A 97252-nucleotide genomic window follows, 5' to 3' on the forward strand; every position below is an offset into this window, starting at 1 on the left:
GCATCATCGTTCGACTTGCATGTGTTAAGCACGCCGCCAGCGTTCGTCCTGAGCCAGGATCAAACTCTCCGTAAAAAAATACAGACCCAACACCCCAAAGGGCATTAGACCGAGTTGATTCTGACTGTTGACTGTCAACTGACAATCTTCAATCCAAAAGGAATTGCATCATGACCCAGTCAGCAAGCCGACCAGGCACGAGGTCAATCAATAAATTGGCATTGACAATGTGCACGCTGTTGAGTTCTCAAGAACCAGACGCACTCGCTCTTCGGCTCAGGTTCGAGCTCCAGCCACGAGGCTTGTGTACTTGGCTTGCCACCGGCGTGTCGTCGGACCCGGAGGTCCTGTGGCTCATCCCCGAGGGGGGAGAACCGGTGGGCTTGTCATCCTAAGCGTCGAAGCGATCGAGCACAAGGCCAGATCTGATCTTCAGTGGAGGATGGTCCCGCTTGAGGGCCGACGTGCTCTGGGCTTTCGCTCCAGCCGCTCCGCCGCACCTTTGGGGTGACGAGTAGGAACTTTACGCAGGGCTGGGCGAGTGTGCCAAGCCAGGCCCGATCCCGGGCGTGTCGCGTTGTGCAACACGCGTCGCCCAGGTGCCGGCGCGATCAGGCCAGCGTCACACCGGCGAGGGTCTTCTTGCCGCGGCGGAGCACGAGGACTCCCCCGGGCAGGGCGAGGTCCGACAGCGGTGCGGTGGCGTCCTCGGCCCGGACGTTGTTCACGTACACGCCGCCCTGGTCGATCGCCCGCCGGGCTTCACCGAGGGACTTCACGAGCTCGGTCTCCACGAGAGCCCGGGCCACGTCGGCGCCGGCCTCGATCGTGACCGAACCCGGCAGCTCCGCGATCGCCGACCGCAGGGTGACCGGGTCGAGGGCACCGAGGTCGCCGTTGCCGAACAGTGCGGCCGCAGCGTCGATCGCGGCCTCGGTGGCGTCGACCCCGTGCACGAGCGAGGTGACCTCGAACGCGAGGGTCCGCTGCGCTTCGCGTCGGAACGGTTCGTCGGCGACCGCCTGCTCGAGTCGCTCGATCTCGGCACGGGACAGGAACGTGAACTCCCGCAGGCGGGCGATCACGTCGGCATCGGCCGTGTTGAGCCAGAACTGGTACAGCGCGTACGGCGACGTCATCTCGGCGTCGAGCCAGATCGCGTTGCCCTCGCTCTTGCCGAACTTCGTGCCGTCCGAGTTCGTGATCAAGGGTGTCCCGAGCGCGTGCACCGTCGCCCCCTCGGCACGACGGATGAGCTCCGTCCCCGAGGTCAGGTTGCCCCACTGGTCCGAGCCACCCGTCTGCAGCGTGCAGCCGTACTGCCGGAAGAGCTCGCGGTAGTCGAGGCCCTGCAGGATCTGGTAGCTGAACTCGGTGTAGCTGATGCCTGCGTCCGAGTTCAGCCGCGCGGCGACGGCGTCCTTCTTGAGCATCGAGTTCACCCGGAAGTACTTGCCGACGTCTCGCAGGAAGTCGATGGCGGACATCGGTGACGTCCAGTCCAGGTTGTTCACCAGCCGGACGCCGTTGTCACCGTCCGGACTGAGGAACCGCGACACCTGTCCCTGCAGACGCGCCACCCACTCGGCGACGGTCTCGCGGGTGTTCAGCGTGCGCTCCGCCGTCGGACGCGGGTCGCCGATGAGCCCCGTCGATCCCCCGACGAGCGCCAGCGGCTTGTGTCCGGCGAGCTGCAACCGACGCATGGTCAGGAGCTGCAGCAGGTTGCCGCAGTGCAACGACGGCGCCGTGGGGTCGAAGCCGCAGTAGTACGTGATCGGATCACCGTCGAGGGCCTCTTGGAGTGCGGTCTCGTCGGTCGAGACCTGCACCAGACCGCGCCAGCGCAGTTCGTCCCACACCGAGGCGAAGGTGGGGTCGTTCTGCTGGCGCGTCAGGACGTCTTGAGCGGTATCACTGGACACCCCGCCATCGTAGCGGCGGCGCACAACCGACAGCGCGTCGTCGACCGGGAGGCCCGTGGTGCGTCTGGGCCCACGCCGCCGGTTCCGGCGCGACGCGCCAGCGGCGGGCCGGCCGTGCCGGTGGGGATCAGTCGAGGGCACCCTTGTGCCGCCGGTACGTCGAGACCGTCGGGTCGCCCGTCAACCAGAAGCGCCAGGGGTACCGCGCACCGCCGGCGATGCCGCCGACACCGGTGCGCGGTCCGCGCGAGATGCGCGGGACCGGACCCGTCCCACCGGGGCCGGGTGTGGTCTCGGTCAGGAGTTCCTCGACGACGCGGGCCGGCGGGGCGGAGGCGAGCCGCGCCTCCAGGCCGGGTGGCAACGTGAGCACGAACGGACCGGACCCGTCGAGCAGCGAGGTGCCGTCGTCCTGTCCGAGCACCGCGCCGAGGGCACCACCGAGGTTGCCGGGGCCACGCGCCAACGCGACGTCGGCGACCGACGGTCCACGTCGTTCGCGTGCGGTGTCGGCGCCCTCGATCACCTGCGCACCGCGGAGCAGGGAACCGGAGGAGGTGCCGGCCGGCGCGCTCACGACGTTGACGCAGGTGTGGATGCCGTACGAGCGGTACGCGTACAGGGTGCCCGGCGACCCGAACAGGTGGCGGTTGCGCTCGGTCTGGCCGCGGTGGCCGTGCGAGCCGGGGTCGGTGGGGCCGAAGTAGGCCTCGACCTCGGTGATGCGCAGGGTCACTCCACGGCCCGTGATCGTCGCACCGAGCAGCGCCGGGGCGATGCGCGGCGCCGGCTCGGCGAGCATCGCGAGCAGCCCCTCGGTCATCGCGTGAAGGGTGCGCCCTCGGCGAGGTCGTGGACGCGACGCGTGACGGACGCCAGCTGCTCGGCCACTCGGTCTGGAGCGGTCCCGCCGACACCCGAGCGGGACGCGACGCTGCCCTCGATCGTGAGCACGGCACGGACCCCGGGGGTCAGGTGCTCGGAGACCGACCGGTACTCGTCGTCGGTCGGGTCGTCGAGCTCGATGCCGCGCTGCTCGCAGTACCGGACCAACGCGCCGGACACCTCGTGCGCGTCACGGAACGGGACTCCCTGGCGGACCAGCCACTCGGCTACGTCGGTCGCGAGCGAGAAGCCCTGCGGCGCGAGCTCGGCCATCCGGTCCGTGTCGAACGTGAGCGTCGCGATCATGCCGGTGAAGGCGGGCAGCAGGACCTCGAGCGTGGCGACCGAGTCGAAGACGGGCTCCTTGTCCTCCTGCAGGTCGCGGTTGTAGGCGAGCGGCAGACTCTTCAGGGTCGCGAGCAGGCCCGTCAGGTTGCCGATCAGACGACCGGACTTGCCGCGCGCGAGCTCGGCGATGTCCGGGTTCTTCTTCTGCGGCATGATGCTCGAGCCGGTCGAGAACGCGTCGTGGAGCCGGACGAAGCCGAACTCCTTCGTGTTCCAGAGGATGACCTCCTCCGACAGCCGCGAGACGTCGATGCCGATCTGCGCGAGCACGAACGCGAACTCGGCGACGACGTCGCGGGCGGCCGTGGCGTCGATCGAGTTGTCGGCCGGGCGGTCGAACCCGAGCTCCGCGGCGATCGCGGCGGGGTCGAGGCCGAGCGAGCTGCCGGCGAGCGCACCGGCGCCGTACGGGCTCACGCTCGCGCGGCCCGCCCAGTCGCGGAGGCGCTCGAGGTCGCGGACCAACGGCCACGCGTGCGCCAGCAGGTGGTGCGCGAGGAGGACGGGCTGCGCGTGCTGCAGGTGCGTGCGACCCGGCATGATCGCGGCCGGGTGCTCGTTGGCCTGCTGGGTGATCGCGTCGACCAGGTCGATCACGAGTCGGCCGATGCGCCGCCCGTGGTCGAGCATGTGCATCCGCCCGAGCGTCGCGATCTGGTCGTTGCGGCTGCGGCCGGCGCGGAGCTTGCCGCCGAGTTCCGGACCGAGGTCGGCGATGAGGAGGCGCTCGAGGGCGCCGTGGACGTCCTCGTCGGACGCATCGGGCTGCAGCGTGCCGTCGGCGTGCGCGGCCTCGAGCCGGTCGAGTCCGGCGAGCATGCGCTCGAGCTCGTCCGCCGTCAGGTACCCGGCCGTGTGCAGTGCCCGGGCGTGCGCGCGGGAGCCGGCGATGTCGTACGGGGCGAGCTGCCAGTCGAAGTGCGTCGACTTCGACAGCGCTGCCAGGGCCGCACTCGGGCCGTCGGCGAAGCGGGCGCCCCAGAGGGCTCCGGTGTTGGTGGCGTCGGTCTTCTCGTCGGTCATGTCGTCCTGCGTCGTTGTCGTTGGGCCGGGTGGCGGCGGTGTGTCGTCCGCCGGGTGGCGTGCTGTCAGTTCGCCGCGTCGCGGCGGGCGGAGATCTTGCTGGGGAGCGACCAGAGTTCGGTGAAGCCCTTCGAGAGGGACTGGTCGAACGTGTCGCCGGTGTCGTAGGTGGCGAGGTCGAAGTCGTACAGGCTCTGCTCCGAGCGACGGCCGGTGACCGTCGCGCGACCGCCGTGCAGCTGGAGGCGGACGTCGCCGGAGACGTGCTGCTGGGTGTGGTCGACGAAGGCGTCGAGGCTGCGCTTCAGCCCGCCGAACCACAGGCCGTCGTAGACCAGGTCGGCCCACTCCGACTCGACACCGCGCTTGTAGCGGTTCACGTCCCGCTCGAGGGTGAGGCGCTCGAGCTCCTCGTGCGCCGTGATGAGCGCGATCGCCGCCGGGGCCTCGTACACCTCGCGCGACTTGATGCCGACGAGACGGTCCTCGACGACGTCGATCCGACCGACGCCGTGCTTGCCGGACACGGCGTTCAGCTCCTGCACGATCCGCAGCACGCTGAAGCGCTGCCCGTCGAGCGCCACCGGGACGCCGCGCTCGAACGTGATGGTCACCTCGTCCGGGTCGCGCGGGACGGCGGGGTCCTGGGTGTAGGCGTAGAGGTCCTCGGTCGGGGCGTTCCACGGGTCTTCGAGGAAACCCGTCTCGACCGCGCGGCCCCACACGTTCTGGTCGATCGAGAACGGCGACCGCTGTGACTGCTGGATCGGCAGGGCGTGCTGCTCGGCGTACGCGATCGCCTTGTCACGGGTCAGGGCGAGGTCACGCACCGGAGCCACGCTGCGCAGGTCCGGGGCGATCGCCGCGACCGCTGCCTCGAAGCGGACCTGGTCGTTGCCCTTGCCGGTGCAGCCGTGCGCCACGCTGTCGGCGCCGAGCTGCTTCGCCGTCAGCGCGAGGTGCTTCGCGATGAGCGGGCGGCTCAGCGCCGACACCAGCGGGTAGCGCTTCTGGTAGAGCGCGTTGGCCTTGAGGGCCGGCACGATGTACTCGTCGGCGTACTCGTCCTTGGCGTCGACCACGATCGACTCGACGGCCCCGCAGTCGAGCGCGCGCTGTCGGATCGCGTCGAGGTCCTCGCCGCCCTGGCCGACGTCGACCGCGAGTGCCACCACCTCCTTGCCGGTGGCGTCACGCAGCCAGCCGATCCCGACGGAGGTGTCGAGGCCGCCGGAGTAGGCGAGGACGACGCGGTCAGCCATGCGGTGCGCCTACGCGGTCGCCGCGGCGGTCGCAGCGGTCGCGGTGTTCGCGCTGTTCGCGCCGTTCGCGCCGTTCGCGCCGTTCGCGCCGTTCGCGCCGTGCGCGCCGTTCGCGGCGAGGAGCCAGGCCAGCAGCGCTTTCTGGGCGTGCAGACGGTTCTCCGCCTCGTCCCAGATGATGCTGCGCGGCCCGTCGATGACGTCGGCGGTCACCTCGTAGCCACGGTCGGCGGGCAGGCAGTGCATGAACACCGCGTCGTCGGCAGCGTGCGCCATCAGTGCGTCGTCCACGCGGTACCCCGAGAAGGTGTCGAGGCGCGACTGCTTCTCGGACTCCTTGCCCATCGAGACCCACGTGTCGGTGACCACGACGTCGGCGCCGGCGACCGCTGCCACCGGGTCGGTGACGACGAGGACGGAGCCGCCGGTCTCGGCCGAACGGTGCTCGGCGTCGGTGACGACCTGCGGGGACGGCGAGAACTCGGCGGGAGCCGCGACGCGGACGTGCATGCCCGCGGTCGCACCGGCGAGCAGGTACGACTGCGCCATGTTGCTCGCGCCGTCGCCGATGAACGCCACGGTCTGGCCCGCCAGCGTCCCGCGGTGCTCGCGGATGGTGAGCAGGTCGGCGAGCAGCTGGCACGGGTGGAAGTCGTCGGACAGCGCGTTGACCACGGGGACGGTCGTGTCGGCGGCCATCTCTTCGAGACCGGCCTGACCGTAGGTGCGCCAGACGATCGCGGACACCATGCGCTCGAGCACGCGGGCGGTGTCCGACGGGGTCTCCTTGCCGCCGAGCTGGCTGTTCGCCGTCGAGATGATGAGCGGGCTGCCGCCCAGGTCGGAGATGCCGACGTGGAACGACACCCGGGTGCGGGTCGACGACTTGTCGAAGATGACCGCGACACTCTGCGGGCCGGCGAGGGGCTTCGCACCCCAGCGGTCGGCCTTCATCTGGTCGGCGATGTCGAGGATCGCGGACTGCTCGGCCTGGCTGAGGTCGTCGTCCCGGAGGAAGTGGCGGGTCATGCGGAGGTCTCCTGGGTAGCGGTGCCCTGCTCGGCAGCGACGGCCGCGAGGCTCTGGGCGAGGATCGACACGAACTCGTCGATCTCGGCGTCGGACACGATGAGCGGCGGCGCGAGGCGCAGGCTCGACTCGTTCGGTGCGTTGATGATGAGGCCGCGCTCGAGGGCGGCGGCGTTCACCGCGGCCGCGATCGGGCCGGTGAGCCCGACGCCGATGAGCAGGCCGGTGCCGCGGACCTCTTCGACGAGCGGCGAGCCGATGCCGGCGATGCCGGCCCGGATCCGCTCGCCCTTGACCACGGCGGCCGCGACGAGGTCGGCACGCTCGATCTCGGCGAGGACCGCGTTCGCCACGCGGGTGCCGAGCGGGTTGCCGCCGAAGGTCGAACCGTGCTGACCGGCCGAGAACAGGTCGGACGCCCACCCGAAGGTCACGAGCGCACCGATCGGGAAGCCGCCGGCGATGCCCTTGGCCACCGTGACGGCGTCGGGGGTGAAGCCGTGGCCCTGGTAGGTGAACCAGTTGCCCGTCCGGCCGACGCCGGTCTGGATCTCGTCGAGGATCAGCAGCGCACCGTGCTCCTCGGTCAGCCGGCGCGCGGCGAGCAGGAACCCCTCGGGCAGGTCGACGACGCCGGCCTCGCCCTTGATCGGCTCGATGACGATCGCTGCGACCGTGTCGTCGATGGACGCCTCGAGCGCTGCGACGGTGGAGTCGATGTGCTCGACCCCCGGGATCATCGGCAGGAAGTCCTGCTGCAGCGCGGGCTTGCCGGTGAGCGCGAGTGCACCCATCGTCCGGCCGTGGAACCCCTGCTTCAGCGCGAGGATGCGGGTCTTCTGCCCGTCGGCGCCCTTGTTCAGGCGCGCGAGCTTGAACGCGGCCTCGTTCGCCTCGGCACCAGAGTTGCCGAAGTACACCCGCCCGGCGTCGCCCGCACCGGTGATGCGCTTGAGACGCTCCGCCAGCTCGAGCTGGGGCGGCGTCGCGAAGTAGTTCGACACGTGCACGAGCTTCGCGGCCTGGTCGGCGATCGCCTCGACCAGGACGGGGTGCGCGTGGCCGAGCGAGTTCACGGCGATGCCCGCCAGGAAGTCGAGGTACTCGTTGCCCTCGACGTCCCAGACACGGCAGCCCTGTCCGCGCTCGAGCATGATCTTCGGCGGGGTCAGGGATCGCATGAGCGACGCCCCGAACCGGTCGTTCCAGGTCTCGGTCTGCGTCTCGCTGCTCACGGCTGCTGCCCCTTCTCGGTCGTGCTGGCCACGTGTTGGCCGGTACTGGTGCTCGTCGACGGTGCTGCGACGCGTCGGCCGATCTCGGCGTGGGTCATCTGGTTCTCGGTGCGTCGGCTCGGGTCCGGGATCACCTCGGTGCCCGCACCACGCAGGGTGAAGACCTCGAGCAGGATCGAGTGCGGGATCCGGCCGTCGATGATCGTCGCCCCGCCGACCCCGCCGACCACGGCGTCGAGGCACGCGGTCATCTTCGGGATCATGCCCGACTCGAGGGACGGCAGGAGCTCGCGGAGCTCCTCGACCGCGATGAGGTCGACGAGCGAGTCGCGGTCCGGCCAGTTGCGGTACAGGCCGGGGACGTCGGTGAGCATGATGAGCTTCGACGCACGCAGTGCGATCGCCAGGGCACCCGCGGCTGCGTCGGCGTTCACGTTGAGCGCCTGGTCCGGGTGGGCGTCGTCGATCGCGATGCTCGACACCACCGGGATGCGGCCGGCCTCGATCGCGGCGAGTACCCCTGACGGGTCGACGTGGGTGATGTCACCGACGTGCCCGAGGTCGTACTCCTGCCCGTCGACGACCACGCCCTTCTGCTCACCGGTGAACAGGGACCCACCGTCGCCGAACACGCCGACGGCCAGGCCTTCGCCGTGCTCGTTCATCAGGTCGACGATCTCGCGGTTGACCTCGCCCGCCAGGACGTCGCGGACGACGGAGATCGCCTCGGTCGTGGTGACGCGGTAACCGCCGCGGAACTCGGACTCGATGCCCTGTTCCTTGAGCGCGGCCGAGATCTGCGGACCCCCGCCGTGCACGACGACGGGGTGCAGCCCGGCGTAGCGGAGGTAGACCATGTCCTCGGCGAACGCACGCTTGAGGTCCTCGTTCACCATCGCGTTGCCGCCGAACTTGACGACGACGACCTTGCCGGAGAACCGCTTGAGCCACGGCAGGGACTCGATCAGGGTCGCGGCCTTGACGGCCGCGAACTCGTGCTCTTCTTCCTTCGTGAGGGGTGTCCCGGCCCCTTCGGTGTCGTTCGCCATCAGCTGGAGTACGCGCTGTTCTCGTGCACGTAGTCGTGCGTGAGGTCGTTGGTCAGGATCGTCGCCGAGTGCGTCCCGACGCCGAGGTCGATGCGCACGTGGGTGTCCCGCGGTGTCAGGTCGACGGTGTCGCTCGGCTGGTCTGGGGCGCCGGCGTGGCAGACCCGGACACCGTTCATGCTGACGTCGACCGCGTACGGGTCGAAGTCGGCGTCCGTGGTGCCGATGGCAGCGAGGACCCGACCCCAGTTCGGGTCGTTGCCGAAGACTGCCGCCTTGAACAGGTTGTTGCGCGCCACACTCCGGCCGACGGTGACGGCGTCGTCCTCGGTCGCGGCGTGCACGACCTCGATCGCGATGTCGTGGCTGGCGCCCTCGGCGTCCTGCTGCAGCTGGCGGGCCAGGTCGGCGCAGACCGCGGTCAGGGCTTCCTGGAAGTCGCCGACCTCGGGCGTCACCCCGCTCGCACCCGACGACAGCAGCACGACGGTGTCGTTCGTCGACATGCAGCCGTCCGAGTCGACGCGGTCGAAGGTGATGCGGGTGGCCGCGCGGAGGGCCTGGTCGAGCTGGTCCGGGGTCTGCACGGCGTCGGTGGTGATCACGACGAGCATCGTCGCGAGCCCGGGTGCGAGCATGCCGGCACCCTTCGCCATGCCGCCGACGGTCCAGCCGTCCTCGGTCACCACGGACTGCTTCGCCCTGGTGTCGGTCGTCATGATGGCCGTGGCCGCGTCCGGGCCGCCGTCGGCGCTCAGTGCGGTGCTCGCCAGGTCGACCCCGCGCAGCACGTTGTCGCGGAACGTCTGGTCACCGACCCCGATGAGACCGGTGGAGCAGACGACGACGTCGCCCGCGCCGATGCCGAGGGCGTCGCCCACCGCTTCGGCGGTCAGGTGCGTGGTCTGGAAGCCGAAGGGGCCCGTGAAGCAGTTGGCGCCGCCCGAGTTCAACACGACGGCGCGCGCGACGCCGTCACCGACGACCTGGCGGGACCAGATCACCGGGTGCGCCTGCGCGCGGTTGCTGGTGAAGACGGCGGCCACGGCTGCGTCGGGCCCGTCGTTGACGACGAGTGCCACGTCCGGCTTGCCGCTGGTCTTCAGGCCGGCGGTCACGCCGGCAGCGCGGAAACCCGCTGCCGCGGTGACGCCCTGGAGGCCCGGTTCGCCCTGGGTGGGCTTGCTCACGTCGGTGAGGTCGGTCACGGTGCGACTCCGTCCACGCTGAGGCCCAGGGTCTCCGGCAGACCCAGGGCGATGTTGGTCGACTGGACGGCGGCACCCGCCGTGCCCTTCGCGAGGTTGTCGAGTGCCGTCACGGCGACGACGCGGCCTGCGGCCTCGTCGACCGCGATGCCGACGAGCGCGGTGTTCGCGCCGATGGTGTCCGCGACCCGGGGGAACTCGCCCTCGGGCAACAGGTGCACGAACGGCTCGTCGGCGTAGGCCTGCTCCCAGGCGAGCCGCACGTCGCGGGCGCTGACACCCGGGGTGATCTTGGCCGTCGTCGTCGCGAGGATGCCCCGCGACATCGGGACGAGCACGGGCGTGAACGAGATCGTCACGTCGGCAGCACCCGCGACGACCAGGTTCTGCTGGATCTCCGGGACGTGCCGGTGCGTGCCGCCCACCGCGTAGGCGCTGGCGGAGCCCATGATCTCGGACGCCAGGTAGGTGTTGGCGAGCTTCTTGCCGGCACCGCTCGGGCCGACGCTCAGCACCGCGACGATGTCGTCCGACTCGACGAGCCCGGCCTGGATGCCCGGCTGGATGCCGAGCGTCACCGCGGTGACGTTGCACCCGGGGACCGCGATCCGCTTGGTGCCGACCAGGGCCGAACGCTGCTTGCCCTGCGACGCGATGTCCTCGACCTCGCGCCACTCGTCGGCCGAACCCGGGGTCGGGGCGGCGAGCAGGAGCTCGGGCAGGCCGTAGGTCCAGGCGCCGTGGTAGTCGCCACCGTAGAACCGAGCCCAGGCCGCGGGGTCCGTCAGCCGGTGGTCCGCGCCGCAGTCCACCACGAGTGCGTCGTCGCCGAGCTCCTCGGTGATCGCCCCCGACTGACCGTGCGGCAGCGCCAGGAACACGACGTCGTGCCCTCGGAGCGTCTCGGCCGTCGTCTTCTCGAGGGTCAGGTGCGACAGCGAACGGAGGTGCGGCTGCGTCGCGATCAACGGCTGTCCGGCGTTCGAGAACGCCGTCACCGTCCTGACGTCGAACTCGGGATGGGCGGAGAGCACGCGCAGGAGCTCACCACCCGCGTAGCCGGAGGCTCCCGCCACGGCGACGGATACGGACATGGGATTCCACCTTTGGTCGGACTGGTCGTCGAGAGAGTCGGAGGCGGCGACCCCGGGCGGTGCTGATCCCGTCGTGGATCAGTCGCGCAGGGTCGCCCCGAATCGCTCGCCGGCACGTCGGACTGCGCCGTCGCGGGCCTCGGTGGCCTCGGCAGCGGTCAGCGTGCGGTCCGTGGCACGGAAGCGCAGGGCGAACGTCAGGGACTTCTGTCCCTCGTCCACGCCGGAGCCCCGGTAGTCATCCACGAGCCGAGCATACTCCAACAGGTCTCCGGCACCAGAGCGGACCGCATCCAACACGTCACCGGCCGGCACCCCGGCGTCGACGACCAGGGACAGGTCCTGCGTCGCCGCCGGGTACGACACGATCGGCGCGACCGCGACGAGGTCGGGGGCCGCGGCCACCATGGCGTCGAGGTCGAGCTCGACCACGGCCACCACGCGGGGCAGCACCGCGGCGGCGGACAGCTCCGGCAGGAGTTCGCCGGCGACACCCACGACGGTGTCGCCCACGAGCAGCGATGCCGCGCGGCCCGGGTGCAGGGACGGGTGGGTGGTCTGTGCGACGCGCAGTTCCACGCCGACGGCCCACGCGACCTGGCGAGCCGCGTCGATCGCATCGGCGATGCCGTACTGCTCGGCCGCGACGCCCGCCTGCTTGCCGACGCGGTTGCCGGTGAGCAGGGCGGACACGTGGAACGGCTGTGCGGGCAGGGACGCGTCGAGCGCCGCGAGCGTCGCGCGGTCGGGCAGCGCGGCACCGGCCGGGACCTCGTCGGTGCCGAGCGTCACGCCCGTCACCGGCAGGAACACCCGCGAGGTCTCGTAGAGCGCGACATCGAGCAGGCCGCGCGACACGTTGCGACGGGCCGCGTCCACGAGGGCCGGCACACCACTGCGGCGGAGCAGGTTCTGCTCGCTGTCGAGGGCGTTGGCGAGGACGACGCTCGGGCCGCCATCCGGGTCGATCCCCGGGTAGGCGTCCTGCGTCGCGGCGGAGACGAACGGCGCCGTCACCGCTTCGACCAGCCCCGCGGCGGCGAGGGCCGCGGAGACCCGACGGCGCGCCTGCTGGTGCGGAGTGAGTCCGCGTCCGGGCGGGGCGACGGGGAGCACGCTCGGGATGCGGTCGTACCCGACGATCCGCGCGACCTCTTCGACCAAGGTGGTGTCGTCGGTCAGGTCGGGACGCCAGGTCGGCGGGGTGACGGCGAGCTGCGAACCGTCGACCTGCACCGTCGCGCCGATCGCACGGAGGGTGTCCACGACCTCGGCGTCGGTGTAGTCCACGCCGATGAGCTCGGCCGGACGCGAGGTCCGCATGGCGACCGTCGCACGGGGCTCGGTGTCGACGAGCGTGGAACCGAGGGCGTCGGCCGTGCCGCCGGCCAGCTCGACGAGGAGGTCGACGGCGCGGTTCGCAGCAGCCTCGGCCACGAGCGGGTCGACGCCGCGCTCGAACCGACGGGAGGCCTCGCTCGGCAGCTTGTGGCGGCGAGCGGTCCGCGCGATCGAGACCTGGTCGAAGCCGGCTGCCTCGATCAGGACGTCGGTCGTGCTCGCCGAGATCTCGGTCCGGGCACCGCCCATCACGCCGGCGAGTCCGACGGGGCCGTCGTCGTCGGTGATGACGAGGTCCTCGGGGTCGAGCTTCCGCACGGCGCCGTCGAGGGTCTCGAGCGTCTCGCCGACAGCTGCACGACGGACACCCAGGCCACCGCGCACGGTCGACAGGTCGTAGCCGTGCAGCGGCTGGCCGAGCTCGAACATGACGTAGTTCGTGATGTCGACCGGCAGCGAGATCGAGCGGACGCCTGCCAGGGCGAGACGCGACACCATCCAGGCCGGTGTCTTCGCCGTGGGGTCGATACCACGGACGACGCGGGTGACGAAGGTGCTCGCGCCCACGCGACCACGGATCGGGGCCCGGTCGTCGATCGTCACCGAGAAGCCCTCGGCCGCGCGGGGTGCGACGCGGTCGACGGGGTCGTGGAAGCTCGCGCCGGTGGCGTGGGCGTACTCACGCGCGACACCGCGCATGCTCAGCACGTACCCGCGGTCCGGCGTGACGTTGATCTCGACCGCCGCGTCGTCGAGGCCGAGGAGCGCGATGGCGTCCTGGCCGACGTCGGGCTCCATGTCGAGGTCGGCGAAGCGGAGGATGCCCTCGTGCTCGTCGCCGAGACCGAGCTCGCGTGCCGAGGCGATCATGCCGTCGGAGACGTGGCCGTAGGTCTTGCGGGCCGCGATCGGGAACGGTCCGGGCAGCACGGCACCGGGCAGCGTCACGACGACGAGGTCGCCCACGTCGAAGTTGTGCGCACCGCAGACGATGCCGCGGGGCTCGGGCTCGCCGACGTCCACCTGGCACCAGTTGATCGTCTTGCCGTTCTTCTGCGGCTCGGGGACGCGCTCGAGCACCCGGCCGACCACGACGGGGCCGGTCAGGTCGAACGTGTGGACGTCCTCTTCCTCGAAGCCGACCGACACGAGCGCCGCGTGGACGTGCTCGAGGGTGACGTCCTCGGGGAGGTCGACGGACTCGCCGAGCCAGCGGAGTGGGACGCGCATCAGACCACCGTTCCGAACTGCTGCGAGAAGCGGATGTCGCCCTCGAGGAAGTCACGCATGTCGTTCAGGCCGTTGCGGAACTGCAGCGTCCGCTCGATGCCCATGCCGAAGGCGAAGCCTTGGTACTCGTCCGGGTCGATGCCGGCGGCACGCAGGACGTTCGGGTTGACCATGCCGCAGCCGCCCCACTCGACCCACCGGGCGCCGCCCTTGGCGTTCGGCTGCCAGACGTCCATCTCGGCGCTGGGCTCGGTGAACGGGAAGTAGTTCGGGCGCAGACGGATCTGCGCCTCGGCGCCGAAGACCTGGCGGGCGAAGTGCTCGAGCGTGCCGCGCAGGTGTGCCATCGTCAGGCCCTTGTCGATCGCGATGCCCTCGACCTGGGTGAAGACCGGCAGGTGCGTGGCGTCGAGCTCGTCGGCGCGGTACACACGGCCCGGGGCGATGACGTAGAGCGGGAGGTCGCGGGACAGCAGTGACCGCACCTGCACGGGCGACGTGTGGGTGCGCATGACCAGGTGGCGGTCGACGGGCTCGACGAAGATCGTGTCCGCCATGGCCCGGGCCGGGTGGTCCTGGTCGAAGTTCAGGGCGTCGAAGTTGAACCACTCGTGCTCGAGCTCGGGCCCCTCTGCCACTTCCCACCCCATGCCGACGAAGATGTCCGCGACGGCTTCGTTGAGCAGCGAGAGCGGGTGGCGCGAGCCGGTCGGGCGGTGGGTCGGCAACGCGGTGACGTCGACACGCTCGGCCTCGAGCCGCGCGCGCTCTTCCGCCACGGCGAGGACCGACTCCTGCTCCGCGATCGCCGCGTTCAGCCGCCCGCGGGCCTGACCGACGAGCTTGCCGGCCGCGGCCTTCTGCTCCGGCGGCACGCTGCGCATCGACGCGTTCATCCGAGCCAGCGGCGACTGCTCACCGGTGTGCTCGGCCCTGGCCTGCTTCAGTTCGGCGACCGTCGTCGTGGCGCGGACGGCGGCGAGTGCTGCGTCCACGGCGTCGGCGACGGCCGATTCGCTGATCTCGAGAGGTTCTGACACGAGACCCAAGCCTACCGGCCGACGGGATACCACCCGCCTGCACCGGTCGGACTGGGCCCACGCGGGCCGGTCCCGGCGCGCCGCGGAGCCTGCGGAGCGGCGTGACGGCCGAGCCCGTGGGGAGGGAGGAACGTCAGCTCCGGAGTGCGAACGCCGACTCGTACAGGCAGACCGATGCCGCCGTCGCCAGGTTCATCGACTCCGCCTGGCCGTAGATCGGCACCTTCACCGCACGGTCGACGAGCGCGAGGTCCTCGGTGGTGAGCCCACGGGCCTCGTTGCCGAACACCCACGCGGTCGGACCGTCGAGCATGCCCTCGGCCCGGACCACCGGCAGGTCGTCGCCCGAGACGTCGGCCGCGAGCACGGTGTACCCGAGTGCCTTCGCCCGTGCGATCGTGTCGGCCAGGGTCACGCCGACCGACACCGGCACGTGGAACAGCGAGCCCGTGGTCGACCGGACGACCTTCGGGTTGTACGGGTCCACCGACCGACCGGTGAGGACCACCGCGTCGGCGCCGGCGGAGTCGGCGGCGCGGATGATCGTGCCGGCGTTCCCCGGGTCCCGCACCTCTTCGAGGATGGCGACCAGACCCGGCAACGCGGCCGGCTCGTCGGCGTCCCCACGGGCCTCCAGGTCGACGGCAACAGCAGCGTCACCGACGCGACGGTCCGGGAAGACGTCCTTGACCGACGTCGGGAACTGCTGGCAGACGGCGACGACGCCCTGCGGCGTCACGGTGTCGGCCATCGCGTCGAGGACCTGCTCCGTCACGAACCAGGTGTCGACCGGCGCGTCGTCGAGCCCGTAGCGGGCTGCGGCCGTCGGCGTCACGTAGAGCTCGCGCAGGAGCTCCGGGGCGTACTCGAGTGCTTCACGCACCGCCTGCGGCCCCTCCAGCAGGAAGAGGCCCGTTTCGGCACGGACGTCCTTCTTCGACAGGGCCGCGACGGCCTTCACGCGTCCGGCACGGGGGTTCTCGAGGAGTTCGCTCACGACCCAAGTCTAGGAACGACGAAACCCCCGCCGTGCGGCGGGGGTTTCGCGAGCAGAAGAACTGACTACGCAGCCTTCGGGGCCGAGGTGTCGGCCGGGAGGGCCTTCTTCGCGGTCTCGACGAGCGCGGTGAAGGTCTCGGGGTTGTTCACTGCGAGGTCGGCGAGGATGCGACGGTCGACCTCGACACCGGCCAGACCCAGACCCTGGATCAGACGGTTGTAGGTCAGGCCGTTCGCACGGGACGCAGCGTTGATGCGCTGGATCCACAGGCGACGGAACTCGCCCTTCTTCGCGTGACGGTCGCGGTACGCGTAGACCAGGGAGTGGGTGACCTGCTCCTTGGCCTTGCGGTACAGACGCGAACGCTGGCCGCGGTAACCCTCGGCGCGCTCGAGGATGACGCGGCGCTTCTTGGCGGCGTTGACCGCTCTCTTTACTCGTGCCATTGCACTATTCCTTTACGATCTGCGGGGCTCAGTGGCCGAGGAGCTTCTTGACGTTCTTCGCGTCTGCCTTGGAGAGGACCTGGTCCTCGTTCAGGCGGGCCTTGCGCTTGGAGCTCTTGACCTCGAGGTTGTGACGCATACCGGCCTGCTGCTTCATGACCTTGCCGGTACCGGTGATCTTGAAGCGCTTCTTCGACCCGGAGTGGGTCTTCTGCTTGGGCATGGTGGTGCCTTTCCGTGGGGTGGATGGGAGCCGCGTCGTTGCGGGGTCGGTCTGGGTGACCTACTCGGCGGGAGCGTCGCTCTTGGCCGGTGCCGTGTCCTGCGCGGGGGCCTCGGCCGGGGCCTCGGTCTCCGAGTGGTCCTTCGCGGCGTGCTCGGTGGCACGACGCTCGGCCTTCTGTGCAGCGCGCTTCGCGTTCTGCTCGCCCTTGACGTCGGACTTGTTCTTCAGGGGGGCGATGATCATCGTCATGTTGCGGCCGTCCTGGGTGGGACGGGACTCGACGACGCCGAACTCGGCGATCTCCTCCGCGAACTTGTGGAGGAGACGGACACCCTGCTCCGGACGCGACTGCTCGCGGCCACGGAAGAGGATCATCGCCTTCACCTTGTCGCCACCGAGGAGGAACCCCTCGGCGCGCTTGCGCTTCGTCTCGTAGTCGTGCACGTCGATCTTCAGGCGGAAACGGACCTCTTTCAGGTCTGTGTTCACCTGGTTGCGACGGGCTTCCTTGGCCTTCTGAGCGGCTTCGTACTTGAACTTGCCGTAGTCCATGATCTTGGCCACGGGCGGCTTCGAGTTCGGCGCGACCTCGACCAGATCCAGTTCGGCTTCCTGCGCGAGGCGCAGTGCCATGGCGATCGGGACAACGCCGACCTGCTCACCCTGCGGGCCGACGAGTCGGACTTCGGGAACGCGGATTCGGTCGTTGGTACGGGGATCGGTGATGCGGAGCTCCTTCAATCAGGTGGTGGTCGTCTGGGACGTTTGCCCTGGACGACAGCACGAGAGAGGAGATCTGACGCACGGATCGGAACCCGTTCGGCAGCCGCCCTGCGTCGGATCCGTGGACCCGACCGACGCGTGCACCCAGTTGCTGTGCACTCGTGGAGCGGTGGTGACCCGGTAGCCTGGTGGAACGCGGCCGCGGGTGGGAGAGACTCCTCTTTCGTGACACCGTCCGAGTGCTTCAGGAGAACCTGGTGGCACACGGACAGCATCTGCCGTGGGCGAGTCTAGCAGAGGAGCACCGTGACCGACACCCCGATCGACGACGACGGCAGCGGCATCGACGCCGCCAGGGACATCTCGGAGGTGCCGGCCGTCGAACTCATCAACACCGTGGCCGTGCACCTGCTCAGTGCCGCCGCCGTGAAGGTCGGCCTGGCCGACGACCCCCAGGAGCAGACCGACCTGGACGAAGCGCGCAAGCTCATCACCGCACTGGCCGGCCTGGTCACCGCTGCGGCAACGGAGATCGGCGACCACCACGCCCGTCCGCTGCGCGACGGGCTGCGGTCGGTGCAGCTCGCGTTCCGCGAGGCGTCGGCGATCCCGGACGCGCCGGGCGCCGGACCGGGCGAGAAGTACACCGGCCCCGTCAACTAGCGGGCAGCCGTCTCGCGCGGGGCAGGACGTCCCGCGCGTCGGAAGTCGCTCCTTCCGGCCTTCCACGCGCGGCTCGTCTCCCTACGCGCGATTCGGCTTGCTCCCGCACCCGGCATCGGACGGGAGGCCCGTGGCGGGATCGCCACGGGCCTCCCGTCCGCCTCGGGGTTCACGTTCAGGACGCGCTGCGGCCGACCAGGCGTGTGACGGCCGCGAGCGGGATGCCGACCCAGTCGGGTCGGTTCCGGGTCTCGTAGACGACCTCGTAGACGGCCTTGTCGAGCTCGAACGCGTCCAGGAGCTCCCGGTGTGCGCCGAGGTCGGTGCCGGTCCCCCGCTGGTACCCGTCGAGGAACCGCACGCGTGCCCCGTCCGCCCATCCCGCTGCGTCGACCGGTTCCGCGTCGTGTGCCAGGGCTCCGGCGACGTAGTCGAACGACCGGAGCATGCCGGCCACGTCACGGAGCGTGACGTCCGGCAACGAGCGTTCGGCCAGGGGACGGAGCGGTTCCCCCTCGAAGTCGAGGAAGACCCAGCCGCGCGGCTCGGGTGCAGCGAGCACCTGCCCGAGGTGCAGGTCGCCGTGGATGCGCTGCAGGTCCGGCCAGGGCGTCGCCGCCGCCGCCGCGTAGACCGCACGGATCGCGTCCGCGTGCTCGGCCACGGCCGGGGCCTCGCGCGCGGCGGTGTCGAGCCGCTCGTGCATCGTCGCGACGGCGGCCCGTCGCCGCTCCTCGTCGGCGGGCTCGGACGCCAGCGCCTCGGCGAGGGTGCGGTGGACGTCGGCGAGCGCCACCCCGAGCTGCTCGGCCCGGTCACCGAACGGGGTGCCGGCGTGCGCTTCCTCGAGGGCCACGCGCCAGGCGTCCTCGAGGCCCGGCAGGAACTCCTGCGCGAACGCGAGGTGACCGGTCGCCGTGCCGCTGCCCTGCCCGACGTCGGGCCAGCTCCCCCGCAGTGCGCCGTAGACCTGGGGGACGCGTGCACTGCCGGCTGCGGACAACGCGAGCTGCGTCGTGACGTCGGGGTTGTCGCCGTGGTGCAGGACGCGGAACACCTTGATGATGACGCGGGCACCGGACTCGGTGTCGCAGATGACCGAGGTGTTGGACTGCTCGCCCGTCAGGACGCGGGCAGCGGTGACGGTGCCGATGGGGCGGAGGCTCTGCGGGTCCGCGTCGATGCGTGCGGCGAGCGCCGTGATCCAAGTGTGGTCGGTGGTGGCGTCGGCGATCGTACCGTCGGGGCCACTGGTCACGGGTGACTGGTAGAGGACCGGAGCCGCTGGTGCTGCTGGGGCTTTGTCGAGGACGAGCCGGGTGCCGTCGGCGGTGGAGAGGGTGCGGAGACGCGGCACGGACCCCTTCGAGGCGTACCACCGGCGGTCGGCGATCCAGGACTCGAGGTCGTGGTCGCTCGGGGCGGTGTCGCTCGAGGCGGTACCGCTCGGGGGTGCGGTGTCGCGGGTGTCGGGTGCGGTGTCGCTGGGGTGGCGGGCTCCGTCGCTCATGCAGCGGACCGTACGCGCCGAGTGCTGGCGAGGTGCCGAGTCCGCCACTCATCCCTGCACAGCTCGCGGTTCTGGGCCGCCCGTCCACAGAACGCGCCCGCGCTCGGACCGCATGGCCACGGGCGGACGACACTTGCGGACATGCCGAGTCAGCACCCCGCCCCCGACACCGCCCGCACCGATCCCCGCCGGAGCTGGCGGATCCCCGACGACCGCCGACTGCCGGCACTCGAGCCCCTCGCATCCGCCGTCGAACGGCACGAGCCCGTGACGCTCCGCGAGACCGTGTGGGACGCCGACGAGCGCGTGCTCGCGGCCGAAGGGGTGACGCTCACCCGCGCCCAGGACGGTTCCTGGAGCCTCGACCACGGCGACGGCCCGGAACCGGTGGGCGCGGACCTCGATCGACCGGACCGCGAGCAGCCCCCGCGTGACGGGGTCGAGGTGTTCCTGCGCGGGCGTGCGGTGGCGACGGTCCGCGTCCGGGACACCACGACGACGCTCGTGATCCTGCGCGGCAAGGACGGTCGGGTGCGGGCCGAGATCGCCGACGTCCGCGTGGACGAAGGCGACCCGGACACCTCCGTACTGCGGTCCGCACGGTGGTGGGCGCTGTCGGACGGCGGGCGGGACGGCACCACGGCACGAGCGGCCGAGCGGGCCCTGGACGACGCAGCCACCGAGCCACCGGCGACCTCGGCGGTCGCGGTCCCGCCCGCTCCCGTGCTCGCACCGGAGCGGCGCGGCAACCGGGCGAAGCGACCACGCTCGGACACCGCTGCGGCGTTCGTGGTGCGGGCGCTCGAGTCGCTGCGCGCCGACCTCGTCGCGGTCGACCCCCGGGTCCGCGCCGACGACCACGAGTCGGTGCACGACTTCCGGAAGGTGGTCCGTCGGCTGCGGAGCGTGCTCGCGGCGTACCGCGGGGCGCTCGACCGTGAGGCAACCGAGGCACTGCGGGCTGCCCTCGCCGAGGCCGGACGCGTCGCCGGTGTCGCCCGCGATGCCGAGGTCGTGCACGGCGGGCTGTTCCGGTCGGCGGCACGGGCCCCCGACGGCTTCGTCGACGCGCCGACGCTGGACCGGATCGGCGAGCAGGCGGCGGCACTCCGCAGCGCGGCCGCAGCGGAACTCCGCCTGGCGCTGCGCTCGGACGACTGGTTCCGTACCCTCGACGCGCTCGACCAGCTGCTGCTCCGCGCCCCGGCCGGACCGCACGCCGACGACGCCGCCGCTGCCTTCGTCACGAAGCGCATCGACCGCGAGCGCGCTCGGGTCCGACGACTGGTCGACGGTGGGGCGACGGGTCTCGACGTCCTGCACGAGATCCGGAAGGCGGCACGGCGCCTGCGGTACGCGCTGCAGGCGGCCGGTGACGTCGCCGACCTCGGGAAGCGGCGGCTCGGTCTGCTGCGGCGGGTGCAGGAGACGCTCGGTGGCGCCCTCGACGCGGCACACGCAGCAGAGGCCTACCGGCGACTCTCCGGGCCAGCGGCTCGGGACGGCGCCGACACCTTCGGGTACGGGGCGCTGGCGACGGCCGAGCACGCGGTGCTCGAGCGGGGGCTGCGACGATCGCGGAAGGTGCTGGCACGACTGTGAGCGCGGCTCGGTCTGCTGCTCGGTCTGCTGCTCGTCGCGCTGCACCTCGAGGCGCTCGTCGCGCCGCTCTGCGAGAATCGCAGGCGTGCCCCACTACCTCGAGGACCTCGCCGCCGGACAGACCTTCACGACCCCGGGTCGCACGATCACCGAAGCGGACGTCGTGTCCTTCGCCTCGTGGACGAACGACAACAACCAGGTGCACACCGACGTCGAGTTCGCCGGCAAGACCCGCTACGGCCAGCGGATCGTGCACGGGCTGCTCGGCACCTCGCTCTGCCTGGGGCTGATCGCACGGACCGGGGTGTTCGAGGGGTCGGCGGTGGCCCTGCTCGGGATCGACCAGTGGCGGTTCACCGAGCCGGTGTTCATCGGGGACACCGTGACCTGCGAGGTCGAGATCCTGTCGACACGCCTGACGAGCTCCGGCACGACCGGCGTCGTCGAGCGGACGGTCTCACTGCGGAACCAGCGTGGCGACGTGGTGCAGCAGGGACGCATGGACGTGATGGTCCTGACGCGCGACGCCGCGATCGCCTGACGCCACCTCGGGCACTGCCGCACCCGCCTGACGGCAATCGTTGCGACGCTCTTTACAACGATGTACCGGCGCGGGAGCATGGACCCATGAGCACGCTCGACGGCACCGTGGCCGCACCTGACACCGCATCCGCTCCCGCACTCCCCCTCGCCTCGCGGCAGGACGGCACGTACCCCCGGCCGCAGATGCTCCGCACCGCGTGGGCCGACCTCGACGGCACGTGGTCCTTCCGGAACGACGGCGACGACACCGGCTGGCGCACCGGGTTCCCCGACGCCCGCGACATCGTCGTGCCGTTCCCGCCCGAATCCGTCGCCTCGGGCATCGACGAGCCCGGCTTCCACCCGGTGGTCTGGTACTCCCGTGCCATCACCCGCGCCGACCTCGAGGCCGCTGGACACGGCACCGCCGCACCCCGACTCGTCCTGCACTTCGGCGCCGTCGACTACCGCGCCCGCGTCTGGATCGACGGCCAGTTCATCGGCGAGCACGAGGGCGGCCACACGCCCTTCTCCTTCGACGTGACCGACGCGTTGACGAGCCCGGAGGCCGACGCCGACGCCGTCCACACCCTGGTCGTCCGCGCCGAGGACGACCCGCACGACCTGACCCAGCCCCGCGGCAAGCAGGACTGGCACGAGGACCCGCACGCCATCTGGTACCGCCGCACCACGGGCATCTGGCAGACCGTGTGGCTCGAAGCCGTGCCGACCGCCTCGATCGAGTACCTGCGCTGGACGAACGTCGACCACGCCACCGTCCGCCTGACGGTCCGGATCGCGGGCGGCCGCACCGGCGGAGAGCGCCTGCGCGTCGTCGCCTGGTGGGACGAGCGCGACGAGCACCTCGCCACCGTCGAGGCCACGCTCGGCGACACCTCGGACGAGTTCGACGTGGTCGTGCCGATCGCGCGCCAGACGAACGGGCAGGCCGAGGACGAACTGCACTGGACCCCGGACGCCCCACGCCTGGTCGACGCCACGGTCTCGCTGCTCCCCCGCACCGGCGCGACGCCGATCGACTCCGTCGCGTCCTACTTCGGGCTCCGCACGGTCGGGGTCGACGGCGGCACCTTCCTGCTGAACGGCCGCAGCTACGACGTCCGCAGCGTCCTGAACCAGGGCTACTGGCCGGACTCGCACATCGCCGCACCGTCGCGCGAGGCGCTGCGCCGCGAGGTCGAGCTCATCAAGGAGCTCGGCTTCAACGCCGCCCGCAACCACCAGAAGATCGAGGACCCCCGGTTCCTGTACTGGGCGGACCGCCTCGGCATCCTGGTCTGGGGCGAGGCCCCCGGCGCCTACGCCTTCTCGCCGCGAGCCGTCCAGCGCCTGATGCGCGAGTGGATGGACGCCGTCGAGCGCGATGCCTCGCACCCGTCGATCGTCACGTGGGTGCCCGCGAACGAGAGCTGGGGCGTGCAGCACATCGCCACCGACCCGGCGCAGCAGGCCTACGCCCGGTCCCTCGCCGACGTCACGCGGGCGATCGACCCGACGCGTCCGGTGATCTCGAACGACGGGTGGGAGCACACCAACTCCGACATCGTCACGGTCCACGACTACGAGGGCGCCGGCGATGCCCTCGCCAAGACCTACGCGGACGATGCCGCCCGCACGGCCCTCTTCGCCCACTTCGGCCCGGCGGACCGCTGGGTGCTCGTCGGTGGCGCGCAGGACCTCGGCCAGCCGGTGATGCTCACCGAGTTCGGTGGCGTGAACTACCAGCCGGGTGCACAGCGCGAGGACGGCTGGGGCTACACCTCGGCCAGCGACAGCGACGACTGGGTCACCCGCATCACGGCGCTGTACGACGCCATCCGGGCGAGTTCGTTCCTGGCCGGCTCCTGCTACACGCAGCTGACCGACACCATGCAGGAGACGAACGGCCTGCTGAACGCCGACCGCTCCCCGAAGGTCCCGATCGAACAGATCCGCCTGGCGGTCACCGGTCGCTAGCCGGGAGGCCCGCACTTCGTGAGCAGCAATGGTCGGGTCCGGCAGACGGACCCGACCATTGCTGCTCACGATGCACGCAGGCCGGCTCTCGGCCCGACGCAGGGCCGCCCGCTGGAGCGGGCACGGGCCCTGGTCTGCGAGGATCGGGCGGGTGACGAGCGTGGCGGAGACGAGCCGGGCCTCCCGGTCGAGGGCGCACAACCTGCTGACCGGTCCCCGCAGCACGTGGACCGCGCCCCTGCTGATCTGGGCGGCCTCGCGCCTGGTGAGCACCCTGCTGCTCGCCACGATGTACGTGCTGGCGACCGCGAACGGCTGGACGTTCGCGTCGTACCGGCAGGACCCGTCGTTCTTCACGTTCTCCGGATCGTGGGACGCCTCGTTCTACCGGACGATCGCGGAGCACGGGTACCCGGCCACACTCCCTCTCGACGACGCGGGCCACGTCGCGCCGAACGCCTGGGCGTTCCTGCCGGTGTTCCCGGCCATCGTGCGGGCCGTCATGGCCCTGACGGGTGCGTCGTTCTGGGTCGCGGGCGTGCTCGTCGCGACGATCGCGGGCGCTGGTGCCTGCGTGCTGCTGTACCGGCTCGTGCTCGCGGTGGGCTGCTCGCACCGGGCCCGCTGGGCCACCGCACTGTTCGCGTTCGCGCCGACCGGGTTCCTGCTGCAGGTCGCCTACGCCGAGAGCCTGCTGCTCGTGCTGCTGTTCGGCGCGCTGCTGGCGCTGGTCCGGCGTCGGTACTGGCTGATCGCACCGCTCGGGGTGGTCGCGGCGTTCACGAAACCCGGAGTCCTCGCGTTGGCGGTGGCGCTTGCCGTGCACCTGGTCGTCCGGTGGATGGCCGCGCGTCGACAGGGAACACCGTTCCCGTGGCACGACCGCATCGCGATCGTGGCGTCCGGGCTCGTCGTCGCGGCGGCGGGTCTGGCGTGGCCGGTGATCGCCTCGGCGGTGACCGGGCGGCCGAACGCCTACCTGGACACTGAACTGTCGTGGTGGGTGGGGTTCGTCGGGCGGCAGCACTTCGCCCCGCTGACGCCGTGGTTCACGATGGCCTCAACGTGGCTCGGGTCGCTCGGCATCCTGCTCGTGGTGGCGGTGCTCGGCGGTGCGGTGTGGTTCTTCACCCGACGGAGCACCCGCGCGCTCGGCACCGAGGTGCTCGCGTTCACGGCGTCGTACGGGTTGTACCTGGTCGCGGTGTTCCTGCCGCAGCAGTCGTTGCCGCGGCTGCTCATGCCGATGGCGCCGGTGCTCGGGTCGGACGTGTTCGTCCGGACCCGGCGGCGCGCGGTGGCGTGGCTCGTGGTCGGGGTGTGCCTGCAGCCCGTCGCGATCGTGCTGCTCTGGTTCCTCGGGTACCCCTGAGCGGCGGGAGATGCCGGTCGGCCTGTCGGCCTACGCGTCGAAGGTGTGGAACCAGGCCGTCCCACCCGGGTGCTGCACCGTGATCATCTCGTCGAGGTCACGGTACGGGCCGTCCTGGTTGTGGCTCGCCGACTTGATGCGGATGGTGCCGTCGGGCTCGGTGAAGACCTCGGACACGATGGTGGTGTGGTCCGGCGACCCGTTCGCGTTCCAGTCGTAGAAGACGATGTCGCCGACCTTGACCTTGTCGCGCTCGTCCGAGGAACGCCGGGTGAGCCCGAACTCCGCAGCGTTCGTCTCGAGCCACGGGTCCATCGTCGGGCAGTACGTCCACGTGGCACTGTGCTCGGCGCCGGCAGCCCGGTTGTACCAGTCGGAGCGCTGCTCCCAACCGCGGGCGATGAGCGTCTGGGAGACGTAGTTCGCGCAGTCGCCGCCGATCGGGTTCATGGTGCCGTACTCGGACAGGTTGTAGTCCTTCCAGTGCGCCATCGCGTACTGGAGCTGCCGGTCGACGTCGGTCAGCGCGGCGTACGCCATCGACGACGTCGCGACCGCGGTGGACGCATCGGGGACCGGCGCTGCCGTGGGGGTCGGCGTCGCTGTGGCGGAGTCCTGCGTCGCGCCGGTCTGCCCGTCGTTCGCGGCGCTGCCGTTGCCGTCGGACGACTGGTTGGCGGACGGGCTCGGCTCGATCGACTCGGTGAAGAGCGCGACGGCGGCGTCACCAGCGGTGTACATCGCCTGGTGCGGGGCCGTGAAGGTGACCTTCGTGGCCGTCGCCGTGACGTCGCGCGCGGCGACCCCGCCGACGGTGACGCCCTTGACCGCGGCGAGGCCGGTGCCCGCGACCGTGACCGTGACGCCGCCGACGAGCGGGACCTGCGCCGGGCTCAGGGACTTCGCGACGGGCTTCGCGGTCGACGTGCTCGTACTGCCGTTGCCGTCCTCGGCATTGCCGTTCTTGCCGCCGCCGTCCTTGCCACCGCCGGACGAGCACGCGGCGACCGCGAGCCCGATCCCGGCGACACCGGCGAGGGACAGGAGTGCGCGGCGGTTCATCGAGGCAGTCATGACACAGCCAGCGTAAGCGACGCACCTGACGTTCCGACACGGCATGATCGTCTCCGGGGGGCGAGCGTCCTCCGTGTCCGCACACACGCGTTCGAGAGGATCAGCAGACCATGCCCGAGAGCCACGACTTCTTCGTCGCGACCGACCCCGAGACCGCCCGTGCACAGGTGCGCGAGGCCCTCGCCCGCGAGGGCTACACCGTCGACGACGCCGAGCAGGGCTCGCTGCGAGCCACCCGCGGCAGCATGGGCCTGACGCTGCTCATCGGCGGCATGGCGAACGACCGCACGTTCCACACCCGCCTGGACGTGCAGATCATGATCGCCCCGGACGGCCGCACCGTCGCTCGACTGCTGCGCGGCTCCGGCAAGTCCGCGATCAAGGGCGGAGCACTCGGCATCTCACGCGGCAACCGTGCCTTCGAGCAGGCCGCGAACGCCATCCACACCACCTTCGCGCAAGCGGGTGTCCTGACGGACAGCTTCGCGAGCTGACACTCAGGCCGTGGCCGGTCCGGTCGGCGCGCCGACGGACGACAGGCCCGGTGCCAGCTGGCACCGGGCCTGTCGGCCTCGAGGCGATCAGGTGCAGGAGACGTCGCGGTCGATGGTCCTGGAACCGTAGGGGACCTCGACCTGGACCATCGCGATCTTGCCGCCGGACAGGGGTGTGCCGGCGCAGGTCTTCCGTGCCTTGGTGATCGTGCCCTTGCCGATCGCGATCCAGTTCGACCGGCCGCGCAGCGGGCTGCTCGACTTGACCGTGCCCGCGATGGTCTTCCACTGCGAACCGTTCGAGTAGATGCCGATCGTGCGCACGCCACCGGCCTTGAGCCCGACGATCATGCCCTGCATCGCCGCGCGGTTCTGGGCGGTGTCCCGCTGGTACGACAGCCCCGTCTCGACGTCGAGCCACCAGCGGTACGCGGACGGGTTCGCGACGCCACGGCTCTTGACGTCGTCGTACCCGCGGGCGTACCCGTACATGAAGGAGCACGCCAGGGTGACCTGCTTCTTGCCACCCTTGGTCACGCACTTGCCGAACGGGTTGGTGGGCACCGTGCCCTGGTAGCTGTTCGACGTGGGCCAGACCGATGCCGTCAGGCCCGGATTGGCGAACAGCACGTACAGCTGCGTCTTCGGCTGGGCCGAGCCCCCGACCGACCGCCCAGCCCACGCGAGTTGTTCGGCGAGGCACGGGTTCGTGGTGTTGCCGAGGGAACCGTTGACGCCGACGATGCCGAACGCTTGGTCGGTCGGGACCTGGCGGCCGCACTGCGGCCAGGAGATGTCGACTCCCAGCGGCGTGACCGCTGCCGAGGCGGTCGACGAGGGGCCGGCGACGGCGACGCCCGCTGCCACGACGACGGCGGCCGCGAGGGTCGCGACGAGACGAGTGATACGGAACATGCTCTCCCCCTGATCGGGCCGGACAGGCCGGTCACGCCCCACCGGCGCACGGGGAGTCTAGGCGGATGCGCCGGACAACACACCGGCCCCGTCCGTGGACTGTGTCGGACGATGCACTGCAGTCGCTCTCGTGGAGGAGCTACGGGCAGCGCTCATCACCGAGTCCCGGAAGAACACCTTGCTCGGCGTACTACGTCCGGCGTACTATGTGCAGCACAGTTCGTAACCGAGAGGAGGTCCGGTGATCAGCGCCGACGCCATCCGCGGGTACGTCGATCTCATTGTGCTCTCGCTCCTGCGGTCTGAGCCGTCGTACGCGTACGAACTCGCGCAGCGGATCAGCACCGTCACCGGGGCCGACTACACGATCAAGCAGACGACCCTGTACTCCGCCGTCAAACGCCTCGAGCTCGCCGGACTCGTGACGTCGTTCCACGGCACCTCCGAGTCCGGCAAGCTCCGCACCTACTACCAGATCACCGGATCGGGCCACGCACACCTCGACGACAAGACCGAGGAGTGGCGCGACACCAAGTCCGTCATCGACCGCTTCGTGGAAGGGACCAACGCATGAACGAGATCAGCGAGTACCTGGAGACGATGTTCCGCCCCTACCCGCAGACCCCTCGCCTGCGGGAAGCGAAGGCGGAGCTGCACGGCATGATGGAGGACGCGTACGCCGGACTCATCGCGGACGGTGCCACCCCGAACGAAGCGATGGTCCAGATCGTCAGCGACTTCGGCAGCCTCGACGAGCTCGCGCTGACCCTCGGCATCACCGCGGACCTGGAGCCCCGGGCGGGCGGTCCGACGCAACCCTCCGAAGGTCGGGTCCCCGTGCACGCGCCCATCTCGATGGACGAGGCGAAGGGCTTCACCGAGGCGCACCGTCGGACGGCGCCACGCCTCGGTGCCGGGGTCGCGCTCTACGTCCTCGCCGCGATCCCGCTCGTGCTGCTGCTCGGCGCGTCGGACCAGCCGGGTTTCCCCCTGGACGCCGGCGTCGCGATCGCGATCGGCCTCGTCCTCGCCCTCGCCCTCGGAGCGATCGCGACGGTCACGATCGTGCGGGTCTCGGGCGCGTTCGCTCCCTTCACCCGGATCCAGGAGCGCCGCTTCAGCCCGGACGCAGACGTCATCCGCTGGGTCAACGAGGTCGCCAGGGCGAACGAGCGACGTCAGACGAGGTCGCTGACCGTCGGGGTCCTGCTCTGGGTCCTGTCGCCCGCAGCCCTCATCATCGTGGTGCTCGCGCCGCCCACCCCGCTCCAGAGCGTCTGGATCGGAGCGAGCACGGCGTTCCTCCTGCTGGTGGTCGCGATCGGCCTGTTCGTGTTCCTTCGTGAGACGTGGGCGAGCAGTGCCGCCGGCGCGATCAACCGCGGCGTCCCCAGGACGGCCACCGTGCCGGTCTGATCACCCCGTCGGGGCGAGGAGCCCTTCGAGGATGGTCGCGTACCGTGCCGCGATGAGCGTCGCAGGTCGCAGGTCGACCCTCGGTCCCTGCGGCTCCACAGCCAGGGTCACCCTCGAGTCACCGGCGTCGAGCACCACGGTGACGTCGACCGTCTCGTTCGCCGCGGTCGGGGCGCACGCGGAACCGATCCGGACGGAGACGACCTGCCCGTCGCCCTCGATCCGGACGGGCGTGTGCCGCGTGACCGGGGTCGCCGTGACGAGGTGCCGGTCGATCTGGTCAACGTTCGCGTGGTGGTCCGCCGACTCCGGGAACGGGACGCTCCGCACCCCGTCGTCCTCGTGCACGAGGACCGCCTGCGGAACCCGCGTCGCCGTGAGCCGGAGGGCGAGCATGAACGCGTACACCGCCCGCGCCCGGTGACGCTGGTCCCAGGACACGTCGACGACGATCCGACCGAGGAGCTCCTCGACGCCGTCGAGCTCCGGCACGGCGACCCGCTCGACGACGAGTCGTCCCTTCCCGGACGCTCGGACGCGCTCCGCGAGGGCCCGCAGGTCCGGGCAGGAGAACAAGTCGCCGATGGTCAGCGCGCCGGGGAACGTGGCATCGAGCTGCCCCTTGACCTGCATGATCGTGAGCGAATCGCCACCGATCTCGAAGAAGCTGTCCGTCACCGCGACACCACGGATGCCGAGGACGTCCGACCACACCGCCGCGATGCGCTGCTCGACGTCGTCACTCACCGCCGCGGACGTCGGCAGTGCATCCTCGTTCGAGCCCCGGTACTCGTCTGCCGGCCACGGCAGCGCATCCGCGTCGAGCTTGCCGTTGACGTTGAGCGGTAGCGCCGCGAGCGGCACGATGTACCGCGGGACCATGTAGTCGGGGAGCAGCCGACGCAGCCCGTCGCGGACCGTCGACGCGGTGACGTGCGCCGCGCCGACGACGAAGCCGGCGAGGACCGTCGGGGAGCCCACGACGCTCCGCGCCACGACGACGACGTCGCGCACCCCGTCGACCTGCGCGATGGCCGCTTCGATCTCGCCGATCTCCACGCGGAACCCGCGGACCTTCACCTGGGTATGCTCGGTCACCCGGCCGAGGAAGACGAGCGTGCCGTCGGCCTGCCACTGGACGCGGTCGCCGGTGCGGTAGCCGACGGCCCCGTCGAGCACGGGGAAGCGCTCGGCAGTCCGGTCGGGCATCCCGAGGTAGCCGAGCGCGAGGCCGAGACCCGTCGCGACCAGCTCGCCCTGTTCGCCCGGTCCGCACAGCGATCCGTTGCGGTCGAGGACGACGACACCGCCACCCGCGATCGGCGCACCGATCGGCACGGTGCGCCCGACGGGGAGCACCCGGGGGATCCGCTACGCCGTCGTGAAGGTGGTGTTCTCGGTCGGGCCGTACACGTGGAACATCTCCAGCGCACCGCTCGCCCCGTACAGTGGGCGTCGTCACCCCGGAGGACCCGTACCCGGTGTGGCCAGGACCGGACGGGCCGCTCGTCGTGGCCCCGCTGTTCCTGCTGTACGACTCCTCGTTCCGCCCTCAGGGAGCACGTTCTGCCGCCGAGGCGCTGACGATCGCGGAGCAGGCGGGGGTCGTGTGCTCGGACGAGTTCCTCTTGCACCCCGACCCGTACCCGAGCCGTGCCGCGTGGAGTGCTGCACGCGTCGCGGCCACACGTGCGCGGCTCGACGCCCTGCCCCCGGGTAGCCGCACGGTCCTCGTGAACCACTTCCCGCTCGTGCGCGCCCCCTTGGACCGGTTGCGCTACCCGGAGTTCGCCCTGTGGTGCGGCACCGAGGAGACGGCGGACTGGCCGATCCGGTACCGCGCCGAGGCGGTCGTCTACGGGCACCTGCACATCCCCGTGACGGACCGTATCGACGGGATCCCCCACCACGAGGTGTCCCTCGGCTACCCGGAGGAATGGGGCAGCCCCGGCGCGTCGGCGCGTCGGGTCGTGCGGGTGGTCGGCTCCGGGGAGGTCGTGTGACCGGAGTCCTGCGAAGCCTCCTGCCGCGCGATGTCGAGGTCGAGGCGACGACGACGGACGAGGGCGCCGAGTCGCCGTTCGCCGAGGAGCGGGTCGTCGTGTCGCGTGCGGTCGCGGAGCGGCGGGCCGAGTTCGCGACCGTGCGCGCGTGCGCAAGGCGGGCACTCGGCCGGTTGGGAGCCCCGGTGGGCCCGATCCTCCCCGGCGCTGACCGGGCACCCCGCTGGCCCGAGGGCTTCGTCGGCAGCCTGACCCACTGCGACGGGTACCGGGCTGCAGCGGTCGCACGCGCGTCCGACGTCGTGTCGCTCGGCATCGACGCCGAACCGCACGGTCCGCTGCCGGACGGCGTCGAGGAACTGGTCGCCCTGCGGGAAGAACGCGACCGGCTGGCGTCCCTGGCTGCCGGGTCTCCCGACGTCGCGTGGGGTCGGGTGCTCTTCAGCGCCAAGGAGAGCGTCTTCAAGGCGTGGTCCCCGCTGACCGGTCGGTGGCTGGACTTCTCGGAGTGCGAACTCGTGATCCAGCCGACGGGCACGTTCGACGCGTCGTTCCTCGTCCCCGGGCCGATCGTCCGCGGCCGGCGCGTCGACGGGTTCGGAGGCCGCTGGGCCGTGCAGGACGGACTCGTCGTCACCGCGGTCTGCCTGACCGACGGGTGAACGCGGACAACGGGTGAACGCGGACAGCGGATGAGTCCGGACAGCAGATGGCTCCGGGCGGCAGGCGACCCCGGGACAACGTGTGCCGCCAGGCGAGCAGCCCCGGAAACGACAACGGCCCCGGGAGACCCGGGGCCGTTGTCTGGACCACTTGGTGGAGCTAAGGGGATTCGAACCCCTGACCTTCTCATTGCGAACGAGACGCGCTACCAACTGCGCCATAGCCCCAAGTGCTCGACCACACTAGCACCACCGTTCGGCCGAACCGAAATCGTGGCCAGTCGGGCGAGCCGCGACTCAGACCGCGCGGCGCCGCCGCATGATCGCGTCGAGGTCGGCCTGCTGGTACGCGTCGTCGTCGAGGACCCCCATGCCGGCCCACTTGCTCGGCGGGGCGGCGGGCTCGTCGGCAGAAGCGGGGGCAGGAGCAGCGGGCGCACCGGCAGGAGCAGCCGGCGCCCGCAGTCCCAGCCGCTCGGCGAGACGCCCCTGGTCATGCGCCGACAGCGACGCCGCCGCCTCTTCGAGCTCCGGACGCATCCGGGACACGGTGGCGAGCGACGGGTCGGACTCCCCTGCGCGGATCGCTGCCGCTTCCGCCTCCGCCTCCGCCTTGGCCTCGGCGACGCGCTCCTTGAGTCGCGCAGCGAGCTCGGCGGACGACTCCGGCGTGGCAGCGGGCGCTGTCGGACGCTCCACGTACAGCGGCTTCGGCACCCGGTTCGGGGTCCAGCTGCGGTCCTCCGCGGGTTCTGCGGACTGCTCGGTCGACAGCGGCGGCGCCGGGTCCGTCCACGTGCTCGCGGGCCGGGAGGCACGGGTCGCGCCCGCCTCGGCCGCCGCGACACGGGTCTTCCGTGCCGTCGCCACCTGGTGCAGCTGGGCCAGGACGGCTGCGGACCCACCCGCGGCGAGGAGCCCGGCGACACCGACGAGCCACAGGGCGGGTGCCGCGACGAAGACGACCAGCGCGACGACGACGCCGAGCGTGCCGAACAGGGTGGCTCCGAGGCGGGAGCGGCGCATGCGCATCGCGGTCAGTGCGGGCACCGACGACGCACGCTCGAGGACGGGGGCCTGCTCGGCGAGCCGGCGGGTGATCTCCCGCTGGCGTGCGGCCTCGTGAGCCCGGACGATCGCGGTGCGCTTGGCCTCTTCGGACCGGGCGACGCGCTGCGCCTCGGCCAGGGACTTCGCGTTCATCTCGACACGGACCTCGTCGGGCAGTTCGGCGGTCTGCGCCAGGATCCGCAGGGTCTGCTGCAAGCGGATCGCGTTGCGTTCGGTGGCGAGGTACTGGCGTCGGGCGGCCCACGACGGCATCAGGTAGACGAGCCACAGCACGGCCGCGACGAGCAGGACGATGCCGCCACCCCACGAGCCGATTCCTGCCATGGGGACACGGTAGGGGCGGGCGTATCCCGGTCGCGTGATTGCGGAACGCGTGTTGCGCGTGTCGCGGCGGAATCCGTGGGACGTGCCACGGGCCTCCTGTCAGAGACGCGGCGTGGTGGTGATCGGCAGGGCGGCTTCGTCGCGGGCGGCGAGCGGCACCGCGCCGAGGCCGGGTGGCACCTGCCCGCGGACCCAGCGCTCGAGGACGCCCTCGCGGACCTCCTCGGCGACGAGCGCGAAGCAGAAGTGGTCGCGCCAGTCCCCGTTGATGTGGATGTACCGGCGACGCAGCCCTTCGTACCGGAACCCGAGCTTCTCGACGACGCGCAGGGACGGGGCGTTCTCCGGCCGGATGCAGATCTCGATGCGGTGCACGCCGACGGCGCGGAAGCAGTGGTCGACGGCGAGGGCGACCGAGATCGGGGTCACGTTGTGTCCGGCGGCGTCCTCGACGACCCAGTAGCCGATCGAGGCGCTGGCCAGTGACCCGTAGGTGATGCCGGAGACGTTGAGCTGCCCGACGAACCGGCCGTCGAGCTCCATCGCGAACGGCAGTCCGAGTCCCGCGCGGGCGTTGGCCTGGAGCGCGCGGATGCTGCCGCGGACGTCGGTGGAGACGTGTCCTGAGGGGTTCGTGGCCTCCCAGGTGCGGAGCCACGAACGGTTCGACGCGAGCGCGAGGTCGAGGTCGCGCGTGTCACGGAGCCGGAGGGGCCGGATGGTGACCCGCCCGTGGGAGAGGGTCGGGATCGTCGTCATCGCTTGGTTCCTCCGGGGTCCCGCCGCTGTGCGGGACGGGGTGTCCCGCCCGGGTCCGAGTGCACGGGCACGGGCGGGATGGCCGACTCATTCGCCCGCGTTGAACTCCTTCAGCCACGACTTGAGGTCGGGGCCGAGGTCTTCGCGGTCCGAGGCGAGCTGCACGATCGCCTTGATGTAGTCGAGTTTGTCACCGGTGTCGTACCGGCGTCCACGGAACACGACGCCGTACACGCCGCCGGTCCACTCCTCGGCACTCGCCATCTTCATGAGCGCGTCGGTGAGCTGGATCTCGCCGCCCTTGCCGGGCTCCTGCTTCTCGAGGACGTCGAAGACCTCGGGGCGGATGACGTAGCGGCCGATGATCGCCAGGTTCGAGGGCGCCTCGCCCTGCGGGGGCTTCTCGACGAGCCCGGTGATCTTCACGACGTCGTCGGTGTCGGTCGGCTCGACCGTGGCGATGCCGTACAGGTGGGTCTGCGACTCGGGGACCTCGAGCAGCGCCACGATGGTGGCGTTCTTCTCGCCCTGGACCTCGATCATGCGCTTGAGCAGCGGGTCGCGGGCGTCGATGATGTCGTCACCGAGGAGCACGGCGAACGGCTCGCGGCCGACGTGCATCTTCGCGCGGAGCACCGCGTGGCCGAGGCCGAGCGGGTCACCCTGGCGCACGTAGTGCATGTCGGCGAGGTCCGTCGACTGGTTGACCTTCTGCAGCTTCTCGTGGTCACCCTTCTTCTTCAGGGTCTCCTCGAGCTCCGACACGTGGTCGAAGTGGTTCTCGAGTGCGTTCTTGTTGCGGCCCGTGATCATCAGGACGTCGGTGAGTCCTGCGTCGACAGCCTCTTCCACCACGTACTGGATGGCTGGCTTGTCGACGACGGGGAGCATCTCCTTCGGCATCGCCTTGGTCGCGGGGAGGAAGCGAGTGCCCAGCCCTGCCGCTGGGATCACCGCCTTGGAAATCTGGAAGCCCATGCCCCAGACCGTATCCGATCCGGGTTTCCGGGGCATGTCATCGCTACTGGGGACACGGCATCAGCGCGTTTCCCGGCGGGAAGCCGCAACGGATGCGCTCGGTAGACTCCTGCGCATGATCGCTGATCTCGGGAACGAGAAGCGCGCCCTGCGAGCCGAACTCCGGCAGCGGCGGCGCACCCGGACCACGACGGAACGCGACGCGGACAGCGCGGCGCTCACCGCGACCCTGCAGCGCTTCGCCGAGGAGCGCCAGGTGACCTCGCTGGCGCTCTACCTGTCGGCGTCGGACGAGCCGAACGTCCGGCCGTTCCTGAACTGGGCGTTCGCGCACGACATCCGGGTGCTCCTGCCGGTCACGCGCGAGGACGGCCTGCTCGACTGGGCGGTCGGCGACGGCGAGAGCGAGACCGAGGGCATCTTCGGCATGCCCGAGGTCGTCGGCGAGGTCCTGTCCCCGATCGCCATCAACGACGTCGACGCGATCCTCGCCCCCGCGGCCGCGGTCGGGCACGACGGCGTCCGGATGGGATGGGGTCGCGGCTACTACGACAAGACCCTCGGGTCCATGGCGAAGCGCCCGCCCGTCTATGCTGTGATCTTCGACGCGGAGTACCTCGATGAAGTCCCGCGCGAACCCCACGACGAACCCGTCGACGGCATCATCACGCCGTCGCGCATCATCACGTTCCGGAGCTGACGTGCCCACATACTCGTACCGTTGCACCGAGTGCGACAACGCGTTCGACATCAAGCAGTCGTTCTCCGACGCCACCCTGACCGAGTGCCCAGTGTGCGGCGGTGTCCTGCGCAAGGTGTTCTCCCCCGTCGGCGTGACGTTCAACGGCGGCGGCTTCTACCGCACCGACTCCCGCCCGGCGCCGAAGTCCGAGGGCTCGTCGAGCACGCCGGCCAAGTCGGAGCCGAAGTCCACTCCGGCCAAGAGCGAGTCGAAGCCGAGTACGCCGAAGCCCAGCGCCTCCTGACCGAGAGAACTCCTCGCCGATAGGTTGATGGGGTCGCCGTCCGGCGACTGTCCTCGACCGGAAGGAGTCCCGTGAAGGGCTTCAAGGAGTTCCTGCTCCGCGGCAACGTCATCGACCTGGCCGTCGCAGTCGTCATCGGTGCTGCGTTCACCGCGATCGTCACCGCGATCGTCACCAGCCTCATCAACCCCCTGATCGGTGCGGTCTTCAACGCGTCGAGCCTCGACAAGGCGCTCGTCTGGTCCATCCCGACGGTCTCCGGCGGAAGCGCGAAGATCCTGTTCGGCGCGATCATCGGCGCGGTCATCAACTTCGTGATCGTCGCCGCCGTCGTGTACTTCGCCCTCGTCGTGCCCGTCAACCACCTGAAGAAGGTGGCGTTCGAGCGCGTCAAGAACGACGAGGAGCAGACCCCGCAGGACGTGCCCCCGACGGACGTCGAGGTGCTGCTCGAGATCCGCGACCTGCTCCGCTCCCAGAACGGCGAGCCGACGAGCACGGGTTCGGGTGCGCACGTCGCTCCGAGCACCGCGCCCGAGGGCCCCGGCATCGGCGGCTCGACGAAGCTCTAGCAGGGGCATCCCCGCCGACGGCGCCGCGATCGCGCCCCTCCACGGCCTTCGCGCCCCGACTCTTCGGGGCGCGATGCCCGTTCGGGGGCGCGATCGTGCGCTACCGGCCGCAGCCGGCGTCAAGGTGCGGCAAGGGGGCGCGTCAGGCGGCGGTGACGCGGCGGCGCTTGGCGAACATCGCCATGGCGTACTGGATACCCGCCAGGACGTGCCCCACGGTGCCGAGGTAGACGAAGACCAGTGCGACGATCCGCACCCACGGCGCGTTCTCGTCGACGGCGTGCACGGCCGAGAACAGCAGCACCGGCAGGCCCACGAAGAGCAACGCGGAGCGGATCTTGCCGGTCCACGTGACGTCGAGGTCCGGGTTGCCGTGGAACAGCACGCTCGACAGCACCACGAGCACCAGGTCGACGAGCACCACGACCGCGACGACCCACCACGGCAGCAGGCCGGTGAGCACGAGCGACAGCACGATCGCGATGATGGCGAGTCGGTCGGCGACGGGGTCGATCGCCTTGCCGAGCTTCGAGCCCTGGTCGAACTTGCGTGCGATGAAGCCGTCCGCCCAGTCGCTCACGCCGATGACGACGAGTGCGACCAACGCCCAGCCGGGGTGTCCGGCGACGACGAGCCACACGAAGACCGGGATCAGCAGCAGCCGGAACAGCGAGATCAGGTTCGGCCAGGTCTGCCAGTCGGGGCGCTGCCGCACGGTGTCAGTCATCGCAGGCCAGGCTACCTGCTACCAGTGCGGCGGGACGTCCCGCCGGAGCTGCTCGTCGTTCTCGCCGTCGCGGTGTCGCGCCGGTTCCGGCGGCGGCGCCGGGTCGTAGCCCGGCACCGGCTGGGTGGTGACGCGTCTGCGGCGCCGCACCGGGCCTCCCGACAGGTCGTCCGTGTCGCGTCCGGTCGACGCCGCTGGACCGGGAGGCGCGACTGACGACGCGTCGTCGGCCCGCGTCCACGTGCCCACCAGCTGGTCCGCCTCCGGCGTCACCGGACCGGCGGGCCGGGAGGCCCGCCGACTCGGCCGAGGAGTCATCGCCGGGCGGGGATCGGGGGGATCGAGATCTCCTGCGTGGCGCCACGGTCGACGCCGAGCACGGCGGCGACGGTGTTCGCGACGCGGTCCGGGTCGGAGAACAGCTGGAACGCGTGCACGCGGACGTAGTGCCATCCGAGTCGGCGCAGGACCTCCGGGCGGAGGCGCAGTGACTCGCGCAGCGACCCCTTGACCAGCGACGCGTCGGTCTCGATCGTGACGCAGACCCCGCCGTGCGCGGCCACCAGGCCGAGCTTGCCGCGGTGCCCGAGCGCGACCGGGATGCCGCGCATCTCGAGTCGGCGGGCCAGGTCGACGAGCAGCGGGTCGGAGTCGTCCGGCACGTACTCGGCGGTGGTGCGCGCACGCACCTCGGCCAGGATCTCGGCGAGGGCGACCGTGCCGTGCCCCATGCGCTCGGCCTCGATGTCGGACGGCTGGAAGCACGTCACGATCACCATCGAGCGGCGCGCACGGGTCATCGCGACCGCGAGCAACCGCTCGCCGCCGGGCTTGCCGAGCGGACCGAAGTCGCGCAGGACACGGCCGTGCGGGGTGCGGCCGTAGCCGATGGAGAACACGACGCGGTCACGGCTCTGCGCGACCGACTGCTCGAGCGTCGCCACGATGAACGGCTCGGCGCGGTCACCGATGACGAACTCGGTCAGGTCCTTGTGGCCCTGCGCCGCGGTCAGCACGGCCTGCTCGACGCGCACGGCGTGCTTCGCCGAGGCGGTGATGACCATGAGCGACTCGCTCGGACGCGTGCGGGCGTGGTCGATGACGAGTCGGACGACGCGGTCCACCTCGGCGTCGACGCTCTCGACGGCGCCGGACTCGGGGTCCGGCACGGCCTTGCCGTCGCTGACGTAGTCGAGCGCGATCGACCCGTGCCCGAGGAACGAGCCGGCCCACGGCAGCGACTCGATCTTGCCGCCGTAGAAGCGACGGTTCACGAGTTCGGCCAGGTCCTCGCCGCCGGCGCGGTACGACCGCGAGAGCGACAGGGTCGGCAGCAGCGTGGAGAGCTTCGCCAGTGCGGAGTCGGCGTGGAAGGCGTCGAGGGTGCCCTCGTCGACCTGCAGCGCACGGTGCTCGGGGTCGACGGCGATGCGGAACGGCGACGGTGTCTGCGTGACCGGGTCACCGAAGACGACGGTCTGGCGCGCACGACGGACTGCCCCGACGGTCTCGGCGATCGTCACGGCCCCGGCGTCGACCAGGATCACGGTGTCGAACGGCATCGTGTCGGCGATCTGGGAGACCTCGTACGGGCTCGCGAGCCACACGGGAGCGATCGACCGGGACAGGTGGGGTGCGGAGTCCTGGAGCAGGCGCGAGGTGATCGCACCCTCGCGCAGCTGGGTCTTCAGCGCCGTGGCCTCTTCCGGCCAGTCGACGAGCCCGACCTTCCAGTTCTCGGCGAGCTGCCACGCCAGGCCCTGGGAGACCCCGGCCGCGTGGGCGTCGTCGACGAGGCGGAAGTCGGCCTCGACCCGGTCGAGCATGTCGGTGTTCGCGCCGAGCAGGGCCCGGTCGGACTCGAGCATCGTCTCGAGGGCGGACTGCCACCAGGCCAGTTCGAGCTCGGCCGGCACCTGCAGGTCCGGTACGTGGCGGTTCGCCAGGTCGGTGATGAGCGGCTCGAGCTGCAGGTCGCGCAGGGTCTGCATGAGCTCGGTGCGCTCCTGCAGGTTGTGCAGGACGTCGGACTCGGCCGCGAGCTCGGCGATGGTGGGGACGAGCTGGTCGACCGGGGTGTTCGCGAGCTGCCGGTCGCGCTCGGTCCGGCCGAGCGGCTCGTCGAGGCGCGCGAGGTCCTCGGCGACGTTCGAGAACAGCACCTGCACGTCCGCGATGCCCGTGGGCACCTCGGGGTTCACGCCAGCGGCGACGTAGCGCTGCCAGAGCACCCGCTGCTGCTGCACCCGGGTCAGGGCCTCGTGCAGGTCGGAGACGTGCACGCCGGGGCGGACGTACTCACGTGCGAGCTTCTTCAGGCGACGACGGTTCGTCGACGACATCGGAGCGCCCTCGCCGCGCGGGGCGGTGGCGGCGACGAGCTCGGACACCGAGCGGTCGAAGACCACCGGCAGGAAGCGGTCGAGGGTGTCACGGATCTCGGTGAGCAGGCGCAGGTAGATGCCGAGCTCGTTGATCGTCGTGAACTGGCGCATGTGCGTCGAGCTCACGAGGTCGTGTGCTCGGCGGAGCAGCGTCGGCAGCCCGTCGGAGTCGAGGTCCTTCGCGATGCGGTGCGCGCGCTGGGCGCCGTCGCTGGTGGAGAACTTCGCGCCGTACCAGGGCGAGTCGTCGGGACCGTAGCGGAACTCACCGAGGTTGGCCGCGCTGACCATCGTCTCGGCGACGCGCGAGCGCCCCTCCACCATGGACGCCACGGACTGCTTCGACAGCCGCGCGGTCGTCGACGGCGGGACCGGCAGGAGGGACAGGCGCGAGAGCTCGACCAGGCAGTCGAGCACCGAGACGCCGAAGTCGGCGTCCTTACGCGTGAGCGAACCGCGGTAGTCCTTCAGGACCTTGCGGAGCCGGACCAGGGCGTCGTCGACCTCGCGGAGGTTCGGACGTGCGGCCTTCTCGTTCCGGGCGATGGCACGGACGACGTCGCGGCGCAGGGTCGACGGCGTGACCGCGACGCCGGGCAGCTGCACCTCGCCGAAGCGGGCCGCGATGCCCCGCAGGGTCGCACGGCGCGGGCTCACCACGAGGACGCGCTTGTTCGCGGCGACCAGGCCACCCAGGGCGTTCACGATCGTCTGGGTGCCGCCGGTGCCGGGCAGGGTCTTGACGACGATGGAGTTGCCGGCCGCGATCTGCGCGATCACGTTCTCCTGCTCGTCGTCGGCGTCGAGCAGCAGGGTGTCGGTCTCCGGGCTGCGCTCGTCCGACGGGGTCTGCTCGACCGGGTGGTAGGACTGCTCGACCTGCCACTTGGCGCTCGGGTTGCCGGCCAGGGCGTCGAGCACCGGGTGGGACAGGTCGCCGGTGTCCTCGACCATGCCGGTCGCGACCTCGGCGAACGTGGAGACCACGAGCCGGGCGTGCACCGAGAAGCCGGGGATGTGCGCGGTCAGGCCGCGCAGTCGGTCGATGACGGGGTTCGGGGTGAACGAGCCGTCCTGCTGCGCGAGCGCCACGAAGGACTGCGCGTCGAGGATGACGCCGAACTGTTCGTGCAGGGCGTCGGCGAGGCCCGGGTTGAGCACGGGCTCGCCGAGGAGCCGGACCTCGAAGTCACGGCCGTGGCGGCGGATCGCCAGCGGGCGCAGGAGCACCGGGCCGCGGAACTGCTCGTCGCCGTGCTTCCAGTCGGCCATGCCGATGCCGAGCTTGACGGCGTCGATGCCGCGCACCGTGGCGAGCTCGGTGCCCTTCGCCTCGACCTGGCCGGCGGCGACTCGGGCGGCACGGAGGGCCACCTCGTCGCGGATCAGGCTGGACAGCAGGGTGGTCTTGCCGGTGATGAACTGGGCGAGGCCGCCCGGGTGCGTCGTCGACAGCTCGATGCGGGCGCGGGGGTGGTCGCTGAAGTGGGTGAGCGGGCTCGTGCCGCCGACGCCGGTGAGCTGGCCGCGCCAGCCGTCCCACGTCGGTTCCGCCGCGTTGCCCGCCTGCAGCCGGGGGTCGCCGAGGCTGATCGCCTGCGGGCTGGTCAGCTGCAGTTCCGGGCGGAGCGTACGGTCCGGTTCGTCGTCGGTCCGGTCCTCGTCCACGTCCTGCTGCTCGTCTCGGTCGTCTCGCTCGTCGCGGTGGTCTCGCTGACCGCGGTCGTCTCGCTCGTCGTCGGGGCGCTCGTGGGCACCCTCGACGGGGACGTCGTCGTTCACGTCGTCCTCACCGTCGGTCACCCTGTCCGCTCGCCACACATCCGACACTGTAGGCGGGAACGAGCGCCCTCTCTGGCAATGAACCGAGGTTTCGGGGTTTCCGGTACACGGCGTCAGGCGTCCGATCCGACGCGACAGACCTCCGATCGGCCGTCCGACGCGTCCGATGTGGTACCAACGGGGCATGGCCATCGACGACCGCACCGCCCCGTCCGCCCCCACGCCGAACCGGCGTCGATCGGTCCCCGCCGAGATCTCCCGCTCGTGGCTGCTCGTCTCCGGCACCGCGACCGACCGGTTCGAGAAGTCGCAGCGGTCCCGCGCCGACCAGATCATCCTGGACATCGAGGACGCCGTCGACCCCGCCGCCAAGCCCTCGGCACGGCAGGGCGTCGCCGCGTGGCTGGCCGGCGGCGGTGAGGCCTGGGTCCGGATCAACGACGTCACGACCGACTTCTGGGCCGACGACGTCGAAGAACTCCGTGGGCTGCCCGGGCTGCAGGGCGTGATGCTCGCCAAGACCGAGTCCCCCGCCCAGGTCACCGACACGTGGCACCGGCTCGGCGGCCAGACCCCGGTCATCGCGCTGGTCGAGTCGGCGCTCGGCATCGAGGAGTCCGTCTCGATCGCGCGGGCGCAGGGCGCGTTCCGGCTGGCGTTCGGCTCGGGCGACTACCGCCGCGACACCGGCACGAGCGCCGACACCCTGGCGATGGCGTACCCGCGGTCGAAGCTCGTCGTCGCGTCGCGCGTCGGCGACCTGCCCGGCCCGATCGACGGCCCGACGGTGGGGTCGTCGCACCCGATCCTGCGCGAGCAGTCCCAGGTCGCGGTGTCGCTCGGCCTGACCGGCAAGCTCTGCCTGGACACCGAGCAGCTGCCCGTCATCAACGAGGTCATCTCCCCCACGCCGACCGACGTCGCCTGGGCGCAGGACTTCCTCGACGACTTCGAGGCCCGCGGCAAGGTCATCCGCGACGGTTCCGACCTGCCCCGCCTGGGTCGGGCGCAGAAGATCCAGCGGCTCGCACAGGCGTTCGGCGTGGAAGCGCGGTAGGACTGCTCCCATGACCTGGTCCAACGTCCCCGGCGGTCCGCCGCAGTCCTCGCCCGGCCCCCAGGACCCGCAGCGCGCGGCCTGGGAGCGCAGCGGCACCACGTTGTTCCCGCCGGCGAAGCTCGCCGACCGGATCTCGACCGTGCTGCTGCTGGCGTTCGGCGCCGTGATGACGATCGTCACCGCCGTCGTCGGCATCATCGCGGTCATCTCGGCGACCGCGACCTGCGATGCCTCGGCCGGGTGCTCGCCCGGCGGGTACATCGGTGGCACGGCCATCGCCGTCGGCGGCGCGTTCGTGATCGGCGTCGCCACGATCGTGCTGGCGATCGGCGCGTGGATCCGCCGGAAGTCGTCGTGGTGGATCGCGGCTGTCGGCTTCGTGCTCGCGATCGCCGTGATCACGTGGGGCGGGGTCGTCTTCGCGAACGCCGCCGACGACGAGACCGCGTCGTCCTCGGTGTCCGCGAGCGCCTAGCCCCGACGCGCACCACGCTTCCGACAGGACACGAGGTGATCACCTCGTGTCCTGTCGTGTTGCGGGTGCGCGCAGTGCGCGGGTCCGACACGGCGTAGCGTCCACGGCATGGTGACGGTGTCGCGGACGACGGTCGCGGTGGTCGGTGGCGGCCCCGCCGGGGTTGTCCTCGGGCTGCTGCTCGCCCGGGCCGGCATCGACGTGCGCGTCATCGAGCAGCACGACGACTTCAACCGGGACTTCCGGGGCGACACCGTGCACGCCTCGACGATCCGGCTGCTCGACGAGCTCGGCCTCGGCGAGCGCTTCCGGGCCCTGCCGCAGTCACGGCTCGACGACTTCTCCCTGCCGATGCCCGACGGGTCACGACTGCTGCTCGGCGACTTCTCACGGCTCGATCCCCCGTACGACCACGTGGCGATGGTGCCGCAGTGGGACCTGCTCGACCTGCTCGTGACCGCTGCCCGGCAGGAACCGTCGTTCGACATCGCGATGGGCCTCGCGGCGACCGGGCTCATCGCGGAGAACGGCACCGTCACCGGGGTCCACCTCCGCCGGCGCGACGGCAGCAGCGAACCCGAGGAGCTCCGCGCCGACATCGTGATCGCCTGCGACGGACGGAACTCGGTCCTGCGCCGGGCAGCGGGGCTCGTGCCGCGGGCGTTCCCGGTGCCGTTCGACACCTGGTGGTTCCGGCTCCCCCGGCGGTCGGGCGATGCGGCGAGCGCCCTGACCCCCGCGTTCTCGGGGAAGGACGTGCTACTGAGCTTCCCGCGGCCCGACTACCACCAGGTCGCGTACTTCGCCCCGATGGGCTCGGACGCGACGCTGCGGGCCGAGGGCGTCGTTGCCTTCCGGGAGCGGGTAGCGCGGCTCCGTCCGGACTTCGCGGACCGGGTCGACGCGATCGGGTCGATGGACGACGTGCACGTGCTCGACGTCCGGATGGACCGGTTGCGGCGGTGGTGGCGGCCGGGGCTGCTGTGCATCGGCGACGCGGCGCACGCGATGTCGCCCGCGGGTGGGGTGGGGATCAACCTGGCGGTGCAGGACGCCGTGGCGACGGCGGCGATCCTGGTTCCGTCGTTGCGGCGCGGGCTCGGTGGTGCGGGGCTGGACGATGCGCTGGCCGCGGTGCAGCGTCGTCGGAGGCCACCGGCAGTGATCGTCCAGTCGGCGCAGGCAGTACTGCACCGCGTCGTGTTCGAGCGGGCCTTCGCCGGACGGCTCCAGGACGGGCCACCGCTGCTGCCCGTGCTGCTCGCCCGGTACGTGCCGCCGTCGCGGGGCCTCTACGCCCGGGGCATCGCGTTCGGGCCGCTGCCGGAGCACGCGCCCAGCTGGGCGCGGCGCTGAGCGACCGACGCAGAACGGAGTGGGTGCGGTGGACGGGACCGGACGGCAGACGGGAGGCGCGGGGCGGGGCCGCCACGGGCCTCCCGGTCGGCGGGCGGTCACCACCACTGCGCGACGCACCCTGTACGCGACCGCGCGCCCCCGGCGCATGCTGGGGCCATGAAGCAACGAGTCATCGGAGACGTGTCGGTCAGCGCCATCGGTCTGGGCGGGATGCCCATGTCGATCGAGGGGCGCCCCGACGAACGACAGTCCATCGCGACCATCCACGCCGCGCTCGAGAACGGTGTCACGCTCATCGACACCGCGGACGCGTACCACCTGGCCGCCCACGACGAGGTGGGGCACAACGAGGAGCTCATCGCCCGGGCGGTCCGCGAGTTCCACGGCGACACCGAGTCGATCCTCATCGCCACGAAGGGCGGCCACCTGCGACCGGAGGCCGGCGCCTGGGCGCAGAACGGCCACCCGGAGTACCTGAAGCAGGCGGCGAGGGCGTCGGCGAAGCGCCTCGGCGTCGAGGCGATCGGCCTGTACCAGTTCCACCGTCCGGACCCCGCCGTCCCGTACGCCGAGTCGGTCGGCGCGCTCGGCGAGCTGCTCGACGAGGGCGTCATCCGGATGGCCGGCATCTCGAACGCGGATCCCGACCAGATCCGGACAGCGAACGAGGTCCTCGACGGACGACTCGCCTCGGTGCAGAACCAGTTCTCGCCGAAGTTCCGGTCGAGCGAGCCGGAACTCGAGCTCTGCGACGAGCTCGGGATCGCGTTCCTGCCGTGGAGCCCGCTCGGCGGCATCGCGAACGCCGCCGACCTCGGCACCGCCTACGAGGACTTCGCGTACATCGCACGCGACCGCGGCGTGACCCCGCAGGTCATCGCGCTCGCGTGGGAGCTGCAGAAGAGCGACGTGGTCGTCCCGATCCCCGGGGCCTCGCGGCCGCAGTCGATCCTCGACTCGCTGACCGCACCGACCGTGAAGCTGCGGCCGGAGGACGTCGCCCGCCTGGACGCGTCGCAGCCGGCGGCCGTCTGACGCGTCCCCGGCACGACGACGCCCCGCAGTTCCGGTCGGAGCTGCGGGGCGTCGTCGTGTGGTGCGGGTGCGCTGCGACGTCGGGCTAGTTGCTCGGGCAGACCGCCGAGACCTCGTTCAGTGATGACTGCACGTCGGTCTGGGCGTCCTTCGCCTCGGCGGAGTCGCTCGAGCCGCTGGAGGTGAGCGCCGAGGCGTACTCCTTCGCGTCCTCGGTGAAGTCCTCGAAGGCGTCGTGGACGTCGTCGTTGGTGACCTTCGGCAGCGCTGCGTCGAGACGGTCGGTGAACTCGCCGACCAGCTTCGCGCGGGCCGCGGGGTCCGCCGGCGCCGAGGACGACGTCTGCTCGGCGATGAACGACCGGAGCTCGTTCTCGACCAGGGCGCACGCCTCGGTCTTGGTCTGCGCGGGAGCGGCGGCCGACGTCTTCGACGGGGCGGAGGTCTTCGACGGAGCAGACGTGTCCACCGAGTCGCCGTCGTCCGACGACCCGCCGGAGCAGCCCGCCAGCAGCGCCACGGCGACGAGCGCCGTGGTCACCGCGGTGAGGGTGCGGCGCATCAGGAGTTGCACTCCTTCTGGAAGGCGTTGCCGGCGTCCTGCACCTTGGTGCTGGACTTCGTGAGCGCCGAGACGTCGGCCGACTGCGGGTCCTTCGCGATGTCCTCGATCTGGTCGACGAGGTCGCCGTAGGCGTCCTCGAACGCCTCGCCCTTGTCCTGCAGGGCGTCGTCGGACAGGTCGTCGACGCCGTCGGAGATCTTCTCGTCGAGCTCCTTGAGCTTCGTGACGGCGGCGTCCGGGTCGGACTGCAGGTTCGCGGCCTCGGACTGCACGCCCTCGGCGGCGGTCTTGACCGTCTTCTCGAACTGGGTGCACTGGTCGGCCTTCGACGGCCCGGTCGAGCAACCGGCGAGCAGGGTGAGCGCGAGGCCGGCGGTGGCGAGCGCGATGAGCTTGTTCTTCGGCATGGTGGAGAGTCCCCCTCGATCGGTCCGCACTCCCCCGGATGAGGTGCAGATCCGTCATCGAGCGTACATGGGGCACTCACAGGATGACCGGCCGCCCGGCGTACCGTCGAGGGCATGCGCGCCATCACGTTCGACGACACCACCATGTCCGTGACCGACCTGCCCGACCCGGTGCCCGCCGCGGGTGAGGTGCTCATCGAGGTCGCTGCCGCCGGGGTGAACAACGCCGACCTGCAGCAGCGCGCGGGGAACTACCCGCCGCCGCCCGGGGCCTCGGAGATCCTCGGGCTCGAGGTCTCCGGCACCGTCCGGGCCCTCGGCGAGGGGGTGACCTCGGTGGCCGTCGGCGACCGCGTGTGCGCCCTGCTGTCCGGCGGCGGCTACGCCTCGCTCGTCGTGGCTCCCGCGACGCAGGTGCTGCCGGTCCCCGACTCGGTCGACCTGGTCGAGGCTGCCGGCCTGCCCGAAGCCGCCTGCACCGTGTACTCGAACATCGGCATGCTCGCCGGACTCCGCCCCGGCCAGACGCTGCTCGTGCACGGAGGCACCGGCGGCATGGGCTCGCACGCCGTCCTGTGGGCGAAGGCCCTCGGCGCCACGGTCATCGCGACGAGCGGCGGTGACCGCAAGGTCCAGGCGTCGCGTGACCTCGGCGCGGACCTGGTGGTCGACCACCGCGCCGAGGACTTCGTGGAGCGCGTCCTGGCGTTCACGGACGGCGTCGGGGTCGACGTGGTGCTCGACGTCGTCGGACCGTCGTACCTGGCGCGGAACCTGCAGGCCCTCGCACCCAACGGGCACATCGCCGTCATCGCCTCGGGCAGCGGCAGCACCGCCGAGCTCGACCTCAGCGCGCTGATGCGGAAGCGGGCGTCGATCAGCGGGACGACCCTGCGCGCCCGGCCGCTCGCCGAGAAGGCCGCGATCGTCGCCGCCGTCCGTGAGCACGTCTGGCCCTTCGTCGCCGACGGCAGCGTCCGACCGGTGATCGACACCGTCCTGCCGCTCGCCGACGTCGAGGAGGCGCACCGGAAGGTCCGCGACGGCGAGGTCGTCGGGAAGGTGCTGCTGACGCTCTAGGCGTGGACGCGGGAGAGGAACTCGACCAGCGCCGGGTGCTGCGGGGCGTCCAGGACCTCGGCGGGGACGCCCTGCTCGACGACCTCGCCCCGGTGCAGGAACACGATCCGGTCGGCCACGTTCCGTGCGAAGTGCATCTCGTGCGTGGTCATCAGGATCGTCGACCCCTGCCGCTTCAGCTCGGTGACCAGGTCGAGCACCTCACCGACGAGCTGGGGGTCGAGCGCGCTCGTGACCTCGTCGAGCAGCAGGAGCTCGGGGTCGGACGCGATCGCCCGGACGATGGCCACACGCTGCTGCTGGCCGCCGGAGAGCCGGTCCGGGTACGCGTCGGCGAACTCCGCGAGCCCGATCCGTTCGAGCAGCCGACGCGCGGTCGCCTCCGCCTCGGCCCGGCCCACGCCGTGCACCTGCCGTGAGGCAAGCGTCACGTTGTCGAGCACGCGCATGTGCGGGAACAGGTTGAACTGCTGGAAGACCACGCCGATCCGCGCCCGGACGCCGTCGACGGCGATGCGGGGATCGACGATGTCGGTCCCCTGCAGCAGGATCTCGCCGTCGTCGATGCCCTCGAGCAGGTTCACCGTCTTGAGCAGGGTCGACTTGCCCGAGCCGGACGCCCCGATGACGCAGATGACCTCGTGGCGGTGCAGCGTCAGGTCGATGCCGCGCAGGACCTCCTGCTCGCCGAAGGCCTTGCGCAACCCGCGCAGTTCGAGGACCGCAGCGTCCGCACCCGACGCACCACGGGCCTCCTGGCCGACCTCGCTCATACGGTCCCTCCGATCTGCTCGCGCCGCTGCTGGCGGCGCGCGATCGCGTCCGTGACGCGGATCAGCGGCAGACTGATCACCACGAACAGCAGCCCCGCGACGAAGTACGGCGTGAAGTTGTAGGTCTCCGCCTGCGCGATCTGCGCCGAACGGACCGCGTCGACGGCGCCGAGGATCGACACCAGACCGACGTCCTTCTGCATCGAGACGAAGTCGTTCATCAGTGCCGGTGTGACCTTGCGGATCGCCTGCGGCAGCACCACGAGCCGCAGCGTCTTGGCGTGCGAGAGCCCGAGCGACCGCGCGGCCAGACGCTGCGAGGGGTGCACGGCCTCCATGCCGGCACGCAGGACCTCGGCGATGTACGACGAGTACGTCAGGACGATCGCGATCGTGCCCCAGACCTCGGCGGGCAGCCGCGGGAACACCCCGAGACCGGGGATCCCGTAGCCGACCAGGTACAGCACGATGATGAGCGGCAGGCCGCGGAACAGGTCCGTGTACCCGGTGGCGAGCATCCGCAGCGGGAAGAAGACCGGGTTCCGCAGGCCCCGCACCACGGCGAGCAGGGTACCGAACACGGCGACGCCGATGGCACTGAAGAACAGGATGCGCACGTTCAGCCAGAGGCCCAGCAGGATGTCCGGGAAGCTGTCGATCGCGGTCTGCGGGTCGAAGAACGACTGCTGGACCGCTGCCCAGCCGGGGGTGTTCACGACACCGAAGTAGGCGATCGCGATCACCACGAGCGTCGACACCACCGACACCACGATCGACCGGCGTCCACGCTGCCGACGGTAGAGCCGCCGCTCGGCCTCGACCTGGCTCGGCGCGGCTGCGGCGACCGCGGTACCGGCGCCTGCTGGCACGGTCATGCGGTTACTTCAGGACCGGGGTGTTGGTCTCCGAGGAGAGCCACTTGGTCTGCAGGTCCTCGAGCGTGCCGTCGTCCGTCAGCGACTTGAGCGCCTTGTCCACCTTGCTCGTGAGCTCCGAGCCCTTCGGCAGGACGAAGCCGAACTGGTCGCCCTTGCCGTCCGACGGGAACTGCGCCGACACCGTGCCGTCGTCGAGCTGCGCTGCCGCCATGTAGAACGCCGTCGGCAGGTCGGTGACGATCGCGTCGATCTGGCCCGACTTCAGTGCGAGCACGGCGTCGTCGTTCGAGTTGAAGACCTGCGGAGTGACCCCCAGCACGCTCTTCACGCTGGCGATCGACGTGGACCCGGTGGCGACGCCGATCGCGTCCTTCTTCAGCGCGGCGATGCTCGTGTCGTCGACGGCCTTCGAGGTGCTGGTCGTCACCACGGCCTGCGTCGTCGTGTAGTAGGCGCTCGACATGTCGACGGCCTTCTTGCGCTTGGCGTCGATCGAGAACTGCTGGACGTTGAGGTCCCAGTCCTTCGGACCCGGTGCGATCGCGCTGTCGAAGGTGCTGCGCTTCCACACGACGTCGGACTTGCTGTAGCCCATCTCCTTCGCGACCGCGTAGGCCACGGCGGACTCGAAGCCCTTGCCGGACTCCGGCTTGTTGTCCTCGATCCACGGCGAGTACGCCGGCTCACCGGTGGCGATCGTCAGCTTGCCGTCGGTGACGGTGCCGTCTTCGTTGCTGCCGCTGCCGGCGGCGCACGACGTCAGGGCGAGGGCGGCGACCGCGGCTGTTGCGACGGCGAGGGTGAGGCGGAGGGATCGGGTCACGGTCGGGCCTTCGTGCGAGGGGGTTGGGGGCAGGTCGAAGTGTACTTCGCGGTGGGATACCAACGCGAAACGGAGTCGCGGTACTACTCGGCCTCGTCCGCCATCGTGAAGTCGTCGAACGAGAACCCGGGCGACACGAGGCAGCTCAGCAGCACCTCGCCGTCGTTCGGGATCGTCCGCTGCCACACGCCACCGCGCACGAACGCCTGCGCGTCGTTCACCCGGTCACGACCGGCGTCGGGCCCGAGGGTGATCCGCGCACCGGGCTCGGGAGCATCGTCGGAGCCGCCGAGTTCGAGCTCGACGGTGTCCGGACCGTGCCACATCCAGATCTCGTCGCTCGTCACCCGGTGCCAGGCCGAGGCCTCGCCCGGGGGCAGCAGGAAGTGGATCAGGGTCGCGGCGGGGCGGTCCCCAGCGGGTGTCGTCACCGTGGCCGGCGAGGTCCAGGTGCGGACGTACCAACCGCCCTCGGGGTGCGGCTCCATGCCGAGGGCGACGGCGCGCTTCGGCACGTCGAGCCACTCGATCAGTTCGCCGTCGACGGTGCGACGGGCGGCCATGCCGGGGCGGGGTGCGGTCTCGGTCATGATTCCTCCACAGGGATGACAGGGCGGGCAGGGCGGTCGGGCGATGACGTGGGCACGCCGGTCAGCGCTCCGTCGACGGCCCGGACGACCCCGCGGATGACGGTTGCGGACGCACGCCCGGCACCGTCCTCGACGAGCTCGGCGAGTGCGTCGGGCACGGTCCGGGCGTCGACGTCGAAGACGGCCAGGTCGGCGCGGGCCCCCACGGCGAGGTGGCCGATGCGGTCCGGGCCGACGGCGAGTCCCATGGCGTGTGCACCGCCGAGGGTCGCGGCGGAGAGCAAGCGCTCGTGCAGGTCCCGGTGACCGTACCCCTGGGCACGGGCGATCCGGTGCAGGGCGGTGACGTCGGCCATCAGGTCGAGGGACGGCGACGACGACAGCGAGTCGGTGCCGATGGCGATCGGGCTGCCCTCGCGCAGGTAGTCGGCGACGGGCGGCGGGTCGAGGCCGATGACGGCGTTCGACCGCGGGCACAGTGCGACGGCGGTGCCGCGAGCGCGCAGGAGCGCCCGGTCGGCAGCGGTCATGTAGACGCCGTGCGCGATGTGGCAGTCCGGGCCGAGTACCCCGAGCCGGTCGACGAACGCGGTGGCACTCGCGCCGAAGCCCAGGGCTCGCAGCGCCCGGAACGAGGGCACGTTCGCCAGGTGCCAGTCGTTGCCGTGGCCGACGCCGTCGACGCCGTCCAGTCCGGGGACCGGCCCCAGGGCGATGCGCTCACCCTCGAAGGCGGCCTCGCCCAGGTGCAGGTGCAGCCGGAGTCCGCGCTGCCGGACGATGTCGGGGAGCTCGAGCAGGGGCGCGACGTCGAGCGAGTACGGCGCGTGCGGTGACAGCCCGGCGCCGGGGGTGGTCGGGATCCGGGCGAGTTCGTCGAGCACCTGGTCGCGGCCGTGCGACTGCCAGGCGTCGTTCTCCCAGTCCATCACCTCCCAGTAGGCGATGCCGCCGAGCCCGTACGTCTCGAGCGCGGTGGAGGCCTCGATGTCGGTGACGATGTCCGCGATGCTCGTCACGCCGGCGAGGATCGACGCCTCGGCACCGGCCGCAGCCTCGGCCCGCCAGTCGTGGGGTTCGGCGTAGTCCTCGTTGAACGCGACCGCCCAGTCCTCGAATCCGTCGTACTGGCGGCGTCCGACACTGGCCATGCCGGTGTACTGCAGGTGCGAGTGCGCGTTGACGAGGCCCGGCAGGAGGGCCCCTCGCCACTGCCGTTCGGTGAACGTCGCACCCGAGCCGGCGAGCTGGTCGACGACCCACGACCGGTCGCCGACGTGCAGGATGCGGCCGTCCTGCACGGCGACGGCGCCGTCGGCGATCGGGGGCGCGGTCATCGGCACGACGACGCGCGCCGAGTGCACGACGACGGAGTGGTCGGCACGCGGGTGCGCGGCGCTCGGGGGCGCGGCGCTCATGCGGGGTCTCCGAAACGACGCGTCCGGACGTCCGGCTCGCGGTCCGCAGGGTGTTCGGCTGGAAGGCCGGGAGGAACGGGGCGCGCTCCGAACGCGGCGAGCGCCACGCGGGCGGTCGCGTCGTCGACCGCGGGGTCGATGGGCACGACGGCTCGCTCGAGTTCGTCGCCCCGCTCGAGCAGGATGCGGACGGCCCCGAGCTGCGCGGCGAAGGACAGGTCCATGATCTCGATCGGGTTGCCCTCGGCCGCCGTGATGTTGATGCAGCCGCCGCGGTCGAGCACGATCGGTCCGCCCTCGGCGTCGGGGAACACGAGGCGTTCGGCCTTCGGGCCCACTGGCCGCAGTTCGGCTCCGGCGGCGCGGGCGTCGTCGAGCGCGACCTCGTGGTCGACCCCGCCCGCGACGGCGACGACGGCCCCGTCCGCGCACGAGCGCAGCACCCGCAGGTCGATGGTGTCGGCGACCCCGGTGGCGCTCACCACGAGGTCGGCGTCCTGCACGGCCTCGGCGAGCGGCGCGACGGCGTGGCCGGCGAACAGCGCCTGCAGGGCGCGCACGGGATCCGTCTCGGCGACCGTGACCCGGAGACCGAGGGCGGACAGCACCAGCGCGACCCCTTCGCCGACGTGCCCGAACCCGGCGACGACCGCCGCGCCTCCCGACCGCACTCGGTGCGTGCCGGACGGGAGCCCGTCGACCAGGTCGAGCGCCGCGAACACCGTCGACTGCCCGGTGCCGTACCGGTTGTCGAAGAACGTCTTGGTGCGGGCGTCGTTGACGGCGACCACGGGGATGTAGAGCTCGCCCCGCGACGCCATCACGCGCAGGGGTCGGAGGCCGCTCGTGGTCTCCTCGGCCGCGCCGAGCATCGTCGGCAGCAGGTCCGGACGCTCCTGGTGGGCGAGTCGGATGACGTGGGAACCGTCGTCGAGCAGGATGTGCGGCCGGGTGTCGAGCATCGCGAGGGCGAGCGCCTTCTGCTCCGGCAGCGACGCCGTGCTGTTCGCGTGCACCGTGAGCCCCGCTGCCCGGAGCGACGCGGCCACGGCGTCGTCGGTCTCGTCGGCGTGCGCGTAGACGACGACCTCGGCACCAGCGTCGCGGAGGAGCAGGCTCAGCACCGCGGTCTTCGGCTCGAGGAACATCGCGACGCCGATGCGGGTGCCGCGGAGCAGTCCGCCGTCGCGGAGTTCGGCGGCGACCGCGCGCGAGACGGGCATCGAGCGTCGCGCCCAGCGCAGCCGGGCGTCGGCGGCCGGGTCGTCCTCGGGGTCGCGACCGGTGGAGACGAGGAAGACGTCGTCGGAGAGCATCGGGACGCCGAGCACGCCGGGGCGGGCGGTGACGACGGGGCCGAAGGCGTCCTCGTCGACGGCGGGCAGGTGCCGGCCGGCGTCGATCACGATGAGCGTGGCGCCGCGGGGGCGGTCCGCCTCGCGCTCGATGACGGGGGTGGAGTCGTCGGGGGAACCGAGGCACCAGAGCTGGTCGATCGGCTCGTGCTCCGCGGCCGGACGGGCACCGAGTCCGGTGAGCAGCCCGTGCAGTGCCGCGGTGTCGCGGGGGTCGCCACCGACGATGCGGAACCGGCGGGCTGCGACGAGCAGGTTCGTGACCGCGGCGAAGCGTCGGACTGCTGCCGACGCCCAGGATCGCGTCTCGGGGTCGGGTCCTGGCGGCATGCCCCAATCGTAGGGAATGCGCGGGGGTCCGCCGACGTACTCTCTGGGCATGAGCGATGCATCCACGACCGGAGTGTTCGACAAGGTGACGATGTTCGGTGCGGACTGGTGCCGCGACTGCCGCCGGTCCAAGGCGCTGCTCGACACCCTCGGCGTCGACTACGAGTACGTCGACGTCGAGCAGGACCTGTCGGCGGCCGACCGAGCCGAGGCGATCAGCGGGCGGAAGAACATCCCCGTCGTGGTGCTGCCGAACGGCAAGCACTTCGTCGAGCCGTCGGACGCCGAGCTGCGCGCCGAGCTCGAGGCCTCCGGCGCCGTCTGAGCTGCGGCTCGGCCCGAGACTCGGGCAGCTCGCCCCGAGACTCGGGCTGAGCGACTCGTCTCGGGGCTCCGAGCCCGAGTTCTGTCGCCCACCCCGAGTCTCGAGGGAACGCTGCACCTGCGCGCCGGGCGGACATCGGATGAATCGGGCATCATGAGGGCGTGATCATCGACGCTCACCACCACCTCTGGGACCCCGCCGACCGGTCGTACCCCTGGATGGACGACTCCGTCGCCCCGATCCGCCGCCGGTTCGACGTGGACGACCTCCGAGCGGCGACGCGGGACACCGGCGTGACGCGGACCATCGTCGTGCAGGCCGTGCACGATCCCGGCGAGACCGCCTGGCTGCTCGAACAGCCCGGACCGGTCGCGGGCGTCGTCGGCTGGGTGGACCTCACCGCGCCGGACGTGGCCGACCGGATCGCCGCCGTCCGTGCGCTGCCGGGCGGGCAGCGTCTGGCGGGCATCCGGCACCAGGCGCAGGACGAACCGGATCCGGGCTGGCTCGCCCGCCCGGACGTCGCCCGCGGGGTGCGCGCCCTCGCTGGTGCCGGCCTGGTGTTCGACGTCCTCGTCCGAGCGCGGGAGCACGCCGCTGCGCTGACCCTGGTCGACGCCGTCCCCGAGGCATCATTCGTGCTGGACCACGCCGGCAAGCCGGACATCGCGCACGACGATGCCGAGTCGGCGGCGGCCTGGCGCGGACGGATGACCGACTTCGCCGCACGCCCGAACGTCACGTGCAAGGTCTCCGGCCTGTTCACCGAGGCTGGCCCGGACTGGCGCGACCGCCCGGTCGACCGGTACGTCCGCGAGGTCGTGGAGCAGTTCGGTCCCGAACGGTCGCTGTTCGGCTCGGACTGGCCGGTGTCGACCCTGGCGACCGGGTACGCCGAGGTCGTGCAGCGGACCACGGGCGCACTCGCCGACCTGTCGACGACCGAGCACGAGGCCGTCTTCAGCGGCACCGCTGAGCGCATCTACCTTGTCCCGATGACCACGCAGACATAGGATGTTTCTGGCTGCACTGGCGCAGCCGGAGAGCGAGGAACGATGCAGTTCGCACGACTCGGCCCGGTGGGGAGCGAGATCCCCGTGGCCATCGACATCGACGGCGAGGTCTTCGACCTCCGCTCGATCACCAGTGACATCAGCGGGGCCTTCCTGGCCTCGGACCCGGTCGGCCGCGTCGAGCACGCGCGCAGCGCCGGCGACCTGACGATCATCGGCCGGGACCGGGCCGGCGCCATGCGGCGCGGGGCACCGGTCGCCCGCCCCGGCAAGGTCGTGTGCATCGGCCTGAACTACCGCGACCACGCCGCCGAGACCGGCGCCGACATCCCCACCGAACCGATCGTGTTCATGAAGGACCCGATGACGGTGATCGGCCCCGACGACGAGGTCCTGATCCCCCGGAACAGCACGAAGACCGACTGGGAGATCGAGCTCGCGATCGTCATCGGCCGCACGGCTCGGTACTGCGAGACCGATGCGGACGCCGAGGCCTCCATCGCCGGCTACGCCATCGCGAACGACGTGTCCGAGCGCGAGTTCCAGCTCGAGCGCGGTGGACAGTGGGACAAGGGCAAGTCCTGCGAGACCTTCAACCCGCTCGGGCCGTGGCTGGTGACACCCGGGTCGCTCGCCGCCGCCGGCCTCGACCCTGCGGCACTCGCGCTCCGACTGACCGTCAACGGCGAGGTCCGGCAGGACGGCACCACCGCCGACATGATCTTCCGGCCTGTGGAGATCGTCCGGTACCTGTCGCAGTTCATGGTGCTGTACCCCGGCGACGTCATCAGCACGGGGACCCCGGCGGGCGTCGCGCTGGCCGGACACGCGCCCTACCTGCAGCCCGGCGACGTCGTCGAGCTCACCGCTGACGGGCTCGGCTCGCAGCGCCAGACGGTCGGAGCAGCCTGATGGCGGACGCAACCGGCAGCACCGGCGGCACCGGCGGCACCGGCGGCACCGGCTCCGACCGCGCCGGCTCCGGCCGCGCCGGCACCGGCCGCGCCGGCAGCGCCCTCAGCCACGACGGCGTCCGGGCGATCGTCACCGGCGGCGCGTCCGGCATCGGCGCAGCGATCGCCGCCGCCCTGCAGGACCGCGGTGCGACGGTCGCCGTGCTCGACCTGCAGCCGTCGACCGTCGAGGGGTTCCTCTCGGTCACGTGCGACGTCAGCGACGACGCCTCGGTCCGCACCGCCGTCGCCACCGCCGTCGAGCATCTCGGCGGCCTCGACGTCCTGGTCAACAACGCCGGCATCGGCGCACAGGGCACGGTCGAGGACAACGACGACGACGAGTGGCGCCGCGTGTACGAGGTCAACGTCCTCGGTGCCGTCCGGCTGTCGCGTGCAGCGCTCCCCCACCTGCGAGCGTCGGGCAACGCGAGCATCGTGAACACCTGCTCGATCGCCGCCACCGCCGGGCTGCCCCAGCGGGCGCTCTACTCGGCGACCAAGGGTGCGATCGCCGCGCTGACCCGCGCGATGGCCGCCGACCACATCCGCGAGGGCATCCGCGTCAACGCCGTCAACCCCGGCACGGCCGACACCCCGTGGGTCGCGCGGTTGCTGTCCACCGCGGGCGACCCGGCCGCCGAACGCGCAGCGCTCGAGGCCCGGCAGCCGCACGGCCGGCTCGTGCAGGCGGAGGAGGTCGCCGAGGCGGTCGCCTACCTGACGAGCCCGCTCGCCCGGTCGACGACGGGCGTCGACCTGGCCGTCGACGGCGGGATGCAGGCCCTCCGGCTGCGGCCCGCCTGATGGTCGGCCCGTGACGACCGGGAGGCCCGGCTATCGTCGACCTGTCGGCTCGCGTCCGCGAGCGGGCCGGGATCAGGAGGTGGTGACGTGGCGTCGCTGACCGACGATGCGATCGCACGCATCCAGCAGATGATCGTGAGCGGTGAGCTCCAACCCGGGCAGCGCCTCCCGCCCGAGAAGGAACTGAGCGAGTCGCTCGGCCTGTCCCGGAACAGCCTGCGCGAGGCGGTGAAGGCTCTCGAGCTCATCCGCGTGCTCGACGTCCGCCGCGGCGACGGCACCTACGTGACGTCGCTGGAACCCGGCGTCCTGCTCGAGGCCGTGTCGTTCGTCGTCGACATGCACCACGACCGGTCCCTCGTCGACCTGCTCGAGGTCCGCCGCATCCTCGAGCCCGCGTCAGCCGTCCTGGCCACCGCGCGGGCCTCGGAGCAGCAGATCGACGAGCTCGCCACGCTGATGCAGTCCGTCGGCGAGGACACCGGCGTCGAGGACCTCGTCGCGCACGACCTGCTGTTCCACTCGACGATCGCGGGCATCGGCGGCAACCAGTACCTGTCCGGCCTGCTCGACGCCCTGTCGAGCAAGACCGTGCGGGTGCGGGTGTGGCGCGGCCTGACGCAGAACGGCTCGGTGCAGCGCACCCTCGACGAGCACGCCGCCATCGTGGACGCCATCCGACGCCGGGACCCGCAGCTCGTGCAGGCGCTCGTGGTGTCGCACGTCGAGGGTGTCGAGCGCTGGTTGCGGCGCTCCCTCGACTGAAACCGAGAACGCGTGCAGGTGGGTGGGTGTTGTGTCGGGCGTCGGCCCTGACTCCGGCAACCATGCCGCGGCAACCGCACCCACGAGGAGGAAACCGTGCTCGGTCTCATCATCAGCTTGATCATCGTCGGACTCATCGCCGGCGCCATCGCCCGGCTCGTCGTCCCCGGCAAGCAGCACATCTCGATCCCCATGACCATCCTGCTGGGCATCATCGGCTCGTTCGTGGGCGGGTTCCTCGGGTTCCTGATCTTCCAGCACGACCCGATGGACGGCTTCTTCCAGCCGGCTGGCATCATCGGTTCGATCATCGGCGCCATCATCGTGCTGATCATCTACATCCGCTTCTCGGGTCGCAGCGCCAAGACCCGCTAGGCACCAGCACCCCGCCGGGCACGACCCGCAGCACGACCGAAGTCACCCCGAACCGCGCATCCGTGCGGTTCGGGGTGCTTTTGGTCGTGCGGGGCTCAGTCGCTGAGCAGGCCCGCGGCGCGCAGGTCCTCCCACAGGGACTCCGGGACGACGGCCGCCGCCCGCTCGACGTTGGAGCGCACCTGCTCGGCGGACTGCGCACCGAGGGCGATCGCGGCGACCGCAGCAGCACGGCGCGGGAACGCCAGCGCCGCCTCGGGCAGGGTGACCCCGTGCCGCTCGCAGACGTCGGCGATCGCGTTCGCCCGGGCGACGAGGGCCGCCGGAGCCGTGGCGTAGTCGTACGTCGCGGTGGCGTCCGGCCGGTCCTGCCCGAGTAGTCCCGAGTTGTAGACCCCGACCGCGACGACCGCGACCCCCAGCGAGGCGCACCGGTCGACGAGGTCCGCCGCCGGCTGTTCGAGCAGTGTGTACCGTCCCGCGAGCATGACCACGTCGCAGAGCCCGGTGGACACCGCCGCGTCGAGGGCTTCGACTGAGTTCGACCCGACGCCGACAGCCCGGACGACACCCTCGTCCCGCAGCTCGGCGAGCGTCGGCAGCGCCTGCGTCAGGCCGTCCTCGAGCGAGTACACGTCGGGGTCGTGCAGGTACGCGACGTCGACGCGGTCGAGTCCGAGCCGTCCGAGCGACTCGTCCAGTGACCGCCGAACGCCCATCGGCGACGGGTCCCACTGCCGCACGGTGTCGTTCGGCACCGCGAACCCGCCGGAGGCCAGGTCGTTCCCGTCGCCACGCCCGGGGACGAGCAACCGCCCGACCTTCGTCGACACCAGGAACGAGTCGCGCGGGCGGTCGGCGAGCGCCGCCCCGAGCCGGCGCTCGGACAGTCCGAGGCCGTAGTGCGGTGCGGTGTCGTACCCGCGGACACCGGCGTCCCAGGCTGCGTCGACCGTGGCCCGCGCGTCGTCGTCGGACACCGGCCGCAGCAGGTTCCCGATGCCCGCACCGCCGAACCAGAACGGCCCGCGGTCGAGGTCGAGGTCCGTCATGCGTCCACCTGGTCCGCCAGGGACCAGACCCGCGGCACGCCGTCGTCGTTCCCCGAGTAGTCGTCGTCGGCTTCGAGCAGGGGGTTGATCGTCTCCTGCCACTCCGCGTTGACCGGGTCGTCGGCGAGCGCCCGGCGCATCGCGCGGTAGTCCTCGACCTCGATCAGGTGGACCAGGTCCTGCCCGTCCCGCCACACCGTCCAGTCGTGCACCCCGGCATCGCGAAGCCGGGCCGCGAGCGCGGGCGGGATCGAAGCGTGCACGGCGTCGTACACGGCCTCGTTCCCCGCCCGCAGCCGGGTCCTCGACAGGATGCGCTGCATCAGTCGCGCAGGAACAGTTCGACCACCGGCACGGCGACATCGGGTCGCACGATCGGCAGCGTGAGCGTCAGCGTGCCCGCCGGCTGCCCGCCGAGCCCGGTGTTCTGCGCCCGTGTGCCCTCCGGGATCTCCCGGTAGTGAATCTCCGACGCGTCGTTCAGCAGCTGCGCGTACGCCACCTTCCCGGCCAGGTCGGGCAGGTGCACGTGCTCGAAGGGCCACGTGAACAGGTGCAAGTAGAGCCGGTCCCCACGCTGCGTGTACACGGTGCCGGCCGGCGCGGTGAACGAGGACGGTCCGGCGCCGTACACCGAGCGGTCGTGTCGACGCATCCACTCGCCGATCCCGGCGAGCGCCGACCGCGCGACCCCGTCGAACTCGCCGCGACCGGTGGGTCCGACGTTGAGGAGCATGTTCCCGTTGTTCGAGACGCCGTCGACGAGCATGCGGACCAGCAGGTCGGTGCTCTTCACGTTGAGGTTGTCGCGGTCGTAGCCCCACGAGCCGTTCAGGGTCTGGCAGGCCTCCCACGGCACCTGGACGCCGTCGACCTCCATCGGCTTGTCCGGCTGGTACTGCTCGGGTGTGACGATGTCGCCGGGCAGGTCGAGGCGGTCGTTGACGATGATGCCGGGCTGGAGCCGCTTCGTCAGCGCCAGCAGCTCCGAGGACCCCCAGTCATCGCGGCCCTTGCCGCCCCAGATGTCCTCGTGGTCGTTGTCGCGGTACGAGAAGTCGTAGAACAGGTAGTCGATCCGCCCGTAGTCGGTCAGCAGCTCCTCCACCTGCCCGTGGAGGTACGAACGGTAGCGGGCCATGTCGCGACCTTCGTTGAGCGCCGAGATCGCCGCGTCGCCGTCGTCCCGCCGCGGGTGCACGCCGTCGACGGTGAAGTCCGGGTGGTGCCAGTCGATGAGCGAGTGGTAGAACCCGACCCGCAGTCCCTCGGCGCGGACGGCGTCGACGAACTCGCGCACGATGTCCCGGCCGAACGGGGTGTTCGTGGACTTGTAGTCGGTCAGGGCGCTGTCCCAGAGCGCGAAGCCCTCGTGGTGCTTCGTGGTGAGGACGACGTACTTCATCCCCGCCTCGCGGGCACGGCGGGCCCAGTCGGCGGCGTCGAACAGGTCCGGGTCGAAGTGGTCGAAGTACTTCTGGTAGTCCGCGTCGGTGATCCGTTCGCGGTTCTTCACCCACTCGTGCCGTGCCGGCAGGGCGTACAGCCCCCAGTGGATGAACATGCCGAACCGGTCGTGGGTGAACCAGGCGGGCAGGCCGCTCGCGTCGGTCGCGGTCTGCGGCTCTGCAGGTGCGGTGATGGTCATGAGGCCAGTGTTCCTTTCAGAGGGGGGAGGGGTGTCACCGGCCGCCGAGGCCGGAGGTGACGATGCCCTTGACGAGGTGCTTCTGGAGCAGGATCAGCAGGATGACGGTGGGCAGCATCGAGATCACCGACGCTGCCATCACGAGGTTCCACTCGGAGCCCTGCTGCCCGAAGAACTGCTGCAGGCCGAGCGGGATGGTGCCGTGGGCCTCGACGTCGTTCACGACGACGAGCGGCCAGAGGAACGAGTTCCAGTAGGAGATGAACGAGAACACGGCGAGCACGGCCATGGTCGGGTGGGCGAGCGGGAGCATCACCGAGAAGAACGTCCGGATCGCGCCGGCTCCGTCGACCCGGGCGGCGTCGTCGAGCTCCTGCGGCACGGTGAGGAAGAACTGCCGGATGAGGAACGCCCCGAGCGCCGTGAACGCCCACGGGATGATGAGCGCCTGGAACGTGTCGACCCAGCCGAAGCCCTGCATCATCACGTACATCGGGATGACGAGGACGTCCTGCGGGATCATCAACGTGACGAGGAACAGCAGGAACACGGTGTTCCGTCCACGCCAGCGCAGCCGGGAGAACGCGTACCCGGAGAGCACGGCGACGGCGACGTTGATCGCGGTCCCCACGGCCGCCACGAAGACGCCGTTGAGGATGAACCGCGCGAACGGCAGGTACGTGAACGCCTGCACGTAGTTGTCCCACTCGAGCGAGCGGCCCCAGAGCGTCGGCGGCGTGGTGAACACCTGGTCGGCGGGCTTGAGGCTCGTCGCCACCATGTAGATGAGCGGCGAGACGAACAGCAGCGCGACGAGGCAGAGCAGGGCGTACCCGATCGCGTGCCGCACCCGTCCGGGGCGGGGCACCGACCGGGTCCGGGCCACGGCGCGGGGGTTGACCGTCCGGTTCGACGTCGTGGCGCCGAGGCGACCGCGGACTGCTTCACTCATAGTGCACCCACCGCTTCTGGCCGAGGAACTGGATGGCCGTGATCCCGAGGATGATGACGAACAGCACCCAGGCGCCGGCCGAGGCCAGACCGAGCTGCTGGTTCTGGAAGCCGGTGTTGTAGATGTACTGCACGAGGGTCTCCGTCGCGGTGCCCGGCCCGCCCTTCGTCAGGACGAACGGTTGGACGAACACCTGGAACGAGGTGATCAGCGTCATCATCGTCGCGAAGAAGACCGACGGCGAGATGAGCGGGAACTTGATGGCCCAGAACGTCTGCCAGGCGTTCGCGCCGTCGAGCTGCGAGGCCTCGATCTGGTTCTCCGGCACGGCGTCGAGCGCCGCCGAGAAGATCAGCATGTTGTAGCCGAAGCCCTGCCACACGCTCATCGCGACGATGGCGAGCATCGCCCAGTGCTCGTCGGCGAGGAAGTTCGGCGCGTGCACGCCGACGGTGGACTGCAGGGACGCGTCGATCGCGCCACCGGGCTGGTACAGCATCCGCCACACCACGACGTTCGCGACGATCGGCGTGATGGTCGGGATGAAGAACAGGACGCGGAAGACGTGCCGGCCGGCGATCCGCGGTGTCAGCCAGGCGGCGAGCCCGAGCGACACGACGAGGTTGAGCGGCACGTAGAGCACCACGAACAGCGCCGTGTTGAGCGCGACGGTGCGGAAGACCGGGTCGCCGAAGAGCCGGGCGTAGTTCTCGATGCCGGCCCAGCTGCGTTCGCCGAGCATCGGCCAGTTCATGAAGCTCACGACGAGGGACGCGACGATCGGGAACGCGGTGAAGACGACGAGGCCGATCGAGTGCGGGGCGGCGAAGGCGGCGCCCCACCAGGAGCGGCGTCCGAGCGCGCTCGTGTCCTCGCCGTCCTTCCGCCGTGGGGTGGCGGTCCCGACCGCGACCGCGGTCGCGACCGCGGGGACGGCCGCTTCGGCCGGTGGGTCCTGGATGGTGGTCATGCGACGACCTCCTCGTCGTTCGCGCGGTCCTGAACAGGGGATGGATCGGACTGGAGGCCCGTGGCGGGGCCGCAACGGGCCTCCAGTCCGCTCATTGGTTCAGCTGGTCACTGCGTGCCGAGCTGGCCGGCGATGGAGGACATCGTCTCCTTGCCGGAGGTCTGCCCGTTCACCGCCTGCAGCGCGTACTGCGTGAACAGCTGGGAGAGCTGGTCGCTCTGCTTGTTCCCGAGGAGCGGCGAGGACTTCGCGAGTCCCGCCTTGAGCGCAGCCTCGGCGCCGTCGATGCCGGCGCTCGAGTACCACGCCGACTGGGCGGCGGTGCGCCCCGGGAACGCCCGTCCCGCTTCGGCGAGCGACGTCAGGACCTTCTCGCTCGTCATCGTCTGGACGGCCTTGAACGCCTGCTCCGGGTACTTGCACTGCTTCGAGACACCGAAGCCGGAGCCGGCAGCGAAGGTCGACGGACCCGACGTGCCGGCGGGCAGCGTCGTGACGCCGAGGTCGAACGACACCTTGGCCTTCTGGCTGATGAGCGACCACGGACCGTCGGTGTACATCGCGACCTTGCCGGCGGCGAAGTCGTTGCCCGGCGTCGACGAGTCGGAGGACGCCTGCGTGGCGTATCCCTTCTCCACCAGCGACGCGAGCCAGTCGAGGCCGTCCGCGAACTTCGCGTTCGTCGCGTCGAGCTTGCCGGACTCCGTGATGACCCGACCACCGTTGTAGCCGTAGACCATCGACTCGAGGTTGAGGTCGCCCACCGTCGAACCGAACATGGTGACGCCCTTGGCCTTCAGCGCGGCCCCGGCCGCCTCGAAGTCGTCGACGGTCCACCCCGGCTTCGGCTCGGCCACGCCGGCCTTCGCGAAGACGTCCTTGTTGTAGAACATCATGATGGGGCCGGTGTCGTAGGGCAGGCCGTAGAGCTTCCCGTCGACCTTCATGCCGTCGAGCGCGGTGCTGTCGAACGCGGACAGGTCGGTGCCGTCCTTCTCGGCGAGGTCGTCGAGCGGCAGCAGCGACGACGTGTAGTTCGCGGCGCGGAGGGACTGCATGCTCACGACGCACTGGGCGCCGCCCGCGCTCAACTGCGTGCTGAGCTTCGTGAAGTAGTTCTCGAACGGCGCACCCTGGATCGTCAGGGTGATGCCGTCCTCGCTCTTCACGGTGTCGGCGACCTTCTGCCAGGCGGCCTTGTCCTCCTTCCCGGCGATCCACATGGACCAGGTCAGTGCGTCCTTCGACTGGCTGCCGCCGGCACTGCTGCCGGAGGAACAGCCGGTGAGCACGAGGGCCGCGGCAGCTGCTGCCGCGAGTCCGGCGATGATGCGTCGTCGTTGCATCGGTGTCTCCACTTCGTCGTGGTGATGGGGTGTGTGGGGTGGGATCAGGCGACGCGGACCGCGTCGGGGACCGTCTCGGGGTCGACCACGGCCCAGGCCGGGCCGTCCGGGAACGCGTAGGCGTCGAGGGAGTCGGCGAGCATCTCGGTGCCGGCTCCGGGAGCGGTCGGCGGCCAGTAGCGGCCGTCGTGGACGTCGACCGGGGTCACGAAGTGCTCGTGCAGGTGGTCGACGAACTCGATGCACCGGGTGTCGAGGTCGCCGGTCAGCGCGACGGCGTCGAACATCGACAGGTGCTGCACGGCCTCGCACAGGCCGACCCCGCCGGCGTGCGGGCACACCCGGACGCCGTGCTTCGCGGCGAGCAGCAGGATCGCGAGGTTCTCGTTGACCCCCGCGACCCGGGTGGCGTCGATCTGGAGCACCGACATCGACCCCGCCTGGATGAGCTGCTTCGCGATCACCCGGTTGGCCATGTGCTCGCCGGTCGCGACGGGGATCGGGGCGATGCGCCGGGCGATCTCCGCGTGCCCGAGGACGTCGTCGGGGCTCGTGGGTTCCTCGACCCAGGCGAGGTCGAACGGGCGCAGCCGCTCGATCCAGGTGACGGCCTCGTCCACGTCCCAGCGCTGGTTGGCATCGACCGCGATGCAGATGTCCGGGCCGACCGTGGCGCGGGCGATGCCCATCCGGCGGACGTCCTCGTCGACGTCGCCGCCGACCTTGAGCTTGATCTGCTCGAAGCCCTCGTCGACGGCCTCGCGGCAGAGCCGGGCGAGCTTCTCGTCGTCGTAGCCGAGCCAGCCCGGGGTCGTCGTGTACGCCTGGTAGCCCTGCGCTTCGAGCCGGGCCCGACGGGTCGCACGGTGCGGTTCGGCGGCCCGGAACAGCTCGAGCGCCTCGTCCGGGGTGATCGCGTCGGTGAGGTACCGGAAGTCCACCAGCTCGACGAGCTCCTCGGGGCTCAGGTCCGCCAGCAGCGCCCACAGCGGCTGCCCCGCGCGCTTGGCTCGGAGGTCCCAGAGCGCGTTCACCACGGCGCCGATCGCCATGTGCATGACGCCCTTCTCCGGGCCGAGCCAGCGCAGCTGCGAGTCGTGGACCATCGCACGCCAGGTGCCGCCCATGTCGGCGAGGACCGCTTCGGCGTCGGCGCCGACGACGTGCCCGCGCAGGGCGGCGATCGCGGCTTCCTGCACCTCGTTGCCGCGTCCGATCGTGAACACGAAGCCGGTGCCGACGTGTCCGTCCAGGGCGTCGGTCGTGATCTCGACGTACGCGGCGGAGTAGTCGGGCGCGGGGTTCATGGCGTCGGATCCGTCGTGCTCCCGAGAGGTCGGGAAGCGGATGTCGCGCACGTGCAGACCGGTGATGCGGCTCATTCGTGTCTCCTGCCGTCCGGTCTCCGTCGACCGAACGAGGCAATCAAAACATCGGATGTCTCGCGCGTCAAGAGAACTCTTCGTCACGTTCTGGTCTCGAACGGGGCCGAGTCGTCGGATGGCTGTGCTTTGGGTCGTTCCGCGCGGAGGAGGCCGTTCCGCGCGTAGCGAGCCCGTTGTTCTGGCCCGCTACGGGCGGAACGGCCTCTCATGGCGCGCGCTATGGGTCGAAACGGTCGCGCCCACCGCCCGAGGCGAGTCTCGGGGTCAGCGACGGTTCTCGTGCTCCGCGGCCCGTGACCTGTCGCTCAGCGCGAGACTCGGGGCGGCGCCCGGCGTGTCAGGCGGAGGCGAGCCGGCCCATCTCGGCCACCACGCCGCGGAGGCGGTCCGCCAACTCGTCGCGCGAGCCGTCGGCGAAGCGGTGCGCGGACTCGATGAGCGCCGCCATGACGAGCGTCACCGCGGTCCGTGCGGAGTCGACGTCGGTGCGCTCGGCGGCGACCGTGAACACGGCGAGCCGGGCACGCGCCATCCACTGCAGCATCGCGGGCACCATCTCCGGTCGCGCCTGCACGAGTTCCTTCATGCGACGGCGGTCCGTGGGCAGTGTCACCGTCCGGGCGACGAGGTCGCAGAGGTCCGACACGAGCGGGCCCTCCGCGGTCAGGAACGCCTGCCGTGCCGTGTCAGGCACCGAGCTCTCGGGGAGTCCGAGTGCCGCGTCGCCCTTCGACGGGAAGTAGTTGAAGAAGGTGCGCGGCGAGACGCCGGCGTCGGCGCAGATCTCCTCGACCGTGACGCCGGCCAGGCCCCGTTCGGAGACCAGCGCCAGCGCGGCCTGGTGGATCGCGTGCCGGGTCTGCTGCTTCTTGCGTTCCCGCAGGCCGCTGTCGCCTGCCGGGTGCGATTCGATCGTGCTCACTGCTGCTCCTCGTGCGGGTCGGGGCCTCCCGTCTGGTGACGAGAGGCCCCGGTGGCCGGTCCTACACGCGATCCCGCTGGACGGGGATCGAACCGGTGACGGGCGCCGTGGGCGACCCCATCGTGTCGGCCGCCTTGACGGCCTGCACCTCGAGGTCATCGGCGGTGCCAGCCTGGTCGGCCTGCTCCTGCAGGGCCGAGCTCTTGCGGAGCGGCGGCGCCTTGAAGAACCAGCTGAGGACGAACGCCAGCAGGATCACGGCGAAGCCGACCCAGTAGACGGTCACGGCCGACGCGTTGAAGCCGCTCATGAACGGCTTGGTCAGTGCCGGGGTCGCACCGTTGAGGTAGGACGTGTCGCTCGTCTCGCTGCTCGAGCTGCTGCCGTCGCCGGCCCCCTTGTCGATCTGCTTCGACAGTTCGGGGGCGAGCTCGCCGACCCAGTACGAGCGCTGCGAGGCGTCCGACCAGTCGACCACGAGCTTGCCGTCCTGCACGCTGGCGTGCGCCTTGTCGGCTGCGGCGGTGAGGGCCTGCTGCTGCACGGCCTCCGGGGCGCCGGTCATCGCGGCGGTGACCTGCGCGGTGGCCTGCTCGAGGCCGGACTGCACCTGCGACTTCACCGGGGTGACGATCGGGTTCCAGATCTGCTCCATGACGCCCGCGTTCGCCTTCGCCGTGGCGACGGTCGGGTTCAGGGCGGCGTCGAGCGCACCGGACAGGTTCTTCTGGTCCGCGGTGGCGTGCAGGATGTTCGCCGGCATGATCGAGAACAGGATGCTGAGCAGCACCGCCGTACCGAGCGTTCCACCGATCTGGCGGAAGAACGTGGCGGACGACGTCGCCACACCCATGTCCCGCGGCTGCACGGAGTTCTGCGAGGCCAGGGTGATGCTCTGCATGAGCTGCCCGAGGCCGAGGCCGATCAGGAACATGCCGATCATCAGGAACCAGAGCGGCTTGTCGATCGTCATGAACGTCAGGACGACGTAGCCGACCGAGACCAGGGCCGTGCCGATCACCGGGAAGATCCGGTAGCGACCGGTGCGGGCGACGATCTGTCCGGAGGCGATCGAGGCGATCATGAGACCACCGATCATCGGCAGGGTCGCGAAGCCGGACTCGGTCGGCGTCAGCCCCGTGACGATCTGCAGGTACAGCGGGATGGTCAGCATGGCGCCGAACATCGCGAAGCCGACCAGGAACCCGAGGATCGTGGCCATCGAGAAGGTGCCCGAGCGGAAGAGCTTGAGCGGGATGATCGCGTCGTCCTTCATGAGGGTCTCGATCACCAGGAACGCGACGAGCCCGAGCGCGCCGATCACGTAGCAGGCGATGGCGCCGGCAGAACCCCAGCCCCAGGTGCGGCCCTGTTCGGCCACGAGCAGGAGCGGGACGAGCGTCGCGATGACCGAGGTGGCACCCCACCAGTCGATGCGCGGCTTCGCCTTGGCGTCACCGAACTTCGGCAGGTGCAGGAAGGCGATGACCATCAGGAGCGCCGCGACGCCGATCGGCACGTTGATCAGGAAGACCCAGCGCCAGCCGGTGACACCGAGGATCGTGCTCGCGCCGGCGAACAGGCCGCCGATGAGCGGGCCGATGACGGACGAGATGCCGAAGACCGCGAGGAAGTAGCCCTGGTACTTGGCGCGCTCACGCGGGGCGAGGATGTCGCCCATGATCGCGAGCGGCAGCGACATCAGCGCACCGGCACCGATGCCCTGGAAGGCACGGAATGCGGCGAGCATGATCATCGAGGTCGACATCGTCGAGAGCAGCGAGCCGAGGATGAAGACCGCGATGCCGAAGATGTACAGCGGCCGGCGGCCGAAGACGTCGGAGAGCTTGCCGTAGATCGGCGTCGTGATGGTCGACGCGATCAGGTACGCGGTCGTGACCCACGCCTGCTGGTCGAGACCGTGCAGGTCGTCGCCGATGGTGCGGATCGCGGTGCCGACGATCGTCTGGTCGAGCGACGACAGGAACATGCCGGCCATGAGGCCGTAGATGACGAGCAGGATCTGACGGTGCGACATGATCGGCTTGCCCGGCGTGCTGGCCGGGGAGTCGTGTCGTCCGCGCGACACCTCGACGGGTGCGGTGGCAGTAGACATGGAGGTCCTTCAGGGGTGCGTGGTGGTCGTCGTGCGGGCAAGGGACGCCGGAGCGTGTGTGGCGGGCCGTCGAACGGCGGGTCAACCTTGCAGACGCTGCAACTTTACATTAAGAGCACGTTTGCCGCCAGCGCAAACTTGCCATCCCTGCACGTCCGTGAACGGCTTCTCAGGTAGCGTCGTCGGGCATGGGGCGAACTGCGTGGACGGACGTGCCGGCGGTCCTGCGCGACCGGGTGGAACAGACCCTCGGCGGAACGGTGACGAACGCTGAGTCCCAGACCGCCGGGTGGTCGCCGGGGAGTGCCGACCGTGTGGTCACGGCGACGGGGCGACGGGCGTTCGTCAAGACGGTCTCGCGATCGCGGAACGCCGATGCCTTCGCCCTGCACCGCCGGGAAGCCCGCGTGGTGGCGCAGCTGCCGTCGACCGTGCAGGCGCCGCCCCTGCTGGACGCCTTCGATGCCACCGTGGACGGCGACGAGTGGGTCGTCCTGGTCCTCGACGACATCGAGGGCAAACACCCCGGGGCAGCACTCGACGGCAGGGACACCGCGGCGGTGCTCGATGCACTGGACACCCTGCCGTCGGCGACCGGCGACCTCGGCACGCTCCCCCGGATCGCCGACGACCTGCGACACGAGTTCGGCGCGTGGGACCGGATGCTCGGCGACCCCACCCTGTCCGACCGGGCCGCCGAGGTCGTTCCGGTGCACGTGCTCGCCGCCGGACCCGAGTTCGCCCGCACCGCCGCCCGGGCAGCGACCCTCGTCGACGGCGAGCACCTCGTGCACGCCGACTGCCGTGCCGACAACCTGCTCGTCGACCGCTCCGGGGCCGTCTGGGTCGTCGACTGGCCGTGGGCGAGCATCGGCGCGCACTGGCTCGACCCGCTGACCTACCTGATCGACACGCTCGTCCGCGGCGAGGACACCGACGTCGAGCACCACCTCGCCACCCACCCGGTGTTCACCGGTGTGCCCGCCACCACGGTCGACGCCGTACTCGCCGGTCTCGCCGGTCTGTTCTTCGAGCACGCATTGCCCCCGGCACCGCCGAACATGCCGACCATCCGTGACTTCCAACGGCGCGAGGGTCTGGCCGCTGCGGAGTGGCTGCTCCGCCGGTGGGACACGACACCGCATTGACGACGAACGACAGGCGTCGGGTACCCCGTCTGTCCAGCAAGCGCGGCACCACGGAGCGTACGGTCCCCCGCATGACTGATGAGCACCGCACTCCGCGTCCCGAAGACGACGCCGCGCGCCTCGGTCTCGTCGTCGTCGGAGAGGCAGCAGCGCTGCACTCCGGTGACGAGGCGGCACTGGACGCGAGCGAGCAGAACATCCGCGACACCATCGACGAGATGGTCGACGAACCCCTGACCCCGCGCCAGGAACAGGTGGTCGAACGACTGGCATCGGCCGGCGGGACCCTCACCGCCGGACTCAGCGGTGCGCTCGCGGCGCAGACCGGACGGAGCGTCGACGACATCCTCGAGGGCGCGGCCCGCAGCGTCGTGTGGCAGCAGCGGCTCGCCGACCAGCGCGACGCTGCCGGCGCCGAGGACCCGCGCGACGCGGACCCGCGCAACGGCGGCCAGCGCGAGGACGCCGGTGGCCAGCAGCGCGAGCGCCGGGACGAGAACGGGCGCGACGAGGACTGATCCTCGCCACGCCCGCTGCGCGCTGCCGCTGACGACTACTCGATCGGCTCCACGACATCGGCGGACTGCTCGCGCACGACGGCCCGGGCCGCGGCCTGCCCCGTCGTCGCACTCTTGACGATGTCGCTCAGGGTGAACCCGGCAGTCGTCCCGAGCAGAGCGTCCACCTCGCTGAACTGGCTCACGACGCTCTTCGACAGGGCGCCGGCGCCGTCGGAGGACACCACGGTCAGCTTGTCGATGTTGCCCATCGGCGCCGCGAGTTCGCGGGCGATGCTGGGCAAGGTCTCGATGGCCTTGACCCGCAGGACGGCTTCGGAGTGCTGCGCGAGTGCGTCGGCCTGGGCCTTCGTGGCGTCCGCCTCGGCCTGGCCCTTGGCGCGGATCGCATCGGCGGCAGCCGCACCCTCGGCACGGGAGGCGTCGGCGGCCAGCTTCCGCGCCTCGGACTCGGCCTTCGCCTCGGCGGCGATCGCCTCGGCGGAGATCCGACGGGCCTCGGCCTGGGCACGAGCGGTCTCGACCTGGGCACCGGCTGCGGCTTCGGCCTCGACACGGGTCTTGCGCGCCTGCGCCTCGGCGACGGCGGAGACCTCGGACTCGAGTTCGGCACGGCGCAGCTCGGCACGCTTCTGCGCGGTGATCTGCTCCTGCTCGACGACGCCCTGCGCCGCACGGGCCTGGGCGAGCGGACCGGCGGCTGCGGCCTCGGCCGATGCCCGATCGGCGTCGAGCTGCAGCGCGGCACGTCGGATCGCCAAGGTGTTCTCGGCCTCGGCGATGGCCTGGTCGGCGGTCGCACGGGCCTCTCGCGCTTCGCGGTCGGCCTGCGCCTCGGCGTTCTCCGCCTCGAGCCGGACGCGGGCGCGTTCGGCACGGCCGAGGTCACTGATGTACTCGTTGCGGTCCGAGATGCCCTTGATCTCGAAGGAGTCGACGTCGAGCCCCTGGCTGTGCAGCGCGTCCTGCGCGACGGTGAGCACGGCGACGGTCAGTTGGTCGCGGTTGCGGATGATCGTCGACACGTCGGTCGCGCCGATCGACGCACGGAGCGAACCCGACAAGACTTCACGCGCGAAGTCGTCGATCTTCTTCTCCTGCCCGAGGAACCGCTGCGCGGCCGCCCGGATCGAGGAATCGGCCTCCCCGACCTTGACGAGCGCGACGGCCTCGACGTCGATCGTCACACCGCGGGAGTCCTGCGCGTTGACGTTGATGTCGATCGCTCGTGAGCTGAGCGAGAGCTTCGCGACCTTCTCGAAGAACGGCCGGACGAGGACGCCGGCTCCGAGCACCACCTTGATGCCGGACTCGACGGTCTCGGTGCCGTCGTCGTTCTTGACCTTGCGCGAGCGCTTGCCGGTGATGATGAGCGCTTCGTCGGCCCCGGCGTTGCGGTACACGACCTTCGCGTAGATCAGCGCGATCACGGCGAGGACGATGATCCCCACGATGATCAGCGGAATGGCACCGAGCGCGAACAGTACTTCCATGACTCCCCCTCCGGACCAGGCGACAGCCTGGATTCCGCATCTGTTGTTCCGTCGGCTCCCATCCTAGGAGACCGCGCGGACGGACAGGAGGCGCGGTGCAGGATCACCTGCAGCGCGCCTCCTGTCGATGGTCGCGTCAGCGCCTACGCGCCCGCACGCCACCAGTCGTCGAAGGGCGTCGCCGGCACCTGGCGCTTGTGCTCGGTCGCGCGGTACCGCGCCTCGATCGCCTCGGCGACCTCGAGCGGCACGTCGTGCCCCTGCAGGTAGGCGTCGATCTCGGCGTAGGACAGCCCGAGGTTCGCTTCGTCGGTCTGGCCGGGCGTCTCGTCGAGCAGGTCTGCGGTGGGGGCCTTCTCGTACAGGCGGGCGGGCGCTCCGAGGTGCTCGAGCAGCTGCCGCCCCTGGCTCTTCGACAGGCCGGTGAGCGGCGTCAGGTCGACGCCGCCGTCGCCGTACTTCGTGAAGAAGCCGGTGACCGCCTCGGCCGCGTGGTCGGTCCCGACGACGAGCAGCCCGCGTTGGCCGGCGACGGCGTACTGGGCGACCATGCGCATCCGGGCCTTGACGTTGCCCTTCACGAAGTCGCTCAGCTCGACGCCCGAGGCAGCGGTGTCCTGCATGACACCGTCGACGCCGTGCTCGATGTTGACGGTGATGCCCGGGTCGGCTGCGATGAACTGCAGGGCGAGTTGGGCATCGTCCTCGTCGGCCTGCACGCGGTACGGCATGCGGACGGTCGTGAACTCGGCGGGGTGACCCTCGGCGCGGAGGGACTCGACCGCGAGCTGGGTCAGGCGCCCGGCGAGCGTGGAGTCCTGGCCGCCGCTGATCGCGAGCAGGAACCCCTTCGCGCCGGTCGTGAGCAGGTAGTCACGGAGGAACCCGACACGGCGGGCGATCTCCTGCTCCGGCTCGATGGTCGGCTGGACGTTGAGGTCCGCGGCGATGGCGGCTTGGAGTTCACGCACCACCCCAGTATCCCGCTGCACCCGCCGTTGCGCACAGGGTTCAGCGGACGGGTTCTGCGTGCAGCGGCCGGATCGTGTTGTCGTGGTCGACGCCGATCGCGCAGGTGCAGACGACGCCGAGCGTCTCGGCGCTCTGCGTCAGGCGGAACCGCTCGACGTGCGCCGGCCCGACGTGCCGGTCGAGCGGGTGGGTGTCGTGATCGTGCACGGTGGTGTCCTGATCCTCGAGTGACTCCCGGCAATGGCACCGGGACCGACAGGCGGGTGGTGAGTCCGCTCCTGTGCAACCTACTCGTCGGACCGGATGGACCAGCACACCCGTCCGGGGGTCATTTGCACCGGAGGCCCACACGCGTTGACAGTTAGAACTCGAACAGTTAGAGTCCTGATCATGCAGGCACCGGATCTCACCACCCCGCTCGAACTCATGCGGTGGATCGGATGGGCACAGCGCAAGGCGGCCGACGAGTGGGTCCGTGATCGGGACCTCACCCGCGAGCAGAGCTTCGTGCTCGGGTACCTGCAGCAGAACCCCGGAGCGATCCAACGCGACATCGCCGAGATCACCCGGACCAGCGCGGCCAGCGTCTCGAGTCTCCTGCAGGGCCTCGAGCGGCGCGGCCTCGTCGAACGACGACCCGACGCCACGAACGGTCGGACGAAGACCGTGCACGCCACCCCTGCGGGCATCGACCTCATCGCCGGCTTCACCGACGCGATGGTCGCCCTCGACGACACCCTGCTCGCACCACTCGACCCGGACGAACGCGCCACCCTGCGGCACCTGCTGCAGAAGGTGACCGCGGAGCTCGCACCGCCGACGCGGTAGCGCCCGCCCCGGCACCGACGTCACCGGCGCGCTCGACGCGCCACGGGCCTCCCGGCGCCACCCCGCACGCGACGGCATCCCGTCGCGCCCTCAGCCCTGCCCACGAGGAGGCAGTCATGACCACCACGACCCCCGAGAACACCGCAGTGGCCACCAACCGCTGGTACCTCTCCGCCGCCCCGATCGCCCGAGCCCTCGTGCACCTGTGTGTGCCGATGGCCGCGGCGATGGTCGTCAGCGCCCTGTACAACGTCATCAACGCCGGCTTCATCGGCTCGCAGCACGACACGTCGCTGCTCGCCGCGATCACGTTCGGCACCCCGCTGCTCGGCATCGTGATGGCCGTCGGCGGTGTGTTCGGCGTCGGCGGCAGCGCCCTGATGTCCCGCTTGCTCGGCGCCTCGGAGCACGACCCCGCCAAGGCGCAGGACATCAAGCACGTCGCCTCGTTCGCGCTGTGGGGAGCCGTCGTCACCGGCGCGGTCCTCGCCGTCGTGGGACTCGTGTTCCTGCGCCCGCTGGTTGCCGTGCTCGGTGCCGACGCCGCAGCCGTCCCCGCCACGAGCGAGTACGTCGCCGTGATGCTCGCGTTCGTCCCGGTGCTCGCCTCGTCGTTCGCCCTCGAGCAGATCGTCCGCTCCGAGGGTGCCGCACGCCAGGCGATGATCGGCCTGGTCCTGTCGACCATCGGGAACCTGGTGTTCGACGTGCTCTTCATCCTCGTGCTGCACTGGGGGGTCGGCGGTGCAGCGCTGGCGGTCGGACTCGCGAACGTCGTGTCGATCGCCTACTGGGTGACGTGGCTGCAGCGGAACAGCGAGAACGTCAGCTTCGCGCCGAAGTGGTTCACGCTCCGGGCCGACATCCTGAAGCCCGTCTTCGGCATCGGCGTCGGCGAACTGCTGCAGTCCGCCTTCCTCATCGTCACGACGCTCGTGCTCAACAACCTCGCCGCCGCCTACGGCGACGACCCGCTCGCCGCCATGGGCGTCGCGGTCCGCATCGCACAGGTGCCGGAGTTCCTGGTGATGGGTGTCACGATCGGCGTACTGCCGCTGCTCGCCTACGCGTTCGGCAAGGGCGACGCTGCACGACTCCGGGCCGCTCTGCGCGGAGCCGCCGTCACGGTCGGGGCGATCGTCCTCGTGTTCTCCGGCGCGGTGTTCACGTTCCGCGAGCAGGTCTTCACGATCTTCTCCGGCGACCACTCGGTCCTCGCGATCGGCCTGACGATCCTGACGGCGCAGCTCGTCGCCGCCATCGTGAACGGGTTCACCGGACTGCTCACCTCGCTGTTCCAGGCGACCGGCATGGTGCTGCCCGCGATGGTGCTGTCGCTGGCGCAGGGTGTGCTGTTCATCCCGATCGTCATCGTCGGCAACCTGTGGTTCGGACTCGCCGGGATCATCTGGGCGCTGACCGTCACCGAGGTCATCGTGTTCGTCGCCGCGGTGGTGCTGTGGCTGGCGTCGCGCGGGAAGATCGCGCGCGGCCTGGCCGCCGGCAGCGAGGAGCGGGCGGACGCCGCGCTCGAGGAGGCACCCGCCGCGTAGCGGGCCGCGCTCGCATGGTGAGCAGAAGCGGGGGTGGACGCGGCCGGCGTCGGACGGGAGGCCCGTGGCGGCCGGGTGGCGGGCCTCCCGTCCGGCGCGTGTCCGGGGCGCGGGCACGGCGCATGGTGAGCAGGAATGGTCGGGTCCCGGAAGGCGACCCGACCATTTCTGCTCACGAAGTGAGCGGGGCGCGCTACGCGCGACCGCGACCGCGGCCGCCGCGGCGCAGGAGGAGCACGACGACGGCCCCGGCGGCGAGGACCGTGCCGGCGCCGAGCGCGACCCAGACGCCCGGGGCGATGCCCGGCGCCGAGTCGGGCGCACCATCGGATGCCCCGGTGGCCGTCGCGGTCGACGTCGGAGTGGGGGTGACGGTGTCCGACGTCGGCACCGTCGTCGCCGGAGTCGTCGCGGACGGTGTCGCGACCGCGGCCCGGTACTCGAACCCGTACGTGCCGTCGATCGGGTGCCCGTCCGGCGACACGTACCGCCAGAGCACCGTGTACGCGCCGTTCTCGAGTTCGACGGCCTTGCCCATCGTCATGCCGGAGACGGTCACCTCTCCCGTCGACACGTCGGTGCCGTCGGCGTCGGTGACCTGGATCCGCAGCCCGGCGTCGAGGCCGGCGAGCGGTGCCTCGCTGAACGTCAGGTCCACACGGTCGAGCGGTTCGGTGATGACCGCGCCGTCAGCGGGCGAGCTGCCGGTGAGGGCCGAGTGCGCCGAGGCCGGTTGGACCCCGATGAGCGCCAAGAGCCCGCCGACGACGATCGCGAGGGAAGCTGCCGTCGTTCGTCCTGTCCGCATGCACAGACTCTACAAGCCGTAGAGCAGCGGAGCGGACGGCTCAGATCTGCTCGCCGAGGAAGTCGGCGTAGGACGGCTCGCGCCGTGCGTCGCCCGTGCTGGTGGAAGCGTGGCCCGTTCCTTCGAGGCGTTCGGCCACGAGGGCTTCGAGGTCCTCGGGCGACCGGAGACCGTGACGGTGCCAGTCGTGCTGCATTCTGGCGGCCATGATGACCAGCCCTTCGTCGAGATGATGCGCATCTCGGATTCGTCCGGATCGACCCGCTGTGCCAGACCCCACAAGCGTGTGGGGAGCATCGTGACGACGGGTCCCTGATGACCGATCCAGTTCCTCCACGGTAGGGGTTCCGTCCGATGTCGTCGAGTCCGATGCGCTTCTCGGCCGACCGCGCGCCGCCGCGCGGATCGCCGTAGCGTCGGGGCATGGAGATCCTGTTCGTCCACGGCGCCCTGGTCCGCGACGGTGCCTGGTGGTGGCAGCCCACCGCCGACCTGCTGCACAGCCGCACCGGCATCCGCAGTCGGGCGGTTGCGCTGCCGTCCTGCGGTGAGGGCCCGGCGGGACACCCCGACGGTGGGCTCGCCGAGGACGCAGCCGCCCTGCGCGCCGCCCTCGACGACAGCGACGGGGCGATCGTCGTCGGGCACTCCTACGGCGGCACCGTGATCGCCGAGGCCGGACGACACGACGCCGTCGCGCACCTGCTGTACGTGTCCTCGTACCTGCCCGACGTCGGCTCCGCGCAGGCCGGCATCATGGCCGACGAGCCCGACCCCGTGTCGATCGGCCCGGCCGGTGACGGTGTCCTCGCCGTCGCCGGCTACGACGCTGCGTCCTTCGGTGCGCGCTTCCTGCAGGACGCCGACGGGAACACGCAGCGAGCGGCATGGGAGCGGGTGACCGCCCAGTCGGCGGGGGCGTTCGTGACGCCGACGACGGCAGCCGGTTGGCAGGACGTCGACTCGACCTACCTCGTCTGCACCGAGGACCGCAGCACCACCGTCGGGCTGCAGCGCGCGCACGCAGGGCGGGCGACGCGGAGCGTCGACGTGCCGACCGGGCACCACCCGTTCATCACGCGGCCCGACCTGGTCGTCGAGCAGCTGGAGCCGCTGCTCGACGCTGCCACCGCCTGAATCGCCGCCAGGACGACGGACGGTCTCGCTCTGCTCAGTCGGTGCCGGAGTCGAAGGCTGCGCCCTCGGAGGCGAGGTCCGTCCGGCGTCCGAGTGCATCCTCGGCGTCCGAGGCGATGACGGCGCCACCGAGGATCTCCTCGGACTCGCCCGCCTCGAGCTCACCGACGAGCTCGGCCGTCGCACCGCCGATGAGACCCGCGGCTGCGTACTGCTCGAGCCTTGAGCGGGAGTCCGCGATGTCGAGGTTGCGCATCGTCAGCTGGCCGATGCGGTCGTCCGGACCGAAGGCGGCGTCGCCGACCCGCTCCATCGAGAGCTTGTCGGGGTGGTACGACAGCGCCGGACCCGTCGTGTCGAGGATCGTGTAGTCGTCGCCGCGACGCAGGCGCAACGTGACCTCGCCGGTGACGGCCGAGGCGACCCAGCGCTGCAGGGACTCGCGGAGCATGAGCGACTGCGGGTCGAGCCAGCGGCCCTCGTACATCAGACGCCCGAGTCGGCGGCCCTCGTTGTGGTACGACGCGACCGTGTCCTCGTTGTGGATCGCGTTGAGCAGCCGCTCGTAGGCGATGTGCAGCAGGGCCATGCCCGGTGCCTCGTAGATGCCGCGGCTCTTCGCCTCGATGATGCGGTTCTCGATCTGGTCGGACGCGCCGAGGCCGTGACGACCGCCGATCGCGTTCGCCTCGTAGACGAGTGCGACGGCGTCCGTGTACTCCTCGCCGTTGATCGCGACGGGGCGTCCGGCCTCGAAGCGGATGCTGACGACCTCGGTGGCGACCTCGACGTCGTCACGCCAGGCGGCGACGCCCATGATCGGCTCGACGATGTCCAGGCCGCTCGAGAGCTCTTCGAGGCTCTTCGCCTCGTGCGTGGCACCCCAGATGTTGGCGTCGGTCGAGTACGCCTTCTCGGTGGAGTCGCGGTACGGGAAGCCGCGGGCGACGAGCCACTCGCTCATCTCCTTGCGACCGCCGAGCTCCTCGACGAACTCGGAGTCGAGCCACGGCTTGTAGACGCGCAGACGCGGGTTGGCCATCAGGCCGTAGCGGTAGAACCGCTCGATGTCGTTGCCCTTGTAGGTGGAACCGTCGCCCCAGATGTCGACGCCGTCCTCCTTCATCGCACGGACGAGCATCGTGCCCGTCACCGCACGACCGAGGGGCGTCGTGTTGAAGTACGTCTTGCCGCCGGAACGGATGTGGAACGCGCCGGTCTGCAGGGCGACGAGGCCCTCTTCCACCAGGGCGCTCTTCGCGTCGACCAGGCGGGCGATCTCGGCACCGTACTCGTGGGCGCGGCTCGGGACGGCGTCGATGTCCGGCTCGTCGTACTGACCGATGTCGGCCGTGTACGTGCAGGGGATCGCCCCCTTCTCGCGCATCCAGGCAACGGCGCAGGAGGTGTCGAGACCCCCTGAGAACGCGATGCCGACTCGTTCGCCGACGGGGAGACTGCTCAGGACCTTGGACACGGGGTCAATCGTACGGGGAGACCGGGGGTCGCTACCGTCCAGCGCGACGGTTGTGGAGAACTGCCCGGCAAAGTGCCCCTGGAAGGCACGACCTGCTGGTGCCCCTGGAGGGACTCGAACCCCCAACCGTTTCCTTAGGACGGAACTGCTCTTCCATTGAGCTACAGAGGCTGGCCCATCCACTCTAGCGGCGGAACGGCTCCAGGAACGTCGTGAGCTCGTCGACGTACAGCGCCGGTTGCTCGAACGGCGCGAAGTGCCCGCCGCGCGGCATCATCCGGTACGACACCAGGTTCGTCGTCCGCTCGAGCCACGCCCGCGGCGGCTCCACCAGGTCGCCGGGGAACAGCGAGAAACCGGAGGGCACCTCGACCCGGCGGGCGAGCTGGTCCGCCGGGATCGCGGCGTTCGCGTGGTACATCCGCATCGCCGAGCCGATCGTGCCGGTGGCCCAGTACTCGGTCAGGAGCGTGAGCACCTCGTCCCGCGTGTAGACGGACCACAGGTCGCCGTCGCAGTCGCTCCACGACCGCAGCTTCTCGACGATCCACGCGGCGAGCCCGGCCGGTGAGTCGTTCAGGCCGACCGCGACGGTCTGCGGCTTGGTGCGGTGCATCATCGCGTAGGCACCCTCGGCGTCACGCCACCGGGCGGTCGCCGCGACGAACCCGCGTTCCTCCGGCGACAACGTGTCGAGGTCGATGCCGGGCCAGGCGAGGCCGCCGTCGATGCGGTGCACGGCGACGACCCGGTCGGCGTGGTCGAGCGCGAGGTAGCGGGCGACGTGGGTGCCGATGTCCCCGCCGGCGACCGCGAACCGTTCGTAGCCGAGCTCGGTCATCAGCTCGGCCCACATGCCGGCGACCGCTCGGGCGTCGATCGGCTGCGGTGGGGCGTCGGAGAACCCGTACCCGGGCATGTCCGGCACGATCACGTCGAAGCCGGCCTCGACGAGCATCGGCAGGACCTTACGGTACCGCCATCCGGAGTCCGGCCAGCCGTGGGCAAGCAGGAGCGGCAGCGCGTCGGGCGTGTCCGCTCGGGCGTGCAGCACGTGGATCCCGGTGCCGTCGATCGTCAGCCGTCGGCTGGGCAGTGCGGCGAGCGCGGCCCGGTGCGCGTCGAAGTCGAAGCCGTCTGCCCAGTACTCGATGAGTGACCGGAGCTCGCCGACGTCCGCCCCGAGCGACCAACCAGCGCCAGCGGGGGCGTCCGGCCAGCGCGTGGCCCGCAGTCGCGCGCGGAGGTCCTCGATGGTCGCGTCGTCGATCTGTGGTGTCTCGCCCATGCCCGCGACGCTACTCAGCGGGACCGACACGCGGACGGCGATCAACGCACCCGAGCCCGCGTCAGCAGCAGTCGCAGGCGTCGACCGCGCGCTCGCCGGTCAGGGCGGCGACCGGCTGCTTGCAGGCATCGCCCCGCCAGGCCTCGAGCCCCTCGCGCACCGCGAACACGACGACCACCAGGCCGGCCACCGGATCCGCCCACGACCACCCGAACAGCGTGTTCAGGAGCAGCCCGACCAGCACCGCGGCGGACAGGTAGCTGCACACCAGGGTCTGCTTGGAGTCCGCGATCGCCGACGCCGAACCGAGTTCCGTGCCCGTGCGACGCTCGAACAGACTGAGGAACGGCATCACGGCCAGGCTGACCGCCGCCAACACGATCCCGACGGTGCTGTGCTCCGGCTCGCGCAGCCCGGTCAGGGTCAGCACCGCGTCGACACTGACGTACAGCGCCAGTGCGAAGAACGACACCGCGATGACCTTGAGCGTGACGCGCTCCCGCGCTCCGGGGTCCGGCCCGGCGAACTGCCACGCGACGGCAGCGGCGGACAGGACCTCGACGACGGAGTCGAGTCCGAAGCCGATCAGCGCGGTCGAGGACGCCACCGAACCGGCTGCGATCGCGATGACCGCCTCGATGACGTTGTACGTGATCGTCGCGGCGACGATCAACCGGATCTGTCGCTGCAGCACCAGTCGGCGATCGGGGACGACCGGAGCCATCACCCTGGTCATGCGCCGGGCCCGCAGCAGAGCGGGACGTCGCAGTCCTCGTCCGTGCACGCTTCGCCGTCGTCGACGGCGAGCACGACCTCGAGGAGCGAGCGGATCGCGGCCCCGAGGTGCGGGTCGGCGATCTCGTACCGGGTGGAGCGACCCTCGGGCACCGCGACGACGATGCCGCATCCGCGCAGGCACGCGAGGTGGTTCGAGACGTTGGACCGGGTCAGCCCGAGTTCAGCCGCGAGCCGGCCCGGGTAGACGGGCGCTTCGAGCATCTCGAGCAGGATCCGGGAGCGCGTCCGGTCCGCCATCGCCCGGCCGAGCCGGTGCATGACGTCGAGCCGCGGAGCCATGGTCAGCATGCGCTGACCATACAGCGTTCGCTGACGTGTCGCGACCGAACGGCGGACGGGAGGCCCGTGGCGGGGCCGCCACGGGCCTCCCGTCCGCCACGGGGTGAGCACAAGGCGACAGGTCGCCACCCGCGACCCGTCGTCTCGTGCCCACCGGGCGCCTGCGGCGCAGGCCGCTACGCGGCCACGAGGTACTCGTCCCACTCCGCCTGCGGGCGCTCGATGCCGCGCACGACCCACGACGAGCCGTGCGGGATCTTCGGACGGAAACGCAGCCGCCACCCCATCTCCTGCGGGGTGCGGTCGCCCTTCTCGTTGTTGCACGCCAGGCAGCAGGCCACGAGGTTCTCCCACGAGTCCTGCCCACCGCGCGACTTCGGCTGCACGTGGTCGATCGTCGTCGCGTGCCGGTCGCAGTACGCGCACCGGTTGGCGTCACGGCGCAGGACTCCGCGGCGCGACACCGGCACGAGTCTCGAGTGCGGGATGCGCACGTACCGGGTGAGGATGATGACGGACGGCCGATCGAAGCTCGAGGTCGACCCGGTGACCGGGTGTTCGAGGTCGGCTGCGACGACGGAGGCCTTCTGGTTCATGACCAGCACGAGGGCTCGTCGGAACGAGATCACCGCGAGGGGCTCGTAACCGGCGTTGAGGACGAGAGTGCGCATTGGTTCCCTTCCGACGTGCCTGGACGGCTTCCAGGCGCTGCGGGTGCGTCGGACCGGGGTCCTTCGCAGGTGACCGTCGCTCGCGCACACGTCCCCTGAACCACGAAGAGCACCACCCGGAAGGGCAGTGCTCTGGTCATGCAGGGGCGTGCTCGTGCACGCAGGCGGTGGTCGACCGTATGTCGATGCGCGCGCGCCGACCCATGGTGCGGGTCGTGCGGAACAACGACATGGGGTCTCCCTGCTCGGGGCCTTGCGGACCGGTGCAGCGCCAGGCTACGTCAGAAACCGGCCCGGCACGAGGGTGTGCGGGCCGGTTTCGGCGATGTTCACGGGTTCGATGCCCCGCGGTCGGGTCGGATGCCTCAGATGCCGAAGCGGACGATGTGGTAGTCGCTGGTCCAGATGGGACGGATCGACACGGACCCACCGGGCTTCGGGGCGTCCATGATCATGCCGTTGCCCATGTAGAAGCCGTCGTGCGCCTCGTTGTTGAAGATGACGACGTCGCCGGGCTGCGCCTCGGACTCGGGGATCGTGGTGCCGGCCTGATCCTGCAGCGGCACCGAGTGCGCGAGGTTGATGCCGTACTGCGCGTAGACGAACATGACGTAGCCCGAGCAGTCGAAGCCGGACGGGTCGGCGCCGCCGAAGACGTACGGGGTGCCGATGTACTGCTTGGCGGTGGCGACCACGGCCGGCAGCGAGAACGGGGTGTCCGCGGCGCTGGAGCTGGCCACGTAGTCGGCGGCGGACGGACCGGTGTACGAGGCGTACTGCTCGGCGGTCTGGGCGCGCGCCGCCTGCGTGGCCGATGCTGCCTGCTCGGCCTGTTCCGCGGTCGCCTCGGCCTGGTCGGCCGCAGCCTGCTTGGCCGCCGCTCGTGCGTCGAGCGTCGCCGTCGAGGTGGCGCCGTAGCCGTCGCGGCTCGTGCCGGCCAGCGCGACGGCGTCGGACACCGAGAACTCCTGGCTCTCGGTCGCGCGGACCTGACGCTGCGCGTTCGCGGCGTCGGTGCTGGTGGAGGGCTGCGCGGCGAAGGCCGGGGCAACGGCCACGGTGCCGAACATGCCGGCCGCGACGGTCAGGACGATGGGCGCGAGGAACTTGCGCTTGCGCGACGACGAGGTCGCCTTGGCTGCGGTCGCCGTGGCTGCGGCCTGTGCGGCTCGACGGCCACCGGGGAGCGGGGCGGAGCGGACCGAGACGACCTTGCGGGTCGGGCGGGTGTCGGCCTGGCGGACGGACCGCCGGGTGAGCGGTGCGTCGGTGGCGTTCTCGGTGTTCGTCGGGTTCGCGGGCGTCTGGTCGTCCGCGGCGGAACCGGTCTGCGTCAAGGGTGTGGTCTCCGGCGTCTCGTCATCACGCTGCCGTGGGTGTCCGGCGGCGTGCAACCCCATCCGTTCGTCATCGTTTCCGATCGAGGCAGGAGACGGGTTCGAGACGTCCTGCCACGGGTCTCCGGCTCAGGCGCAGCCGGGGACTCGACGAGTGTACGGGGCCGTCGTTACCTTGTCGAGATGAAACGGGCCGTTTGTAACGAAACGGTTAAGAAGCCCTGGTCAGGGGCAGGAAATCAGTCTCGCTCGATGTACACGTGCTGCGCGACCTCGACGGGGAGCTCGATGCCCGAGTCCTCGCCCTCGACGCGGACGGCGACGTAGGCCCCGGCGCGCTGCACGCTCGCCAGACGACCGGGCATGACGCCGGCCGTGCGGAGCTGGTGCAGGAGCTCGGGCTCGAACTGCACGGGCTCGCCCAGACGACGGATGACACCGGTCGCGACGGCGTCGGTGCCCTCGGTCGCGGCGACGATGTTCTGCACGCCGTCGAGGAACCCGGCGGCTGCGGGGCCGCCGATCTCGGCCAGGCCGGGGATCGGGTTGCCGTAGGGCGACTCGGTCGGGTTGCCGAGCATCTCGAGCAGGCGGACCTCGACCTGCTCGCTCATGACGTGTTCCCACCGGCAGGCCTCGTCGTGGACGAACGCCCAGTCGAGTCCGATGACGTCGGCCAGCAGGCGCTCCGCCAGACGGTGCTTGCGCATGACGTGGGTGGCTCGGGAGCGCCCTTCGTCGGTGAGCTCGAGGTGGCGGTCGCCGGAGACGACGACCAGGCCGTCGCGCTCCATGCGGGCGATGGTCTGCGAGACCGTCGGGCCCGAGTGGCCGAGGCGCTCCGAGATGCGAGCGCGCAGCGGAACGATCGCCTCCTCCTCCAAGTCGAGGATGGTGCGAAGGTACATCTCCGTGGTGTCGACGAGATCGGTCACGGTCCGCCTCTCATGTCTGGGCCCAGCGGCCACCACCCTACTTGTTCGGACCGACGAACTCCGACCGACACTTGCACGGGGCAAGAAGAGGGCCGTGGGCACAGCGGTCCGGGCCTCCCCGTCCGGCCGGTACAGGCGCACCAGCACTGGGATCGCGCTCGGTAGGATCGGCGCATGGCAGACATCGTCATCCCCGCCGAACTCCTCCCCACCGACGGCCGCTTCGGCTGCGGACCGTCCAAGATCCGCGGCGCGCAGCTCGAGTCCCTCGTGACGCGCGGGGCCACGATCCTCGGCACGTCCCACCGCCAGAAGCCCGTGAAGGACCTGGTCGGCAGCGTCCGCTCCGGGCTCGCCGACCTGTTCCAGGTCCCCGAGGGCTACGAGGTCGTCCTCGGCAACGGCGGTTCGACCGCGTTCTGGGACGCCGCCGCGTTCGGGCTCATCGAACGCCGTGCCGAGAACCTGTCCTTCGGCGAGTTCGGATCGAAGTTCGCCAAGGCCGCCAGCGCCCCCTGGCTCGAGGCACCGCACGTCGTCGAGGCCCCCGGCGGATCGCTCGCCGCGCTCGAGCCCGTCGACGGCGTCGACGTCTACGCCTACCCCCACAACGAGACCTCGACCGGTGTCATGGCCCCGGTCGTCCGCGCCACCGGTGACGCCGGAGCGCTCACGGTCGTCGACGCCACGAGCGCCGCCGGTGGTGCCGCGTTCGACGTGGACGCCACCGACGTCTACTACTTCGCGCCGCAGAAGAACTTCGCCTCGGACGGCGGCCTGTGGCTCGCGCTGTTCTCCCCCGCCGCGATCGAGCGCGTCGAGCGCATCGCATCGAGCGGTCGGTACATCCCCGAGTTCCTGTCGCTCAAGAACGCCGTCGACAACTCGCGCCTGAACCAGACGCTGAACACCCCGGCGATCTCGACGCTGTTGCTGCTCGACGACCAGGTCCGCTGGATCAACGAGTCCGGCGGCCTGGCCTGGGCGGACACCCGCACGAAGACCTCGTCGTCGACGCTGTACGACTGGGCCGAGTCGGTCGACTACGCGACGCCGTTCGTGACCGACCCCGCAGCCCGCTCGCAGGTCGTCGCCACGATCGACCTCGACGACTCGATCGACGCCAAGGCCGTCGCCGCGACCCTGCGCGCGAACGGCATCGTCGACACCGAGCCGTACCGGAAGCTCGGGCGCAACCAGCTGCGCGTCGCGACGTTCACCGCGATCGACCCGGACGACGTCGCGAAGCTCGTGCAGGCGATCGACTTCACGGTCGACGCCCTGCGCTGACCCGTCCGTCGCGCAGGCCAGCGCCAGCGACGAACACCACGGAAACGACGAAGCACCACGGGATCCCGTGGTGCTTCGTCGTTCTTCGGGTGCGTGTCAGGAGCGGTGGAAGTCCGGGTCGACCTCGCCGGCATCGAGCTGGGCGCCGTCGAGGTCGGCGTCCGGGTCGACGGGCTGCACGCGCTGCGCGCGACGACGGCGAGGGGGCTGCGGGGCGTCGTCGTCGTCCGGCTCGGAGGCGTCCGGCTCGGAGGCGTCCGCATCGGCGGTGTCGGCGAGCGCGTCGACGTCCACACCGTCGATGTCGTCGTCGTCCGGTTCGTCGAGGTCGTCCTCGTCCGCTTCGAACTCGGCGTCGTCGTCGTCCTCGTCGTCATCCGGCTCGTCGTCGGCTTCGTCGTCGTCCGAGTCGTCGTAGTCGGCGTCCTCGTCGTCGTCGTCGTCATCCGACTCGTCATCGAAGTCGTCGTCGTGCTCGTCGTCGTCGGATTCCTCGTCCGACTCGTGGTCCTGCGCCGCCCGGTACTCGGCCAGTCGCTCGGACCACGGCACCCACTCCGGTGCCACGAGCGAGCCGTCGCCGGGCATCAGCTCGACCTCGAGCACGGTGGGGTCCTCGTCGCCGACCTTCGCGACGCTGACGGTCCAGCGCCAGCCGGGGTAGCCCGGCATGCGGTTCGCGAACAGGACGGAGACGACGCCGTCGCCTTCGTCCACGGTGCCGACGGGCGCGCCGATGCTCGACTCGGGCGTCACCTCGAGCAGCGCGGTCCGCGCCAGGTCGGTGTAGTCAACGGGTACTGCGTCGCTGTCTGTCATGGCGTCACGCCTCCAACTGGTCTGCGACGTGCCGCAGGATGGCGGCGAGTCGATCGCCGTTCTTCGGGTAGCGGCCGTGGCGGAGGTCTCCGCTGATCCGGTCGAGTTCCTTCACCAGGTCCTCGACGATCACGGCCATGTCGTCCGCGGAGCGACGGGTCATCCGGGACAACGACGGCTGCGGGTCGAGGAGCCGCACGGACAGTGCCTGCGACCCCTTCTTGCCCTGCACGACGCCGTACTCGAGCCGGGATCCCGCCTTCACGGTCACGACGCCCTCGGGCAGCGAGGACGCGTGCAGGAACACCTGGTCGCCGTCGTCTCCGGTGATGAAGCCGAAGCCCTTGTCGTCGTCGTAGAACTTGACCTTGCCGGTGGGCATGCGTGGACTCCTCGAGGTCGTGGTACGGCCGTGGTGCGTCGGATATCCTGGGTCGATGGCCAATCCGACCCGATCAACCGGGAACCCGCAGGATTCCGCAGAACCCCCGGTGACGTTCAATCGTACCGAACGCGCTCTGGCGTTCATGGTCGGTGGCATCTTCATCGCTGCGTTCCTCTGCATGGCGGCGATGATCGTCATGTGGCTGACGGTCCCGAGCGCGCAGGGCTCCATGCCGTGGCCGGTGATCATGGCGATCCCGCTCGTCGGCTTCCCGATCGGCATGGTCCTGGTCTTCACGCTCCTCGCCATCACCTGGACGCGCCGCGCACGAGCCAACCGGACGGCTCGCTGACGTCCGCCCCGGACGCTGGCACCGGACGATGACGACCACCGCCGACCTGGCTGCCCGACTCCGGGCGTTGCCGGACGACTCCCTCGAACGACTCGTCGCTGCGCGGAGCCTGCCCCCGGCCGCCCTCGGCGAGACCGGTCCGCAACGGATCACCGACTTCTTCGACCTGGCCGAGGCGCTCCGCACCGACGACGCCGTCGACGCCGCCGTCGAGCACCTGCCCCGCGCCACGATCCTGGCGCTCCGCGACGGCGGGGACGCCGACCGCCTCGGTCCGGCGATCACGCTCGGCCTGGCCGACGAGGACGGCGCCGTCGACGACGCGGTCGCCGCACGCGTGGCCGCCCACCCCGACCTCGTGGCACTGCGATCGACGGGAGGCCCGGATCGCCCCGATCGCGCCACCCACGCCGACGACGTGGCCGGCCAGGACCGCGCGCGCACCACGGGCGCGGAGCAGGCGTTCTCGAGCATGACCGTGCTCGCCGAGCTGCTGCGTGCGGTGGACGCCGGCACCGTCCGCGAGCTCGTCAAGGGCGGCATCGGCACGCCGCTCGCCAAGACCCTGGCCGAGCGCATCGGCACCGACGCCGACGTCGTGCCCGGCCGCCTCGCACTGCTCGACCGAGTCGGGTTCGCCGACCCGGGCTCCGGCCGGTGGACGGTCACCGACGCCGGACAGGACTGGCTCGTCGCCGACTGGCCGGACCGCTGGGCGACGCTCGTGTCGGCGTGGGCGGACACGCTCGGCCCCGCGGTGCACGAGGTCCTCGCCCTCGCCGACGAGGACCTGCGCGACCTCGTGGCACTCGGCCGTTGGGCGTACCCGGCGGGCTCTCGCTGGCTCGACGCCGTGCTGCTCGACGCGGCCGGCACCGCCGCGTCGCTCGGGCTCGCGGTCGACGGCATCGTCACGAGCACCGGCCGAGCACTGCTGGACGGTGACGCCGGGCCCGCGGCGGAGGACCTGCCCGGCACCGTCGACCAGGTGTACCTGCAGCACGACCTGACGGTGATCGCCCCCGGCCCCCTCGCGCCGGTCGACGACGCCGCCCTGCGCACGGTCGCCGTGCTCGAGGCACCCGGTCTGGCCGCCCGCTACCGCATCTCCGAGGACACCCTGCGCACGGCGTTCCGTGCCGGGCACTCCCGTGACGACGTCCTGGCGCTGCTCACCCGGCTGTCGTCGACCGGCGTCCCGCAGCCCCTCGCCTACCTGGTCGACCAGGTCGCCGGACGCGACGGCAGCATCGTCGTCGACCGCGGCGAGGGCGGGGTCGGCACCGTGGTGCGCGGCACCGCGGACCAGCTCGACCTGATCGGCGTGGACGCCGAACTCCGGCAGATGGCGTGGGAGCGCAGCGACCTGACGACGCTCACCACCCGCTACCCGGCGCACGTCGTGCACACCGCGCTCGAGGACCAGCGCTACCCGGCCGTGCTCGCGACCGGGGCCCGCCCCGAGACGCACCACGGGCCTCCCGGTCGGCGCAGCCCCACCGGACGCTCGCCGGAACAGGCGGCGCACGCACTCGTGGAACGGCTCCGCCTGACCACCCAGCGTGGCGACGCGGAACCCGAGCAGGAGTGGCTGGGGCGGCAGATCGACCTGGCCGTGCGCGGTCGCACGCCGATCCGGCTGACGGTGCGGATGCCGGACGGCTCCGAACGGCCGTTCTCGATCATCCCGACCTCGGTCGCCGCCGGACGCGTCCGAGGGCGCGACACCAGCGTCGACGTCGAGCGCACGCTGCCGCTGTCGCTCGTCGTGGCGGTCGAGAGCGACGCCTGAGGTGCACGGTCACCCGAACGCAGGTGACGACGGCTAGGCTGGCAGGTCATGAACGGACCGCTGATCGTGCAGAGCGACCGCACCGTGCTCCTCGAGGTCGCTCACCCCGACGCCGAGGACGCACGCCACGAGCTCGCGGCCTTCGCCGAACTCGAACGCGCCCCCGAGCACGTGCACACCTACCGCATCACCCGCCTCGGCCTGTGGAACGCACGGGCCGCCGGACACGACGCCGAGGCGATGATCGCCACCCTCGAGCGCTTCGCCAAGTTCCCGGTCCCGCAGAGCGTCACCGTGGACATCCGCGACACGGTGTCCCGCTACGGCCGACTCGTCATCCGGCGCGAGGAACGCGAGGACGCCCCGGTCATCGCGAACTCCCCCACCGAGGAACTGGAGCGCCTGCCCGTCCTGCTCCTGACCGCCGAGGACCCGTCCGTGCTGGCCGAGGTCATCCGGTCGAAGCGGATCAAGCCCCTGCTCGGCGACATGCGGAACCCCTCCGAGGTCGAGCTGCAGCCGTGGGCGCGCGGGCAGATCAAGCAGGAACTCGTGAAGCTCGGCTGGCCGGCCGAGGACCTGGCGGGCTACACCCCCGGGCAGCCGCACCCCATCGACCTCGACACGGCCGAGTGGCACATGCGCCCGTACCAGGAGCAGGCCGTCGACACCTTCTTCGCGCAGGGGTCCGGTGTCGTCGTGCTGCCCTGTGGTGCTGGCAAGACCCTGGTCGGTGCCGGCGCGATGGCGACCGTCAAGGCGACCACGCTCATCCTCGTGACGAACACCGTGTCCGCACGGCAGTGGCGCAGCGAGCTCCTCAAGCGCACGACCCTGCAGCCCGAGGACATCGGCGAGTACTCGGGCAGCGTCAAGGAGATCCGGCCGGTCACGATCGCGACCTACCAGATCCTGACCGCCCGGCGGAAGGGCGAGTACACGCACCTGTCGCTGCTCGACGCCCTCGACTGGGGCCTCATCGTCTACGACGAGGTGCACCTGCTGCCCGCCCCGGTGTTCAAGCTGACCGCCGACCTGCAGGCCCGCCGACGCCTGGGCCTGACCGCGACGCTCGTGCGCGAGGATGGCCGCGAAGGGGACGTGTTCTCGCTCATCGGCCCGAAGCGCTACGACGCCCCGTGGAAGGAGATCGAGGCGCAGGGCTACATCTCCCCGGCCGAGTGCTACGAGGTCCGCATCGACCTGCCGCACCAGGAGCGCCTGGAGTACGCGGCCTCGAGCGACGACGAGCGCTACCGGCTCGCCGCCACGTCGCCCGCGAAGACCCCGGTCGTCCGCGAGCTCATCGAGAAGCACCGCGGCGAGCAGATCCTGGTGATCGGGCAGTACATCGACCAGCTCGACGAACTGGCGGCATCGCTCGACGCGGCAGAGATCACCGGTGCGACGCCGGTCGACGAGCGCGAACGGCTGTACGACGCGTTCCGTGCCGGCGAGGTGGACGTGCTCGTCGTGTCGAAGGTCGCGAACTTCTCGATCGACCTGCCCGACGCCACCGTCGCGATCCAGGTCTCCGGGTCGTTCGGGTCACGGCAGGAAGAGGCGCAGCGCCTCGGTCGACTGCTCCGTCCGAACAAGGACGGCCTGCCGGCGTCGTTCTACACGCTCGTCGCGCGGGACACCGTCGACCAGGACTTCGCGCAGAACCGGCAGCGGTTCCTCGCGGAGCAGGGGTACTCCTACACGATCCTGGATGCCGACCAGGTCCAGGCGCCCGTGGGCTGACGTACGCACCGCTCTCAGGAAACCATTAGGGAACGGTCAGAAGATAGGACCATGAGCGATGGCCCCAAGATCCTGATCGTCGACGACGAGCCGAACATCCGCGACCTCCTGACGACCTCGTTGCGCTTCGCCGGGTTCGCCGTCCGTGCCGTCGGCAACGGCGCACAGGCGATCTCGGCCGTGCTCGAGGAAGAACCCGACCTGATCATCCTCGACGTGATGCTCCCCGACATGAACGGCTTCGGCGTCACCAAGCGCCTGCGGTCGTCGGGCTACACCTCGCCGATCCTGTTCCTCACCGCGAAGGACGACACCGAGGACAAGATCACCGGCCTCACCGTCGGCGGCGACGACTACGTCACCAAGCCGTTCTCCCTCGACGAGATCGTCGCCCGCATCAAGGCCATCCTGCGTCGCACCATGAACGACGAGGAAGACGCGATCATCCGCGCCGGCGAGCTCACCATGGACCAGGACACGCACGAGGTCACGATCGGTGACGCGCAGATCGAACTCTCCCCCACCGAGTTCAAGCTGCTCCGCTACCTGATGCTCAACCCCAACCGCGTGCTGTCGAAGGCACAGATCCTCGACCACGTGTGGGAGTACGACTTCAACGGCGACGCGGGCATCGTCGAGAGCTACATCTCGTACCTGCGCCGCAAGCTCGACCAGTACTCGGCCGAGCCGATCATCCAGACCAAGCGCGGCTTCGGGTACATGCTGAAGGCCTCCAAGGCCTCGTAGCACCGCCCGTTCTTCACGGCGGCCGTCCGGTTTCACCGGGCGGCCGCTGTCTATCGTTGAGGCAGCATGCACACGCGAATGAACCGCTGGTGGGACGGGATCTCCCTGCGCACCAAGATCACCGGGATCACGGTGCTCCTGGTCGCGCTCGGCCTGCTCGTCGCCGGGCTCGGCACCATGACCGTCCTGTCGACGTACCTGATGGCGCAGCTCGACAACAACGTCAAGGGCACCACGGAGCAGCTCGAGGGCCAGAACATCAGCGACGGCGAGCAGTACTGCAAGCTGTCGGTCGTGCTGTCGCAGAGCGCCTACGTCGCCGCGTACGACGCCGACGGCGACCAGATCTGCGAGACGCCGGCGTCCAGCCGACCGGACGTCCGCGAACTCGACTTCTCGACGGCAGCGCAGAACGGTGCGCGCTTCTCGCTCTACGACAGCCAGCACAACCACGAGTGGCGCGCCCAGATCATCCCGGCATCGCTGCAGAACCAGTCCGACGGCTCCACCGAGACCGGCTTCGTGCTCGTCGCGGTGTCGAGCGCCGACACCGACCAGACCATCGCCCGGTTCACCGTCATCTTCCTGGGCTTCGGCATCTCCGTGATCCTGCTCGGCGCCATGCTCACACGGCTGCTCGTCACCGCCACGTTCGACCCGCTGCGCGACGTCGAGGACACCGCCGCACGCTTCGCCGCCGGGGACTTCAACCAGCGCCTCGAGGCCGACACCCCGAACACCGAGGTCGGGCGCCTGAACCGCTCCCTCAACGTCATGCTCGAGCGCATCGACACCGCGTTCGAGGACCGCCAGCGCACCATCGACCAGATGCGCCGGTTCGTCGGCGACGCCTCGCACGAACTCCGCACCCCGCTGGTGTCCCTGCGCGGGTACGCCGAGCTCTACCGGATGGGCGCCCTCCGCAAGGAAGAAGACGTCGCCCAGGCGATGGAGCGCATCGAGAAAGAGGCCAAGCGGATGGGCCTGCTCGTGCAGGACCTGCTCCAGCTCGCCCGCATCGACGAGTCGAAGCCGCTCGAGCTCGGTCCGGTCGACCTCGTGGCGATCGCCCGTGACTCGGCGCTCGACACCATGGCGTCCAACCCGGACCGCGAGATCCAGGTGCTCGTCGAGGACGCCTTGACGGGCGAGAGCGTGCCCCAGGCCGTGCGGCCGCGCGCGTCGTCGTCGCTCTCGTCGGGGTCGTCGGACTCGTCGGGCTCCTTGTCCGACACGGGCGAGGTCCCCCCGGCATCGCCCACGTCCGCGAACACCACCGGCCCCATCGCGTTCTCGCGGCAGACGATCGCGCGGCTGCGTGCTCGGCGGACCCGGGCGATGGACATCGATGCCGGTGCCGCCGGTGCCGCCCCCACCGACGAGACGACGCCGCTGCCCACGGTCGTCATGCCCAAGCGTCCCCCGATCGTCCTGGCGGAGGAGAACAAGATCCGCCAGATCGTCACGAACCTGATGGGCAACGCCATGCGGTTCACCGAGCACGACGACCCGATCGAGATCGGCGTCGGGGTGGACGACGACCGCGGCATGGCCCACATCGACGTCATCGACCACGGTGAGGGGATCCCGGCGCAGCTGCGCGACAAGATCTTCCAGCGGTTCTGGCGAGCCGACACCTCGCGTGCGCGGGACACCGGTGGCTCGGGCCTCGGGCTCGCCATCGTGTCGGGCATCGTCGCGGCACACCACGGCTCGGTCGAGGTCTTCGACACCGAGGGCGGCGGCGCGACCTTCCGCGTCTGGCTGCCGCTGCTGCCCCGCGACTACGCCGCCTGACGGGGTCGCCCGGCCGTCCCGCCCGGTCACAACACCCCGTTCGACGCCGCCGAGCGGTCACGATCTGTCGTCTGTGCGCTCGGCGGACGACAGTTCGTGACCGCCCGACGATCGGCTGGAGACGTGTCGTGACCGCGCGACGACCTGTCTCTGTGCGCGGCGATCGCGGCGATCACGCTGACCGCCGACGACTTCTGACCGCTCGGACCTCGAACGCCTGGCGAAGCCGCTCGAACAACACCGCGGGTCGGTGTGCATCCGATGCCGTCGCGTGGATCACGAGCCAGTCGTTCACCACGAACCCGTTGTCCCTCCGCTGATCGTGTCGGAAGGTGTCGCGCTCACGGTGGTGGTCGCCGTCGTACTCCAACGCGATGCCGAACTCCGACCACGCCATGTCGACGCGGCCGAGGAACTTCCCCGCACCGTCGTGCACGTCGACGTTCAGCTCCGGCTCGGGGAACCCCGCATCGACGACTGCCAGGCGGAGCCACGTCTCCCGAGGGGACTCCGCGCCTGGCCGGACGAGGTCCAGCGCACGCCGAGCAGCGACCGCGAAGCGTGTTCCGGGTCGGATCGACGCACGGAGGTCGTCCGCCGTCGCCAGCCCGGCGGGTCCGACGAGGTGGTCCCCGATCGCGACCAGGGCGTCACGCTGGAGCACGCCGGCGCACTCGAACCACATCTGTGCGGGGACGCTGACCAGGAACCCGCGGTGTTCGACGGTCCTTGGTCGGTCGAGACGGTGTGCGGCCACGCCGGGCCGCCGCATCCGGTACCCGTCCCGCGTGGTCGAGACGTGCACCGGGCCGACCGAGCGCACCGACTGCGGCAGTGGCGCGCCCCAGATCTCGGCGGCAGTCGTGTGACTGAAGAACTGGTCGGGACGCATGACCAGCGCGACGGCGTCGATGAAGTCCGCCGAGTCGATCGGGGCACGCACACCGTGGACCGGGGCTGCCAGGTCGGCACGTCGAAGTCGTTCCCGATCGATGCCGTGCTCCACCGCGTCGGCCACGCGGAAGGTGGAACGGTCGAACGGAGCAGGAAGGCGGCGGGCAGCTGGCATGCCGTCATGGTCGTTGCGGGGCACTCGAGCCGACCTCGCGCGCACGGAAACTGGGGAGAACGAGGTGAGCCGGGCCTCCTGTGCGGGAGAGACGACCCAAGACACCCGCAAGCCGCACGCAGGAGCCGGCTAGGACTCCCCGCTGCTGCGCCGCCGAGCGGTCACGACGTGTCGACTGGAACGGGCCGAACCGACGGTTTGTGACCGCTCGGCGAACTTGAGCGGGGTGTTGTGACCTCCCGCCGCACGCGCCCGCCCCACGCGCACGCCCACGCCCCACGCGCAAGCCCACACCCCCGCACGCGGAAGGGCCCCGCACGCGCAGCGTGCGGGGCCCTTCGGACAGGACTGCCTAGAAGTCCATGCCACCCGTCGGGTCGCCGGCCGGAGCGGCCGCGGCACGCTCGGGCTTGTCGGCGACGACGACCTCGGTCGTCAGGAACAGACCGGCGATCGACGCAGCGTTCTGCAGCGCCGAACGCGTGACCTTGGCCGGGTCGATGATGCCCGCGGCGATGAGGTCGACGTACTCGCCGGTCGCGGCGTTGAGGCCCCAACCCGACTCGAGCTCGCGCACCTTGGCGGCGACGACACCCGGCTCGAGACCGGCGTTCAGCGCGATCTGCTTGAGCGGCGCGTCGATCGCGACGCGGACGATGTTCGCACCGGTCGCCTCGTCACCCTCGAGCTCGAGGGCCTCGAGCGCGACGGCACCGGCCTGGATGAGGGCGACGCCACCACCGGCGACGATGCCCTCTTCGACGGCAGCCTTCGCGTTGCGGACGGCGTCCTCGATGCGGTGCTTGCGCTCCTTGAGCTCGACCTCGGTCGCGGCACCCGCCTTGATGACGGCGACGCCACCGGCGAGCTTCGCGAGGCGCTCCTGGAGCTTCTCGCGGTCGTAGTCGGAGTCGGTCGCCTCGATCTCGGAGCGGATCTGGCGGACACGGCCGGCGATCTGCTCGGCGTCGCCGGCACCCTCGACGATCGTGGTCTCGTCCTTGGTGATGACGACCTTGCGGGCACGACCGAGCAGGTCGAGCGTCGCGTTCTCGAGCTTGAGGCCGACCTCTTCCGAGATGACCTGGCCACCGGTCAGGATCGCGATGTCCTGCAGCATGGCCTTGCGGCGGTCACCGAAGCCCGGGGCCTTGACGGCGACGGACTTGAAGATGCCGCGGATCTTGTTCACGACGAGCGTGGCCAGGGCCTCGCCGTCGACGTCCTCGGCGATGATCAGGAGCTGCTTGCCCGCCTGGATCACCTTGTCGACGACCGGCAGGAGGTCCTTGATGTTCGAGATCTTCGAGTTGACGATCAGGATGTAGGCGTCCTCGAAGACGGCTTCCTGACGCTCGGGGTCGGTGACGAAGTACTGCGACAGGTAGCCCTTGTCGAAGCGCATGCCCTCGGTCAGCTCGAGCTCGGTGCCGAAGGTGTTCGACTCCTCGACGGTGACGACACCTTCCTTGCCGACCTTGTCGATGGCCTCGGCGATGAGCGCGCCGATGGTCGGGTCCGCAGCCGAGATCGACGCGGTCGCGGCGATCTGGTCCTTGGTCTCGATGTCCTTCGCGTTGGCGAGGAGCTGGTCGGAGACGGCGGAGACGGCCTTCTCGATGCCGCGCTTGAGCGACACGGGGTCGGCGCCGGCGGCGACGTTGCGGAGGCCCTCGCGGACGAGTGCCTGGGCGAGGACGGTCGCGGTGGTCGTACCGTCACCGGCGACGTCGTCGGTCTTCTTGGCGACCTCCTTGACGAGCTCCGCACCGATCTTCTCGTACGGGTCGTCGAGCTCGATCTCCTTGGCGATGGAGACACCGTCGTTCGTGATCGTGGGGGCGCCCCACTTCTTCTCGAGGACGACGTTGCGGCCGCGCGGGCCGAGCGTCACCTTCACGGCGTCGGCCAGCTGGTTCAGGCCGCGCTCGAGGCCACGGCGGGCCTCCTCGTCGAAAGCAATGATCTTAGCCATGTGAGTTCTCGTCCCTCCCGGACGTCGTGGGGTCGTGCTGGCACTCAACGTGAGCGAGTGCCAACGCCGATTCTGGCACTCGACCGGTGCGAGTGCAACACGATCGGGAGGCTCGTCACGTCTTCCCAGGACACGCCCCGCAAACAGCACACCCCGACCACCGCCACGGGCCGCCCGCCATGCACGTCACGCTGGACGGACCGCGCACGACGAACGCGCCGCCCCTGACGGGACGGCGCGTTCGCAATGAGTGTCGTGCGTTCAGGCCGGTCGGACTGCCTCCGCCTGCGGGCCCTTCGACCCGGTGCCGACGTCGAACACCACTGCCTGGCCCTCCTCGAGGACCTTGTAACCCGACATGTCGATGGCCGAGTAGTGCACGAACACGTCCTGGCCTCCTCCATCGACGGTGATGAAGCCGAAGCCCTTTTCAGCGTTGAACCACTTCACGGTTCCGTTGGCCATGATCTCTTGCTCCCTGGTACTGCTGTGCGAACGACGTGTTCGTCGTCTGCAAGGGACTCTGCTCGAAGCGCGCCGATCAGGCAAGAGGTGTGACGTCGTTTCACGTCGATTCCGTCAGAAATCAACGTGCCCGAAACACGACCGTCACAAAGGCGGGCGGAAAGCGCCCGCGGAATGCGGATCAGCCGGTGTAGTCGGCTCCGAGCACGACGCTCACGTCGGCGTTCGGGAACGCCGTCGACTGCTGCACGGCGGTGACCCCGAGCTGCTTCGCGATGCCCTGGGCGACTGCTGCCTGTGCGGCCTGCTGGTAGTACACGATCGTCGAGGTCGACCCGGTCGTGCCGGCGTCCCCGGTCGAGGCGACTCCCCAGCCGGCACCGGTCAGCGCCGCACTGGCCCGGGCAGCGAGGCCGGAGGTGGTCGTGCCGTTCAGGACGACGACGGTGGTCGTGCCCTGCTGTGCCGGCGTCGCAGCGGCAGCGCCGGAGTCGGCACCCGACCCGGCCGACGACGACGCCGAGGGGTTCGAGGTGGCGGACGCGGACGGCTTCGATGTGGCAGACGAGGTCGACGACGCCGAGGGCGAGTCCGACCCGCTGAACGAGTAGCTGCCGTTCAGGAGCGCGAGGACGAGCACGCCGATGCCGACGAGCACACCGGTGGCGAGTGCCGCCCAGGCGAACGCGATCCAGCCACGGCCGCGGCGCTGAGCACCGCGGTGTGCGCCGACCCGGGGGCCGTCGGCGACGTCGTCGAACCGGTCACGGGGGAATCTGGTGCTCATCGTTCCTCTTCACGTCCTTCGGGAGCTGCTCCGGGCGCGACGAAGCTGCGCGAGGCCCGGGCGCTGGTGCGCGCATGTCGGAGCCGCTGCAGCCTGGCGACGAGCTGCGGGTCGTACGCGAGTGCCGCCGGCGAGTCGATCACGCGGTTGAGCACCTGGTAGTAGCGCGCCGCCGACATCTCGAACTCGACCCGGATCTCCGCTTCCTTCGTGCGGTCGTGCCGTGCCCGGTCGTGCTCGAACGACAGCACGTGCTTGGCGAGCTCACTGAGTTCGCCAGCGGTGCGCTGCTCGTCGGTGGGGCTGGTCACGGCGGTTCCGATCACGTATCGGGGAACGGGTCTCGCACATCGTAGGGGCCGAGCGCATCCGGACCCTGGCACGGCGCTGGACTGTCGCGAACACCGGTCACAGGTTCGGGTCGCGGAGCCAGCGCACGCGCGTGCCGAACGGGTCCGAGACGGCGACCGCGGTGCCGTCGATGGAGGCCGTGGCGAAGGCGTCCGGATCCGCGGGGTCGACGTCGTCGGGCAGCGTCGCCGCCACACCGCGCAGGATCCCGGTGCGTTCCAGCGCGATCCAGTGCACGCCGCGTTCGCGGAGGCGGTCCACGAACCGCTGGCGCTGGGCGCCCGGCACGTAGACCAGGGTGCCGGTGGTCAGCACGACCGGTTCGACGTCGTCCGGCAGGGCGTCCAGTGCGCGGTCGAGGTCACCCGGCAGCGTGCCCCGGATCCGCACGGGAGGCACGGCGAGCGTCGCGCGCGCCGCCTCGCGCATCAGGGCGATCCGGTCCAGGGCCTCCGGTGGGACCGCGTGCACCAGACGGTCGAACGCGCCCGGTGCGGCGAGGTCGATCGGGTTCGGGTCGAGGGCGATCCGCGCGCCGATCCGGATCGGCCTGCTCGCCGGAGCCGGAAGGACCCCGGAGACTTCTGCGACGAGACGGACCGCGGGTTCGTCGACCGCCGTGTGCATCCGGACGAGCTCGGTGCGCACCCCGCCGTGGTCGGGGGGGGCCCCCGGGGGGGGGGGGGGGGGGGCCGGCGGGGGGGGGGGGGGGGCCCCGCCCCCCCCCCCCCCGGGGGGGGGGGGGGGGGGGGGGTGGGTTTTTGGGTGCCAAACCCCCCAAGCCGGGGGGCCCCAGGCGTA

Annotated in this window: 95 protein-coding genes, 2 tRNA genes, 1 rRNA gene and 1 pseudogene; 35 read left to right on the forward strand and 64 right to left on the reverse strand. The window is 70.9% G+C overall.

Translation table 11 applies throughout. From position 1 onward, the window contains the following. From ABH929_RS15805 to infC, 16 genes and pseudogenes are all read right to left on the reverse strand, one after another. Positions 1-75: ribosomal RNA gene (locus ABH929_RS15805) — 16S ribosomal RNA — on the reverse strand; the annotation flags it as partial. Between the two features lie 536 nt (positions 76-611). After that, positions 612-1925 (reverse strand): tyrosine--tRNA ligase, encoded by a 1314-nt coding sequence (gene tyrS, locus ABH929_RS15810; RefSeq protein WP_404561874.1) that lies wholly within the window; start codon positions 1923-1925, stop codon positions 612-614. 127 nt (positions 1926-2052) lie between these two features. Further along, positions 2053-2748, reverse strand: coding sequence for a DNA-3-methyladenine glycosylase (locus ABH929_RS15815; RefSeq protein WP_404561875.1), 696 nt, complete (start codon positions 2746-2748; stop codon positions 2053-2055). Further along, entirely contained in the window at positions 2745-4181 is a 1437-nt protein-coding gene (gene argH / locus ABH929_RS15820; protein ID WP_404561876.1) for an argininosuccinate lyase, read from the reverse strand. Before argH ends, ABH929_RS15815 begins: the two co-directional genes overlap by 4 nt. Positions 4182-4246: 65 nt before the next feature. Continuing rightward, positions 4247-5443 carry an argininosuccinate synthase gene (locus ABH929_RS15825; RefSeq protein ID WP_263054788.1) on the reverse strand — a complete coding sequence of 399 codons (1197 nt, stop codon included), beginning with the start codon at positions 5441-5443 and terminating at the stop codon, positions 4247-4249. Between the two features lie 117 nt (positions 5444-5560). Continuing rightward, positions 5561-6472, reverse strand: a pseudogene (argF, locus tag ABH929_RS15830) (ornithine carbamoyltransferase); the annotation flags it as partial. Next, positions 6469-7653: an acetylornithine transaminase gene (locus ABH929_RS15835; protein WP_404561933.1), complete on the reverse strand. Its 1185-nt coding sequence runs from the start codon at positions 7651-7653 to the stop codon at positions 6469-6471. The pseudogene argF and the gene ABH929_RS15835, both read right to left, overlap by 4 nt. Positions 7654-7703: 50 nt before the next feature. After that, positions 7704-8756 (reverse strand): acetylglutamate kinase, encoded by a 1053-nt coding sequence (gene argB / locus ABH929_RS15840; protein ID WP_111086280.1) that lies wholly within the window; start codon positions 8754-8756, stop codon positions 7704-7706. Beyond that, positions 8756-9964: a bifunctional glutamate N-acetyltransferase/amino-acid acetyltransferase ArgJ gene (gene argJ / locus ABH929_RS15845; protein ID WP_235035773.1), complete on the reverse strand. Its 1209-nt coding sequence runs from the start codon at positions 9962-9964 to the stop codon at positions 8756-8758. The genes argB and argJ overlap by 1 nt, the downstream gene beginning before the upstream one ends. Further along, on the reverse strand, positions 9961-11058 hold the full coding sequence (locus tag ABH929_RS15850) for an N-acetyl-gamma-glutamyl-phosphate reductase (protein WP_404561877.1): 1098 nt from the start codon (positions 11056-11058) through the stop codon (positions 9961-9963). Before ABH929_RS15850 ends, argJ begins: the two co-directional genes overlap by 4 nt. A 78-nt stretch (positions 11059-11136) precedes the next feature. Continuing rightward, positions 11137-13629 carry a phenylalanine--tRNA ligase subunit beta gene (gene pheT, locus ABH929_RS15855; protein ID WP_404561878.1) on the reverse strand — a complete coding sequence of 831 codons (2493 nt, stop codon included), beginning with the start codon at positions 13627-13629 and terminating at the stop codon, positions 11137-11139. Beyond that, entirely contained in the window at positions 13629-14669 is a 1041-nt protein-coding gene (pheS, locus tag ABH929_RS15860) for a phenylalanine--tRNA ligase subunit alpha (protein WP_111086283.1), read from the reverse strand. The genes pheT and pheS overlap by 1 nt, the downstream gene beginning before the upstream one ends. A gap of 133 nt (positions 14670-14802) precedes the next feature. Next, on the reverse strand, positions 14803-15666 hold the full coding sequence (locus ABH929_RS15865; protein ID WP_263054781.1) for an RNA methyltransferase: 864 nt from the start codon (positions 15664-15666) through the stop codon (positions 14803-14805). A gap of 65 nt (positions 15667-15731) precedes the next feature. Beyond that, positions 15732-16115: a 50S ribosomal protein L20 gene (gene rplT, locus ABH929_RS15870; RefSeq protein ID WP_111086285.1), complete on the reverse strand. Its 384-nt coding sequence runs from the start codon at positions 16113-16115 to the stop codon at positions 15732-15734. Positions 16116-16143: 28 nt separating this feature from the next. Continuing rightward, positions 16144-16338: a 50S ribosomal protein L35 gene (gene rpmI, locus ABH929_RS15875; RefSeq protein ID WP_111086286.1), complete on the reverse strand. Its 195-nt coding sequence runs from the start codon at positions 16336-16338 to the stop codon at positions 16144-16146. Between the two features lie 60 nt (positions 16339-16398). Beyond that, the gene (gene infC, locus ABH929_RS15880) at positions 16399-17082 is read right to left on the reverse strand and encodes a translation initiation factor IF-3 (protein WP_263054780.1); all 684 of its coding nucleotides are present in this window, start codon (positions 17080-17082) and stop codon (positions 16399-16401) included. Positions 17083-17370: 288 nt separating this feature from the next. Between infC and ABH929_RS15885 the strand changes: the two genes are divergently transcribed. After that, complete coding sequence (locus ABH929_RS15885) at positions 17371-17727, forward strand: DUF1844 domain-containing protein (protein WP_173170823.1); 357 nt, start codon at positions 17371-17373, stop codon at positions 17725-17727. A 175-nt stretch (positions 17728-17902) separates the two neighbouring features. Here ABH929_RS15885 and ABH929_RS15890 read toward each other — a convergent pair whose 3' ends face one another. Beyond that, complete coding sequence (locus ABH929_RS15890) at positions 17903-19237, reverse strand: phosphotransferase (RefSeq protein ID WP_404561879.1); 1335 nt, start codon at positions 19235-19237, stop codon at positions 17903-17905. A 141-nt stretch (positions 19238-19378) separates the two neighbouring features. On the opposite strand from ABH929_RS15890, the gene ABH929_RS15895 reads away from it, so the two are divergent. The 4 genes from ABH929_RS15895 to ABH929_RS15910 all read left to right on the forward strand — a co-directional run bounded on the left by ABH929_RS15895 (position 19379) and on the right by ABH929_RS15910 (position 24710). Next, the gene (locus ABH929_RS15895; RefSeq protein ID WP_404561880.1) at positions 19379-20839 is read left to right on the forward strand and encodes a CHAD domain-containing protein; all 1461 of its coding nucleotides are present in this window, start codon (positions 19379-19381) and stop codon (positions 20837-20839) included. Between the two features lie 85 nt (positions 20840-20924). Further along, a complete protein-coding gene (locus tag ABH929_RS15900; protein ID WP_205463155.1) occupies positions 20925-21380 on the forward strand; it encodes a MaoC/PaaZ C-terminal domain-containing protein in 456 nt (151 codons plus the stop codon). Between the two features lie 86 nt (positions 21381-21466). Then, complete coding sequence (locus ABH929_RS15905; protein WP_404561881.1) at positions 21467-23338, forward strand: glycoside hydrolase family 2 protein; 1872 nt, start codon at positions 21467-21469, stop codon at positions 23336-23338. Positions 23339-23489: 151 nt separating this feature from the next. Next, the gene (locus ABH929_RS15910) at positions 23490-24710 is read left to right on the forward strand and encodes a hypothetical protein (protein WP_404561882.1); all 1221 of its coding nucleotides are present in this window, start codon (positions 23490-23492) and stop codon (positions 24708-24710) included. Between the two features lie 30 nt (positions 24711-24740). Here ABH929_RS15910 and ABH929_RS15915 read toward each other — a convergent pair whose 3' ends face one another. Continuing rightward, positions 24741-25784, reverse strand: coding sequence for an amidase domain-containing protein (locus ABH929_RS15915; RefSeq protein ID WP_404561883.1), 1044 nt, complete (start codon positions 25782-25784; stop codon positions 24741-24743). Between the two features lie 110 nt (positions 25785-25894). Between ABH929_RS15915 and ABH929_RS15920 the strand changes: the two genes are divergently transcribed. Continuing rightward, complete coding sequence (locus tag ABH929_RS15920) at positions 25895-26278, forward strand: hypothetical protein (RefSeq protein ID WP_263054773.1); 384 nt, start codon at positions 25895-25897, stop codon at positions 26276-26278. An 87-nt stretch (positions 26279-26365) separates the two neighbouring features. On the opposite strand, the gene ABH929_RS15925 is transcribed toward ABH929_RS15920, so the two are convergent. Further along, complete coding sequence (locus ABH929_RS15925) at positions 26366-27193, reverse strand: hypothetical protein (protein ID WP_404561884.1); 828 nt, start codon at positions 27191-27193, stop codon at positions 26366-26368. Between the two features lie 241 nt (positions 27194-27434). On the opposite strand from ABH929_RS15925, the gene ABH929_RS15930 reads away from it, so the two are divergent. After that, on the forward strand, positions 27435-27767 hold the full coding sequence (locus tag ABH929_RS15930; RefSeq protein ID WP_205463161.1) for a PadR family transcriptional regulator: 333 nt from the start codon (positions 27435-27437) through the stop codon (positions 27765-27767). Continuing rightward, positions 27764-28609: a permease prefix domain 1-containing protein gene (locus ABH929_RS15935; protein ID WP_404561885.1), complete on the forward strand. Its 846-nt coding sequence runs from the start codon at positions 27764-27766 to the stop codon at positions 28607-28609. The genes ABH929_RS15930 and ABH929_RS15935 overlap by 4 nt, the downstream gene beginning before the upstream one ends. Here the strand turns inward: ABH929_RS15935 and ABH929_RS15940 are convergent, their stop codons facing one another. After that, positions 28610-29968 carry a phosphopantetheine-binding protein gene (locus tag ABH929_RS15940; protein WP_404561886.1) on the reverse strand — a complete coding sequence of 453 codons (1359 nt, stop codon included), beginning with the start codon at positions 29966-29968 and terminating at the stop codon, positions 28610-28612. An 89-nt stretch (positions 29969-30057) separates the two neighbouring features. Between ABH929_RS15940 and ABH929_RS15945 the strand changes: the two genes are divergently transcribed. Next, positions 30058-30612 carry a hypothetical protein gene (locus tag ABH929_RS15945; protein ID WP_404561887.1) on the forward strand — a complete coding sequence of 185 codons (555 nt, stop codon included), beginning with the start codon at positions 30058-30060 and terminating at the stop codon, positions 30610-30612. Beyond that, entirely contained in the window at positions 30609-31274 is a 666-nt protein-coding gene (locus tag ABH929_RS15950) for a 4'-phosphopantetheinyl transferase (protein ID WP_404561888.1), read from the forward strand. Before ABH929_RS15945 ends, ABH929_RS15950 begins: the two co-directional genes overlap by 4 nt. A 152-nt stretch (positions 31275-31426) precedes the next feature. Here ABH929_RS15950 and ABH929_RS15955 read toward each other — a convergent pair. The 4 genes from ABH929_RS15955 to galU form a co-directional block, all read right to left on the reverse strand. Beyond that, positions 31427-31502, reverse strand: a tRNA-Ala gene (locus tag ABH929_RS15955). A 69-nt stretch (positions 31503-31571) separates the two neighbouring features. Next, positions 31572-32669 carry a hypothetical protein gene (locus ABH929_RS15960; protein WP_404561889.1) on the reverse strand — a complete coding sequence of 366 codons (1098 nt, stop codon included), beginning with the start codon at positions 32667-32669 and terminating at the stop codon, positions 31572-31574. Between the two features lie 99 nt (positions 32670-32768). Further along, a complete protein-coding gene (locus ABH929_RS15965) occupies positions 32769-33428 on the reverse strand; it encodes a GNAT family N-acetyltransferase (RefSeq protein WP_111086296.1) in 660 nt (219 codons plus the stop codon). Positions 33429-33515: 87 nt separating this feature from the next. Beyond that, entirely contained in the window at positions 33516-34406 is an 891-nt protein-coding gene (gene galU / locus ABH929_RS15970) for a UTP--glucose-1-phosphate uridylyltransferase GalU (RefSeq protein WP_111086297.1), read from the reverse strand. Between the two features lie 115 nt (positions 34407-34521). Here galU and ABH929_RS15975 point away from each other — a divergent pair, with 115 nt between their 5' ends. From ABH929_RS15975 to mscL, 3 genes are all read left to right on the forward strand, one after another. Next, positions 34522-35106, forward strand: a complete 585-nt coding sequence (locus ABH929_RS15975) for a 5-formyltetrahydrofolate cyclo-ligase (RefSeq protein WP_123293363.1) — start codon at positions 34522-34524, stop codon at positions 35104-35106. Position 35107: 1 nt separating this feature from the next. After that, positions 35108-35392: an FmdB family zinc ribbon protein gene (locus tag ABH929_RS15980; protein WP_205463168.1), complete on the forward strand. Its 285-nt coding sequence runs from the start codon at positions 35108-35110 to the stop codon at positions 35390-35392. 71 nt (positions 35393-35463) lie between these two features. Continuing rightward, a complete protein-coding gene (mscL, locus tag ABH929_RS15985; protein ID WP_173170839.1) occupies positions 35464-35964 on the forward strand; it encodes a large conductance mechanosensitive channel protein MscL in 501 nt (166 codons plus the stop codon). 142 nt (positions 35965-36106) lie between these two features. Here the strand turns inward: mscL and ABH929_RS15990 are convergent, their stop codons facing one another. Together ABH929_RS15990 and ABH929_RS15995 are read right to left on the reverse strand one after the other, a co-directional pair. Beyond that, positions 36107-36691 (reverse strand): CDP-alcohol phosphatidyltransferase family protein, encoded by a 585-nt coding sequence (locus ABH929_RS15990; RefSeq protein ID WP_404561890.1) that lies wholly within the window; start codon positions 36689-36691, stop codon positions 36107-36109. 314 nt (positions 36692-37005) lie between these two features. After that, entirely contained in the window at positions 37006-40878 is a 3873-nt protein-coding gene (locus ABH929_RS15995) for an AAA family ATPase (RefSeq protein ID WP_404561891.1), read from the reverse strand. Between the two features lie 163 nt (positions 40879-41041). On the opposite strand from ABH929_RS15995, the gene ABH929_RS16000 reads away from it, so the two are divergent. The 4 genes from ABH929_RS16000 (at position 41042) to ABH929_RS16015 (ending at position 44786) form a co-directional block, all read left to right on the forward strand. Then, the gene (locus tag ABH929_RS16000) at positions 41042-41914 is read left to right on the forward strand and encodes an HpcH/HpaI aldolase/citrate lyase family protein (protein ID WP_404561892.1); all 873 of its coding nucleotides are present in this window, start codon (positions 41042-41044) and stop codon (positions 41912-41914) included. 10 nt (positions 41915-41924) lie between these two features. Beyond that, positions 41925-42392 (forward strand): DUF6264 family protein, encoded by a 468-nt coding sequence (locus ABH929_RS16005; protein WP_111086304.1) that lies wholly within the window; start codon positions 41925-41927, stop codon positions 42390-42392. Positions 42393-42500: 108 nt separating this feature from the next. Then, positions 42501-43748: an FAD-dependent oxidoreductase gene (locus tag ABH929_RS16010; protein ID WP_404561893.1), complete on the forward strand. Its 1248-nt coding sequence runs from the start codon at positions 42501-42503 to the stop codon at positions 43746-43748. A gap of 159 nt (positions 43749-43907) precedes the next feature. After that, complete coding sequence (locus tag ABH929_RS16015; protein WP_205463171.1) at positions 43908-44786, forward strand: aldo/keto reductase; 879 nt, start codon at positions 43908-43910, stop codon at positions 44784-44786. An 85-nt stretch (positions 44787-44871) separates the two neighbouring features. On the opposite strand, the gene ABH929_RS16020 is transcribed toward ABH929_RS16015, so the two are convergent. Together ABH929_RS16020 and ABH929_RS16025 are read right to left on the reverse strand one after the other, a co-directional pair. Then, positions 44872-45348, reverse strand: a complete 477-nt coding sequence (locus ABH929_RS16020; RefSeq protein ID WP_404561894.1) for a hypothetical protein — start codon at positions 45346-45348, stop codon at positions 44872-44874. Then, a complete protein-coding gene (locus ABH929_RS16025; RefSeq protein WP_263054765.1) occupies positions 45348-45758 on the reverse strand; it encodes a hypothetical protein in 411 nt (136 codons plus the stop codon). The genes ABH929_RS16020 and ABH929_RS16025 overlap by 1 nt, the downstream gene beginning before the upstream one ends. Positions 45759-45872: 114 nt before the next feature. Between ABH929_RS16025 and ABH929_RS16030 the strand changes: the two genes are divergently transcribed. Then, a complete protein-coding gene (locus ABH929_RS16030) occupies positions 45873-46838 on the forward strand; it encodes an NAD(P)H-quinone oxidoreductase (RefSeq protein WP_404561895.1) in 966 nt (321 codons plus the stop codon). Here ABH929_RS16030 and ABH929_RS16035 read toward each other — a convergent pair. The 6 genes from ABH929_RS16035 to ABH929_RS16060 all read right to left on the reverse strand — a co-directional run bounded on the left by ABH929_RS16035 (position 46835) and on the right by ABH929_RS16060 (position 53005). After that, positions 46835-47611 (reverse strand): amino acid ABC transporter ATP-binding protein, encoded by a 777-nt coding sequence (locus tag ABH929_RS16035; protein WP_404561896.1) that lies wholly within the window; start codon positions 47609-47611, stop codon positions 46835-46837. The genes ABH929_RS16030 and ABH929_RS16035 overlap by 4 nt on opposite strands. After that, positions 47608-48486, reverse strand: coding sequence for an amino acid ABC transporter permease (locus ABH929_RS16040; RefSeq protein ID WP_205463175.1), 879 nt, complete (start codon positions 48484-48486; stop codon positions 47608-47610). The genes ABH929_RS16035 and ABH929_RS16040 overlap by 4 nt, the downstream gene beginning before the upstream one ends. Before the next feature lie 4 nt (positions 48487-48490). Then, positions 48491-49312: an ABC transporter substrate-binding protein gene (locus ABH929_RS16045; RefSeq protein WP_404561897.1), complete on the reverse strand. Its 822-nt coding sequence runs from the start codon at positions 49310-49312 to the stop codon at positions 48491-48493. 83 nt (positions 49313-49395) lie between these two features. After that, positions 49396-49902 (reverse strand): cupin domain-containing protein, encoded by a 507-nt coding sequence (locus ABH929_RS16050; protein WP_404561898.1) that lies wholly within the window; start codon positions 49900-49902, stop codon positions 49396-49398. Continuing rightward, positions 49899-51320, reverse strand: coding sequence for an amidohydrolase family protein (locus tag ABH929_RS16055; RefSeq protein WP_240347447.1), 1422 nt, complete (start codon positions 51318-51320; stop codon positions 49899-49901). The genes ABH929_RS16050 and ABH929_RS16055 overlap by 4 nt, the downstream gene beginning before the upstream one ends. Then, positions 51317-53005, reverse strand: a complete 1689-nt coding sequence (locus ABH929_RS16060; protein WP_404561899.1) for an adenosylhomocysteinase — start codon at positions 53003-53005, stop codon at positions 51317-51319. The genes ABH929_RS16055 and ABH929_RS16060 overlap by 4 nt, the downstream gene beginning before the upstream one ends. Positions 53006-53054: 49 nt before the next feature. Here ABH929_RS16060 and ABH929_RS16065 point away from each other — a divergent pair, with 49 nt between their 5' ends. The 6 genes from ABH929_RS16065 to ABH929_RS16090 all read left to right on the forward strand — a co-directional run bounded on the left by ABH929_RS16065 (position 53055) and on the right by ABH929_RS16090 (position 57243). Further along, positions 53055-53330 (forward strand): glutaredoxin domain-containing protein, encoded by a 276-nt coding sequence (locus ABH929_RS16065; RefSeq protein ID WP_205463178.1) that lies wholly within the window; start codon positions 53055-53057, stop codon positions 53328-53330. Positions 53331-53491: 161 nt separating this feature from the next. Continuing rightward, complete coding sequence (locus ABH929_RS16070) at positions 53492-54343, forward strand: amidohydrolase family protein (protein WP_404561900.1); 852 nt, start codon at positions 53492-53494, stop codon at positions 54341-54343. Positions 54344-54385: 42 nt separating this feature from the next. Next, positions 54386-55255 (forward strand): fumarylacetoacetate hydrolase family protein, encoded by an 870-nt coding sequence (locus ABH929_RS16075; RefSeq protein ID WP_404561901.1) that lies wholly within the window; start codon positions 54386-54388, stop codon positions 55253-55255. Further along, entirely contained in the window at positions 55255-56103 is an 849-nt protein-coding gene (locus ABH929_RS16080) for an SDR family NAD(P)-dependent oxidoreductase (protein ID WP_404561902.1), read from the forward strand. The genes ABH929_RS16075 and ABH929_RS16080 overlap by 1 nt, the downstream gene beginning before the upstream one ends. A gap of 87 nt (positions 56104-56190) precedes the next feature. After that, positions 56191-56868 (forward strand): FadR/GntR family transcriptional regulator, encoded by a 678-nt coding sequence (locus tag ABH929_RS16085; RefSeq protein ID WP_111086323.1) that lies wholly within the window; start codon positions 56191-56193, stop codon positions 56866-56868. 96 nt (positions 56869-56964) lie between these two features. After that, entirely contained in the window at positions 56965-57243 is a 279-nt protein-coding gene (locus ABH929_RS16090) for a GlsB/YeaQ/YmgE family stress response membrane protein (RefSeq protein ID WP_123936825.1), read from the forward strand. A 95-nt stretch (positions 57244-57338) separates the two neighbouring features. Here ABH929_RS16090 and ABH929_RS16095 read toward each other — a convergent pair whose 3' ends face one another. The 9 genes from ABH929_RS16095 to ABH929_RS16135 form a co-directional block, all read right to left on the reverse strand. Beyond that, complete coding sequence (locus tag ABH929_RS16095) at positions 57339-58295, reverse strand: aldo/keto reductase (protein WP_404561903.1); 957 nt, start codon at positions 58293-58295, stop codon at positions 57339-57341. Further along, positions 58292-58618 (reverse strand): L-rhamnose mutarotase, encoded by a 327-nt coding sequence (locus ABH929_RS16100; protein ID WP_263054752.1) that lies wholly within the window; start codon positions 58616-58618, stop codon positions 58292-58294. The genes ABH929_RS16095 and ABH929_RS16100 overlap by 4 nt, the downstream gene beginning before the upstream one ends. Next, complete coding sequence (locus ABH929_RS16105; protein WP_404561904.1) at positions 58618-59943, reverse strand: alpha-L-fucosidase; 1326 nt, start codon at positions 59941-59943, stop codon at positions 58618-58620. The genes ABH929_RS16100 and ABH929_RS16105 overlap by 1 nt, the downstream gene beginning before the upstream one ends. Positions 59944-59977: 34 nt before the next feature. Continuing rightward, the gene (locus ABH929_RS16110; RefSeq protein ID WP_404561905.1) at positions 59978-60895 is read right to left on the reverse strand and encodes a carbohydrate ABC transporter permease; all 918 of its coding nucleotides are present in this window, start codon (positions 60893-60895) and stop codon (positions 59978-59980) included. Continuing rightward, the gene (locus ABH929_RS16115; protein ID WP_404561906.1) at positions 60888-61865 is read right to left on the reverse strand and encodes a carbohydrate ABC transporter permease; all 978 of its coding nucleotides are present in this window, start codon (positions 61863-61865) and stop codon (positions 60888-60890) included. The genes ABH929_RS16110 and ABH929_RS16115 overlap by 8 nt, the downstream gene beginning before the upstream one ends. A gap of 107 nt (positions 61866-61972) precedes the next feature. After that, a complete protein-coding gene (locus ABH929_RS16120; protein WP_404561907.1) occupies positions 61973-63211 on the reverse strand; it encodes an ABC transporter substrate-binding protein in 1239 nt (412 codons plus the stop codon). Positions 63212-63255: 44 nt separating this feature from the next. Beyond that, the gene (locus ABH929_RS16125) at positions 63256-64593 is read right to left on the reverse strand and encodes an enolase C-terminal domain-like protein (RefSeq protein ID WP_404561908.1); all 1338 of its coding nucleotides are present in this window, start codon (positions 64591-64593) and stop codon (positions 63256-63258) included. 340 nt (positions 64594-64933) lie between these two features. Then, positions 64934-65518: a TetR/AcrR family transcriptional regulator gene (locus ABH929_RS16130; protein ID WP_205463188.1), complete on the reverse strand. Its 585-nt coding sequence runs from the start codon at positions 65516-65518 to the stop codon at positions 64934-64936. A gap of 61 nt (positions 65519-65579) precedes the next feature. After that, complete coding sequence (locus ABH929_RS16135; protein ID WP_404561909.1) at positions 65580-67634, reverse strand: MDR family MFS transporter; 2055 nt, start codon at positions 67632-67634, stop codon at positions 65580-65582. A gap of 188 nt (positions 67635-67822) precedes the next feature. Between ABH929_RS16135 and ABH929_RS16140 the strand changes: the two genes are divergently transcribed. Both ABH929_RS16140 and ABH929_RS16145 read left to right on the forward strand, forming a co-directional pair. Continuing rightward, entirely contained in the window at positions 67823-68782 is a 960-nt protein-coding gene (locus ABH929_RS16140; protein ID WP_404561910.1) for a phosphotransferase, read from the forward strand. Between the two features lie 71 nt (positions 68783-68853). Next, complete coding sequence (locus ABH929_RS16145) at positions 68854-69300, forward strand: hypothetical protein (protein ID WP_263054744.1); 447 nt, start codon at positions 68854-68856, stop codon at positions 69298-69300. 35 nt (positions 69301-69335) lie between these two features. Here ABH929_RS16145 and ABH929_RS16150 read toward each other — a convergent pair whose 3' ends face one another. The 3 genes from ABH929_RS16150 to ABH929_RS16160 all read right to left on the reverse strand — a co-directional run bounded on the left by ABH929_RS16150 (position 69336) and on the right by ABH929_RS16160 (position 71972). Next, a complete protein-coding gene (locus ABH929_RS16150; RefSeq protein WP_205463192.1) occupies positions 69336-70793 on the reverse strand; it encodes an SPFH domain-containing protein in 1458 nt (485 codons plus the stop codon). Between the two features lie 143 nt (positions 70794-70936). Next, the gene (gene nadE / locus ABH929_RS16155) at positions 70937-71764 is read right to left on the reverse strand and encodes an ammonia-dependent NAD(+) synthetase (RefSeq protein WP_263054792.1); all 828 of its coding nucleotides are present in this window, start codon (positions 71762-71764) and stop codon (positions 70937-70939) included. Between the two features lie 40 nt (positions 71765-71804). After that, a complete protein-coding gene (locus ABH929_RS16160; protein ID WP_404561912.1) occupies positions 71805-71972 on the reverse strand; it encodes a hypothetical protein in 168 nt (55 codons plus the stop codon). Between the two features lie 183 nt (positions 71973-72155). Here ABH929_RS16160 and ABH929_RS16165 point away from each other — a divergent pair, with 183 nt between their 5' ends. After that, complete coding sequence (locus ABH929_RS16165; protein ID WP_205463195.1) at positions 72156-72593, forward strand: MarR family winged helix-turn-helix transcriptional regulator; 438 nt, start codon at positions 72156-72158, stop codon at positions 72591-72593. Positions 72594-72709: 116 nt separating this feature from the next. Further along, positions 72710-74146 carry an MATE family efflux transporter gene (locus tag ABH929_RS16170; protein ID WP_404561913.1) on the forward strand — a complete coding sequence of 479 codons (1437 nt, stop codon included), beginning with the start codon at positions 72710-72712 and terminating at the stop codon, positions 74144-74146. Between the two features lie 193 nt (positions 74147-74339). Here the strand turns inward: ABH929_RS16170 and ABH929_RS16175 are convergent, their stop codons facing one another. Then, on the reverse strand, positions 74340-74954 hold the full coding sequence (locus ABH929_RS16175; protein ID WP_404561915.1) for a copper resistance protein CopC: 615 nt from the start codon (positions 74952-74954) through the stop codon (positions 74340-74342). A gap of 40 nt (positions 74955-74994) precedes the next feature. After that, positions 74995-75162, reverse strand: coding sequence for a hypothetical protein (locus ABH929_RS16180; RefSeq protein WP_181437521.1), 168 nt, complete (start codon positions 75160-75162; stop codon positions 74995-74997). Between the two features lie 215 nt (positions 75163-75377). Here ABH929_RS16180 and ABH929_RS16185 point away from each other — a divergent pair, with 215 nt between their 5' ends. Then, a complete protein-coding gene (locus tag ABH929_RS16185; protein ID WP_404561917.1) occupies positions 75378-76091 on the forward strand; it encodes an alpha/beta hydrolase in 714 nt (237 codons plus the stop codon). A 34-nt stretch (positions 76092-76125) separates the two neighbouring features. Here the strand turns inward: ABH929_RS16185 and argG are convergent, their stop codons facing one another. The 8 genes from argG to ABH929_RS16225 form a co-directional block, all read right to left on the reverse strand. Continuing rightward, positions 76126-77568, reverse strand: coding sequence for an argininosuccinate synthase (gene argG, locus ABH929_RS16190; RefSeq protein ID WP_123293324.1), 1443 nt, complete (start codon positions 77566-77568; stop codon positions 76126-76128). A 96-nt stretch (positions 77569-77664) separates the two neighbouring features. Continuing rightward, positions 77665-77739, reverse strand: a tRNA-Arg gene (locus ABH929_RS16195). A gap of 13 nt (positions 77740-77752) precedes the next feature. Next, complete coding sequence (locus tag ABH929_RS16200) at positions 77753-78856, reverse strand: epoxide hydrolase family protein (protein ID WP_404561918.1); 1104 nt, start codon at positions 78854-78856, stop codon at positions 77753-77755. A gap of 61 nt (positions 78857-78917) precedes the next feature. Then, a complete protein-coding gene (locus ABH929_RS16205) occupies positions 78918-79592 on the reverse strand; it encodes a cation diffusion facilitator family transporter (protein ID WP_404561919.1) in 675 nt (224 codons plus the stop codon). Next, the gene (locus ABH929_RS16210; RefSeq protein WP_205463203.1) at positions 79589-79942 is read right to left on the reverse strand and encodes a helix-turn-helix transcriptional regulator; all 354 of its coding nucleotides are present in this window, start codon (positions 79940-79942) and stop codon (positions 79589-79591) included. The genes ABH929_RS16205 and ABH929_RS16210 overlap by 4 nt, the downstream gene beginning before the upstream one ends. 167 nt (positions 79943-80109) lie before the next feature. Next, positions 80110-80604 (reverse strand): HNH endonuclease, encoded by a 495-nt coding sequence (locus ABH929_RS16215; protein WP_111085210.1) that lies wholly within the window; start codon positions 80602-80604, stop codon positions 80110-80112. 365 nt (positions 80605-80969) lie between these two features. Continuing rightward, complete coding sequence (locus ABH929_RS16220) at positions 80970-82004, reverse strand: C40 family peptidase (RefSeq protein ID WP_404561920.1); 1035 nt, start codon at positions 82002-82004, stop codon at positions 80970-80972. Between the two features lie 176 nt (positions 82005-82180). Next, on the reverse strand, positions 82181-82876 hold the full coding sequence (locus tag ABH929_RS16225) for a metal-dependent transcriptional regulator (RefSeq protein WP_111085212.1): 696 nt from the start codon (positions 82874-82876) through the stop codon (positions 82181-82183). Between the two features lie 174 nt (positions 82877-83050). Between ABH929_RS16225 and serC the strand changes: the two genes are divergently transcribed. Then, positions 83051-84166 carry a phosphoserine transaminase gene (gene serC, locus ABH929_RS16230; RefSeq protein WP_263054725.1) on the forward strand — a complete coding sequence of 372 codons (1116 nt, stop codon included), beginning with the start codon at positions 83051-83053 and terminating at the stop codon, positions 84164-84166. A gap of 96 nt (positions 84167-84262) precedes the next feature. Here serC and ABH929_RS16235 read toward each other — a convergent pair whose 3' ends face one another. Further along, positions 84263-84985 carry a DUF3027 domain-containing protein gene (locus ABH929_RS16235; RefSeq protein WP_404561922.1) on the reverse strand — a complete coding sequence of 241 codons (723 nt, stop codon included), beginning with the start codon at positions 84983-84985 and terminating at the stop codon, positions 84263-84265. Positions 84986-84989: 4 nt separating this feature from the next. After that, entirely contained in the window at positions 84990-85367 is a 378-nt protein-coding gene (locus ABH929_RS16240; RefSeq protein WP_131846066.1) for a cold-shock protein, read from the reverse strand. 109 nt (positions 85368-85476) lie between these two features. Here ABH929_RS16240 and ABH929_RS16245 point away from each other — a divergent pair, with 109 nt between their 5' ends. The 5 genes from ABH929_RS16245 (at position 85477) to ABH929_RS16265 (ending at position 91804) form a co-directional block, all read left to right on the forward strand. After that, complete coding sequence (locus ABH929_RS16245; RefSeq protein ID WP_123340886.1) at positions 85477-85722, forward strand: hypothetical protein; 246 nt, start codon at positions 85477-85479, stop codon at positions 85720-85722. Between the two features lie 28 nt (positions 85723-85750). Continuing rightward, positions 85751-87514 (forward strand): helicase-associated domain-containing protein, encoded by a 1764-nt coding sequence (locus ABH929_RS16250; RefSeq protein ID WP_404561924.1) that lies wholly within the window; start codon positions 85751-85753, stop codon positions 87512-87514. 48 nt (positions 87515-87562) lie between these two features. Next, positions 87563-89260 carry a DNA repair helicase XPB gene (locus ABH929_RS16255; protein ID WP_263054722.1) on the forward strand — a complete coding sequence of 566 codons (1698 nt, stop codon included), beginning with the start codon at positions 87563-87565 and terminating at the stop codon, positions 89258-89260. A 51-nt stretch (positions 89261-89311) separates the two neighbouring features. Next, positions 89312-90007 (forward strand): response regulator transcription factor, encoded by a 696-nt coding sequence (locus tag ABH929_RS16260; RefSeq protein WP_017888045.1) that lies wholly within the window; start codon positions 89312-89314, stop codon positions 90005-90007. A gap of 66 nt (positions 90008-90073) precedes the next feature. Then, positions 90074-91804: a sensor histidine kinase gene (locus ABH929_RS16265; protein ID WP_404561927.1), complete on the forward strand. Its 1731-nt coding sequence runs from the start codon at positions 90074-90076 to the stop codon at positions 91802-91804. A 172-nt stretch (positions 91805-91976) separates the two neighbouring features. On the opposite strand, the gene ABH929_RS16270 is transcribed toward ABH929_RS16265, so the two are convergent. The 6 genes from ABH929_RS16270 to ABH929_RS16295 all read right to left on the reverse strand — a co-directional run bounded on the left by ABH929_RS16270 (position 91977) and on the right by ABH929_RS16295 (position 97099). Next, positions 91977-92873: a hypothetical protein gene (locus ABH929_RS16270; protein WP_263091208.1), complete on the reverse strand. Its 897-nt coding sequence runs from the start codon at positions 92871-92873 to the stop codon at positions 91977-91979. A gap of 352 nt (positions 92874-93225) precedes the next feature. Then, positions 93226-94848 carry a chaperonin GroEL gene (gene groL / locus ABH929_RS16275; protein ID WP_123312014.1) on the reverse strand — a complete coding sequence of 541 codons (1623 nt, stop codon included), beginning with the start codon at positions 94846-94848 and terminating at the stop codon, positions 93226-93228. 261 nt (positions 94849-95109) lie between these two features. Further along, positions 95110-95313, reverse strand: coding sequence for a cold-shock protein (locus ABH929_RS16280; RefSeq protein ID WP_111085222.1), 204 nt, complete (start codon positions 95311-95313; stop codon positions 95110-95112). 181 nt (positions 95314-95494) lie between these two features. Then, entirely contained in the window at positions 95495-96100 is a 606-nt protein-coding gene (locus ABH929_RS16285) for a LytR C-terminal domain-containing protein (protein WP_263055271.1), read from the reverse strand. Next, positions 96097-96411 (reverse strand): DUF3263 domain-containing protein, encoded by a 315-nt coding sequence (locus tag ABH929_RS16290; RefSeq protein WP_404561930.1) that lies wholly within the window; start codon positions 96409-96411, stop codon positions 96097-96099. The genes ABH929_RS16285 and ABH929_RS16290 overlap by 4 nt, the downstream gene beginning before the upstream one ends. 97 nt (positions 96412-96508) lie before the next feature. Next, complete coding sequence (locus ABH929_RS16295; protein WP_404561932.1) at positions 96509-97099, reverse strand: DUF2332 family protein; 591 nt, start codon at positions 97097-97099, stop codon at positions 96509-96511. Positions 97100-97252 lie beyond the last annotated feature (153 nt).

Source organism: Curtobacterium sp. AB7, from assembly GCF_044909335.1.
Taxonomy (GTDB): domain Bacteria; phylum Actinomycetota; class Actinomycetes; order Actinomycetales; family Microbacteriaceae; genus Curtobacterium.

What these genes read in the sequence shown, in the direction of transcription:
- ABH929_RS15815 (WP_404561875.1), bottom strand. Translation starts at nt 2,748, where the DNA reads ATGACCGAGGGGCTGCTCGCGATGCTCGCCGAGCCGGCGCCGCGCATC.
- argH (WP_404561876.1), bottom strand. Translation starts at nt 4,181, where the DNA reads ATGACCGACGAGAAGACCGACGCCACCAACACCGGAGCCCTCTGGGGC.
- ABH929_RS15825 (WP_263054788.1), bottom strand. Translation starts at nt 5,443, where the DNA reads ATGGCTGACCGCGTCGTCCTCGCCTACTCCGGCGGCCTCGACACCTCC.
- ABH929_RS15835 (WP_404561933.1), bottom strand. Translation starts at nt 7,653, where the DNA reads ATGCGATCCCTGACCCCGCCGAAGATCATGCTCGAGCGCGGACAGGGC.
- argB (WP_111086280.1), bottom strand. Translation starts at nt 8,756, where the DNA reads ATGGCGAACGACACCGAAGGGGCCGGGACACCCCTCACGAAGGAAGAA.
- ABH929_RS15850 (WP_404561877.1), bottom strand. Translation starts at nt 11,058, where the DNA reads ATGTCCGTATCCGTCGCCGTGGCGGGAGCCTCCGGCTACGCGGGTGGT.
- pheT (WP_404561878.1), bottom strand. Translation starts at nt 13,629, where the DNA reads ATGCGCGTCCCACTCCGCTGGCTCGGCGAGTCCGTCGACCTCCCCGAG.
- rplT (WP_111086285.1), bottom strand. Translation starts at nt 16,115, where the DNA reads ATGGCACGAGTAAAGAGAGCGGTCAACGCCGCCAAGAAGCGCCGCGTC.
- rpmI (WP_111086286.1), bottom strand. Translation starts at nt 16,338, where the DNA reads ATGCCCAAGCAGAAGACCCACTCCGGGTCGAAGAAGCGCTTCAAGATC.
- ABH929_RS15890 (WP_404561879.1), bottom strand. Translation starts at nt 19,237, where the DNA reads ATGAGCGACGGAGCCCGCCACCCCAGCGACACCGCACCCGACACCCGC.
- ABH929_RS15895 (WP_404561880.1), top strand. Translation starts at nt 19,379, where the DNA reads ATGCCGAGTCAGCACCCCGCCCCCGACACCGCCCGCACCGATCCCCGC.
- ABH929_RS15905 (WP_404561881.1), top strand. Translation starts at nt 21,467, where the DNA reads ATGAGCACGCTCGACGGCACCGTGGCCGCACCTGACACCGCATCCGCT.
- ABH929_RS15915 (WP_404561883.1), bottom strand. Translation starts at nt 25,784, where the DNA reads ATGACTGCCTCGATGAACCGCCGCGCACTCCTGTCCCTCGCCGGTGTC.
- ABH929_RS15920 (WP_263054773.1), top strand. Translation starts at nt 25,895, where the DNA reads ATGCCCGAGAGCCACGACTTCTTCGTCGCGACCGACCCCGAGACCGCC.
- ABH929_RS15925 (WP_404561884.1), bottom strand. Translation starts at nt 27,193, where the DNA reads ATGTTCCGTATCACTCGTCTCGTCGCGACCCTCGCGGCCGCCGTCGTC.
- ABH929_RS15935 (WP_404561885.1), top strand. Translation starts at nt 27,764, where the DNA reads ATGAACGAGATCAGCGAGTACCTGGAGACGATGTTCCGCCCCTACCCG.
- ABH929_RS15960 (WP_404561889.1), bottom strand. Translation starts at nt 32,669, where the DNA reads ATGGCAGGAATCGGCTCGTGGGGTGGCGGCATCGTCCTGCTCGTCGCG.
- ABH929_RS15965 (WP_111086296.1), bottom strand. Translation starts at nt 33,428, where the DNA reads ATGACGACGATCCCGACCCTCTCCCACGGGCGGGTCACCATCCGGCCC.
- galU (WP_111086297.1), bottom strand. Translation starts at nt 34,406, where the DNA reads ATGGGCTTCCAGATTTCCAAGGCGGTGATCCCAGCGGCAGGGCTGGGC.
- ABH929_RS15975 (WP_123293363.1), top strand. Translation starts at nt 34,522, where the DNA reads ATGATCGCTGATCTCGGGAACGAGAAGCGCGCCCTGCGAGCCGAACTC.
- ABH929_RS15990 (WP_404561890.1), bottom strand. Translation starts at nt 36,691, where the DNA reads ATGACTGACACCGTGCGGCAGCGCCCCGACTGGCAGACCTGGCCGAAC.
- ABH929_RS16000 (WP_404561892.1), top strand. Translation starts at nt 41,042, where the DNA reads ATGGCCATCGACGACCGCACCGCCCCGTCCGCCCCCACGCCGAACCGG.
- ABH929_RS16005 (WP_111086304.1), top strand. Translation starts at nt 41,925, where the DNA reads ATGACCTGGTCCAACGTCCCCGGCGGTCCGCCGCAGTCCTCGCCCGGC.
- ABH929_RS16010 (WP_404561893.1), top strand. Translation starts at nt 42,501, where the DNA reads ATGGTGACGGTGTCGCGGACGACGGTCGCGGTGGTCGGTGGCGGCCCC.
- ABH929_RS16015 (WP_205463171.1), top strand. Translation starts at nt 43,908, where the DNA reads ATGAAGCAACGAGTCATCGGAGACGTGTCGGTCAGCGCCATCGGTCTG.
- ABH929_RS16020 (WP_404561894.1), bottom strand. Translation starts at nt 45,348, where the DNA reads ATGCGCCGCACCCTCACCGCGGTGACCACGGCGCTCGTCGCCGTGGCG.
- ABH929_RS16025 (WP_263054765.1), bottom strand. Translation starts at nt 45,758, where the DNA reads ATGCCGAAGAACAAGCTCATCGCGCTCGCCACCGCCGGCCTCGCGCTC.
- ABH929_RS16030 (WP_404561895.1), top strand. Translation starts at nt 45,873, where the DNA reads ATGCGCGCCATCACGTTCGACGACACCACCATGTCCGTGACCGACCTG.
- ABH929_RS16035 (WP_404561896.1), bottom strand. Translation starts at nt 47,611, where the DNA reads ATGAGCGAGGTCGGCCAGGAGGCCCGTGGTGCGTCGGGTGCGGACGCT.
- ABH929_RS16040 (WP_205463175.1), bottom strand. Translation starts at nt 48,486, where the DNA reads ATGACCGTGCCAGCAGGCGCCGGTACCGCGGTCGCCGCAGCCGCGCCG.
- ABH929_RS16050 (WP_404561898.1), bottom strand. Translation starts at nt 49,902, where the DNA reads ATGACCGAGACCGCACCCCGCCCCGGCATGGCCGCCCGTCGCACCGTC.
- ABH929_RS16055 (WP_240347447.1), bottom strand. Translation starts at nt 51,320, where the DNA reads ATGAGCGCCGCGCCCCCGAGCGCCGCGCACCCGCGTGCCGACCACTCC.
- ABH929_RS16060 (WP_404561899.1), bottom strand. Translation starts at nt 53,005, where the DNA reads ATGCCGCCAGGACCCGACCCCGAGACGCGATCCTGGGCGTCGGCAGCA.
- ABH929_RS16065 (WP_205463178.1), top strand. Translation starts at nt 53,055, where the DNA reads ATGAGCGATGCATCCACGACCGGAGTGTTCGACAAGGTGACGATGTTC.
- ABH929_RS16075 (WP_404561901.1), top strand. Translation starts at nt 54,386, where the DNA reads ATGCAGTTCGCACGACTCGGCCCGGTGGGGAGCGAGATCCCCGTGGCC.
- ABH929_RS16080 (WP_404561902.1), top strand. Translation starts at nt 55,255, where the DNA reads ATGGCGGACGCAACCGGCAGCACCGGCGGCACCGGCGGCACCGGCGGC.
- ABH929_RS16095 (WP_404561903.1), bottom strand. Translation starts at nt 58,295, where the DNA reads ATGACGGACCTCGACCTCGACCGCGGGCCGTTCTGGTTCGGCGGTGCG.
- ABH929_RS16100 (WP_263054752.1), bottom strand. Translation starts at nt 58,618, where the DNA reads ATGCAGCGCATCCTGTCGAGGACCCGGCTGCGGGCGGGGAACGAGGCC.
- ABH929_RS16105 (WP_404561904.1), bottom strand. Translation starts at nt 59,943, where the DNA reads ATGACCATCACCGCACCTGCAGAGCCGCAGACCGCGACCGACGCGAGC.
- ABH929_RS16110 (WP_404561905.1), bottom strand. Translation starts at nt 60,895, where the DNA reads ATGAGTGAAGCAGTCCGCGGTCGCCTCGGCGCCACGACGTCGAACCGG.
- ABH929_RS16115 (WP_404561906.1), bottom strand. Translation starts at nt 61,865, where the DNA reads ATGACCACCATCCAGGACCCACCGGCCGAAGCGGCCGTCCCCGCGGTC.
- ABH929_RS16120 (WP_404561907.1), bottom strand. Translation starts at nt 63,211, where the DNA reads ATGCAACGACGACGCATCATCGCCGGACTCGCGGCAGCAGCTGCCGCG.
- ABH929_RS16125 (WP_404561908.1), bottom strand. Translation starts at nt 64,593, where the DNA reads ATGAGCCGCATCACCGGTCTGCACGTGCGCGACATCCGCTTCCCGACC.
- ABH929_RS16135 (WP_404561909.1), bottom strand. Translation starts at nt 67,634, where the DNA reads ATGTCTACTGCCACCGCACCCGTCGAGGTGTCGCGCGGACGACACGAC.
- ABH929_RS16140 (WP_404561910.1), top strand. Translation starts at nt 67,823, where the DNA reads ATGGGGCGAACTGCGTGGACGGACGTGCCGGCGGTCCTGCGCGACCGG.
- ABH929_RS16145 (WP_263054744.1), top strand. Translation starts at nt 68,854, where the DNA reads ATGACTGATGAGCACCGCACTCCGCGTCCCGAAGACGACGCCGCGCGC.
- ABH929_RS16150 (WP_205463192.1), bottom strand. Translation starts at nt 70,793, where the DNA reads ATGGAAGTACTGTTCGCGCTCGGTGCCATTCCGCTGATCATCGTGGGG.
- ABH929_RS16165 (WP_205463195.1), top strand. Translation starts at nt 72,156, where the DNA reads ATGCAGGCACCGGATCTCACCACCCCGCTCGAACTCATGCGGTGGATC.
- ABH929_RS16170 (WP_404561913.1), top strand. Translation starts at nt 72,710, where the DNA reads ATGACCACCACGACCCCCGAGAACACCGCAGTGGCCACCAACCGCTGG.
- ABH929_RS16175 (WP_404561915.1), bottom strand. Translation starts at nt 74,954, where the DNA reads ATGCGGACAGGACGAACGACGGCAGCTTCCCTCGCGATCGTCGTCGGC.
- ABH929_RS16180 (WP_181437521.1), bottom strand. Translation starts at nt 75,162, where the DNA reads ATGGCCGCCAGAATGCAGCACGACTGGCACCGTCACGGTCTCCGGTCG.
- ABH929_RS16185 (WP_404561917.1), top strand. Translation starts at nt 75,378, where the DNA reads ATGGAGATCCTGTTCGTCCACGGCGCCCTGGTCCGCGACGGTGCCTGG.
- ABH929_RS16200 (WP_404561918.1), bottom strand. Translation starts at nt 78,856, where the DNA reads ATGGGCGAGACACCACAGATCGACGACGCGACCATCGAGGACCTCCGC.
- ABH929_RS16205 (WP_404561919.1), bottom strand. Translation starts at nt 79,592, where the DNA reads ATGACCAGGGTGATGGCTCCGGTCGTCCCCGATCGCCGACTGGTGCTG.
- ABH929_RS16210 (WP_205463203.1), bottom strand. Translation starts at nt 79,942, where the DNA reads ATGCTGACCATGGCTCCGCGGCTCGACGTCATGCACCGGCTCGGCCGG.
- ABH929_RS16215 (WP_111085210.1), bottom strand. Translation starts at nt 80,604, where the DNA reads ATGCGCACTCTCGTCCTCAACGCCGGTTACGAGCCCCTCGCGGTGATC.
- ABH929_RS16220 (WP_404561920.1), bottom strand. Translation starts at nt 82,004, where the DNA reads ATGGGGTTGCACGCCGCCGGACACCCACGGCAGCGTGATGACGAGACG.
- serC (WP_263054725.1), top strand. Translation starts at nt 83,051, where the DNA reads ATGGCAGACATCGTCATCCCCGCCGAACTCCTCCCCACCGACGGCCGC.
- ABH929_RS16235 (WP_404561922.1), bottom strand. Translation starts at nt 84,985, where the DNA reads ATGACAGACAGCGACGCAGTACCCGTTGACTACACCGACCTGGCGCGG.
- ABH929_RS16240 (WP_131846066.1), bottom strand. Translation starts at nt 85,367, where the DNA reads ATGCCCACCGGCAAGGTCAAGTTCTACGACGACGACAAGGGCTTCGGC.
- ABH929_RS16250 (WP_404561924.1), top strand. Translation starts at nt 85,751, where the DNA reads ATGACGACCACCGCCGACCTGGCTGCCCGACTCCGGGCGTTGCCGGAC.
- ABH929_RS16255 (WP_263054722.1), top strand. Translation starts at nt 87,563, where the DNA reads ATGAACGGACCGCTGATCGTGCAGAGCGACCGCACCGTGCTCCTCGAG.
- ABH929_RS16260 (WP_017888045.1), top strand. Translation starts at nt 89,312, where the DNA reads ATGAGCGATGGCCCCAAGATCCTGATCGTCGACGACGAGCCGAACATC.
- ABH929_RS16265 (WP_404561927.1), top strand. Translation starts at nt 90,074, where the DNA reads ATGCACACGCGAATGAACCGCTGGTGGGACGGGATCTCCCTGCGCACC.
- ABH929_RS16270 (WP_263091208.1), bottom strand. Translation starts at nt 92,873, where the DNA reads ATGCCAGCTGCCCGCCGCCTTCCTGCTCCGTTCGACCGTTCCACCTTC.
- groL (WP_123312014.1), bottom strand. Translation starts at nt 94,848, where the DNA reads ATGGCTAAGATCATTGCTTTCGACGAGGAGGCCCGCCGTGGCCTCGAG.
- ABH929_RS16280 (WP_111085222.1), bottom strand. Translation starts at nt 95,313, where the DNA reads ATGGCCAACGGAACCGTGAAGTGGTTCAACGCTGAAAAGGGCTTCGGC.
- ABH929_RS16285 (WP_263055271.1), bottom strand. Translation starts at nt 96,100, where the DNA reads ATGAGCACCAGATTCCCCCGTGACCGGTTCGACGACGTCGCCGACGGC.